The organism is Pseudomonas sp. FP1740 (assembly GCF_030687165.1).
GTDB lineage: Bacteria > Pseudomonadota > Gammaproteobacteria > Pseudomonadales > Pseudomonadaceae > Aquipseudomonas.
The window spans coordinates 4612842-4722767 of the sequence record NZ_CP117461.1 but is presented as its reverse complement, the minus strand read 5'-3'; the positions used below and the strand labels follow the sequence as shown (position 1 = coordinate 4722767).

Sequence of the window (109926 nt, the reverse complement as noted above, 5' to 3'; positions counted from 1 at the left end):
GCACCTGCCGGCCGAGGACCGTACACTGTTCGACAAGGCGATGAAGCAGGCCAGGCACCCCTTCGTCCCGGTCACGCTGTTCTATGAGCTCAGCGAAGAACAGATCGCCGTACTCGCGGTCAACGAGTTCCGTCTGCCCGGAATCGATGTAGAGCCGCAGTTCGTTCGCCACTACCCCATGGGCGCGCACTTTGCGCATTCGATCGGCTACGTCGGTCGCATTAACGAAAAAGAATCCAAAGCCCTGGACACGGTGGAATACCGTGGCACCCAATCCATTGGCAAAACCGGTATCGAAAAATTCTACGAATCAGAATTGCACGGCCACGTGGGGTACGAAGAAGTCGAAACCAATGCCCAGGGCCGCGTGCTGCGAGTGCTCAAGCACACCGATCCGATCCCTGGCAAAAACATCGTCCTGAGCCTGGACGTCAAACTTCAGGAGGCCGCCGAGGAGGCGTTGGGCGATCGGCGTGGCTCGGTGGTCGCTCTCGATCCGTCGACCGGCGAAGTATTGGCCATGGTCAGCAAGCCAAGCTTCGACCCGAACCTGTTTGTGACGGGCATCAGCTTCAAGGAATACGCGGCACTGCACGACTCCATTGACCGGCCGCTGTTCAACCGCGTGCTGCGCGGGCTCTACGCACCTGGCTCGACCATCAAGCCGGAAGTAGCGATCGCCGGCCTTGACGCCGGCGTTGTAACCCCGCAGACCCGTGTCTTCGATCCGGGTTATTACCAGTTACCGGATTTTGATCATAAATACCGTAACTGGAATCACAGTGGTGATGGCTGGGTGAACATGGACACGGCGATCATGCGCTCCAACGACACTTACTTCTACGATCTGGCCCACAAGCTGGGCATCGACCGCCTGCACGACTACATGGCGATGTTCGGTCTTGGCGAGAAGGTCTCGTTGGACATGTTCGAAGAGTCTCCCGGGTTGATGCCGTCTCAGGCCTGGAAGCGCGCCACGCGGCGACAGGCATGGTTCCCCGGAGAAACCGTGATCCTCGGCATCGGCCAAGGCTACATGCAGGTCACCCCTCTGCAACTGGCCCAGGCCACCGCGCTGATCGCCAACAAAGGTGTATGGAACCGGCCGCACCTGGCCAAGACCGTGGATGGGGTCGCGCCGGTGGACGAGCATCCAATGCCGAACATCCTGCTCAAGGATCCGCGTGACTGGGAGCAGGTCAACCACGGCATGCAGATGGTGATGCACGACGCCCGCGGGATTGCCCGGGCAGCGGCGCAGGGCGCGCAGTACCGCATCGCCGGCAAAAGTGGCACCGCGCAAGTGGTGGCGATCAAGCAGGGTGAGCGCTACAACCGGGCGAAAACCCTGGAGCGCAACCGCGACAACGCCTTGTTCGTCGGATTTGCTCCGGCTGAACATCCTAAGATTGTCATCTCGGTGATGATCGAAAATGGCGAGGCCGGTGGTCGCGTCGCCGGCCCTGTGGTGCGGCAGATCATGGATGCCTGGCTACTCGATCAGGACGGCCACCTGAAGCCGCAATATGCCGCGCCGAGCAAAGCCCCGGGCGACCCTCACGTTTAAGGATCAAGGCTTCACAGCACAGGCTCACAAATGCTGAGCATGTGCTGGAAGCTTTCCAGGAACACGGTTTCGGCCTGATTCATCTTCTGCTCGCGATTCCACAACAGCTGGATATCGAAATCCACCACGCCATCTTCCGGCGGCAAACGCCAGAGCAAACCTTGCTCGACATCCCTGCGCACTAGATGAGTCGGCAAACACCCAATACCAAACCCTGCGCAGATCAAGCGGTAAATCTCTTCGAAACTGGTAGATGACGCAACAATCTTGCCGGTAAAGCCTTGCTGGTCGCGAAACAGGGTCAGGGGTGAAAGGTTGCCGCCGAGCTGATCGCTGGTGAAGCTGACGAAGTTCTCTGCAGCGAGCTGTTCAAGGGTCAGATTCTCTTGTCCGAAAAGTCGATGACGCTGCCCGCAAAAGTACGCATAACGCTCGCGAAACAATACCCTCTGTTCCAGTCGCGGCTGAGGTAAACGGCATAATCCGACGCCAATGGTCGCGGTCTTTTGCAGCAACGAACTGATGATGTTCGAACTGCCCATCACCTCGACTTCCAGCTCGACTTTCGGGTGGGTTTCATGGAAGTCGGCGAGAAACTCATCGTAGTGTCGTGCTTGCACGCCGCTGACGGTGAGGATGCGGATCTTGCCGACCACGTCGTCGTGCCGACTCTCCAGCACCGTTCCCAGGCGCGAAATATCGCCGTAAATGTCCGTTGCAATGCGCAGGACTTCTTCCCCGGTTTCCGTCAGATCGAACCGCCTTCCACTGCGGGCGATCAACACACATTCCAGTTGTTCTTCCAGACGCTTCAACGCCTGGCTGACCGCCGACTGGGTGATGTGCAGCCGCGCGGCGGCCCGACTCATGCTGCCTTCCTGACCGATCACCAGATAAGTGCGCAGCAGGTTCCAGTCGAGACGGTCATTCAGAAAGCGGCGACCAACCCACGGGTTCGAAGTGGAGGGCATAAGGATTCCATGTAGTAGCAGTGCTAATAGTAAATATAAGAATATGAAAATTGACTAATCCTGTCATGGAAGCGATAAAGCCCACAAGCGCCACAGAGTGCGCTGCTAAAGAGGTGTATTCGTGAGCAAACCTGAACACATCGGCACGGTTGAATGGCAAGCCCGTTGCGAACTTGCCGCGCTGTATCGCCTGGTCGCACACTTTCGCATGACCGACCTGATCGACACCCACATTACTCTGCGGATTCCAGGGCCTGAGCATCACTTTCTGATCAACCGCTACGGGGTGATTTTCGACCGCATGCGCGCCTCGGATCTGGTGCGCATCGATCAGGAAGGGCGAGTGGTCGATCCGGCCTACGAAGGTCATCGGGTCAATGCCGCAGGCTTTGTGATTCACTCGGCAATCCACATGGCGCGCCCGGATCTCAACTGTGTGATTCACACCCACACCGCCGCCGGCATGGCCGTCGCCGCGCAGAAGCATGGCTTGTTGCCGATCACTCAGCACGCGCTGAAGTTCTACGGCAAGTTGGCGTATCACACCTATGAAGGCATTGCCCTGTCACTGGATGAGCGCGAGCGTTTGATTGCCGATCTGGGGCCGCACCGGGCGATGATTCTGCGCAATCATGGCCTGCTGGTCGGCGGCTCCGGCGTGGCCCAGGCATTTCAGGAAATTCACTTCCTGGAGCGCGCGTGTCAGGCTCAGGTTCAAGCGCTGGCCGGTGGTTCGGTGCTGCATTACCCGTCTCCGGAAGTCTGTGTGCGCACCGCCGAACAGTTTGACCGCGATGAACAGGACAACATCATCGACCTGGCCTGGGAGGCCGCTCTGACCCTGATCGAGTCCCAGCGCGAGTCTTACTTATCGTAAATTCTGTCATCAACGCCATGGTTTGCTGTCCCGCGAAGGCGTCGGCACATTCAACATCGACGTGACTGACACACTGCCTTCGCGGGCAAGTCGGGTCGCCGCATCGCTCGCTCCTACAGGAGGACATGTTCGATTTCAGAAGACCCCTTTCGCGAGCAAGTTCCCGCAGGATTGATGCTCACCCTGTGGGGGTAAGCCTGCTCGCAATCGCGATCTGACTATCCCTGCTACTTATCAATTTTTTCCGGCAACGGCGCAAACAACGCCTCGATATCATCGCTCTGCAACTTCCAGTCCCCGGTCTTGCGTCCATCCAGCACGCCTGCGGCCAGATCGGATTTTTCCTTCTGCAGATGCTGAATCTTCTCTTCCACCGTGCCCCTGGCAATCATCTTGTAGACGAACACCGGCTTCTCCTGACCAATGCGATAGGCACGATCCGTCGCCTGATTTTCCGTCGCCGGGTTCCACCAAGGGTCGTAGTGAATCACCGTATCGGCTTCGGTCAGGTTCAGGCCCACACCGCCAGCCTTCAAACTGATCAGAAAGATCTGACGCTTGCCGCTCTGGAATTCCTTGACTGGCGTGCGTCGGTCACGGGTCTGGCCGGTCAGGATCGCGTACGCCACGCCGCGTTTGTTCAGCTCGTCCTCGATCAGCGACAACATTGAGGTGAACTGCGAGAACAGCAGAATCCGCCGACCTTCCTCGAACAGCTCTTCAAGCATTTCCATCAGGCTATCGAGTTTGCCGGAGGTGCTGCCGCGAGTGGGCAGGGCGGCATCGTTGACCAGGCGCAAATCACAGCACACCTGACGCAGCTTCAGCAGTGCCTCAAGAATGATGATCTGGCTGCGCGCCACGCCTTTGCGGGTGATCTCGTCGCGGACTTTCTTGTCCATGGCCAGGCGCATGGTTTCGTACACATCGCGCTGGGCTTCATTGAGCTCGACCCAATGGACGATTTCGGTTTTCGGCGGCAGTTCGGTGGCCACTTGTTCCTTGGTCCGGCGCAGCAGGAACGGTTTGATCCGACCGTTCAGGTGTTGAAGTCGTACTTCACTGGCACGCTTTTCTATCGGCACGCGGTAATCGCGGTTGAAGCTTTTCACGTCACCGAGCCAACCCGGCAGCAGGAAGTGGAACAGCGACCACAGCTCGCCCAAGTGATTTTCCAGCGGCGTGCCACTCAGGCACAGGCGCTGGCGAGCATTCAGCTCACGGGCGGCATGAGCGGCCTTGCTGTTGGGATTCTTGATGTACTGCGCTTCATCCAGCACCAGTACGTGCAACGGCTGCGCGGCCAGGTGCTCGACGTCCTTGGGCAGCAGTGCATAGGTGGTCAGGATCAGGTCGTAATCGGCCAGATTATCGAAATGCTTTTTGCGACTGACGCCGTACAGCGCCAGCACTTTGAGCTGCGGCGTGAAATGCGCCGCTTCGTCGAGCCAGTTCGGAATCAGGCTGGTGGGCATGACCACCATGCACGGTCGATCGAGGCGCCCGGCATTCTTCTCGCTGAGAATGTGTGCCAGGGTCTGTAGGGTTTTGCCCAGGCCCATGTCGTCCGCGAGAATCCCGCCGACTTCCAGTTGTCGCAACGACTGCATCCAGCTCAGGCCTTCCAGCTGATACGGGCGCAAGGTGGCATTCAGGCCCTCGGGCGCTGCGGCGGTGTGGTCCTTGATGTCGCGCAGGCGCTGGGCAAAGGTGCGGATCTGCTCGCCACCTTCCCAGAGCAGCGGCAGGCCTTCCAGCGGGTTCAGTCGCGTGGCGTCGGCCTTGCTCAGGCGCAGCGTGGTTTCGCCGGGCTCTTGCAGGTAAAACTCGCCAAGGGTGGCCAGCACTGGTTTCAGGCGGCCGAAGGGCAGGGCGACCTGCAACGGGCCCTGGTCGGTGCTGCGGCGTTGCGGAATGTTCACCAGGATCAGTTCGTCGTCGCGACGTCGGGCGAGCCGTTCCGGATTGAGGATTTCGGTGTGGGAGCGCATCAGGTTCAACAGTATCGGCAGCAGACTCAGGCGTTCGCCGTTGACGATGATCCCCAGTTCCAGGTCGAACCAGTCGCGCTCAGGTGCCTGCTCGACGGTGGCGTACCAGTCGTCCACGGCGGTCAGGTCGAAGCCGAAATCCTCGTCGATCTGCAACTCCCAGCCTTGGGTGCGCAACTTCGGCAGCTCATTGAGGGTGAAGGTCAGCCAGGCGCTGTCGTTGACCATCTCGTAGAGTTCGCCGGCACTTTCTGGCAAGGCCTTGCTTTGTCGGGTGGCGACTTTGAATCCGAGGATCCGCAGCTGCTCCCTGTAGGTCTGTTCGACTTCCGGGTGACGTTTTATCCGCAGCGTCTGCGTCTCCTGACGAATCAGGATGTCAGCGTTTTTCTGTCCGCTGACGTATTCGTCCAGATAGCTGAAGGACAGCGCAGCGCGATGCTGAATGTAACGCTGCATTTTGCCGTTGCGCGGTTCGAAGGCGCTGAATTCGATGCTCGCCAGCCACAGGCGCGGCACCGGTTGCACGTTGTCCACCAGCACTTGCGGCGGCGCTTTCGGGCTACGGTTTTCCAATACGGCCTGAAGTTTTTCCAGCAGTTCGGCGTCTTTCGCGGCGGCCGGATACGCGAGGGTTTCCTGCACTTGCAGTAGCACCGCCGCGCAATGTTTGCAGTTGCTGTGAACCGGGCAGGTGCACGTGGCGTCGATCATCAGCAAGGTGCCTTTGGCCGACTCGCGCAGGCGAATGGTCTGACGGTAAACGTTACCGCCAGAGCCTTCGCAACTGGCGGTGATGGTGGCATCGCCGACTTCGACGATCCTGACGCGGTTCTCCAGTGCGTAGCGACGGCCACGTTCCAGGCTCTGTTCCTTGAATCGGCTGACCCAGGATGTTGCCAGGGGTTTGCTCAGGGTCGCGGAGGACATAAGGGCTTCAATCAGTCCGGAATTTCATCAGGGACTGGCCGAGGCGCAGGGGCGGTCAGCGAGGTGATCTTGATCAACAGGCCCAGGTGGCCATTGTCGAGGAAGTTCAGCAGGCCGTTCTTGGTGTGGCTTTCCTGCTTCAGGCGTTCGCTGGCGGTGACCATGCCGTTGGCGTCAATCTGATTGACCCAGAAGTCGGCGTCGACGTCAGTGAAACGCCCCAGTTTCAGGTTCAGCGTGCCCTCGATCGGGAATTGGCCAAACTGTTCCTTGCCTTCGCTGATCGCGATTTTGCTGGCTTCTTCACCCAGGTTCTGTTGCCAGGCCTTGTGCAGCAACACCGTGTACTCGTTGCTGGCGGTGAGTTTTTCCACTTCGGCATTCAGGCTTGGCGTGCGAAAGCTGTCGGGGCTGATGCGTTGGGCTCCGGCAGCCCAGTCTTCTGGCGCGGCGCGGCTGACGATGGCAGGCACGGCGTTTTGCCGTACCAGAATCATTTCAACCTGATACAGATCAGCGGCAAACGCGGTCGAGGCGAGCAGCGACATCAACAACGTCATCAGCAAGGTCAGTGAGCGAAACAGTCGCATGCGGCGTCCTTCAAGCAGTGGTCGGAATGAGGCGCTCGAATAGCGCCTCTACAGTATTAAAGCGTTCTTCCGGGCGCTCCATCGGCACGAGGAATTTGAACATTGTGGCGCCTTCGAATTTGTAGCGTTTGGGCTGGCTCTGGATCAGTTTGATCAGTGTCAGCGGGTCGACCGGGGTCTGTGCCGCGAACTCGATCCGACCGCCTTGCGGGCCGCCGTCGACTTTCTTGATGCCCAGCTGTTCGGCTTGCAATTTCAGCGCCGTGATCCGCACCAGGTTTTTTGTCGGTTCCGGCAACAGGCCGAAGCGGTCGATCATCTCCACTTGCAGGTCCTTGAGGCCTTCCTCGTCGGTGGCCGAGGCAATGCGTTTGTAGAGAATCAGTCGAGCATGAACATCCGGCAGGTAGTCTTCAGGAATCAACGCCGGTACACGCAGATTGACTTCCGGACCGCCGCCCAGCGGTTGATCGAGGTTCGGCTGTTCGCCCTTGCGGATCGACTTCACCGCACGCTCGAGCATTTCCATGTACAGCGTGAAACCCACGGCCTGGATCTGCCCGCTCTGGCCGTCGCCCAGCAGTTCGCCGGCGCCACGGATTTCCAGGTCGTTGGTGGCGAGCACGAAGCCCGCGCCGAGGTCCTGGGTGTTGGCGATCGCTTCCAGACGCTTTTCCGCGTCGGGAGTGATTTGCTGGCGTGGCGGTGTCAGCAGGTAAGCATACGCCTGGTGGTGACTGCGACCGACCCGGCCGCGCAACTGGTGCAACTGGGCCAGGCCGAACTTGTCGGCGCGTTCGATGATGATGGTGTTGGCGCTCGGCACGTCGATGCCGGTCTCGATGATGGTCGAGGCGATCAGCACGTTGAAGCGCTTGTGATAGAAGTCGCTCATCACCTGTTCGAGTTCACGTTCGCGCATCTGCCCGTGGCCGATGCCGATCCGCGCTTCCGGCACCAGTTCGGCGAGGTCGGCGGCGCATTTCTCGATGGTCTTCACATCGTTGTGCAGGTAGTAGACCTGGCCGCCACGTAGCAACTCACGCAGCAGGGCCTCTTTGACCGTGCTCTTGTTCTGCTCCATGACGAAGGTACGCACCGACAAGCGACGGGCCGGCGGTGTGGCGATGATCGACAGGTCGCGCATGCCCGACACCGCCATGTTCAGCGTCCGCGGAATCGGCGTTGCGGTCAGTGTCAGGATGTCGACTTCACTGCGCAGTGCCTTGAGCTGTTCTTTCTGACGGACACCGAAACGGTGCTCTTCGTCGATGATCACCAGCCCCAGGTTTTTGATTTTTACGTCATCTTGCAGCAGCTTGTGTGTGCCGATAACGATGTCGATCTTGCCTTCGGCCAGGTCCGCAACCGCGGCGTTCACTTCCTTGGCCGACTTGAAACGGCTCATCACTTCCACGGTCACCGGCCAGTCGGCAAAGCGGTCGCGGAAGCTGTTGTAGTGTTGCTGGGCGAGCAGGGTGGTCGGCACCAGAATCGCCACCTGGCGACCGCCGTGCACCGCGATGAACGCCGCGCGCATGGCCACTTCGGTCTTGCCGAAACCGACGTCGCCGCAGACCAGCCGATCCATCGGTTTCGGCGCGAGCATGTCTTCGCGCACCGCTTCGATGGTGGTTTGCTGGTCCGGAGTTTCTTCGAACGGGAAACCGGCGCTGAAGGTCGCGTAATCGGCTTTCGGGTCGGCGAAGGCATAACCCTCGCGAGCGGCGCGGCGGGCATAGATGTCGAGCAACTCGGCGGCCACGTCGCGCACCTGTTCGGCGGCTTTGCGCTTGGCTTTCTGCCAGGTCTCGGAGCCCAGGCGGTGCAGCGGGGCCAAGGCATCGTCGCTGCCGGTGTAGCGGGCGATCAGGTGCAGGTTGGCCACCGGCACGTACAGCTTGGCGCCTTCGGCGTACTCGAGGGTCAGGAACTCGGCGGCCTGGTTGTCGATTTCCAGGATCGTCAGCCCCAGATAGCGGCCGACACCATGATCGATGTGCACCACTGGCGCACCTTCGCGCAGCTCGGTGAGGTTTTTGATCACCGCATCGTTGTTCGCGTCGGCGCGTTTTTCGCGACGACGGCGCTGCATTACGCGCTGACCGAACAATGGGCTTTCGGCAACTAGTGCCAGCGCTGGGTCGTCCAGCAACAGGCCTTCGTCGAGCGGTGCAATGGTGATCGCCAGGCGCTCTTTGCTGGCGACAAAGTCTGGCCAGCTGTCGACGGTTTTCGGTCGCAGCTTCAAGCGTTCGAGCAATTCCAGCAGCACTTCGCGACGGCCCGCGGACTCGGCGGTAAACAGCACGCGGCCGGGGAATTCGTCGAGGAAACTGGCCAGCGCCGCCAACGGCTGAGTGGCCTTGGCTTCGATGGCCAGGTTCGGCAGCGGCTGAGCCGGGAAGCGCTCGCGGCCGACGCCGGTTTCGACGTCCTGTTGGCTGGCCACCACACGGGGCCAGCTCTTCAGGCGCGCAAAGCAGTCTTCCACCGGCAGGAACAACTCGGCCGGTGGCAATAAAGGACGTGACGGATCGACGCGGCGCTCTTCATAGCGGTTGCGCACGTCGTTCCAGAAATTTTCCGCGGCCTGTTCGATGCCCGGCAGGGAAAACACTTGCGTGTCCTGGGGCAGGTAATCGAACAGGGTGGAGGTTTCCTCGAAGAACAGTGGCAGGTAGTACTCGATGCCCGCCGGCGTAATTCCGCTGCTCAAATCCTGGAAAATCGGGCAGCGACGGAAGTCGACATCGAAGCGCTCGCGAAACCGTGCCTTGAAGCGGGTCACGGCTTCTTTTTGCAGCGGGAATTCCTTGGCCGGTAACAGCTTGACCGAGTCGACCTTGTCGATGGAACGCTGGTTTTCCGGGTCGAAAGTGCGCAGGGTCTCGATTTCGTCGTCGAACAGGTCGATGCGATAAGGCAACTTGCTGCCCATCGGGAACAGGTCGATCAGCGAGCCGCGCACGGTGAATTCGCCATGCTCGTACACGGTATCGACGTAGCGATAACCGGTGGCCTCAAGCCGGGTGCGCATCTGCTCGACATCGAGTTTCTGGCCGACATCCAGCACCAGGCTGCTGCCGAGCAGGAATTTGGTCGGCGCCAGACGGTGCAGGGCAGTGGTGATCGGCACCACCAGCACGCCGTGCGCCAGTTCCGGTAGCCGATACAGGCTGGCGATACGCTGCGAGATGATGTCCTGGTGTGGCGAGAACAGGTCGTAGGGCAGGGTTTCCCAGTCGGGGAAGTGCAGAACAGGCAAATCCGGGGCGAAGAAACTCAGCTCCTGTTCCAGCCGTTCGGCACTCTGGCTGTCGGCGGTCAGTAGCAAGGTAAAGCGCTTGGCAGCGCTGGCGGCCTCGGCGATGGCCAGGCTCAGGGCGGCACCGGGCAAGTTGCCCCAGTGCTGTTTACCTGCCGCGGCAGGGAGAAGCGGTAGACGCAGAACGGGCACGGAAGGTTGAGCTCCAAGCGTTGCGACAAAGTCGGTAATTGTAACGGTCTCGGGTGCCGGCTGTCAGTTGCAGACTGTGTCTATATACACAGGTTGAGCAAAATGTAGTGGTAATGACAAAAACAGGCGATTTAATACTGGAAATGTAGTGCCAAAACGGCTCGGTGTTACGGATGGTTACGGACACTGTGGCGTGATCGTCGAAAAATTGACTGTGCTGAAAGCCCCGTATTTACTGGGCTGGCGCGGGGCGTGATTTTTTTGAACGGAATTTTGTTACCTCTCGTGCGACAGGCGCGCATTGCTACGGGAGGCACTCGGCGGCATAATGTAGCCCCTTTTTTCTGCCCCTACATGTGGAAGGTTCCCGTGACTCAGAAGCCCGACCAGTGTCTTGGTGAATGGATCGACCGTGAAGCACTCGCAGAAGCGATGATTCCGCTTATCGGTCAGCTCTACCGCAATAACAACGTGGTGAGCTCGATCTATGGCCGCAGTCTGATCAACCAGTCTGTCATCGCGATTCTCAAAGCTCACCGCTTTGCTCGCCATCGCCAGTCCGATGACAGCGAATTGTCCGTCCACGAAACATTCCCGCTGCTCAAGGCAATGAGCGAGCTCAAGCTCGGCGCTGCTTCGGTAGATCTGGGCAAGTTGGCCGTCAAGTTCAAGGCCGAAGGCAATGGCCGTACCGCTGAAGCGTTCGTCCGTGACGAGCTGGCTGATGTGGTCGGCAAGCAGAATGGTTCCGGCCGTACCGGCACCGACGTTGTCCTGTACGGCTTCGGTCGTATCGGTCGTCTGCTGGCGCGCATCCTGATCGAGAAAACCGGTGGTGGCGACGGCCTGCGTCTGCGCGCCATCGTTGTCCGCAAGGGCGCCGAGAACGATCTGGTCAAGCGTGCCAGCCTGCTGCGTCGCGACTCGGTGCACGGTTCGTTCAACGGCACCATCACCATCGATGAAGCCAACAACACCATCACCGCCAACGGCAACCTGATCCAGGTTATCTACGCGAAGAACCCGACTGAAGTGGACTACACCCAGTACGGCATCAAGGATGCGCTGCTGGTGGACAACACTGGTGTATGGCGTGACGCCGACGGCCTGGGCCAGCACCTGGCCTGCCCGGGTATCGATCGCGTTGTTCTGACCGCGCCTGGCAAAGGCAAGCTGAAGAACATCGTTCACGGTATCAACCACGGTGAAATCACCGCAGACGACAAGATCGTTTCTGCCGCTTCCTGCACCACCAACGCCATCGTGCCGGTGCTGAAAGCTGTCAACGACAAGTTCGGCATCGTCAACGGTCACGTTGAAACGGTTCACTCGTACACCAACGACCAGAACCTGATCGACAACTTCCACAAAGGCAATCGTCGTGGCCGTAGCGCTGCGTTGAACATGGTGATCACCGAGACCGGTGCTGCCACTGCTGCCGCCAAGGCGCTGCCTGAACTGGCCGGCAAGCTGACCGGTAACGCGATTCGTGTTCCGACGCCAAACGTGTCGATGGCCATTCTCAACCTGAACCTTGAGAAAGCCACCACCCGTGAAGAGATGAACGAGTACCTGCGCTACATGGCGCTGCACTCCGATCTGCATAAGCAAATCGACTTCGTCAACTCGCAGGAAGTGGTTTCCACCGACTTCGTGGGCTCGCGCCACGCAGGCGTAGTGGACGCTGAAGCGACCATCTGCAACGACAACCGCGTTGTTCTGTATGTCTGGTACGACAACGAGTTCGGTTACAGCTGCCAGGTAGTTCGCGTGATGGAAGACATGGCCGGTGTAAACCCGCCAGCATTCCCGCGCTAAGCCTTAGCCGCACATGAAAACGCCCCGACTTCGGTCGGGGCGTTTTTGTTTGGACGCCCGGTGAGGGCGAAATCTGCCAGGAGAAGGTCCAGGCAGCCGGTTAGCCGCAGGCCTTCATGTCTACTGGCCCGACAAACTCATTGCCGCGGCCCATCACGCACGCCACGCTCTGATTGCGCTGACGTTCCCAGGCCTGAACCGGGTAGGTCTTGTTCCAGGCTTCGTACAATTGCCGATCCTGTTTCGACAGGCGCAAGCCGTACTGTTTGCTCATGTAGAAATACGTTCGGGCGATCATGCCGCGAATGGAAGGCCGGGGCATGACCTTCTTCGCCTTGAAGTCGACCTGAGTCAGGCACGAGCCATATTGACCCGATTGCACGGGTAGCCAACCGAAACTGAAATTGCTCCGATCGCCATTCACCTCGCCGATGCTGGGTACCAGATTGTGCAGATCGGCCTCAGCTTTTTGATAGGTCGGGTCGTAGCGCGTGCAGTTCTTGCGACCTCCCTGTTGCCAGCACTGACGCTGATGGCCGATCTGCCAGGCCGGGACAATGTGTTCCCACTCAATGCGCGAGGCGCGCTTGGCGTTTTTGCGTGGCACATAACCACAGGCGGCGAGGTTCACGCGGCTGCCGCTGTATTTGCATCCGCAATAAAACTCAGTGGATTGCGGAGCGTACAACTTCCAGGCGACTTTCTTGGCTTCGTTGAAGGTGCGTGGGGCGCCAGCCTGGGCGCCAAGGGTGATGAGCAGAAGCAGCAAAGCAAACCAGCGGACGCTCATTGACTCAATCTTCCTTCGGCACAACCCAGAAAATCTGCACGCCGCCATCGTCGCGATGGGCGAGGGTGACGTTGTCGTTCTCGTCGATTTCTTCGAGCAAACGCTCCCACTCATCCACGGGCTCGTCCGGAAGACGGAAGATCAGTGCAGCTTTGGCTTTCTGGGCGGTGGGGGAATTGATGATTTTCTGAACGCGCATACCCAGGCGTTCGTAAGCGTCAGGAGAGGCGGAGGTAGTGGCCACGGAGTTATCCTTATTAAGCTGTACGTGCATACAGTATTTAACTGTAGGCATTTTCGCAACTGCTTAAAATTCAAGAAAATCCTCTGACAGTGGTTTTTTCCGTTTGGTGTAGGGCGAAGGGAGACTTTTTATCGGAAAGAGGTCGTGAACCACTCGCCAGGGCTGGCGAGTGGTGACAGCGGTGCCCGACCGCGAACGGGTCGGGCGAGGGCGTATCAGTACTCCCAGAACATCCGTTGCAGCTCTTTGCTGTCGTTGGTCTTGGTCAGTGCGACCATGGCCAGGATGCGGGCTTTTTGCGGGTTCAGGTCGTTAGCCACAACCCAGTCGTACTTGTCGTCAGGTTGTTCGGCGTTACGCAGGACGAAACCGCCAGCGTTGACGTGGGAGGAGCGAATGATTTGTACACCGTCCTTGCGCAGAGCCTGCAGGGCGGGAACCACGCGGGACGATACCGAGCCATTGCCGGTGCCGGCGTGGATGATGGCTTTGGCGCCCGACTGCGCAAGGGCTTTGTAGGCGGTGTCGCTGACGTTGCCATAGGAGTAGGCAATTTCGACGTCAGGCAGACTCTTGATGGTTTTGATGTCGAATTCCGAGTCCATGGTGTGACGCTTGGCCGGCAGGCGGAACCAGTAGGATTTGCCTTCGACTACCATGCCCAACGGGCCCCAGGCACTTTTGAACGCCTCGGTCTTGATGTTGATCATTTTGCTGACATCGCGACCCGACTGGATTTCATCGTTCATGGTCACCAACACGCCTTTGCCACGCGCGTCTTTGCTGCTGGCCACGGCGACGGCGTTGTACAGGTTCAGCATGCCGTCGGCCGACATGGCGGTGCCAGGGCGCATGGAGCCGACAACGATAATCGGCTTGTCGGTTTTCTCCACCAGGTTCAGGAAGTAAGCGGTTTCTTCCAGGGTGTCGGTGCCGTGGGTGATGACAATGCCATCGACGTCTTTGCTGTCGGCCAGTTCAGCCACGCGACGTCCCAGTTGCAGCAGGTTGTCGTTGGTGATGCTTTCGGATGCGATCTGCATGACTTGTTCGCCGCGAACGTTGGCCAATTGGCTCAGTTCCGGAACTCCTGCGATCAATTGTTCGATGCCGACTTTCGCCGCTTGGTAGGTGGCGCTGTTGGCGGCGCTGGCGCCTGCGCCGGCAATGGTGCCGCCGGTGGCCAGGATCACCACGTTCGCCAGTTTCTGTCGGGTTTCGACTTCTTTTGCCTGAAGAGCGTTAGGCAGAAGCATAAGCAGGGCCAAAGCGCCCGGAATAAAAGTGTTGAAGGCAGATTTCATTATTGTTTTCTCTAGTAGTGAGACGGTGCAGATGCAGGTTCATCTAGAAGCGCCCCAAGCAGATCTGAACGCCGGGGGTGGAGAGGAAGAGCAGGATCTGTACCAGTCGGACGCTGGAGAAGGTGATCTTTTAACCTGATGATTTTTATCAATATTGTTGTCGTGGCTGGCGATACTTCGCGCCTGGCTGTCCGGGTTTCCGAATATGTTCAGCTTTTATGTTCGGCTCACCGACCGTCATTGAGAAGGTCGCCTTGCAAAATCGAAAATCGGTGCTAAAGAAAACCCCGCACAGGTCGATGCTCCTTTAAAGGATCTATTTTTTCAGGAGTTCACATGTCGTTTACTGTCGGTTTTGCAAATGCAGGCGCAATCACTATCGGGGGCAAGTCCCCGGCGACCATCAACGACTTGAGTGAAGCGACATCCGACGCCTCGACCCAGGCGCTGGGTGAAGAGCAGGGCGATGACAATCAGGTCAGAACCGGTGGCGGCGCGGCGGCTCAGAGCGAAAGCAAATCCGAGAAAACCAGCACTCAGAGTATTGCGGTGCAGGTATTGCTCAAGCGCATGCAGGAACTGCAGCAGCAACTGCGCGAACAGCAGCAACAACTGGCGGCCGCTCAGGCAGCGAATTATCCGACCCCGGAAGCCAAGGCCACGGCTGTCATGACGATCCAGGGGCAAATCGCCGATACCAGTGCTGCGCTCGCGCAAGTGACAGGCAATCTGGTCAAGGAGCTGGCCAAGGATTCCAGCAGCGGCGGTCTGGTCAACACCACGGCGTGAGGCAAAACGGGTTGGCTTTTGCCTACCGAGACACGGAACGGGGCGTTGACAAATCTCGGCAGGGTTCGCATAGTTCGGTCTACGCAAACGTTTGCGCGGTCGCCGTCGATGGGTTGATCCATTGATGATCCAGCGTAAGCGTTGCTAAGAATAATCATAAGATCGGAGTGAACCCATGAAGCTGCCATTCGCTGGACGTCTTCTCGCTGTCGCTATGCTGGCTGCCGCATCCGCCGCGTTGCCTGTCTCTTCGGCATTCGCCGCAACCCCTGAAAAACCTAAAGTCGCGCTGGTCATGAAATCCTTGGCCAACGAGTTCTTCCTGACCATGGAAGACGGCGCCAAGGCCTACCAGAAAGACCACTCCGGCGACTTCGAGCTGATCTCCAACGGCATCAAGGACGAAACGGACACGGCCGGCCAGACGCGCATCGTCGAGCAAATGATCCTGTCCAAGGTCAACGCACTGGTCATCGCTCCGGCAGACTCCAAGGCCATGGTCCCGGTCATCAAGAAAGCAGTCGATGCCGGTATCACCGTGATCAACATCGATAACCAGCTGGACCCGGCTGTCGTCAAAAGTAAAAACATCACCGTTCCATTCGTAGGCCCGGACAACCGCAAAGGTGCGCGCCTGGTGGGTGAATACCTGGCCAAGCAACTGAAGGCCGGTGACGAAGTCGGCATCATCGAAGGCGTTTCCACCACCACCAACGCCCAGCAGCGCACGGCCGGCTTCAAGGATGCGATGGAAGCGGCGCAGATCAAAGTCGTGTCCCTGCAGTCCGGCGATTGGGAAATCGACAAGGGCGGCAAAGTGGCCTCGTCGATGCTCAGCGAATACCCGAACATCAAGGCCCTGCTTGCCGGCAACGACAGCATGGCGGTCGGCGCGGTCTCTGCCGTACGTGCCGCCGGCAAGGCCGGCAAGGTGCAAGTGGTCGGTTACGACAACATCAATGCGATCAAGCCAATGCTCAAGGATGGCCGTGTCCTGGCCACCGCCGACCAGTTTGCTGCCCGGCAAGCGGTGTTCGGCATCGAGACCGCGCTGAAAATCATCAAGGGCGAGAAAGTCGATAGCGGCGCCAACGGCGTCATCGAAACTCCGGTAGAGCTGGTTACCAAGTAGTCTTTCTGGCGACACAACGGTGCTCGCCCCTTGGGGCGGGCGCATGGAGAGTTTTTATGTCAGTTTCCGCCCCGAACGCTGTCCTCTCGGTCAGCGGTATCGGTAAGACCTACGCTCAACCTGTCCTGACCGGCATCGACCTGACGCTGATGCGCGGCGAAGTGCTGGCGCTGACCGGCGAGAATGGTGCCGGCAAAAGTACGCTGTCGAAAATCATTGGCGGGCTGGTCACGCCGACCACCGGCCAGATGCGATTCCAGGGTCAGGATTACTGCCCCGGCAGCCGCAGCCAGGCCGAAAAGCTGGGCGTGCGCATGGTCATGCAAGAACTCAATCTGTTGCCGACATTGTCAGTGGCGGAAAACCTGTTCCTCGACAACCTGCCCAGCCTCGGTGGCTGGATCAGCCGCAAGCAACTGCGCAGGGCGGCGATCGAGGCCATGGCTCAGGTCGGCCTCGATGCCATCGATCCGGACACCCTGGTCGGTGAGCTGGGTATCGGTCACCAGCAGATGGTGGAAATCGCCCGCAACCTGATCGGCGATTGCCATGTGCTGATCCTCGACGAGCCGACCGCGATGCTGACGGCCCGTGAAGTCGAAATGCTGTTCGAGCAGATCACTCGTCTGCAGGCGCGCGGCGTGTCGATCATCTACATTTCCCACCGTCTCGAAGAACTGGCACGGGTGGCCCAGCGCATCGCGGTATTGCGCGACGGCAACCTGGTGTGCGTCGAGCCGATGGCCAATTACAACAGCGAGCAACTGGTCACCCTGATGGTCGGACGTGAGCTGGGCGAGCACATCGACATGGGCCCGCGCAATATCGGTGCTCCGGCCTTGACGGTCAAAGGGCTGACTCGCTCCGACAAGGTTCGCGATGTGTCTTTCGAAGTGCGCGCCGGCGAGATCTTCGGGATCTCCGGTTTGATCGGGGCAGGGCGCACCGAATTGCTGCGCCTGATCTTCGGTGCCGATACAGCCGACAGCGGCACCGTCGCGCTGGGGTCGCCGGCTCAGGTGGTGGATATTCGTTCGCCGGCCGACGCGGTCGGTCATGGTATCGCGCTGATCACCGAAGATCGCAAGGGCGAGGGTCTGCTGCTGACGCAATCGATCAGCGCCAATATTGCCCTGGGCAATATGCCGGTGATTTCCAGCGGTGGCTTCGTCAACAACGGTGACGAGATGTCGCTGGCCCAGCGTCAGATCGATGCCATGCGCATTCGCAGTTCCAGTCCGACGCAACTGGTCTCGGAATTGTCCGGCGGTAATCAGCAGAAAGTGGTGATCGGCCGTTGGCTCGAACGCGACTGCACGGTGATGCTGTTCGACGAGCCGACCCGAGGCATCGACGTCGGCGCCAAGTTCGACATCTATACATTGCTCGGTGAGTTGACCCGTCAGGGCAAAGCACTGGTGGTGGTGTCCAGCGATCTGCGCGAACTGATGCTGATCTGTGACCGCATTGGGGTGCTGTCGGCAGGGCGTCTGATCGACACCTTCGAGCGTGACAGCTGGACCCAGGATGATTTGCTTGCCGCCGCGTTCGCCGGCTACCAAAAACGTGATGCGTTGCTCAACGAAGCAGCGCCTAGGGATCTTCCATGAATACTGCAACTCTGGTCGGCAAACGTAGTGGCAATTTTTACGGCCTCGGCACTTACCTGGGCCTGGCCGGTGCCTTGCTGGCGATGGTCGCGCTGTTCTCTGTGTTGAGCAGCCATTTCCTGTCTTACGACACCTTCAGCACCCTGGCCAACCAGATTCCCGATCTGATGGTGCTGGCGGTCGGCATGACCTTCGTATTGATCATCGGCGGAATCGATTTGTCGGTGGGTTCGGTGCTGGCGCTGGCGGCGTCGACAGTCAGCGTGGCGATTCTCGGCTGGGGCTGGAGCGTGCTGCCGGCGGCGTTGCTGGGAATGGGCGCCGCGGCACTGGCGGGCACCATCACCGGTTCGATTACCGTGGCCTGGCGGATTCCGTCGTTCATAGTGTCCCTCGGTGTGCTGGAAATGGCGCGGGGACTGGCATACCAGATGACCGGTTCGCGCACCGCTTATATCGGTGACGCCTTCGCCTGGCTGTCCAACCCGATCGCATTCGGCATCTCGCCATCGTTCATCATCGCCTTGCTGATTATCTTCATCGCCCAGGCTGTACTGACGCGTACGGTGTTCGGTCGTTACCTGATCGGCATCGGCACCAACGAGGAGGCGGTGCGTCTGGCGGGGATCAATCCGAAGCCCTACAAGATTCTGGTCTTCAGTCTGATGGGATTGCTGGCCGGTATTGCTGCACTGTTTCAGATTTCTCGCCTGGAAGCGGCGGACCCGAATGCCGGCTCCGGTCTGGAACTGCAAGTGATCGCTGCGGTGGTGATCGGCGGCACCAGCCTGATGGGCGGGCGCGGTTCGGTGATCAGCACGTTCTTCGGTGTACTGATCATCTCCGTGCTGGCGGCCGGTCTGGCGCAGATCGGCGCGACCGAGCCAACCAAACGCATCATCACCGGTGCGGTTATCGTGGTGGCGGTGGTGCTCGATACCTATCGCAGTCAGCGCGCAAGCCGGCGGACCTGAGTCATGGCAACGATCAAGGATGTAGCGGCACTCGCGGGCATTTCTTACACAACGGTTTCCCACGTGGTGAACAAGACGCGGCCGGTCAGTGAAGAAGTGCGGATCAAGGTCGAGGCGGCGATCAAAAGCCTCGACTACGTGCCCAGCGCCGTGGCTCGCTCGTTGAAGGCGAAAACCACAGCGACCATCGGCCTGCTGGTGCCCAACAGCCTCAACCCGTACTTCGCCGAGCTGGCCCGTGGCATCGAGGATTACTGCGAGCGCAATGGCTATTGCGTCATTCTCTGCAACTCCGACGACAACCTGGATAAACAGCGCAGCTACCTTCGCGTTCTGCTGGAAAAACGCATCGACGGCTTGATCGTTGCGTCCGCCGGTGGTGACAGCAGCCTGGCCGAAGGCCTGACGGGCGTGCGTACGCCGATGGTGATCGTCGACCGTGACCTGGAGGGCGTCGACGCGGATCTGGTGCGCATCGATCACGAATACGGTGCCTATCTGGCGACCCGGCACTTACTGGAGTTGGGGCATCGGGACATCGCCACGATTGGCGGCCCGGCGAGTACCAGCGTGGCGCAGATGCGTCTGGCCGGTTATTGCCGGGCGTTGAAAGAGGCGGGCGTCGAGGTGCCGCGCGAACGCATGCTGGAAAGCGACTTCACCAGCACCGGCGGTTACAACGCCGCCGCGATCCTGCTGGAAAAGAACCCGCCCAGCGCGATCTTCGCCGGCAACGACATGATCGGCATCGGTGTGTTGCGTGCCGCTGCCGAGCGCAATATTCGTGTGCCCACCGAGCTGTCGGTGATCGGTTTCGACGATATCCAGATGAGTCGTTACGTCTATCCGGCGTTGACCACCGTGGGCCAGTCAATCCTGCAACTTGGCGAGATGGCGGCCGAGGTGTTGCTGCGCCGGATCGCCGCGCCGGATCTGGCGACCGATCAGCGCATCGTGACGCCCAGTATTGTCCTGCGGGAATCGACCGCGCCGCTGGCCGGTGTGTTTGCCCAATATCGCTGAGCCGAAAGCACCGCTAAACAAAAAAGCACCGCTGAAATCGAATTGATGAGTAAAGATGTATGCCAGCAAAAGTAGTGGTAATAGGCAGCCTGAACATGGACCTGGTGACCCGGGCGCCACGGCTGCCCCGTGGGGGTGAAACGCTGATCGGCCAGTCATTTGCCACGGTTTCCGGCGGCAAGGGGGCGAACCAGGCCGTGGCCGCGGCCCGGCTGGGAGCGCAGGTATCGATGGTCGGTTGTGTCGGCAGCGATGCTTATGGCGAAGCGCTGCGTGGAGCGCTGTTGGCCGAGCGGATCGATTGCCAGGCCGTCACTACGGTCGAGGATTCCAGCGGCGTGGCGTTGATCGTGGTCGATGACAACAGTCAGAACGCGATCGTGATTGTTGCCGGTGCCAACGGCGCGCTGACCCCTGAGGTGATCGACCGTTTCGACAACGTATTGCAGGCGGCGGATGTCATCATCTGTCAGCTGGAAGTGCCGGATGCCACGGTCGGCCATGCTTTGAAACGCGGTCGTGAGTTGGGCAAGACCGTGATCCTCAATCCGGCGCCGGCCAGTCGCCCGCTGCCGGCGGATTGGTATGCGGCCATTGATTACCTGATTCCCAACGAAAGCGAAGCGTCGGCCTTGAGCGGTTTGCCGGTGGATTCCCTGAGCACTGCCGAAGTCGCCGCGACCAGCTTGATCGCCATGGGCGCCGGTAAGGTGATCATCACCCTTGGCGCTCAGGGATCGCTGTTCGCCAATGGCATCACCTTCGAGCATTTCCCGGCGCCGAAAGTGAAGGCAGTCGACACCACCGCGGCCGGCGACACGTTTGTCGGTGGTTTCGCAGCGGCGCTGGCGGCCGGCAAAAGCGAGGCCGAGGCGATCCGTTTCGGTCAGGTCGCCGCTGCGCTGTCGGTCACCCGGGCTGGCGCGCAACCTTCGATTCCTACCTTGTCCGACGTACAGGCGTTTAAAGCACCATGAAAAAGACACCTTTGCTCAACGTCGCGTTGTCGCGGCTGATCGCATCCCTGGGTCATGGCGACACCGTTGTGATCGGCGATGCCGGCTTGCCAGTACCGCCCGGCGTCGAGTTGATTGACCTGGCCTTGACCCATGGCATTCCGGATTTCATCAGTACCTTGAAGGTCGTGCTCAGCGAAATGCAGGTCGAAAGCCATGTGCTGGCCCATGAAATTCTCGATAAAAAACCGTCGGCCTTAAGCGTGCTGGATGAACTGAATGCCGAAGGTGCGCTTGGCCGGCGCGAGCTGATCAGTCATGAACAATTCAAGGCGCTCAGCCGACAAGCGAGGGCGATTGTTCGTACAGGCGAATGTCAGCCGTACTGCAACATCGTTTTGGTGGCTGGCGTAACGTTCTAACTTTCCGTTCTTCCCACGCACAAGGAGTGCGCTATGCATCGCTATGCTCAGAAACTGCATCACCTGCTTCGGAGTCTGCTGCTTTTGTCCCTGATTACCGCAACAAGCGCCTACGCGGCGGAAAAGATCGACTTGATCATCGACACCGATCCAGGTGCCGACGACGTGGTCGCCTTGCTGTTTGCCCTGGCCTCGCCGGAAGAGTTGAACATTCGTGCGCTGACCACCGTCGCTGGCAACGTGCGTCTGGACAAGACCTCGCGTAATGCGCGTCTGGCCCGTGAATGGGCAGGGCGTGAGGAGGTGCCGGTGTACGCGGGCGCGCCGAAACCGCTGATGCGCACGCCGATCTATGCCGAAAACATCCACGGCAAGGAAGGTCTGTCCGGTGTCACCGTGCATGAGCCGAAGAAAGGCCTGGCCGAAGGCAATGCAGTCAACTACCTGATCGATACCCTGAAGGCCGCCAAACCCCACAGCATCACCATCGCCATGCTCGGCCCGCAGACCAATCTGGCCCTGGCGCTGATCCAGGAGCCTGAAATCGTTCAGGGCATCAAGGAAGTGGTGATCATGGGCGGTGCGCACTTCAATGGTGGCAACATCACCCCGGTGGCCGAATTCAACCTGTTTGCCGACCCACAGGCGGCGGAAGTGGTGCTGAAGAGTGGTGTCAAGCTGACCTATCTGCCGCTGGACGTGACCCACAAGATCCTCACCAGTGAAGCGCGCCTGCAGCAAATCGCCGCATTGGACAACAATGCCAGCAAGCTGGTGGGCGATATTCTCAACGAATACGTCAAAGGTGACATGGAGCACTACGGCATTCCGGGTGGCCCGGTGCATGACGCCACGGTCATCGCTTACCTGCTCAAGCCAGAACTGTTTACCGGTCGCTCGGTAAACGTGGTGGTCGACAGTCGCGAAGGGCCGACCTTCGGTCAGACCGTTGTCGACTGGTATGACGGCCTGAAGGCACCGAAGAATGCCTTCTGGGTTGAAAATGGCGACGCTCAGGGCTTCTTCGATCTGCTGACCCAGCGCCTGGCTCGCTTGAAGTAAGCCAGAGACCCGCAGGTGCCAGCCTGCGGGGTTTTCCGCTACTCGGTATCCGTTGCACTCATGCCCTTATAGTCGACGGAGTACTTCTCGAGAACCTGGGTTATGAAGGTCTGGGCGGCCTGCGTCCCCAATTCCTTGACCAGCAAATCGATACCAATGATTGCCAGCTCTTCCGGGCTGCCCGGGCTGTAAGAGCTGTGGCCCTGTGGCCACTTGATTGTGATATTGGCGTCGATGCTTACAGTGGTCATGATGGGGCTCGTGAAGTCGGGAAAGTCTGAGTGTCGAGTTAACCATTTTGCAGGACGTTTGGCACTCCGACTTAGGCATCAGGGGAGGGCTATGCGACACTTGGTCTTTGACGAATTTTCAAGGATTGTGCTTTGCAGATCGATTTGAACACTCCTGACGGCTTGACCCTCGAAGCAGTGCGTCAGCTACTGGCCTCTGCCAGCGACGATGAGCACACCCAGTTGCGGGTCACCAAGGGCGGCATCGCTTACATTTCGTCGGGTGTCGTGGGTGGTACTGATATCGACGGGCTGCGGTTTCGTCTGGAAACATGGGCCAAGGGCTCGGGTTATGTCGGACGGGTCGCAGCCAGCGATGAGGTGTGGGTCATGCAGATCTTCAACGCGCTGAAAGACAACTGGCCGAATCCGCCGTACGACTACATCGACGTCTATTGAGCGCTGTTCATATTCAGTGACGATTGCGGGATGAACGCCAGGGCGATGCTCAGGCAAACTCGCCACTCGTCCAGATCGAGGGCAGGGTGATAGCGCCCACCTTGAAACCAAACACCAAAATGGCGGTCGCACGATCTCTGCTTAATTTTTGAAAAAAAGGAGGCGTCATGCCTTGGAAGCTCGCGTCATTGGGTGCGTTGTTGGCCGCTACTCTGCTGGCCGGTTGCAGCAGTACGTCCACCGAGTCGGCAAAGGACCCTGTGGCGACCGATACCGGCCACAGCCGTTGTGAAGCAAAGTCTGCCGAATTCACCATTGGCAAAAAGGCTTCGCCCCAATTGCTGGAGCAGGCACGTACCCGCGCAGGCGCGCAGAATGCCCGGTTCCTCAAGCCTGACGACATGGTGACTCTGGAGTACCGCTCCGATCGCCTGAACCTGAACACCGACAGCAATCTGGTGGTCACCCGCGTCAATTGCGGCTGATTGCTTCAGGTTTTTGTTTCACCCATAAAAAACCCCGTCACATGGACGGGGTTTTTTTAGTGCGCCAGTAAATTACTCTGGGCGAACTTGTGCAGCTTGCATACCCTTTTGGCCTTTCTCAGCCACGAAGGAAACGGTTTGGCCTTCTTTCAGGCTTTTGAAACCGTCGCTTTCGATAGCTTTGAAGTGTACGAACAGGTCGTCACCGCCACCTTGAGGAGTGATGAAGCCGAAGCCTTTTTCATCGTTGAACCATTTAACGGTGCCGGTTTGGCGATTAGACATGGTGTATCTCCAAGAAACATATATTTTCAGTAGTACTGTGCTGCTCAGGCCAACTGGGCACACCGGAGTATCATAGTCGAAATGTTCGCTTTGGGAGCCCCCCGGACGTGCTGTTTGCCCTACAGTCGTGTTTTCTTTACCGCTTCATACGGCTGAAAGCCCCGTTTTAAAAGGCTTTCAGCCAAAAGTAAAGACAATAAAAAAAGCTGTAAAACCTGCATAAATCGTACGAAAAAGCTGAAAACCGTTACTTTTTATCAGCGTTGGGCCGAGTCAAAAGGACTTTTTCCTCACTTTTTCGCCGGTGCATTGGCCTTGCATTTGGCGATCTCGCCCAGTGCCTTCTGTTGCAGTTCCGGGGTGGCCTTGTTGTCCATCAGCGACTGAATATCGGCGGCCGGGTAGGATTTGATCGCGTCGGCGCCACAAGCGCAGTGGGATTTGGCCGCAGCAGCGCCGATCTGAGGGGCCGCCGCTTGTGTGCACTGAGCCATGTACTTCTCGCGCTCACCCTTTGGCCAGTCGGCATGGGCGGCCAACGGCAGCAACAGGACGAGGGGGGCGACTACTGCGAATAAACGATTCAGACGCATGCTGAGATGCTCCTTTCGGGTCAATGTCTTTTATCTGATGGGTGACACGGGGTTCAAGTTCAGCACTCTGGCACAAAAAAGCCTGATTTGCCCCAGCAGAAAACCTCGGTGCATCGATGACCGTTCATCTGTGCTAGCATGCCTGGCTCGGGTGTTTGCAGGCTCCGGATGACCTTCCGTCCCGGCAGCGGCAAATGCGCGAATAACCCTGATTTGAATCCCAGTCACTCTGGTTCGGTTTTCCGGTTGGCCGCAAGGCTCCTGCCGCTGTAAGGCAGGCGTTCGTCATTGAATGGCCTGGATCGGATCTTGTACTGGCTCATCCCAACCCACGTGACCTTTGGTAGGGGTCACCACTAGGAGAGGAGGCGCCATGCCAACTATTACTCTTCCCGACGGCAGTCAACGTTCATTCGATCACCCGGTTTCCGTAGCCGAGGTCGCCGCATCCATCGGTGCAGGCCTGGCCAAGGCCACCGTAGCCGGCAAGGTCAATGGCAAGCTGGTCGACGCCAGCGACATCATCGACAGCGATTCTTCGCTGCAAATCATTACGCCAAAGGATGAAGAGGGGCTGGAGATCATTCGCCACTCTTGCGCCCACCTGGTTGGCCACGCGGTCAAGCAGTTGTACCCGACGGCCAAGATGGTCATCGGTCCGGTTATCGAAGAAGGCTTCTATTACGATATCGCCTTCGAGCGTCCTTTCACGCCTGACGACCTGGCCGCCATCGAACAGCGCATGCAGCAGCTGATCGAGAAAGATTACGACGTGATCAAGAAAGTCACTCCGCGCGCCGAAGTGATCGAAGTGTTCAAGGCTCGCGGCGAAGACTACAAACTGCGCCTGGTCGAAGACATGCCGAACGAGCAGGCCATGGGTCTGTACTATCACGAAGAATACGTCGACATGTGCCGTGGTCCGCACGTGCCGAACACGCGCTTCCTGAAATCCTTCAAGCTGACCAAACTGTCCGGCGCCTACTGGCGTGGCGATGCCAAGAACGAGCAATTGCAGCGCGTTTACGGCACCGCATGGGCGGACAAGAAGCAGCTGGCGGCTTACATCCAGCGCATCGAAGAAGCTGAAAAGCGCGATCACCGCAAGATCGGCAAGCGCCTGGGCCTGTTCCACACCCAGGAAGAGTCGCCGGGCATGGTGTTCTGGCACCCGAACGGCTGGACTCTGTACCAGGTGCTCGAGCAGTACATGCGCAAGGTTCAGCGCGACAACGGTTACCTGGAGATCAAGACTCCACAAGTCGTTGACCGTAGCCTGTGGGAGAAATCCGGGCACTGGGCCAACTACGCCGACAACATGTTCACCACGCAGTCGGAAAACCGCGACTACGCCATCAAGCCGATGAACTGCCCGTGCCATGTGCAGGTGTTCAATCAGGGCCTGAAAAGCTACCGCGAGCTGCCGATGCGTCTGGCCGAGTTCGGTGCCTGTCACCGTAACGAGCCGTCAGGTGCGCTGCACGGCATCATGCGCGTTCGCGCCTTCACTCAGGACGATGCTCACATCTTCTGTACTGAAGAGCAGATGCAGGCTGAATCCGCCGCGTTCATCAAGCTGACCATGGACGTCTATGCCGACTTCGGCTTTAAAGAAGTCGAAATGAAACTGTCCACTCGTCCGGAAAAACGCGTCGGTTCCGACGAGTTGTGGGATCGCGCCGAAGCGGCATTGGCCGCAGCCCTTGATAGTGCGGGCCTGCCGTACGATCTGCAGCCGGGCGAGGGTGCGTTCTACGGTCCGAAGATCGAGTTCTCGCTGAAAGATTGCCTCGGTCGCGTCTGGCAGTGTGGTACCCTTCAGCTCGATTTTAACCTGCCTGTCCGTCTGGGAGCCGAATACGTCTCTGAAGACAACAGTCGCAAGCACCCGGTGATGTTGCACCGGGCGATCCTGGGTTCCTTCGAGCGCTTCGTCGGAATTCTGATCGAGCACTACGAGGGTGCATTCCCTGCGTGGCTGGCGCCGACCCAGGCAGTGATTATGAATATCACTGATAAACAAGCCGATTTTGCCGCCGAGGTTGAAAAAACTCTCAACGAAAGCGGATTTCGTGCCAAGTCTGACTTGAGAAATGAAAAGATCGGCTTTAAAATCCGCGAGCATACTTTGCTCAAGGTTCCCTATCTCTTGGTTATCGGAGATCGGGAAGTCGAGATGCAGACTGTCGCTGTGCGTACTCGTGAAGGTGCTGACCTGGGCTCGATGCCCGTCGCCCAGTTCGCTGAGTTTCTCGCGCAAGCGGTTTCCCGGCGTGGTCGCCCAGATTCGGAGTAATTATTATTAAGCGTGAAATGAGACAAGATAAACGAGCTGCACCGAAAGCCCCGATCAACGAGAATATCTCGGCACGCGAGGTTCGGTTAATTGGGGCTGAAGGTGAACAGCTTGGGATTGTGTCAATTGAAGACGCGCTTCTTAAGGCTGAAGAGGCCAAACTGGATTTGGTGGAAATTTCCGCCGATGCAGTACCCCCTGTTTGCAAACTGATGGACTACGGCAAATCGATCTTCGAAAAGAAGAAGCAGATTGCCGCGGCCAAGAAAAACCAGAAGCAGATTCAGGTTAAAGAAATCAAGTTTCGTCCAGGGACGGAGGAAGGGGATTACCAGGTAAAACTGCGCAACCTGGTACGTTTCCTGAGTGACGGGGACAGGGCCAAGGTATCCTTGCGATTCCGCGGCCGTGAGATGGCCCACCAGGAGCTGGGGATGGAACTCCTCAAGCGAGTTGAAGGTGACTTGCTCGAGTACGGTTCGGTCGAACAGCATCCTAAGATGGAAGGACGCCAGCTGATCATGGTCATCGCCCCGAAAAAGAAGAAGTAATCAACAGGGCACGGCAGGCCTTCTGATTATGTTTATCAACTGAATGCGGAGTATCCGAACATGCCAAAAATGAAAACGAAAAGTGGTGCTGCTAAGCGGTTTTTGAAAACTGCTAACGGTATCAAGCACAAGCACGCTTTCAAGAGCCACATCCTGACTAAAATGTCGACCAAGCGTAAGCGTCAACTGCGCGGTAGCAGCTTGCTGCATCCGTCTGACGTGGCAAAAGTCGAGCGCATGCTGCGCCTTCGTTAATTTTAGTCAAGAATAGAGGAAGTAACTCATGGCTCGTGTAAAGCGTGGCGTCATTGCCCGTAAACGTCACAAAAAAATTCTGAAACTTGCTAAAGGCTACTACGGCGCTCGCTCGCGCGTATTCCGTGTTGCCAAGCAAGCGGTAATCAAGGCAGGCCAATACGCCTACCGTGACCGTCGTCAGAAAAAACGTCAGTTCCGCGCTCTGTGGATCGCTCGTATCAACGCTGGTGCACGTATCAACGGTCTGTCCTACAGCCGTTTCATCGCCGGCCTGAAAAAAGCGTCCATCGAGATCGACCGTAAGGTTCTGGCTGATCTGGCAGTGAACGAAAAAGCGGCGTTTGCTGCGATTGTCGAGAAAGCTAAAGCCACCTTGGCTTAAGTACCCCCGACAGTCACCCGGCTTCACCTCTGTGGGGCCAGGTGTTAAACGTCATAAATAGGGGAAGAGCCTTCAAGCTCTTCCCCTATTTTGTATCTGGAGTCTGTACATGGAAAACCTGGATGCGCTCGTCTCTCAAGCACTAGAGGCTGTGCAAAGCGCTGAAGATATCAATGCCCTGGAGCAAATCCGGGTTCACTACCTTGGCAAAAAGGGTGAATTGACTCAGGTGATGAAGACCCTGGGGAATTTGCCGGCAGAAGAGCGTCCGCAAGTCGGCGCGCTGATCAACGTTGCCAAGGAGCGTGTCACAGAGGTTCTCAATGCGCGCAAGGCGTTGTTCGAGGAGGCCGATCTTGCGGCCAAGCTCGCCGCCGAATCCATTGACGTGACCCTGCCTGGCCGCGGCCAGACCTCAGGCGGTCTGCATCCGGTTACCCGGACTCTGGAACGTATCGAGCAGTTCTTCACCCACATTGGCTACGGCATCGCCGAAGGCCCTGAGGTCGAAGACGATTACCACAACTTCGAAGCGCTCAACATCCCAGGCCATCACCCGGCCCGGTCGATGCATGACACCTTCTATTTCAATGCCAACATGTTGCTGCGCACCCATACCTCGCCGGTACAGGTCCGCACCATGGAATCGAAACAGCCGCCGATCCGCATCGTCTGCCCAGGCCGTGTGTACCGCAGCGACTCCGATATCACCCATTCGCCGATGTTCCACCAGGTCGAAGGCCTGCTGGTCGACCGCGATATCAACTTCGCCGACCTGAAAGGGACCATCGAAGAGTTCCTGCGCGTGTTCTTCGAAAAAGAACTGGCCGTGCGTTTCCGTCCTTCGTACTTCCCGTTCACCGAGCCATCCGCTGAAGTCGACATGGAATGCGTGATGTGCAGCGGTAAAGGCTGCCGTGTCTGCAAGCAGACTGGCTGGCTGGAAGTCATGGGCTGCGGCATGGTTCACCCGAACGTGCTGCGTATGTCCGGGATCGACCCGGAAGAGTTTTCGGGCTTTGCCTTCGGCATGGGCGTTGAGCGTCTGGCCATGCTGCGTTACGGCGTGAACGACTTGCGTCTGTTCTTCGACAACGACTTGCGGTTCCTCGCGCAATTTCGCTAGTCGTAACGAATTCTTAGGAGAGCAGGATGAAATTCAGTGAACAATGGCTGCGTGGCTGGGTAAGCCCGCAGGTAAATCGCGACGAGCTGGTTGCTCGTCTGTCGATGGCCGGTCTTGAGGTCGATAGCGTTACGCCGGTCGCCGGTGAATTCAGTGGTGTGGTGGTGGGCGAGGTGCTGAGCACCGAGCAACACCCGGACGCCGACAAGCTGCGCGTTTGCCAGGTCAGCAGTGGCGCGGAGACCTTCCAGGTTGTGTGCGGTGCGCCAAACGTGCGCCCGGGCCTGAAGATCCCGTTCGCGATGATCGGTGCCGAACTGCCAGGCGATTTCAAAATCAAGAAAGCCAAGCTGCGTGGCGTTGAATCCAACGGCATGCTGTGCTCCCAGGCTGAGCTGCAAATTGGCGAAGGCAACGACGGCCTGATGGAATTGCCGGCCGATGCGCCGGTCGGTCAGGACATTCGTGAATACCTGAACCTGGAAGACGCCAGCATCGAGGTCGACCTGACCCCGAACCGCGGTGACTGCCTGTCTCTGGCCGGTCTGGCCCGCGAAGTCGGTGCGCTTTATGCTGCCCCGGTGGTGCGCCCGGCCATTGCCAGCGTTCCTGCCGTGCACGACGAAGTGCGTTCGATCGAAGTACTGGCGCCGAACGCTTGCCCGCGTTACCTGGGTCGCGTGATCCGTAACGTTGACCTGTCCAAGCCTACGCCACTGTGGATGGTCGAGCGCCTGCGTCGCGCCGACGTGCGCAGCATTGACGCCGCCGTCGACATCACCAACTACGTGATGCTGGAACTGGGCCAACCGCTGCACGCATTCGATCTCGCCGAAATCAATGGCGGCATCCGCGTGCGCATGGCCGAAGATGGCGAGAAGCTGGTGCTGCTCGACGGTCAGGAAGTCAGCCTGCGTAGCGATACGCTGGTGATCGCCGACCACACCCGTGCCTTGGCTATCGCCGGTGTCATGGGGGGCGAGCACAGCGGCGTCAACACCGCGACCACCCGCGATATTTTCCTGGAAAGCGCGTTCTTCGACCAGATTGCCGTCGCTGGCAAGGCTCGTTCCTACGGCCTGCACACCGATGCCTCGCACCGCTACGAGCGTGGCGTGGACTGGCAACTGGCCCGTGAAGCCATGGAGCGCGCCACTGGCCTGCTGCTGGAAATCACCGGTGGCGAAGCCGGCCCGATCGTCGAAACCGTCAGCGAGCAGCATCTGCCGTCGATCGCACCGATCACCCTGCGTGCCCAACGCATCACCCAGATGCTGGGCATGGAAATGGATTCGGCCGAAGTCGAGCGTCTGCTCAGCGCTTTGGGCCTGACCATTACCGCCGATGGGGCAGGGCAGTGGCGCGTTGAAGTGCCAAGCTTCCGTTTCGATATCAGCCTGGAAGTCGACCTGATCGAAGAACTGGCCCGTCTGTACGGTTACAACCGTCTGCCGGTTCGCTACCCGCAAGCCCGTCTGGCGCCACAAGCCAAGGCTGAAGCGCGCAGCGATCTGCCTGAACTGCGTCGTCTGCTGGTGGCTCGTGGTTATCAGGAAGCGATCACTTACAGCTTCATCGATCCGAAACAGTTCGAGTTGTTTAATCCGGGGGTCGAGCCGCTGCTGCTGGCCAACCCGATTTCCAACGACATGGCGGCCATGCGTTCGTCCCTGTGGCCGGGCCTGGTCAAGGCGCTTCAGCACAACCTGAACCGCCAGCAGGATCGCGTCCGCCTGTTCGAAAGCGGCCTGCGTTTCGTCGGTCAGCTGGAAGGCCTGAAGCAAGAGCCAATGCTGGCTGGTGTGGTGTGCGGTAGCCGTCTGCCGGAAGGCTGGGCGCAAGGTCGCGATGTCGTGGATTTCTTCGACGTCAAAGCCGATGTGGAAGCGGTGCTGGGCTTCGCCGGTGCACTGGATGCGTTCACGTTTGTGCCGGGTAAACACCCTGCGTTGCACCCGGGTCAAACCGCGCGCGTCGAGCGTGATGGTCGCTTGGTCGGCTACGTTGGTGCCATCCACCCTGAATTGTCGAAAACCCTCGGCCTCGACCGTCCGGTCTTCGTTTTCGAGCTGGTCCTGGCCGAAGTGGCGTTGGGGAAAATGCCAAAATTCAGCGAGTTGTCGCGCTTTCCTGAAGTGCGTCGTGACTTGGCATTGATTGCGGCCACGGACGTGGCAGCCAGTGCTGTGCTGGATGTAATCCGTGAAAATGCAGGCGAATGGCTCACGGACCTCAGGCTATTTGACGTGTATCAGGGTAAAGGCATTGATCCTGATAGAAAAAGCCTTGCAGTCGGCTTGACCTGGCAGCATCCATCGCGCACTCTTAATGACGATGAGGTGAATACCGCAACGCAAAACATCCTCACCTCGCTCGAACAAAGGTTGAACGCCACGTTAAGGAAGTGACGTATGGGGGCTTTGACGAAAGCTGAGATGGCGGAACGTCTGTACGAAGAGCTGGGCCTGAACAAGCGGGAGGCCAAGGAATTGGTCGAACTGTTTTTCGAAGAAATCAGGCACGCGCTCGAAGACAACGAACAAGTCAAATTGTCCGGTTTCGGCAATTTCGACCTTCGGGACAAACGCCAGCGGCCTGGCCGCAATCCGAAAACGGGAGAAGAAATCCCGATCACGGCTCGCCGTGTGGTCACCTTTCGTCCAGGGCAGAAGTTGAAGGCCCGAGTTGAGGCTTATGCTGGAACCAAGTCATAACGACGAACTACCCGTCATCCCGGGCAAACGCTACTTCACCATTGGTGAAGTCAGCGAGCTGTGTGCGGTAAAACCACACGTGCTGCGCTACTGGGAGCAGGAGTTTCCTCAACTCAACCCCGTCAAACGCCGCGGAAACCGCCGGTATTATCAGCGCCAGGACGTGCTGATGATCCGGCAGATCCGCGCGCTTCTTTACGATCAGGGGTTCACCATCGGCGGCGCACGCTTGCGTTTGTCCGGCGATGAAGCCAAAGACGACACCACCCAATACAAACAAATGATCCGCCAGATGATCGCCGAGCTGGAAGATGTTCTGGTGGTCCTCAAGAAATAAATTCCTGCTTTTAAATACTTCCAGTTTTCAAAAGCTTGCGATATATTCTTGAGCGTTCCTCGAGATGAGGAACAGAGTTAACGCCTAGTCGGGGCGTAGCGCAGTCCGGTAGCGCACTAGCATGGGGTGCTAGGGGTCGAGTGTTCGAATCACTCCGTCCCGACCATATAATTCAATGACTTAGGCCAATGTTCACAGCATTGGCCTTTTTCATGTGCGTGACATTTGCGTGACTCCTCGATTTTTCACGCCTGTTTCCTCTTCAATATTGTCAGCACCGGTCCACGCGAATCGGTTGCTGATACCATGTTCGCAGCTTCAATCAGATGCCCGAGCTCAGCGCCCGAGTAGTGACTGGTGATGCTGCCGTTCTTGTGGCCCAGAAGTGCCTTGCGGTCTTCCTCGGTGACGCCTGCTGCTCGTAGCCGACGGCCAAATGTGTGTTTGAGGTCATGAATCCTGATGGATGCATAACCTGGGTGAGCGGGGCGAAGGTTTTCCTCCTGCCAGAGTTTCGCCGCTCTCACCCGCGCCTTCTTCCAGGCTGAGTCGTTCATCCGGTGCATCGCGGTGCCGTTGTAAGGGAAAACCCATTCCTTGCTCAGGCCGCGCTGCCGCTCGATGATCGACTTGGCCACATTGTTGAGCACGACCAGTCGCTCATCACCGTTTTTCACCCCAGACCGTTCGTGTCTGCCGCCAAAGTCCGCCGGGATCAGAAAAACACTGGTTCCGAGCTCCGGCACCGAAATCTCCCAATCCCATCTCAGCTTGCAGACTTCCTGCTCCCGCGTGCCGGTGTTCACCTTGAACAGCGCCATCGTTTGCAGATGGGCCGGCAACTCCCCAAAAAGAATCGACTGCTCCGGCCACGACATCGGGTATGGCTTGCGGCTCGACTTCTTCTCTTCCAGCTTTGTGAGCATCGGCACGTTGTCCAGCCATGGCCTACGCTCATCGTCTCGCCACTTCCTGGCACATAACGACAAAACCCGAACCACACGCTCGATCGAGATATTAACCGTCCGGTTGCTGACACCTTTCTTTACCTTGCCATTCTCAAGCTTCTTGGTCGCCAACCGGTCTTTGATGAAGGGCAGAAGCGCCTGATCATCAATGTGGGTCAGCGGCACGTCACCTATGAATGGGTCCAGCTGAGCAAGGTGATGCGCAGAAAGCTTGATTGACGGCTGGTCCTTGAACTCCAACAGGAAGCGAGTCGCCGCCTCCCGCCAGATCCTGACCTTCTTTACGCCATACACCTTCTGTTGTCGGATCTGCTCTAGCCTGAAGATCAGGTAGCGCTCTGCTTCTTCCCGGTCACCAGTTCCAGTGCTTTCGTAAAGTCGTTCTCCGTTGATTTTCTTGTCGATATGCCAGATACCTTTCCTTTGGGAGAGGCCTGTGATCGATTTTCGCGCCATGATTTATCTCCTTTCTGGCGCTCGCTGCGGGGCAATTGTTGCTCCGGGGCGCGGTTTTTATCAATGGACTTGGCTTCGACGTATGCCGAGGCCCAGTCATCCAACTCCTTCCGGTCGAACCCGACACCGCGCTCGCCGATGGGAAATTCGTGGACGTGCGGTCGAACCTCGGCGTCAAACACTGCGCGACACATGCCCAGGTACGCTGGCGCCTGCTTGGCCCGGATGAAGCGGGGGAGCAATGCGAGCTCGGCATTCATATCTTCCTCCAGGTAGCAGCCGACACCCGCGCCCAGCGCTCGGTCGTGACGATGATGAAGCTGCGGATACCGGTCAGGACTGGGTGCATCTCGCCGTCGAACTCGACGAATTGACCGGACTTGCGGTGTTCTGGCTGGCGGTCGATCACGTCGAGCAGCTTGCCGACGGCGCCGTCTGGTCTGCGTTCGTGCACATCAATGCTGGACATGGCGTTCTGCCTCAATTCGTCTTTGGATGCCTGTCCGGTAACTCTCAGGCCGTTCTGCCGCGGTACGCTGGATGTTCGCGATGACACGCTCGACGCCGCCGAATATCGGATCTACCAAACGCCCGGCCTCAATCAACTGATCAGCCAGGTTCCAGCCTTCTCTTTCTTCAATGCGAGACATAGGGATGCTCCAGCCGCGCGCGGCGGCAAGCAGGGATAAATGGGGCGGGGTTACTTGCGGCGCTGGAATTCAGTGCAGCGGACGATCACGGTCTGAGCGTCCCGGGCGAGCGCCGGCATGGTGTTGAAGGGAAGGTGGCTGCAATTGCGGTGGGCGTGGATGCAGGTGCGACACATACCGCCTTTGGGTTGGTGAGTCATTGCGTCACCCTCTTGAACTCGACGACCCAGACCCAAGGGTTGGCGGCCCAGTCGCCACCGGTGGATTCCCAAAGGTGGCGCCATGCAGTTCGCAAGGTCGGACGGCCATCAGCGCCTGAGCCGGCATGGCACATGTCGTACCGGTCCTGCCCATCTGCCAGCGCATCGAGATCAATCCCCTCAGCTTCGATCTCGTTATCGCTGATGTCCTGCAACCGTTCGACGCGTACGTCGGTGATTTCCAGAATGATGCGGCTGGCCCAGCGCGGCATGTGGATGCTTGGCCGGTGCCGCCAGATCTTGTTCGGCGCCGCCGCCGAGTAAGCGCCGTTGCGCAAGCCGTTCGGGTAGCTGTTATTGGGCTCGTTCGGTGGCGTGCTGTCAGCCGAGTAAACAATCCGACGGCTACCGAACCAGGCCCCCGTGTCGTCCTCGGGGTAGGTTGCCTGCCAGTCGCCGGCCTGCCACCAGCTCTCGCGCACCCACAGTCGGTCGCCTGGCTTTCCGTAGGGACACTTGCAACCAGACTCACCGTCGCGCCACCAGGCCCCGAACACCTCGGGCCCTGCTTCCTGTTCTCCGTGCCGATTCGTTACAGCAACGTTGTAGGCCTCAACTGTAAGGCTGGCATCGTCATCTGGCTGGATCTTCATCGCCCGCCGCGTGACCGTCTTTCGGCCTTCCAGAATGGCGCGCACCATCGGGGCCGAGAACAGGATCGGCCGTTCCTTGATATTGGTCATTGGGCAAGCTCCAGTTCTTTGGTGGTTTCGGCCGCAAGCGTTTCGATGGCAAGGGCATACACGTCCGGGTGCTGCTTATCGAAGGCCGGCATGTGTTCAGTTTCGATCCAGGTGCCGCGAACGGTGCCCTTGGCCAGCCATGCTGGCTTGCTTCCCGGTGCCTGCGTCCACGCGGTGACGCCGATGCCGTGGCTGGCGATCTGCTTGGCGGTGATGAAGCCTTGGCGCCGAAGTTGGGCCAGAACCTTCAGTGCCGACTCTTTCCACGGTGTCAGGCGAACCGGAGCCGGCACGCCGGCGGGCAGGTTTGTCACCAGAACTGGTACATGGCAGCGTTCGGGCGGGTTCCAGTCGAACATGTACCAGTCATAAAACGGTTGGTGATTGCTGACCTCCAGCAGGGAATGATCGAGGCTGAAGGTGAAACAGTCACCGTGGCGCGTCCAGCTCGACCTCGGTACGAGCACTCTCACGCCGAGGTGTTCCAGCATCTTCACGATGCCTTTGCTGGCGTCGGTGATTTTGCTCACGATCACCAGTCGATAATCCGGTCCGGCGCGGCCGTAAAGCTCGTCGCCGCGGCACGGCAGGATTTGGTCAGCCACCTTGGCGTTCAGCTGCATCTTCGCCTCGACGCCGATCTGGCGGCCGTCTTCGTGCACCACCAGTACGTCGAAGCCGGCGGCCTCGGGGTAGCACGTCCAACCGGGCAGCTCGTTGAACTCCTGGATGAACAGCGCGCAGAGGTCAGCCTCCTTTTCGATTTTCTCGATAGGCATGTTTCGTCCTTGCCGCTATAGCGGCTGACTTTGAAGGGGGAGGGTTACTTTTTCGGGTAGGTCTTGGTTAGCGCACCGTTGACTGCGTGACCGCGCCTCAGTACGACGTTGGCCAGCTTTTCACGGTCTCTCTCGCTGTGGCTGGCTTGACTGAGCAGGCCGAAGTAACTGTTGGCGGTCTCGCGCAGATCCTCGGCGGGGGCCGCGGCTGTTCGCTTCAGCGCTTGGGCCAGTGATCGCTTGCGGGTTGATCGCCGCCACGGCTTGATGACGTGGCCAACGAAGTCGACGCCGCGATCAGCTGGCTGGAGGATGGTCTTCGTCGGGTTCAGCTTCGCGCCCAGGCTGGGCAGGAACGCTTCAACCTCTGCCAGCCAAGCGTTGAGCTGTTGCGGCGACTCATGCAGGAACACGAAGTCATCGACATAGCGCACGTAATGCTTGGCGCCGAGCTTGTGCTTTGCGAACTGGTCGAGCGCATTGAGATACACGTTGGCGAAGAACTGCGACGATAGGTTGCCGATGGGTAGGCCAAGGTGCGCCGGTTGCGCGGTGAGCCGTTTGTGCTGCGGCACCCGGTTGAACAGATGCGCCGGGCTGCGCACCTCGTAGTCTTCGCGAGGGTCGTGCATAAGGATTTGTTCGGCGAGTGCCAACCACCAGGGTTCGGTGATCTTGGTGGCCAGCTGCTTGCGCAGAACCTCTTTGTCGATCGCGACGAAGAAGTTGGCCAAGTCGCACTTGAGATAAAAGATCGGCTTCGACCAGTTCTGGCTGGCGCTGCGGATCTTCGCTTCAAGCCGGGTGGCGGCGTACAACGTGCCGCGCCCGGGAATGCATGCGCAACTGTCCGCTATGAAGCTGGCGTAGAAGCGCGGGGCCACACGGTTGTACAGCAGGTGGTGGACGACGCGGTCCCGGAAGGCAGCAGCCCAAACCTCTCGGGCTTTCGGCCGGGTGACCACGAAGCATATCGAGCGGCCTGGCCGGTAGGTGCCGGCGATCAGGTCGTCGTGTAGACCGATCAGGTTGCGTTCCAGGTCCATTTCGAAAGCCAATGCACTGGCGCTGTTGCGCTTCGAGCGGCGGCAGTCGTAATAGGCCTGAACAAGCTCGCTGAACGGGTAGGGACCAACATTCGAATCTGCGGACGGGGCGGACGCGGAGCTCGTTGTTCTTGTCGTTGTTGTTCTGATTGCCATCATCGAAGTTCATGTTGAATGCGTTGTTGGCGGAGCGCTGCGACTTATCGTGCTATCTACGTCGCCAAGCCGAAGGCAGAGCCGATCAGCAAGGAAACTGCGCGAGACCTGCACGGACGCTTTAGACCGTCGGTATCTCTGATGCGCATGGCGGTGACCCAGAGGTCAGCGGCACGACCAGATTCAATTCGCACAGACCTGAAAGCCATGACTCTCAGATGGCGGGCGCGGTTGGGGTGGAACGTTTCCAGGCAGTGGCCTGTTTACCGATCGAGGAAGTAACCTCTATCGAAGTGGCATGCTGCCCGACACTGATGAACCGACTCTCCTTGAAGAGTCGCATCAGGAACTCGATGACCTGGACCTTCTCTACCAGCAGGGTCAGGTGTGGGTGCTTGTCCCGGGTCGAGTTGGCCCGGGCAATCAACATCAGCACGTCGATGCACTCATCGATAACGCGCTTCCCGAGTGACTGCTTGAGGTCTCGGGGAATGTTGCGGGTGAGGTTCGTCGCCATCTGGAGCAGTCCCAGTGACACCTTGTAAATCTGCAATTCCGTGTGCATTCCCATAATGGGCGCTCTCCAAGAGCAACCGGCCGCAAGCGGCCGGATTAAATAAGCAAATTAATCAATTAATTGACTGCGGACGGGGCGGACGCGGAGCTCGTCGAGCTTGCCGTTGATGCCCTGAAAGCCATCACCGAAGGTCATGACGAATGCGTTGGTGGCGGAGCGCTGCGAACTCGACCAGTACCAGGTTGGCTTGAAGGCTTCGGCGCCGCCAGCCTGGAAGACGGCCAACGTGGTCTGAGCCGGTGACTCTTCGGTGTGCAGCAGCCCGACAGGCTCGCTGTTCGGGTTGTCACCGCTGCGGCCGTACTGCCAATTCGTTTCGGTGGTCGGCTTGAAGTGGCGATACTGCAATTCCTGTACATCCCGCGCCGGGATCGCCCAGTCGGTGTAGCCGCCGATGTCCAGAGCCAGCACCTGCTGCGCCAGTTCACTGCCAGCTGCCGCCATCGCTTCGGTGTTGCCGCGGCTGTTGGTGAAGCTGTCGGCGCCATCAATCTTCACGCCGTACTCGCCCCAGGCGCCTTTCAGTTCGTGCGCGGCGCCGGCGGTGATGTTCAGGTAACGCTTGCCGGTGTCCGGATCGCGGGTGATGCCGGTGAAGAATCCGCCACCGAATGCCTGGCCGATTTCCGGGAGGGTGGCTGCTGGTGCGACTTGCTCTGCTGCGGACATGGTCTTTCCTCTTTTCGAAGGCAACAAAAAAGGCGCTGCTGCGCCCGGTGCCGGATCAAGAACGAATGATTAAAGGATCAAATAAAGAATCTGCGGACGGGGCGGACGCGGAGCTCGTTGCCCTTGACGAGGCTGCCCTGAAAGCCATCATCGAAGTACATGAGGAATGCGTAGTAGGCGGAGCGCTGCGTTGACGACCAGTACCAGGTGTCTTTCGCGAACAGTTCCGGCACGTTCACCCAGCAGTGGTACAGCTCGGCGCAGGCGGGAAGGTAGAAGTCCTGGTGACCTTCAGCGGTGTAGGCAGCTACCGCCTCAATAGCTGGGTGACTACCTTCAGACTGGAGCACCTCACTGTTGGCAAGGCCGTCGGTCTTGCTTGTTGCGCCCGATTCTTTGCCTCGTCCGCCCCATTCGTGGTCGCCGATATCGCTCTTGGCGATGATCAGATAGTGCGCCGGGACATCGCCGCGCGCTGCAACCAGGCCACCATTGAAGCCACCTTGTCCAGGCCACTCAGCGCCGAATGCGGGGATGTTGGTTGGTACGATCGGTTGGACATTTGCCGCCGGAGGTAGGACCAGGGCAAACGTGCTGGCCAGTGCCAGTTTGGCAAGTTGTGACGCTGGCATCTTGATCGTGGTGTCGCCGTGCTTGAGGGTAATCATTTCTGGTTTCATGTGGTGCCTCGTTATTCGCTTGAACGGAATGTGTTCACTGGCTCTGGTGTCTGGTTGCGCGAAGCTCTCGGAGGAACGTGTGAGGATGAAATCCAATCTTTGCGGAGACATCCCACCAGGTTGCACCGGCCGCCCGCATGTCGAGCGCCATGCTCATGTATTCGGAGTTGATCTGCTTGGGCTTGCCCTTGTGGCCGAGAACGATCCCGGCGGAGTTGAGGTAGCGCACGACGGTCGGGTATGCGCAGCCGGCTGCCGCGGCGATGTCGTCAACCTTACGGCCTTCCGCATGCATGCTGAAAATCAGCCCGACCGAGTCAGGCGATAACTTGGCTGTCATGCTCATTCCTCCGCGATCACTGGACAGATGCCCTTGGGGCTGGGAGCTCTTTGGTGGACTCGATGAACCCCGTGGTTTCTACGTCGCCATCCATCGCGTTGATGAACAGCACCTCGACTTTCGCCGAATCAACCAGCACCTTCGCGACCTCTGCAATCGCCTTGGCCCGCTCGATCTCCATCGGCTTGTCAGGGTCCTGAAGCGCTTCGAGCGTGGCGAACAGGTGGTTCCTGAGGTCAGTCATCTTGTTTTTCATTGGATGCCTCGCTGATCGCTTTCTTGAGCTTGCCGAGTTGGCGAATAGTTGATTTGAGTTCTGACGGGTAGCGATGGATCGTATTGCGACGCATGTTCTCGGCGCGGGTGATCAGTTCAAGATTGTCGATATCGATATGCGCTGTGTTCTTGTCGCGGAAGACGACGATGTGTCCAGGGGGCACCGTGCCGTTGGATTCCTCCCAGAGGATCATGTGTACCGACTTCCATCTGCGCTGCGGTGGCCCGTCATCGCGAACCTTGCGCTGCCGGATACCGTCTTTCGTGACTCGCTCTGTGCCAATGGGCTGTAGCAGGAGGGCGGCTTTGCCGTTCACCGTCCCCACCTTGAAACGCGTTTCCGCTGAGCGCCCGCCGGCTGTGTAGCTCAGGCCCTTGTTCCAGGAGGTCTGGCCTTTCTGGAATCGTGTGCCGGTACCAGGATTATTTTCTCGGCGTAGCCTGCACGCATGCTCGCTCGCCAGGTAGGCTTCGCTGCGCTTCAGTCCGAGCAGGTACGCCTTGTTGTAGATCGACCAGTACGGGCGCTGGAAGGCTTGGATAAGCTCAGGCATTGGCGTGTCCGGGTACAAAGCGCAGAGGCGGGCTTCGTCATCCGGTGACCATGGCTTACGGTCTTTGGTGCGCTGCTCGGGCTCGCGACTAAGGCGGGCCAGCGCGCGATCAAAAGCTTGTTGAGCAATTGGATTCATGGCTTCGCCTTGCCGGATGGCGTGATTCGTTGAGAAAGGTTATGCAGCAGCCTGCAGCGCCTCGATGATTCGCTGTCCTGCCAGAGGCGGTACTGCGTTGCCTGCCATGTGCATAGTCAGCCGATGGTTGTCCGGGCGCTTGGTATCAGATGGGAACGACATGGCCGCCAGCGCTTCATTTGCAGAGAGCATTCGCATCTCATTGCCGCGGACCAAGGCCCACCGGTCAAGCGTCGTGATGGTCCCAATCGGCCGGTTGATGTCCCGCCCGGTGAGCCCGGAGCCTTTCCCGTAGTAGGGCATGATGAATTGTTCGCCGAAACGCTCCCGCCCATTGCGTACGCGGTCCAGGGTTGCCTGGGCCCTCCCCGGCTTCTCGATTGGCGACCAGCGACCAGAATCGAAGTCAAGGAAGCTGGCGGCAGACACATGCTGGCGCCGGTGAAGCTCGAGCATCAAAGGCGCCTTGCTCCGAGTACAGACTAAAAATAGACGTACTCGGTGTTGCGGCACGCCAAGATCGGCGCAGTCAACCACATGCGGGGCGATCATGTAGCCGAGCGCCGCCATTGCCTGCGACCAAGCAGGGTACAAGGCCCAGGCCGTGAACTCTTCGACGTTTTCTACCAGCACCACTTCCGGCCGATGGAACTCGGCGGCAGACACAACCGCCCAGGCTGTCGACCTGGATGCATCATGCTGCGCGTTCCCCGACTTTTTGCCGCGTGCCTTGGAGTGGCCCTGGCAGCAAGGTGAGGCCAGCATGATGTCGTGGGCCGGAACCTTCGACCAATCAGCCTGATGCAGGTCCTGGCAGATGTGAATCGCGTCTGGGTGATTGGCGCTGTGCCATTCGACCGCAACCGGCCAATGATTTGCGGCCCAAAGTATTTTGATGCCGGCATTACGGCCACCTGTAGACCATCCGCCGAGCCCGGCGAACAAATCGATTGCTGTTGTCATGAGGGTGTTCCAGGGTTGTTTATTCGTCGCTGCAGATGCGCAGCGATTCGCGCTGATAGGCGATAGCCAGTTTTGCCGACACGTTTTCACTGATTGTGATTTCGTGTCGCGGCGGGGTCAGAAGCGGAGCGGACTTTTGAGGCCCTAACGCATGAAGGTGGTGAATCATCAGCGTGATGGCCTCGCCCTGTTCCTCGATGCCGTTCCAGGCCATCAGGTCGGCCAGTGCCTGGCGTGTTCCGGCCATGCAGTGCAGCCTGATCTCTTCCTCGCCGCGAGCCTTTCGCCTCGCCGCAGTCTTGGCTGAGCGCTCTTTCGGTTCGGCTGCCATGGTTACTCCTGCTGCTTAGGCGCCCTGGGGAAGAAGGCCGGTCTTGCGTTGGATTTTGGATAGTCGATGCCGAAATTTTCGAGGATGCGAGTGAAAGCGCGATATGAAATGCCAGCCTTCTCGCGCGCTTGGTTGCGAGTAAGGCCGAGATCCTTGAATGCCTTGATGCGTTCAGCGTCTTTGGCATCTTTCTCTTCATCAACATTGCAGCGCAGGTTAGCTTGGCTTTTGAATGCGGCCCGCTGAAACTTGAAGCCGTTGGCTTTGGCCATATTGGTCAGTGTTCGGCGCGACAGGCCAGTGCTCATGATCGCTTGCGCATAGGTCATGGTTTCGGCGAGCTTTCTGATGCGCTCGATCAGTTCCAGCTTTTCCCGAGATCGCTCTATGGCCCGTTCCTCGCGTTCAATATCGCGCTGTGCCAGTTTATCGAGCCATGCCGGCGTTTCTGGTTTTGGTGCCGGCTTGGCTTTGGCATCCTTCTTCTTCGGTGGCGGCTCATGCCTCACTGGCGGCGGCACAAAGCTCGGTCCCTGCAATACCTCAATAGTCCCTCCTTTGTTCAAGAAGGCCTCCTGAAGCAGGGCAAGTTCGTGGCGTTGAGGGTCGAGCATCTGGATCATGGAAAGCTCTGTGCTGACGTATGCGTTCATGCTGCACCTCTCATTCGGCCTCGCATTTCCTGTTCAAGTTCGGCCAGCTCTTCTAGGAAGGCCTTGATCTCGGCTTCCATCTCGCGACCGCGCTTGAAGTCGAAGTCGTAGCGGAAGCAGACGTATTGCAGCTCTTCAGGCAAGCGGTCGTCGTAACTCACGAAGTCCGCCCAATGGCGACCTGTGCAAGCCATCTGGGCCAGCATCTGCCATTCGTACTGCGGGTCGTGGCGGCGTGATTGCATGGTTGCGATGTGCGTGGCAGTGTTCGGGCACTTGATCTCCAGCACTCCGTCATCGCCGGCGAGCCCGTCAGGCGACGCCCCGAAGCATTCAATCTTCGGGTGCATTACCAGCCCGGTTTCGACGACCATCAGGCCTTTGTCGGCCTCGTAGGCCATGCAGGCAAATGGCTCAAGCTCAACGCCTCGTTGCACAGCGGCATTACGGGACAGATCCATGCCGCCTTGCTGGCCGGTCAGTCGTTCGCACAGCAACTCCATCATGTAGTTTTTGCGAGTGGCAGAAGGCGCGCCACCGCGCCCGCTGGCCATCACATCCTTAACGCGGCTGGCCGTGACGTTACCTAGGCGTGCCGCAAACCACTCTTCGCTACGCTGCTCCATCTAACACCTCCTCGGCTTGGCCTTCGATAGGCGCAGTCTCTGCTTTGATGGCCTCGCCGCGCCTGGTCACTTCCGCCTTGAAGCGAGCGTGACCTGCGGCGTCTTTGGCTTGCTTCATGGCTGCCGTACCCTGGTGATAAACCTCGGTCAGTGCTTCCAGACTTCCAGCCTTCATCGCAAGATCGATCCAGCTGTTGACCAATTCGGGATCAGTCGGTGCCGAACCGGGCATTCCGACCAAACCTTCTCCGCCATCCGTGTTCAGGTGGTGGATGGCCTGCTCAAGCCGGTCTGTCTTCGGCCAGAACTTGTAACCTCGCTTCACCACCGTCTTTTTCGCCATCTCGCCCGGGTCTGTCACCCAAGGGCAAGACTTCTTCTTATCGACCCATGCCCTCCAGGCGCTCGACCGGTCTCGAATGGCGTTGACGTCGTCAATGCCCATCGTCTCAGTTAGGTAGTCGCCGTCGGCGGTCTTGACCACCACGTATACGCCAACCGCCTCGCCGCGATCTTTGGCGAACGGTTTGTAGGTATGGGTTGGGGGCTTGTCGAAGCCGTTCAGTGCGAAGACGTCAGCTTCATGGACCAGTTCAGCCTGGGCCCAGCGTATGGCGCCGGTGGCCATGGCCAGATCCATCAGTCCGATATAGCTGATGTCGAGGCAGATCTTGCCGTCGCGCGGGACCAGATAAGCCTGTTTCTTGGCTGGATTCAGGCTGATACCGATAGCCGCGATGTTCGTGATTGCGTTAACCACCGACTGCCGGTTTTGCAATGCGATCTTGGTGGCATATTCACCGGCAGTGATAATTTGGATGGCGAACTCTGCCTCTCGATCAAAGTTGATCGAACGGTCGGTTAGGACATTGGCGAACTGGTTGCGGGCGCCGTAGATGTCCTGAGTAATCGTTGCGATTGCTTGACTCATGACAACCTCAGTATGTAATTGCGATGGCTGGGATCTTGCGCTGAGCGATCAGAGTGATCGCCTGCTTGGCGCATTCCTCGGTCATACCGCCGGCGACAAATGCTTCCAGAGCCGTGCGATTGATCTTCTTCTTGTGCTCAAGATCGGCTTCGCGGGCTTGGGCCTGCTCCAGTTCAAAGGCCGCTGCTGCGGCTTGGCGGGCCAGTTCGTTCTGGCGCGCTTGCTCGACGGCCTGCTCTTGGCGCTGCACAGCAGCGATGCGGTCTTGCTCGGCGCGCTGCTCAGCTGCCAACTGGTCGGCCTTGGCCTGTGCTGCTTGGCGCTCGGCTTGCTCGGCCTGGAGTTGCAATTGCAGGCGCTGACGTTCTGCGGCTGCTTCTGCGTCCCGTGCAGCTTGCTCTGTGGCGCGCTGTGCGGCGGCAGCCTGGTCGAGCAGTTCCTGTTCGCGTCGTGCAGCAGCATCGCGTTCGGCCTGAGCGCGTTGCTCAGCTTCGATGCGGGCCTGTTCGGCGGCGGCACTGGCAATCGCTGCCTCGCGATCACGCTGGGCCTGTGCTTCGGCCTCAGCGCGCAAACGGACAAGTTCGGCCTGCTCAGCTTCGTATTGCTGGCGAGTGGAGAGGGCGGCGCGCAGTTTGGCGAGCGTCGATTCCTTGGCGCGGGCGGCTTCGGTTTCGAATTCCTCCCAGTGCTCGCCCATCTGCACGCTTTCAACCGACGTGATGGATTCCAGCAGGACGGCGGCGCTGACGTCGGTCAGGTCGGCGCAGAAGTCGTGAATGGCTTGAACCGCATCCACATGCTTGTCCTTGCGAGCAGTTTCGGCGGCCTCCCACTCGGTCAGTGGCTTGCGTGTTTCGTCGCGCAGCGCATCCATGGCGTCGACGAACTCGCGAAGTTCAGCTTCCACGACCCTTGGCATTTCCTTGAGGCGCTTCAGATACTCGCGGCCAGGCTTCTCGACGGCCACCTTCGACTTGCTGACCTTGGCGGCGAGCGAAGCGATGCGGTCGCGGCCTTTGGCGGTGGACAGGTCCGGCACCTGGGAGCTGACTTCCTCCTTCACGGCGTGCAGGAATGGCTTCAGGCCGTCCTTCACGTAGATGGCCGGGGCATTGGCTTCGCTGATGTCGTCAATGGTGACGGCAACTTGATTCGCAGACATGGGGAGTTCCTTCCGCCATGCAGGCGGCGTATGAGTTCGAGCTATTGAGTGGGGAGGGGATATCAGGTCACAAACGGTCTGGGTTAGCCCGCTTGGCTAGGTCTCCACAGACAGCCTTGCAGGTGAAGGACCAGCTCCTATTCGCCCTGATTGGCGGTGATGTCTTATCGCGCTCTTGCCGCCTTGCGCGTCTGGGCCATCCAGTTAAGGCCCTCCCAGCGAGGGTGAATTACTGCGTGATCTGGCTGACGTAGGAACTGGCTAGCATGACGAAGGTGGTGCCGAGGAGGACAACAGCTGAGCCGCGCCAGACGTAAATTCGTTTTGCGCGCTGGAACGAAGTCACCGCGACACCGCCACAGGAAGGCTGATCTGCCGCGGCTCGCCGTTCTCTTTGAACAGGCTGTACTGCATGAGCAGGATGGTCAGGCCGAAAGCGAGGATCCAGTAGAAGGTTTTCATGGCTATTTCCCCTTGTACTGAACCGGCACGAACGTGTACTGCTCCTGCCCGTGGTGATGGACAGACCAGAACTCCATGTCGATGCGGTTCATCAGTTCCTGGAAGGTGTAGACGCGGGTGGCGAGGCGTTTCATGGCTAAAGCTCCTGTGGCTGGTCCGGAAGCGGCATCCAGTGCGTTGGCGTCCATACGGCTTCTCGTCCGCTCGACTCCTGCCAATGTGGGACATTGTTTTTCGCGTAGGCGTTGGTGCCAAATGTCAGCTCGCCGACGTACCCTGGCTTTCCGGCAATTACGCGGACGCGGTGTGCGTATTTCGGGGCGGCCAGGTCTATTTCAGGGAGCCTGTCGCTGCATGCGATCCAGCTGCTCACGTCAGCCTCACAACCAGCATGCCGCGCCGGGTCTGAACCTTGATTTGCTTGGGCAGATCAGCGACCAGAAAAAAGCCTCGCGATTGCAAGGCTTGGGTCAACGCTGCGTGGGTTCTCGCGATGATGGTCATGTCGCATCTCCTTGCCTGGTGCGCACAGCAATGCGCCGGACGCGCTCGCAGTAGTGGTTGAACTCTTCAGGGTCGATGGCATTGATCGAGAAGTAGGCGATCACAAGGGTTTCTGCTCTGGCCTCATCAACATCGCCGGCGCCCGGGAGCAACATGGTGTCGATTGCCGAATCGATGGCGTTCACCGCGATTTCATGATGATTCACAGTTCGCCACCTACGTCGTCTTCTGCGGCTTCGCGCTGGGCGGCTACGGCGTCGGTAGCGTGGTCGCGCAGGAATTCGGCGGCAATCTCTTCCAGGCACTGACGCGGTTGCTCGTTGCCGAGCAGATATTTCGCGTGAGTGACTGACTCGCTTTGGCTGCCGACAATCACGCTCAAGACCAGATTGGCGAACGAGTCTCGGTCGTCCAGCCCGTCGATCTGGCGCTCATTCAGGTAGAGCTGCAGGTAGGTCGCGTACTGGGCTGCGGTGACCTTTTGCGGCGCACCGCGGCGCCGCTTCCAGGTGATATCGCAACCGCGCACCAACTGCTCAGCCGAATGCTCCAACCATTCCCGCTCTTCTTCAGTCTCGCTGACTTCAGGAGGCAACTGCGCATCGTGCCAAGCCTGACAAATCTTCAATGCTGCGTTCATGGTCGCCTCCAGATCGGCGGGGTTATTCGGCGGGCGGGGCAGGTAGTGGCTGCCAGTGGGTTGGCTCCATTGAGCCATCAAAGTCGATAACGAGATTTCCCAAGCCATCATTTGCAGCCGGGTGAAAATCAGAATCGTCTGTTGAGTAAATCGTTGGCTCAACCCAGCGACCTTTGGTTCGGTCTCTGAAATTCCATCCGGAGCCGATAACAAGCACGCCATCATCTGGCAGCCTGTCTTCAACCTTGATCCATTCGCTCATCTCAATCTCCAATCAGGCGATATACCCGCCCGGCATAGTGGTAACGACCTTCCGAGGTGCGTCATGCATCCGACCTTTGGCACAGTCATGGACGTCGGGGCGTGGCTTGCGGGGGAGGAGTGCGGTTGTGCGTTTCATGGCTGCACCTGCGAAGTAATTGCTGTCAACGCCAGACTGAGGCAGGCCACCGCCCGGTGTTCTGTTAGGCATGTGACGCTCACAACCGTGATGCTTGAGCCGCCAGTCGCAGTCCACGACCCGTCGGGGTTTTTCTTTACTTCGATCACATGGCTCATGACGTCACCTGCTGAACCGCCTCGCGGAACCTTGAAGGCGCCCAGTCGCAAGACTCGTCCTCTGCGATATGTCCGAACATTGCGATGCAGCGATTGGCGTACACACAGTCGCCGCAGGTCTTTCCTTCTGGCAGGTTCATCTTGTCGGCGTTGTCCGCCGTGCGCGGATATGGTTTACGTTGTTCGCTCATCACACTCACCTCCAATCGCCCAATAAAAAGCCCGGACGAACCGGGCTTTACCACCTTACGTAACGACCGGGCGCATGAGGCGTCGGATCGTGGCTGTCTGTTACATGGCTGCAAATCCTCCGCGTTGAGATGCTGCAGGTGGCCGGCACTGCCCGGCACGTATCAGGCCTGGCCTCTCGTACCTGAGAAGCCCCGCGATTCACCCGCAAAAAGCAATGAATGAAGAATTAAATAGGCAATCTGCGGACGGGGCGGACGCGCGCGGTGACGAGCTTGCCATCGATGCTCTGATTGCCAACACCGAAGTACATGTCGAATGCGAGGTAGGCGGAGCGCTGCGAACTCGACCAGTACCAGGTCTTCTCGAAGTGCTCAGCAATGTTCTGCCAAGCGTGATTCAGCTCACCGATGCTGGGCAGGTAGAAGTCGTGGTGACCGTCTGCGGAGTGATTGCCGGCTGCCTCGGCTGCCGGGAATGTTCCGCCAGACTCCAACAGAGTCGTGGTATTCAGGATGCCGTTGACCTTGCTGGTGGCGGCGGTCTCGGTGCCGTACTCGCCCCAGGCGTGTTCGCCAAGGTCTTTGTCGGCGAAGATCAGGTGGTAAAGCTCGCCATCCTCACCCTGCCTGATGCCGGCATAGATGCCACCTTGCCCCACCCAGTAAGTGCCGATCGCTGGAACATCGCTGTTCGCCGCCGGCGCCTTGGCTTGCTCGCCACCAAGAACCAAGTTCGCAAACTGCAACACCAGCGCCTTGTCTGGACTGCTGATCGATGATTCGCCGCAGGTTAGGGTATGAGTCGTCATGTTCCGTGCTCCTTGTCTGGTCGGCGCTCAAATAGCGCTGGATGCTTGAGTGTTGAGCTGTTCTTGCTCGGCTTCGGTCGGATAGCGTTTGGGGCCGGCCAGCATTCTCACCAGCCATGGCAACAGGACGTTCCGGGTGAAGCTGATTCGGGATTTCTCAGCCATGGCTGTATTGCTCCTCAGTAGTCGCAAATCTGGTGGTAAACCGGTTTGAATTTGGCCGGCTTGGTTTCGGTGGTCATGAGGTAAAGCATGAACAGGGCAAACATTTCGTCTTGCTCCTCTGTGTGGCTTTCGAATACCTCCCGGGGTTTGAGAGGCAGTCGTAAAGCCAGATAGCCAGCCTGAAACAGCAGGAAGCCATCTGAGATATGTGGTTGTGGGCTTTGGGCGGGGAGGTCAGCGCCAGAACGCTGCGACCCCGGTGATAGTTCGCCAGCGCTCACGCACTTGCGTCAGTGGATCGGTTGGCAGGCCGACATCAGGTGGCGGTTCTGGCCGCGCATGGCTGAGCGCTGCGCCGATCAGGATGATCTTGAGCATGGTGTTCTCCAAGTGGCAGTGGGCGCGTGATCCACAATCGAATCTGTCGGGATTTCACCGCTTGGCGCCAAACTGATGCAGGTGGGCGGTTATAGGCCGCAGTTTCGTCCGCATCGGGGTGTGATCTGCACGAGGTCGTCACCTCTGGCTCTGCCTGCGCCGGTTTCTGCCCGGCGTGCTCAGTGGCTGGCCTGATTACAAGTCAGGTGCCTTGCTTTGCTGCAGATCACACCCCGATGCGCTCTCATAGAGAGGATCGGGCAGTTAACGACAGGCTGTCGTGGCGCTGGTTGTTGCTGAATTCTGTTTTCTCCACCACGCGCATCGCCCGATTCATATCTCTAATCTGCGTCACACATTTCGTGTTCGGTGTTCTTCGCAGACCGGCTTGCGTGGTTTCGCGTACTCACATCTGGTGAGCACGGCCAGTTCCAGAGCTGGCATGGAGATCGAATTTATTGCTCGCGCTGTGCCAGTTGCCTGGGATCGATCTGCGAGGATCTTGAATTGTTAAAGAGCGGCGGGTCTTTTCAGGCCCTGGCGCCGGGTTGTTCGTTGGCGTTGAACAGAATTTAGCTCGCTGCTAAAGATCGGTCAATAGCTTGTCGCTAAATAGTTGAAGAAAATTTAGCTAAAGGATAAAAGGTAGGCGTGACTGGTCTGAGCCTGTAGAGAAATAAATCTCGGCTCTTAAGAGAAAAAAGACGGGAGGCTGTGATGGCTGGTGTGAAAGTTAGGGCAGGGGTTGAAGCGAAGTGGGCAGATCAGGAGGTAAAGAAGAACGTCACCAGTGCTGGCGAATTGGCCGCATTGGCGGTTCGGCTTCTGGTAGAGGAGGTGGGGACTGATGCTGCGAGGCAGTTGATCCGCGACGAACTGGGAGTCTATCGAACGGATTACAAGGGCGCCGGGGTTGACCAGCGCACTGCCAGAAAGGAAGGGTAGGACGTTACAGCGTTCTGCCGCGCCCACGGGTTGGGCGAATCGTGGACCACCAGAAAACGAAACCAATAATTCGGATAGATTCAGCAACCTCGTCAGCCGAGTAAATTTCGTCCGGGTGCTCTTCTGAGTTCTCTGACCGAAGGCGCAATCCACCGCCCGGCTGGCGATAGAGGTACTTCACCCGCAGCATACCGCTGTGCTCGATCGCGTAAATCTCCCCGTCGATGATGTTGGTGGTTCCCTTGTCGATTCCTACCGTGGAGCCGTCCAGGATAAGGCGTGACATGCTGTTGCCCGCCACGGTCGCCGCCATCGCATTGGCCGGCTCTACTCCGGCATCTCTTAACGTCGATCTTGAAAGCCTGATGCACCGCCCCGGAATGGCTTGGACTGAAGTAGCTCCATTGCCCGCAGAAATCTCTACTTCCTTATACAAAGGCACTTCGACCTCCTCACTCTCCAGTGGCGTGTCGCTACCCCAAGGTGAAATTTCCCCTATCAGGTGCAACTCACTCTCCCGGGCTATCGGCAGCTGGAAGACATTGTTTAGCTCGGAGTGATCGGCGGTATCGTGCACCTGGTCAAGCCAACCGTGCGGCAACAGCTCGGCCATCTCAACTCGGCGCGCCATGACGTCGCCCACGCTGCGAGTGGCGTTCTCCGACAGCATCTGGCTCAGGTAGGACGGCGAAGTCCCCCACAGCTCTGCGCACACAGCCTTAGATCGCCCCTTCAGCAGGGCGACCATGTTTGTTCGGCGAATCGATTTGATATCCATGCCGCCAAGGTTACAGCCCGGCGCTAACTTTGAAATATACAAGTGGCTAAACTCCTGCTTGCCTTAAGTTTAGCGGTGCGCTAAATTCTCCTCGTATTCAAAGGAGAATTCCCATGTCCACCCAAGTCCGAGACTGGCTAAACAGCCATACAGACGATGAGCGAACCGCTTTGGCGGACTCCGCCGGCACGTCTGTTGGTTACCTCTGGCAGCTCGCCGGTGGCCATAGAAAGGCATCCGTAGAGCTAGCCGCGCGCCTCAACAAGAGCAGCAAAGGCGTCCTCACTCTCGAGGGTTTGCGCCCCGATCTTCACGAGCTTCTTTCTCAGCCCAAGCGCCGCCGCAACGCCGCCTAACCCATTACCCACCGCAAGGATCAACCTATGTCCTATGACAACCCCCGTCACACCAAGGACCGAGAAATAAAGTCTCGCTATGACGATGAGACATACGAGGCGCTGAAAGCGCTCGCCAGGCTCCACAAATTGCAACTCGCCGTGTTCGTACGAATGTGCGTCGAAGAGAAGCTGGAAAGCATCGTTGAACGGGATGTTACCTCTCATCGCACATCGGCCTGAAGGCCCTAAAGGAGGCCTTTGTGCCTGAAACCACGATATGCCATGGCATTGATGGGGATCTTTACGAAAAGCTTGAGCGGCTGGCAAAACAGGAAGGAATAACGCCAGAGGAATACGCGGCGGCGCTCGGTAAAGAATCTCTCATTGAAAAGTCCAGGCCAAAAGGAGCCCGAAAGATTCGGCTTCTTCCAGTAGTGAAACGAGACCCTAACGTGGACTCAAGAGGCCCTCAAAAGGGCAGGCGAGGGACTGATGAGACCCATGATTAAACCAACCACCAAATTGCAGGCACAAAAAAGCCGGGATTGCGCCCCGGCTTCTTGCATTGCGTACTGCAAAACGTTCTGGAGCGAATCATGAACGACACCGACCGTAGCGTCAAGGGGGTCATGTGATGGCCCGCATCCGCACTGTAAAACCTGAGTTCTGGTCGAGCGAACAGGTGATGTCCTGCCGTCCGTTGGCTCGTCTGCTGTTCATCGGTCTGTGGAACTTCTGCGATGACGGCGGAAATCATCCGCTATCGCCAAGGACCATTAAGGCCCTGGTCTTCCCGGGCGACGACATCACCACTGAGGAAGTCAACGAACTCCTCGGCGAGCTGGAGGGCGCAAACCTTACCCAGAGCTACACCGCCGCCGGGAAAATCTACGTTCATGTACTTGGTTGGAAGCACCAGAAGATCGAGAAGAAGAACTTCAAATACCCGCCATTTCCTGCCGAGTTCGACGACCAGTCGGAGAGCGGTCGTCGACAATTCGCCGAAGAGTCGTCGACTGGTAGTCGACCGATCGACCCCGGAAGGGAAGGGAAGGGAATGGATCAACACCACTCTCTACCTGCGGGAGAAACTTTCCAAGGCTTCGAAGATCTCGAAGACCCGCAGCCGGAAGAGGTGCCGCCACCTGTTGACCCAAAGACCCCTGTGGAGATGACACTGGAATGGATGCCTGACGCCAATCTCCTGAAAACCTATTGCGTTCACTTCGGCGTCTCGACTGACCTGTTTACCAAGGAGGCTGTCGCCCCGTTCACCGCTCACCATGAAACAGCCGGAACGCTTGAGACCCAGGCTAAATGGGTTTCCCTGCTTGTCCGGTGGGTGAAGGGCGATACCAGTCGTGCAAGCAACGTTCGCCCATTCCCTGTTCGCCGCCAGTCCAACGAACCTGACTTCGACAGCAGTGCCTGGGCCGAAGGCCTTGTGGTGACCACATGAAGCCAGTCAACCAGCTCATGGCAACCATGGGCAACCTGCCGGTTGCCAGTGATGCCCAGCCGCTTCCAGTGACGCCACAGACAGCCGAGGTCGTGAACGATCTGTTCCGTCGCCTGCGTGGGATCTTCCCGGCATGGCGTCAGGCCTGGCCGTCTACCGAAGCGCTGGACGCTGCCAAGGCCGAATGGATCAAGGAGTTCGCCGCCGTCGGCATTCGCACCCTGGAGCAGATCGAGTTCGGCGTGCAGAAGTGCCGCAAGCTCAGCAAGCCGTTCGCGCCGAGCGTGGGTGAGTTCATCGCGATGTGCACGCCGAGCGCTGAAGACTTCGGCATGCCGTCCCCGGCTGACGCATGGATGGAAGCCCTGATCGGCACCTACAGCCATGAGGGCGTTCACATCGCGGCCAATGAGACCGGGATCTTTGACCTGCGCTCGGCCAAGCAGGAAGACAAGTCGCTCCGGGCACGGTTCGATCGGGCCTACGCGATCGTCATCCGCCGCGCTCAGGAAGGCCAGCCGCTGGACGGCAAGATCCTCACCGGCATCGGCCACGATAGCCAGAAAACCGCCTTCGAATTGGCCAATGAACTGGCCGACCAACAAACCCAAGCCCGAATCATTCAGCAAGGCATCCCGGCCGACGGCAAGTCCGCCCGCGCTCTGCTGCTCGCTAAATTCGGCAAGGACAAGAATCAGGAGCTTCCCCAATGACCGGCAATTACTGGAAAAAAATCTGCGCGATCCCGGCGTACATGTTCCTGCTCAGCCCGTCCGGCACCCGCGTCCAGAAGATGGAAGGCGGCAACTGGATCGATAAACACGAAGCGCAAAAGGTGGTTGATACGGCTGAGGATGAGTTGAGCGAATTGCGCGCCGAAAACGAAGTAGCCCGGATGCGGATCAAGGAGCTGGACCTGCTGTTTGGTCGGTACATCCTCGCCATGCGCGCAGCAGTCATCGAAGAAAATCCAGAAAAAGGGATGGAGTGGATTTACAACTCTCTCGCAGGGCCGGGCGAGCTGCCACCAGAAGACGAGACGGACGCACAGGCCTATTTCGACCGCGAGATTGTCGCCGTGGACAACGGCATGCAAGAGGTTCTGGCCTTCCACGATGCGCGCCGCGCCGCCAAGGAGGCCTCCCATGGTTGATATCGCCGATCTCGCCGACGAGGCAATCGAAGAGTCCCTGAATCGGTCCATCGCGAACATTCAGCGTTACACCGGAATCAGCGCCACTGAATGCGAGTGCGGCGAAGATATTCCGGAAGGCCGCCGTTTGGCCATTCCGGGGGTGAAGCTGTGCGCCGCGTGCCAGAACTTGGACGACCTGAAATCGAAGGGGGTTCGCCGTGGCTGACCTCATGCTTCGCAACGAGTCCGATCGCGCTCGCCTGATCGGCTACCTGACTGCCTTGGACCTGGCCAAGCCTCGCAAGCTGACCATCGTCGAAGTCCGCAGCAAGCGCAGCGATGCCCAGAACAAGCTGCTGTGGATGTGGAACGGGCTGATCCAAACGCATCTGCGCGAATCCTTCGGCCAGCTCGCCAGTTCCGAAGAATGGCACGAGATCTTGGTATCGAAGCTGTGGCCTGCAGAGGTGCATCCGGTCCAGCTTCCCGACGGCACCAAGTACCGCGTCGGCCGGGCCAAGACCCGCAAGTTCACCATCGCCGAGATGACCCAGTATCTGGAGTTGTTGGATGCCTACTGTGCCGAGCACCTGCAACTGCTGCTACCTCATCCGGATGACCTGATGTACGCCATCTACGGCGAGAGGAGGGCGGCATGAGCCTCTCAGCCAAGCAGCCACGCCCGAAAAAATGCCGCGTCGCAGAGTGCGGGGCCTCATTCGTCCCTGCGCGCCTGGGTCAGGCAGTGTGCAGTCCGGCCTGCGCGATCCTCGATGCGCCGAAGAACTTGGAGAAGGCACGCAAGGCCCTTGCCGATGTAGGGCGCAAGGAGCTGCAGGCGGCCAAGGAGCGCATCAAGCCGAAGGGGCAGTACATGAAAGAGGCTCAGGCGGTTATCAATCGCTACGTGCGGCTGCGTGATGCCCGCCTGGGCTGCATCAGTTGCGACAAGTCAGCCAGTTGGCCAGGCCAATGGCACTGCTCGCACTTTCGCAGCGTTGGTGCCGCCCCGCACCTCCGCTTCAATCTTTGGAACATGAATCGTTCCTGCTCAGTTTGTAACAACCATTTGAGCGGGAATATCGGTGCATACAAGCCAGCTCTCGTCGAGAAAATTGGCCAGGCCAAGGTTGATTGGCTGGAGTCGCATCACGCCCGCGCCGGACATGACATCGAATATCTCAAGCGACTGAAGCGGATCTTCTCCAAGAAGTGCCGAATTTTAGAGGGGCGATTGTCATGCAATGCAGCGTAGAAAACTGTGGTCGTGAGGCTATGTACAAGACCGCCCAGCTTTGCCAGATGCATTACTTCCGCGTGATGAGAAACGGGACAACCGAAAAGCTTCCGACGAGCCGTCAACAGCGGGTTATCACGCCAAATGGCTATGTGCGCGTGTTCGAGCCAGGCCATCCACTCGCCGACAAGGGTGGTTATGTGTTCGAGCATCGCCATGTCATGTGGGCCGAAGTAGGCCTGGGCTGCAGGGATTGTGAGCTGTGCTCGAAGCATGAGACCTGGCTGACCTGTCATGTCGATCATATCGATGACGACCGCCAGAACAATGAGCGCAGCAATCTGAGGATCCTCTGTCGTGGATGCAACACGAAGAGAGGCATTACACCTGAGAGCCATGCCGGTCGGAGTGATGTTGGCCTGATCGAGTTTGAAGGCAAGCGGAATACGGCAACTCAATGGGGCATGGATCCGCGGGTCATGGTAACTGGCGCGACCATCATGCGGCGGAAAAGGCTGGGGATGTCCGATTACGACGCCTTGTTTGCGCCGAAGAAAACGCACAAGGGGGCTACAGCATGATCACTTTCGTAAGCGAGAACCTGATCCATTTCTACCTTGCCTGGATGCTGGTGATCGGCGGCGGCTGCGTTGAGGGGATTCGCCGGCTGATGCGCCGGAACCGGATTGCGCGGGGTGTGCGCTCATGAACTGGCTCGCCATCACCTTCGGCATCTGCGCCCTGATCTGCTCGTCTGGTTCTTCCTGGAAGGCCACTTCATGACCTGGTGGCGGATTCGCAAGGAAGACCAGGTCAACTTCGACATGGAGCGGATGGTTGAGGCCCTGAATAGCCCCCGGCACCAACTTCCGGCCGGGTTGAGCAAGGAGGGCATTTGCGCTCACTTGCTGGAGCATGCAAGGAAAATTCAGGAGAGCCGGCCATGAACTGGAAACCCATCAGCAAGCACTGCATGTCCAGCGACGAGGGGTACCTGCTCAGAAAGTACAAGCTGGAATTCGGTGCGGCCTATGTCGCACGGACGCCGGCGGGGAAGATCCTGCACTCGGGCAAGGATCTGGACAAGGCCAAGGCTGCATGCGTTGAGCACCTGAACTCCAAGAAGGTGGCGGCATGACCCCAGAACTCCAGTACCCGATCGTCTTCATCTCGGCGTTCTTCCAGGTGTTCCTGCTTGGCCTGAACAGCAAACTGCTACGCGACGACAAGATCGTCGCCGGTTTCTTCGTGAGTTGGATGATCACCTTGGCGCAGTTCGCTTACATCTGGGCTGTCGCGCATTCCAACATTTCGACCGGAACCTTTCTGGTCGTTTCGGGGTTTGGCGGGTCGATTGGCATCACCGCCGCGCAATTTTTCTACCGCTGGTACGACTCGAAATTTCATCGCAAAGGGGCAGCAGCATGACCGAACTCAAGCCAACCAATCCAAAGGATCTGATCGGAAGTGGAAAGCTGCCTCTGCACCTGTGGCCAGTCACCGCCAGCGCACTGGGAAGCTTGGGCCTGCTTGATGGGATGCTGAAGTACGGCAGGTCGAACTTCCGCGCCGTGGGTGTTCGGGCGTCGATCTACTTCGATGCCGCCAATAGGCACCTGAACGCGTGGTTTGAAGGGGAAGAGGCTGATCCGGATAGCGGGTTGCCACACCTGGCCCATGCACTGGCCTGCCTGGCGATCATTGTCGACGCCCAGGCTGCCGGAAAGCTCAACGACGACCGCATGCATCCCGGCGGCTACCGTGCGCTGATCAACAGCCTCACGCCTCACGTGGCACGCCTCAAGGAGGCTCACGCCGACAAGAGCCCGCAGCATTACACCATCGAAGGGGCTCAGTAATGGCCGAGCGTAAAGTCACGGACGAGCAGATCATTGAGGCGCTCAAGACCATGGGCGTAGCGAAGGCTGCTGAACACCTTGGGCTCAATGTCCGCAGCCTGCAGAAACGCAAGGCGCGCATGGTCCGCAAGGGCTGGAGCCCCGAGCACGACATGACCCACATCGTGCCGGATGGATTCCACCTAAAGGGCACGTCGAGCCTGTACAAAGAAGGGGTGAAGGCGCCTGTACTGCAATGGGTGAAGACCTCGATCGACCATGAGCGGCAGCGCGAGCTGAACGAAGCCTTCGCCAGAGCATTCCTGGAGGACGTCAACTCGCTGCCGGAGATTACAGGGCCTATTGAGGCACTGGATACCGACATCATCCCGTGGTTCCAGATCGGCGATGCCCACATCGGGATGCTCGCGCACTCCCATGAGGTAGGCCACAACTTCGACCTGAAGATTGCCGAGCGCGAACTGATCGTTGCCATGCACAAACTGATCGACCGGGCGCCGAGCTGCGAGCGATGCGTGATTCAGGACCTGGGAGACATGTCGCACTACCAAGACTTCACCGCCAAGAGTGAATCCGGCCACGACTTCGACTTCGACAGTCGCTACCCGAAGATGATCGAGGTCTGCGCCCGGGTGATGCGCTCGATCGTCGACAAGGCGCTCTCCAAGTTCCAGTTCGTCGACGTGATCGTCAACCAGGGCAACCACTCGCGGTCGAACGACGTCTGGATGCGGATCTTCCTGAATCACGTCTATCAGGAAAATCCACGCCTTCACGTCCTCGATAACTCCAGCGTGTTCATCCCATACCGCATGGGCAACACCTTCGTCATGTGCCACCACAGCGACAAGTGCAAGCCGGATCGCCTGATCGACGTCATGGCCACCGACTTCTCCGTGGATTGGGGCGAGGCGACCTACCGCTACATCGACATCGGCCACATCCACCACCGCATGCAGTCGAAGGAGTCCGCCGGCGTGACGGTCGAGTCATGGAATCAACTCGCCCCGGGCGACAAGTACGCACACGACGGCGGCTGGCGGTCCCGCGCGTGCCTGAGCGCTGTGCTGCGCTCCAAGACATATGGCGAGAAGGGCCGCATCACCATTAGCGCCGAAGAGGTGAAGGACATTATCTCGAGCGCTGTGCCAGGCGCTGAAGCTTCGAAACGTCGCGCTGTGTATTCGGTTTAAGGGGATTCAGATGACATATCGCAATGTGGTATCCGCTGTAGTTCGCGCTCTGGCCGCCGAAACCATCAACTCGGCCGGCGGGTGCAATCTGGAACCTCGCGTCCAGTGCGCCAAGCAGAAGGGGGAGATCGTCGGGAAAGAGGCTGCGTTCCTGACTGACTGCTGGGTATTCGGTCGCCTGCATAAGGGGCTGGAAGCTTCCCAGTGGCGCGCTCTGGTGGCGAAGTTCTCCACGCACACCGATCGTAAGCATGCAGCCATTGCCGAGCTCACACGCGCCATCCGTTCGCCAGCGCCTGAGCGGTTCCGCCACTGTGCCGTCGTCACCTGGGCATTGCCGAAACTTGCTGGCGTGGAAGGCAAGCGCTCGACGAACATCTTGCCGGCCGGGTGGTATGAGATGGACAACTGGACGGATGAGCCGCACCCGATCAAGACCCAAGAGCGCTGGAGAAGGGACATTCGCAAGAGCCTTGAGTCGGCGGTAAACGAGGCTTTGCAAGCGGCTCAAGAAATTCTTGATCGCGAAGGCTTAATTGGCATGGAAGCTGCTTGACAATGAATGAGCCAGTGAGCCATTATCTCCTCATCCTGTCGATCTTGCGCGTTAGGGATTGACACAAAGAAGCCCGACCATTGCGTCGGGCTTTTTGTTTTGTGGGTGAATGCTCAGGCTGATGAGCGCACAACGGCAACGCTTGCGGATTAAACGTGTCACCGTCCTGCCGACAAGCAGGATCCGCGGCCGATCGTGACTGAGCCATGCCGGAGATCAGCGCCGGCCATCCGCACCAGAGCATGGGGCGTCAACCCTCTGCGGCGTAGATCTGAGAGTTTTCAGGGAGCCAAAAGAAGTTGACCGACTGAGGGGCGGTGCCTCGGTGCCAATTCAAGTCCGGCAAGCCTCTCGACGATGCTCAAATCGCCCGGCAAGCCCAGCCATAAACCAGCTGGGCTTTTTATTTCCCAATCCACCGCTCCCCAGCGGTTTTGGCCGCCCATACCGCGGCCTTTTTTATTCCCCTTCGCCGAGAATCCCGAGGCGCTTATGAGATATCAAGCTATGTCAGAGCCAGGACCATTTACCGCCTTGGGTGGTATCGCGCTCTACAAGCTCGGGGCCTTCGGTTTCGTGGCTGTCCTTGCGGCAATCGTCGTGATGGCAATGACGCTGCCTAAGACGGTTCGCGAGTTCGTTGTCGCGATGATCAGCACAACTGTCTCCAGTATCTGCGGGGGCGCCTTTATCGTCCGCTGGTTCGATCTGGGCGCATGGGCTAGTGACGACATCGGCCTGATTGCGATCGGCGGGATCATCTTCGTCTGCGGCCTCCCTGCGTGGGTTCTGGTCCGCGCCTGGTTCAAATGGGCCGAGAATCGAAAGGACAAGGATCTGGCAGAGCTGGCTACGGACCTGCAAGACCTGAAGAAGACTGTCACGGGCGGGCAATGACGTGACAGCGCAAATCACCTGTTAAACCAAAGGGTGCCTGGCTTCGTGCGGGCGCCACTCTCTACACAGCCCATGGTGACGATATGGCCCGGAAAGTCTTCCTGCTTGCCTATCACCCATGGTGGTTTCGCCTCTACGTGGTGGCAGTCAACACCTTCGCCTATATCGCAGGACTCGAGGTCGACACCGACAAGCTCGAAGCCCAGGGGCGGAAGGCGACCCGGTATCGCGAGATCGAACCAACCGATGAGGCCAGCCAATGACGACCATCGCCTACAAGGACGGGATCATCGCCTATGACGGTCGAGTCTCGCGAGGTGGGACCATCGTTTACGACGACTTCGACAAGATGCGCGAACGTGACGGGGTGACTTTCTTCGGCACTGGCGCGACAGGCGAGATCAACGAACTGATTGGCGCCTGGTTTGGTGAAGAGATTGTAGGCGAATGTGAGGCGAGCGCCCTTGTTCTGCATGACGGCGACCTGACGTTGATCGGGTATGCCCAAGGCAAGGTGTGGAAAGCGCCGTGCGTGCTCGACAGGCCATATGCAATCGGCAGCGGCTCGGATCACGCTTATACCGCCTTCGACATGGGCGCAACCGCCTACCAAGCCGTCGAGATGGCAGCCAAGCGTGACACCAGCACTGGCGGCAAGATCAGAACGCTTACCGTGAAAGCGGAATAGTTGTGCCGCAGGTGAATGCGGCACGGGTGTATCACTCAGCCTTTACTTTCAGTGCTGCCTGGATCTGGTCGGCATATAACGAGAGGCGCTCCAATTCCTCTTTCAAAATCTCCGCTCTATCCGGGGCGTTAGAAACCTTCGAGTTGATCAGCTCGAGAGCCGCTGCAACAGCAGCTTCTCGAGTGATTAGCGGTGAGCCGACCCCAGACATACCGGATCTATTTAGATTCTTGAACAAGTCGGACATGTTGCTTTCCTTGCGTTGAGTTGAACCCAATCAATACCGGCAACCAGCCGCCATTTCAAGTATCAGAGATATCCCATGACCGCAAAGCAACCCGACTGGGAGGCGATTGAACGAGCCTACCGGGCTGGTGCGCTTTCCATCAGAACCATCGCTGACCGGAACGGCATCAGCGACACCGCAATCCGCAAGAAGGCCAAAGCCTCTGGATGGGCGAGAGACCTTTCCGAGCAAGTCCGCAAAGAGGTTCGCAACAAGTTGGTTCGCGGCGAGGTTCGCGAAGATCAATGTGCGAACCCTGAGCGGGATGCCGAGATCGTCGAGGAGGCTGCTGAGGAAGGCGCCCGAGTTGTTCGCAGTCATCGCCGGGACATTCGCAAGGCCACGAACCTCGCGAACCTGTTGATGGATGATCTGCTGACGACCATCAGCAAGCGGGAAGAGATCGAAGACTCGATCGACGAAGAGACCAAGGAAGATAGCAACGGCATGCGGCGGGCGAACATGCTTTCCGCTGTCAGCCTGCCGAGCAACGCCAAGACGCTGTTTCAGTTGTCATCGGCCATGAAGAACTTGCAGGTCCTTGAGCGTCAGGCATTCGGCCTGGACGACAAAGAGCAGCCCGGAGACTCGGACGAACTATCCAAACTGATGGATGACCTATCGAAGGAAGCCTGACATGAAGCCCGAGCACATAGCGCTGCTCCGGGACAAGCGTTGGAGGCTGAACAATCTCTACTTCATCACGGACAAGCAGGGCAAGAAGGTCCGCTTCCGGATGACGGACGAGCAGGTCGAGTACTTCGATGGGCTGCATACCCGCAACATCATCCTGAAGGCTCGGCAGCTCGGCTTCACCACCGAGTGCTGCATCATCCAGCTGGACGCGGCGCTGTTCGAGTCGGCAAAGTGCGCGCTGATCGCCCACACCCTGAACGACGCCAAGCGCCTGTTCCGGGAAAAGGTCAAGTACGCCTACGACAATCTGCCGATCGAGATCCGCAAGGCCAACCCGGCGCGCAATGATGCATCCGGCGAGCTGGTGTTCAGCAAAGGCGGCTCGATCTACGTTTCCACGTCCTTCCGGGGCGGTACGCTGCGCTATCTGCATGTGTCAGAGTTCGGGAAGATCTGCGCCAAGTTCCCCCACAAGGCCCGCGAGATTGTCACCGGCGCCTTTGAGGCTGTGGCCACCGATTGCTTTGTCACGATCGAATCGACGGCAGAGGGGCGGTCGGGCTACTTCTTCGACTACTCCCAGAGCGCTGAAAAGCAACAACTGTCCGGCGTGCCCTTGGGCCTGCTGGACTGGAAGTTCTTTTTCTTCTCCTGGTGGAAGAACAAGGACTACCGCCTTGACCCTGACGGTGTGGTCATCCCGCAGCGCCTGACCGACTACTTCAATGAGTTGGCAGCCAAGCACGGGATCATCACGAACGACGGCCAGCGCGCCTGGTACGCCGCCAAGGAGAAGACCCTCGGCGACGACATGAAGCGAGAATATCCGTCGCTACCTGTTGAAGCGTTCCAACAGTCTGTCGAAGGCGCCTATTACGCCCAGCAGTTCGCCAAGCTGTACGCCAACAAGCGCATCGGCAAGGTTCCAGACAACAGTCACCTTCCGGTGATGACCTTCTGGGACATCGGCGTCGGCGACTCCACGGCCATCTGGTTCGTGCGTCAGGTCGGCACCGAGTATCACGTCATCGACTACTACGAGAACTCCGGCGAAGGCCTGAGGCATTACATGAAGGTGCTCAAGGACAAGGGTTACACCTATTCCGAGCACTGGGGGCCGCACGACATCGAGAACCGGGAGTTCGGCAGCGACGCCAAGAGCCGCAAGGATATCGCCAAAGAGGGCTATGTGATCGATGGCGATAAGTATTCCATCCGGTTCCAGGTCGTGCCCAAGACAGCCGTTGATACCGGCATTGAAGCGGCGCGGGAGATCCTGCCGCTCTGCGTGTTCGATGAGTCCAAGTGCGAAGAAGGCATCGGGCACCTCGAGAACTATCGCAAGGAGTGGGACGAGAACCGCGGCTGCTGGAAGGACAAGCCACTCCACGATCGAACCTCACACGGCTCCGACGCCTTCAGATACTTCGCTGTCGCCAAGACCAAGCGTGTACGCACCGCATCCACCGCACCTCTGAGAATTTGACCTATGAGCAGTGACGATCCAAGCAAGACACTGCCCGCAGTGGACGCCATGCGCGAAGACTGGGCCATCGTCGATCCTTTGATGGGCGGCACCAAGGCGATGCGGGCTGCCGGTGAGCAGTTGCTGCCGAAGTGGCCGAAGGAGGAGAGCGAGGACTACTGCAATCGCAAGAACCTTTCGACTCTGCTGCCTGCCTACAGCGAGACGGTCAAGAACATGACTGGACGCGTGTTCGCCGAGCCGATCGTGCTGGGTGAGGACGTGCCAAAGCCCATCGAGGCCTACACCGAGAACTTCGACCGCCAGGGCAACAACCTGCAGGTCTGGGCTCAATCGTTCTTCAGCCAGGCGCTGTCGCATGGCCTGTGCCACGTTCTGGTCGACTATCCAAAGACGACCGACGGCGAAGGCAACAAGACAATCATCACTAAGGCCGACGAAAAAGCGGCAAAGGTTCGCCCTTACGTCGTCATGATCCGGCCTCAACAAGTGCTGGGCTGGCGTTCGAGCTCTGTTGATGGCGAGCACGTCCTGACCCAGTTTCGGTACATGGAAGAGGTTGAGGAGGACGACGGCGCTTTCGGCACTAAGTCTATTGCCCAGATCCGCGTGCTTGTACCTGGCGCATGGGCGACGTATCGAATGGCGACGGTTAAAGGCCAGAAGGGCTGGAGCCTGCATGAGCAGGGCACCAACTCGCTCGGTCATATCTCGCTGGCAACGCTCTACACCAACCGTACCGGCTACATGACGGCCAAACCGCCACTGCTCGAACTGGCTCACCTCAACGTGAAGCACTGGCAGTCCCAGAGTGATCAGGACAACATCCTGCACGTTGCCAGAGTGCCGATGCTTGCTATCTCAGGCATTGATGACGACACCTGGGAGCTGAAGGTCGGCACTGCGTCCGCGACCAAGCTGCCAACCAATGGCAAGATGGAGTGGGTCGAGCACACTGGCGCATCGATCGAGGCTGGCCGTACGTCGCTGGCTGACCTTGAAGACCAGATGCGGATCGCTGGCGCCAAGCTGCTCCACAAGGAAAAGCAGGCGGTGAAGACCGCGACCCAGGCTGAGGATGAGGCTGCTCAGGAACTGAGCCCGCTGCAGACCATGGCCGGGCAACTCGAAGACGCCATCGACCAGGTGCTCCAGTTCTTCGCCGAGTTCACCGGCGAGAAGGAAGGCGGGCATATCCAGATCAACGGCAACTTCGACTCGGATTTCATCCCGGAAACGACTCTGCCGCTGCTGCTGAACCTGGCCACGCAAGGCAAGATCTCGGACGAGACTCTGTTTTCCGAGCTTCAGCGCCGCAATGTGGTGTCGCAGGATATCGACTGGACGGAAGAGCAGGCGCGAATCGCCACACAGGGGCCAGCAGAAGGCCCAGCACTCGGAGCCCTCTAAATGCCAACCGTCAACCAGATACTCGAAGACGAGCAGATCGCGCATGCGGTCAGCCTCGAAAAGTACAAGGTTGGCGTGGTCCGGCGGATCATTGCGCTGCTGAACCGGTCAGATGCTGACCTTTCGGCAGCGCTGGCTGCTGCACTGGAGCGCTTGCCTGCGGAATCCTTCACCGTTGAGCGCCTGGAGCTGCTGCTGGATCAGGTGAGGCTGATCAACAGTCAGGCCTATGCCTCTGTGGCCCAAGCGCTACAGGACGACTTGAAGGACTTGGCAGGGTATGAGGTGAACTGGCAGCAGGCGCTGTTCGAGAAGGCCATTCCCGAGCCGGTGCTGGTCCGCTTTCCGATTGCCAGTGTCAGCGCCGAACAGGCCTATGCTGCGGCGATGTCCCGACCGTTCCAGGGTCGCTTACTGCGCAACTGGGGCGAGGAGATCGCCGCCGACCGTATGGTCAAGGTCCGCAACGCGATCCGCACCGGCTACCTAGAAGGCAAGACAACCGACCAGATCATCCGCAGCATTCGTGGCTCTCGGGCTACGGGATACGCTGATGGGTTCCTTGAGCGGCCCCGCAAAGACCTTGCAGCGGTCGTCAGGACGGCTGTCAGCCATACCGCGGCGACTGCCCGGCAAGAATTCAACAGCGCCAATGAAGAGATCCTGAAGGCCGAGCGCTGGGTGTCCACGCTCGACAACAAGACCTCGCCGATGTGCCGTATACGCGACCAGCTTCAGTACACCGTTAACACGCACAAGCCGATCGGCCACAAGGTGCCTTGGCTTCAAGGTCCGGGCAAGATCCACTGGTGCTGCCGGTCGACATCGAGCGCAGTGACCAAGAGCTGGAAAGAACTGGGCATGAACATCAACGAGATGACCCCGGCCCAGCGTGCCAGCATGGACGGCCAAGTCCCGGCGAACACCACCTATAGCGAATGGCTCAACCGCCAGTCGGACGCCCGCAAGATCGAGGTGCTCGGCCCGGCGCGCTATCAGTTGCTGAAGGATGGCAAGCTCGATCTGGAGGACTTCTACACGCCAACCGGCGAGTGGATGACGCTCGACCAGATGCGTGCGCGCGACGCAGCAGCATTTGCTAAGATCGCAGCATGACCGACAAACCCCGCTTCCACGTAATCGACGGCACCGCTCCACCGGATACCCCGGCCGAGCAAGTGCGTCGTCGTGTGCGGGCGATGCCAAAGCCTGAAGCGATGATTCAGTGCCATCGCTGCGGCGGCAGGGAAGTGATCGAGACCAAGATCGGCATACTGATGAAGAACGGCAAGCCAACTGGCGGGACGAAGGTGCTGCTGTGCGTCTGTTGCCTGCTGAATGGGGAGAGGGTGGTGATCACATGATGCAAGAGCTCAGTAACGACGACATGAAGGCCGGCATCAAGGCCGTTCTGGAAGCCCGTGCCGACCGTGCGCGAATTGACCGCATGATCGGTCTCACCCTGTTGCTGGCTGCCGCACTGGCGTTCTGCGTCACGCTATAGCGTGACGCAACGAATTCAAACAGCCCTGGCATCCGCCGGGGCTTTTTTATGGGCGCGATTCCGGATGGATAGCGCCGAACCGGGCCGGATGGCTCAGAAACGGGCGGATGCCTGGAGATCTATATGAAACTGAAACTCGACGAGCAAGGCCACGCAGTTCTGCAAGACGGCAAACCGGTTTACATCCATGACGACGGCAAAGAGGTGCCATTCGACGCGCCTGGTACGGTCGCCACGATCACCCGGTTGAATTCCGAAGCCAAGGTCCACCGTGAAGGCAAAGAGGCAGCTGAAAAGCTGTTGAAGTCATTCGACGGGATCGAGGACGGCGCCGCCGCCAAGAAAGCCCTTGAGCTTGTTGCAAACCTCGACTCCAAAAAACTGGTGGATGCCGGTGAGATCGAAAAAGTCAAAGCTGAAATTAGCAAAGCCTTCCAGGCCCAGCTGGATGAAGCCAATGGCAAAGCAACGACTTTCGAGAAACAGCTCTACGACGAGAAGATCGGCGGCTCTTTTGCCCGCTCGAAACTGATCGCCGAAAAGTTGGCTATCCCAGCAGACATGGTGCAGGCCCGATTCGGTCAGGCATTCCGAGTTGAAGAAGGCAAAACCGTCGCCTACGACCAGCACGGCAACAAGATTTACAGCCGCGCACGACCAGGCGAAGTGGCCGACTTCGACGAAGCGATGGAAACCCTTGTCGAGCAGTACCCCTATCGCGACCAAATCCTCAAGAGCTCCGGCGGCAACGGCGGTTCAGCTCCTAATGGCGGCGGTGGCAATCCGAATACACCGAAAGGCGACCTCGGCGGCTCCAAGACGGAGCGTGTCGCGGCACTCGCTGCTCGGTTCCCCGATCTGAAATAAAGGAATCAAGCCATGTCCCTGTCCCAAATGCAGGTTTTCAACCAGTACATCATGCCAGCGACCATCGAGACGCTGGCGCAGATGGTCGAGAAGTTCAACGCCGCCTCGGCTGGCGCCATCCGTCTGACCACTGAAGGTTTCGATGGCGATTTCCTGCAGGAGTCGTTCTTTGCTGCGATCCACTCGGCTCAACGCCGTGTTGACCGTTACGCAGCCCAGGCATCCGCTGCAGCCACCGACCTGACCCAACTCAAGCGCTCCTCGGTCAAAGTCGCTGGTGGTTTCGGCCCGATCCGCTTCGAGCCAGGCCAGCTTACCTGGCTGAGCAAGCCGACTACCGAGGGTATCGAGGTTGCATCGCGCAACTTCGCCGAAGCCATGCTTAAGGACCAGCTGAATACCGCCATCGCCGCTCTGGTAGCTGCGATCGGTAACCAGGCTGCCGCCGTGAACGACGTGAGTGCGACTCTGGGCGTCAGCTATGCCGCCATGAACGACGCGCATAGCAAGTTCGGCGACCACTCCGGCAACATCGTGGCAAGCGTCATGAGCGGCGTTACCTATCACAAGCTGATCGGCGCCAACCTGACCAACACCCAGCAACTGTTCCAATCGCAGAACGTGCGAGTGGTAGACATCCTGGGCAAGGCCGTGATCGTTACCGACGCCCCGGCGCTTTCCATCGCTGGCACTCCGAACAAGTTGGCAATTCTGGGCTTGGTTGATTCCGCGGCCATCGTCCATGACGCCGGTGACGTGATCAGCAACATCGAAACCAGCAACGGCCAGACCCGCATCCAGACCACTATGCAGGTGGATTACACCTTCGGTCTGGGTCTCAAGGGCTACACCTGGGACGAAGCGAACGGTGGCAAGTCGCCAACCGACGCCGAGCTGGCTACCGGCACCAACTGGGACTTGGTGGCTTCCAGCCTCAAGCACTCCGCGGGCGTCCTCGCTCTCGGTGATGCTGCCAAGTAATGATCTGGGCGGGGCTTCGGCTCCGCCCATTCACCGGAGATTGAAATGGGCAAATTCACAGGCGTTGCGTATGAGCCGCATCCAGTTTCGCCGGAGCGCAAGGCAGAACTGCGCGATCAGGGTCTCAAGATCCTCGACATCCGATTCAAGCCGGAAGATGAGGGTGATGACGCGGACGCGGACTACGCGAAATTGAAGGTCGATGAAATCAAGGCTCTTCTGGAAAAACGAAGCGTCGCATTTGATGCCTCGGCCAAAAAACCAGAGCTTCTTGAGCTGCTGGTAAATTCGAAAGAGGCGTAACCCCATGGCTCTCGTCATCGAAACAGGGTTGATCGTTCCGGGTGCCGAGAGTTTCGCCACGGCTGCCGAGCTGGTCGCCTATGCCACGAACTTCGGCCGGGTGATTCCGGCTGATACGCCATCGCAGGAAGCCTTGCTGCGCCGCGCTGCGCTTGAGATGAGCGCGAAGCCCTGGAAGGGGCACACGGTGAGTCCGCTCCAGACGCTGGCATGGCCTCGGTATGAGGTCTGCCTGAACAAGTGGCTGCTGCCGTCCAATGCGATTCCGGCGCAGATCAAGGCCGGGCAGATGGCCTTGGCCACCGAGATCCATGCCGACGATCTGGCACCGCCTGAGCTGAAGAAGGGCGCCGTCGTCAGGGACGTGGTAGTGGGTGCGGTAGAGCGCCAATACGCGACCGCAGCGCCGAACATCGCCAAGGCCGCCGCGATTCGCCAGTCCTACGCCCAGTTCGCCGGGCTCCTTGAATCGTCCAGCCAGATCAGCTTGCGGAGGTCCTAATGGCCTTTTACAACGAAATGGCAGACATGGCGCTGGAGATGATCGAGGAGTTCGGTCAGCCCGCCGTGCTTCGATCGACTGCCGATGACGGGTACGACCCAGATACCGGCTCCACGACTCCTGGCACGGTCACCGAACAGATTGCCAGTTGCATCGTGAGCGACTTCACGGGGCAGGAGTTCCAGAACAACAGCCTGATCAAGCAGGGCGACAAAAAGGTCAAGATCCCTGCTCGCGGGCTTGTCGCGCCTGCGCTGCTGAGCAAGGTCATCTGTGAAATAGAAGCGCCCAACATCTACGACTACTTCACCCGGCCGTACTCGACGCTGACCGTGATGAACGTCAAGGAAGTGAGCCCAGCAGGTATTCCGATCATCTACGAAGTTCAAGGGAGGCGCTGATGAGTGCTCCAACGATCGCGCCTCTTCCAGCTCCGCCGGCCCGAGCAGAAGCTCCGGCGGACTTTACGTCGAAAATGGATGCATTTGTCGCAGCGTTGCCTGACTTCGCAGCCGAGGCGAATGCTGTTGCGGGGTTTGTTGAAGAGAACGCAGCCAGGTCAACCTATACCCTGATCTCGTGGGCCTATACACAGGCGTTTCAAGCCGTGACGGCCACTCGTGACGCGAACGGCGCGATTGTTACGGCCAGCATCGTTTGGCCTGACGGCATAGCAGGCGTGTTCACAACCGATGTCGCCAGCACCGCCTTCCCCGGCGCCATTGACGCATGGCACGCCACCTACGCCAGCACGCCAGCAAAAACCATCACGCAGCCAACGGTCACCCGCGATGCAAGCGGCGCCGTCATCGCTCAGCCAGCCATCACAATCGTTTAGGGTGACCCATGAGTATTCTTGACGCGCCGGGGCTGAGCAAAACGCAAGCAGACACGTTCTACGCCAGTAAAAGCGCTCTGTCCGACAAAGTCCCAAGCACATCAACCGGAGACATAATGGTCCCGCTGGCGTGGGATAACGCAGATAATGTTGCTCTCTGGCTGCAATATGGGCAACTCGGCGCCACAGGTATCGCACCACCCCTGGCCGACATCATTTCCGCGTTTACGATAGCAGCCAATAATCTCGCAAAAACCAGTTCAGATGGTCGCACCCTGTTCAAGTATCGGGCTACTGCGGGGAAGTTGCGCGCATCACTGTTGCAACAGGTCAAGGTGTTGGTCACTGGTGACTCATGGGGCGAACTGCCGCCTCTTTCACAGGCCATCGCAGATCGCTTATATGCATTGTTCGGCAAGAGTGCCGATGGATGGGTCTCAGTCAACGCAGGCACGGCTACGCTAAATGGCATTACCGCCACTCTTATAGGTGTATGGACGCAATATGACGCATCCGTGGCCGGTATCGCTCCGGCGCATGGATGCGGCATTGATGGTAAATCTATTTCTACCACGGCAACCGATGGCCGATATTTGGTTGGAAATATCACCTCTACGGAGGTCGAGATTTTTTATCAAGACCTAAATGGGTACTTCGAGTACAAGGAATCTGATTCGGGCACTTGGAAAACAGTAACGTGCACTAATACAGACACAACCAAATCGGTCAAGATAACCGGAATGGCCAATATAGCAAGGACGATTGAGGTTAGAACTACCGCCGCAAATACTGGCACGGTTCAGATTCACGGACTGTATTTTACTCGTGATTCGGTATCAGGCGCGATCCTTAATAAATGTGGTAATGCCGGTTCAATCGCGCAGAACCTCGCGGTGTTCTCCAGCAAGATTGGCTATTACGCTACCAAGATGGATCCCGATGCGGTAGTCATCATCCTCGGCACTAACGACAACCGCGTTGCCGTCACTGTTGCAGATTTCGAGCGTCATCTTACGACGCTAATAAATGCATACCGCGCTGCCGTACCGAATGTCGGGATCATTCTGTTCGCGCCAGCACAGACAAATGGCGTTGCTACGGTGCCATTGGTTAATTTCCGAAACTCCATGGCGCGCCTCTCCGCTACTCTTGGTTGCGAGTTCTATAGCTTGTACGATGAGTTCGGAACTTGGGCGCAAATGAGTGCTCTCGGGGCATTTGATGACGACTTCCATTTGAGTACGTCCGGCTCGCAAACTCCTGCCGGACGCCTCGGCATAAAATTCTTCAACGACAGGTGATCTAGATGGCAGTGACTAACGGCCTGAAACTGGGGAGTGCGGTTCTCCCGGGGACTCACCGCAAATTATCTAGCTTCACTGAATTGGTGCTGCCGAATTCAGCAGGCCTAAAAGGCCTCTACTTGATTAACGGAAATTCACCGGCCAGTTTGAAAAATTACGCAGATCCGGCGAAACCTCTGACGGTAGTCGGGTCACCATCGTTCGGCACATTCGGCGCAACACTCGATTCGTCAAATTATTTCAATACGGGGCTTGTTGAAGATGTTAACCGTACTTGGCTAGTGATCGTCGCCCCCAAACCAATAACTGCAACTGTCGATCGCGCATGTCTTGTTTCAAATCGCCGTTTTGAACCGGGGTCAGGATTCTTTCGCGGAGACGCCATGCAATGGGAAGAAACGCGAGTCCTACAGAATCGTTATGACCGAACCCAGGTCACATCGGGGCAAGCTCCGGGGATGTTTATTACCGGTGCGGTTATGACAGCTTGGAATGGATTCGCAGGAGTAGTTCAGGCCGATGGCGTAGCCCGTACAGGATGGCGAAAGAACGGAACAACTACTTGGACGGCTGATTCGGTGGCCGGTGCTAGAACGGTGTATCCGGATTTTCCAATTCTCATCGGAGGTACTTATACCGGTGACGCCAGTTCATCTACCGTTGCACTTGTCGCGATGCATGATGCTGCTTTGACCAAGGCAGAGATCGAGGCGAACTTTACATACCTCAGTGGCTGGTTGGTCGCGCTGAGCGGAATCGCACCATTCTGATACGCCATTGGCGTTGACATTCAGCCTGCACAACCATCGAGGCGCGCAGATGAGCTTCTCCCTGGACCTGAAGGCGTTCGCCGCGAAGGCCGAAGCCAATGCCGAGACCGTCATCAAGAAGGTCGCCATCGACCTGCTGGGCGCCGTGGTGGATCGATCCCCCGTCGGCAACCCCGAACTATGGGCAGCCAACGCCACCGCGACCCAGTACAACAATGAAGTGTCCCGGCTGAATGCCGAGCTGCGCAACGATCCGACGAACCTCACCAAGAATGGACGGATGAAGCCCGGGCGCTTGATCAAGGACAGCATGGACCTCACCGCCGGCGCCGGGTATGTCGGCGGGCGCTTCCGGGGCAACTGGCAGGTGTCGTTTGACGTGGCCAAGACCGGCACGCTTGAGCGCATCGACCCGTCGGGCAACGACTCGAAAGGCGAAGGGATAGGCGTCATCCAAGGCTTCACGACTCAGGTCGGCACCATATGGATGATGAACAACCTGCCTTACGGCCAGCCGCTCGAATATGGGCACTCGACCCAGGCTCCGGCCGGCATGGTCCGCATCTCCGTCCTCGAAGTGCAGATGTTCATCGATAAAGCCGTCTCGGAGCTTCCCTAATGTCGGACAAGATCATCCGCAGCCTGTTTGAAGGCCGCCTGAAGACGTGGGCGACTGCCCGGGTTCCGGCGCTGCCGATTGCCTATGAAGACGTCGCCTTCACGCCGCCAACGGATGGCTCACCCTACCTGCGCGCCTTCCTGCTGCCGGCCAACACGACCAGCGAAGACCTTGAAGGCAAGCACACGGCTTACCGTGGCGTCTTTCAGGTCAGTGTCGTGACTAAGGCCGGGATCGGTCGCGGCGCCGCTGAGTCGATCGCCGACGAGGTTGCCGCACTGTTCCCGAACAACCTCGCACTGACCAAAACGACTTTCACCGTCTACGTCCGCTCGCCGATGGCGACCGCCTCGGCCCAGCAGGGCGACACGACCACCACGCTGCCGCTGTCGATCCAGTACCGGGCCGACACCAACTAATCCGCCCATTGGGCAAACCCAGAACCCGCCATCGAGCGGGTTTTGTCATTTCTGCATAGAGGAAACCCCCATGGGATACAAACTGCCCAATGGCGCGACGTTCGAACACGCCGCGACCTACGCCGCACCACTCGCTTTCTCGGCCATCTCCAACGCCTCCGAAGCCATCTGCACCACCGTCGGCGCCACCCTGGTAGCCGGCGACATTGTGCAACTCACCTCCGGCTGGACGCTGCTCAATGGCAAGGTGGTCCGCGTCAAGGCCGCGACCGCGACCGCGATCACCCTGGAAGCGATCGACACCACCAGCACCCAGATTTACCCGGCCGGCTCCGGCGCGGGTACGCTGACCAAGGTGCTGACCTGGACCCAAATTCCGCAGATCACCGACGTGGCTTTCTCCGGTGGCGACCAAAACTATGCAGACATTGTCTTCCTTGAAGACCAGCAAGGCCGTCAACTGCCGACCGACAAGTCAGCTGCCAGCATGGTGCTGACTGTCGCTGATGATCCGACTCTGGCCTATGTGGCCATCGTCACCGCTGCAGATGCTGCGAAGTCGATGCAGGCCGCCCGGTTGAACCTGCCAGGCACTGACAAGCTGTACTACGGCGCCTACACATCGTTTTCGCTCCAGCCGGCCGTCTCGCGCAACAATCTGCTGACGCGCACCGTCTCCCTGGCGCTGCAAGCCGCACCAACCCGCTACCTGTCGTAAGGAAACCACATGGCCAGCTTCAAGATTGCCCAGAACGCCACGTTCAAAGCTGAAGTCGAGATCCCGCGTGTTGGGCTCGACCCGGTAAAGGTCGAATTCGAGTTCAAGTACCGCGACCGCAAGGAGCTGTCGAAGTACTACGACAAGTGGAACGCTGAGCGCGATGCCTTGATCCAGGAGTCGATCAAGGATGGCTCAACGTGGGAAGAAGCCACTGCCGGGCAGATTGCGCTGGAGGCTGGCCAGCTCAAGGACATCGTCGTCGGCTGGAACTTCGAAGAGGCCTTCACCGATGAGGCGATCACTGAACTGGTAACGACTTGCGTAGGTGCGCCAGCTGCCGTGATTGAAGCCTATCAGGCTGCCTACGCGGTAGCCCGCCGGGGAAACTGATTGCCGCGGCACGCGCGATGTACGAACCGCGTGCCTCAGCCGATGACATGGCGATGTTCGGCCTGACACTGGATGACATTGACGACGAGGTGGAGGTCTGGCCAGACAACTGGCCAGCCTTCCGCTTGTTCAATGCACTCGGTACCCAGTGGCGAACCGGTCCAGGCGGCGCGACCGGACTGGATTACTCAGTCGTTCGTGAGGTGGCCATCCTCATCGGCCTAAAGAAGCGGCAAATCCCCGAACTATTTCCTGACCTTCAAGTAATGGAGGCCGAAGCGCTCGCTGTCATGGCTGAGGCGTAGTGAATTTATTGTCAGGAGAGCGGCATGACACAAGACATCGCCAGCCTTGGGATCAAGGTAGAGACCGGTGACGTAGCTAAGGCCTCCACCGAACTGGATGGTCTGGCTCAGGCTGGCGCGAAGGCTGAAAAAGCCACGGAAGGCCTGACAGGGCAGAGCAAGCAGGCTGGCGCGTCAATCAAAGCGATGGCGGCTGAGACGAAAGCGGCTGAGGCGGCCACTGCTAAGCTTGGTAAGCAGACAGATGCCGTCGGTGTTTCAGCCAAACAAACGGCGGCTGCCTTGCGCGGCGTTCCGGCTCAAGTCACTGACATCATCACCAGCCTCCAAGGTGGCCAGGCTCCACTGACTGTTCTCCTGCAACAAGGCGGACAGCTCAAGGACATGTTTGGCGGTATCGCGCCGGCGGCCAGAGCCCTTGGTGGTTATGTCGCCGGGCTGATCAATCCGTTCACTCTGGCTGCTGCGGCTGCTGCGGCACTCGGCATCGCGTATTACAAGGGCTCTCAAGAAACTACAGCCTACAACAACGCACTTATCCTCACCGGCAATGCCGCCGGCACCAGTGCTGATCAACTGGCAACGCTCGCCGGACAAGTCAGCTCGACCATCGGCACCACGGGCGCAGCGGCCGAAGTTCTGGCCAAGCTGGCTGGCAATAGCAAGATCGCCGGCGAGAGCTTTGGTGAAATCGCCACTGCCGCCTTGGAGATGGAGAAAACCACCGGCAAGGCGATTGACGAAACCATCGCTGAGTTCGCCAAGATTGCCAAGGATCCGGTCGCTGCAGCGAAGGAGCTGAATGATCAGTACAACTTCCTGACGGCCGCTGTTTACTCGCAGATCGTTGCGCTGAAAGAGCAGGGCGACACCATAGGCGCCGCCAAGCTTCTGACCGACACCTATGCCGACACCATCAAAACCCGTACTGCGGACGTCACCGCCAACCTCGGCCTGATCGAAAGTGCCTGGAAGAAGGTAAAGTCGGCCGCCGCTGGTGCACTGGATGCAACTCTGGAAGTTGGTCGTACACAGACCATGGGCGAGCAGCTGGCGGAAGCCAAGGCAAAGCTCTCCGACCTTGAAACGAGAGCTGGCGGAAATAGCATCGTCTCGAAGAGCGGAGCTGTCACGCAAGAGCGCGAGCTTCTGAAAAGCCGTATCGAGGCGCTCACCAACCAGCTTCAGACTCAGCAAAACATTGGTAAGGCCCAAGAGAACTACAACACCATCCAGCGTGAAGGTATTGATGCTGCAGCCAAGCTGAAGGTGATTGCAGACGCCAACCTCACCAATGAGGAGAAGCGCAACAAGCTGATCAAGGAATACAAGCGGGATGTTGAGGATCTGCGCAAAGCCGACCCTAACAACCCGCTGGTCCAGGCCGATGTTGTCGCCAAGAACATCCAGAACATCAAGGACAAGAACAAGGACCCGGCCGGCAAGGCGAATCAGCTCAACCTGACCGGCTACAACGACGCCCAGAACGCGATCAAGGAGCTGCAGGCCACCTACTCGAACTCCGAGAAAGAGCTTGAGGCGCAGCAGAAGGCTGGACTGATCACACAGCAGGTCTACCTCGATCAGCGCACTGCGCTGATCCGGGCCGAGCGTGAGGAGGTCACTGGCGCCTACCAGGCTGAGATTGCGGCACTGGAGGCGGTCAAGGACAAGTCGGGCACGACTGGACAGCAACGCATCGAGCTAGACCAGAAGATCGCCGACGCGCGCACCAACATGGTCAAGGCGCAGAAGGATGCCGATAGCCAGCTTGAGATCCTCGCTACCAACGAAGAGGGCAGGGTCAAGAAGCAGGCTTTGGCGATCAAGACATACACCGATGCCTTGCAGCAGCAGGCCGTCACGTTGCGCAATCAAGGCCAGCGAGACGCAGCAGGACTTGGCCAGGGTGATCGGCAGAAAGCGCTGTCTGGGCAATTCAACAGCATTGACGACAAGGCCAATGCCCAGCGCATCGATCTGGCCAACCAGTACGGTGACGGCTCACGGGGCATGAGCCTCGACGAGTACAACGCCAAGCTCAAGGCCGTCGCACAGAGCCAGCAGGACCTGCGCAACGTGGTGGTCGCCAACTACGACGACATGACCTCGGCGCAAGGCAGCTGGAGCGCCGGCGCATCGTCGGCCTGGGAGAACTACCTGGAGTCGACGCGCGACGTGGCCGGGCAGACGAAAAGCCTGTTCACCAACGCGTTCAGCTCGGCGGAGGACGCCTTTACGCGATTCGTCACGACCGGCAAGGCTTCGTTCTCGGATCTGGCCAAGTCGATTCTGGCTGATATGGCGCGGATTGCTGCGAGGCAGGCCAGTTCCTCGGCACTGAGTGGCCTGTTCGGCCTGGCTGCCAATGTGGCTGGCACCTACTTCGGTGGCGGCAATGGTCTTGCCTCTGGCTCTGCCGGGGCGACCTCGTCGAACGTTGGCGCATCACAGGCCGGCTACTCGTCGACCTACTTCCCGCAGGCGAAGGGCGGAGCCTGGTCCGGCGGCGCGCAGCTATTCGCCAACGGCGGGGCCTTCTCCGACAGCGTCATCAGCACACCAACTGCCTTTGGTATGGCCAATGGGAAAACCGGCGTGATGGGTGAGGCTGGCCCTGAGGCGATTGTTCCCCTGGCCCGCGACTCACAAGGCCGTCTCGGCGTTCGTGGCGGGGCCAACTCCAGCACGGTCAACGTCAGCGTGACGGTAGACGCCTCCGAAGGTGGTGGCGCCTCACCAGATCCTGCGCGCCTGGCTGAAGCCATCAAGGTCGTCTGCCGTCAGGAAATATCACTCGCACGCCGTAACGGTGGGCAACTCACTTAAGGAGGCAGCATGCTGGCATTCACATGGGTTCCAACATACGACGCCTCCCGGGTGATCACGCCGACCGTCAAGGTGATCAAGTTCGGCGATGGGTATGAGCAGCGGCAGGGGACCGGGATCAATCGGCAGCCGCGCAAGTACTCGCTAACGTTCAAGAGGGCCAAGGCGGAAATTGATCTGATCGATTCCTTTCTCGCATCCCGAGGCGCCGTCGAGGCCTTCAACTACACGCACCCCGGTCACTCGATCGGGGTTTTTGTTTGCCGCGAATGGACCAGGACCGACATCGCCCGCGGCGTGGACGGCCTGTCTGCGACCTTTGAGGAGGTTTACGAATGACCGCACTCCAAGGTCAGCTTTCGCTGGCAACCGGTCTGACCATGTGGGAGGGGTTCGAGCTGGTGCTGCCGAGCCTGACCCTTCGCTTCACTGCCGGGACAAACGAAAACCTTGGTTCGGTCATCTGGCAGGGCAACACCTATACGCCATGGCCAATCAACGCTGAGGAGTTTGCAACGCCGAGCCAAGGCTCGCCGGCGCGGCCCAAGCTGCAGGTCGGCAACTTCGGCGGCACTATCTCGGCGCTGTGCCGGCAATATGAGGACTTGCTCGGCGCCAAACTCAAGCGTCGGCGCACGTTGGTCAAGTACCTGGATGCAGTGAACTTCTCGGCCGGCAACCCAACTGCAAACCCCTCCGAAGAGTACCCGGTCGAAACGTGGATCATCACGCGAAAGGCCAACGAAACGCCGGCAGCCATCGAATTCGAACTGGGCTCTCCGCTCGACCTGCAAGGCGTCAAGCTTCCGCGGCGCCAGGTCATTGCCGGCACTTGCCTGTGGGCCTACCGGTCTGGAGAGTGTGGCTATGCCGGCGGCCCAGTGGCGGACTACCTCAACAACCCCACCAGCGACCCCAGCAGGGACCAGTGCAGCCGGACCGTCACTGGCTGCAAGTTACGCTTTGGCGCCAATGGCGAACTCCCCTTTGGCGGCTTCCCGGGCATTGCCAACGTTCCGAGGCTCTGACCATGAGTGAATTGTTCAGCAAGTGTCGATCAGAAGCCGAAGATCATGCCCGCGCCGAGTACCCGCGGGAGTCCGTGGGGTTGGTCGTCAGCGTGCGCGGTAAGCCGCAGTACAGGCCATGCCGCAACCAATCCGAGGACCCCGACCACTTCATCCTGCACCCCGAGGACTATGCGGCCGCCGAAGACCTGGGCGACATCGTGGCGATCGTTCATTCGCACCCAGACGCTGGTCCAGAGCCAAGCCTGCATGACTTGGCCAGCCATGCCGCGAGTCGCACCGCCTGGTGGATCGTTGGCTTGGTCGGCGATGTAGCGACATGGCATGAGATGCCGGCCTCAGGCGAAATGGCGCTGGAAGGCCGCGTGTTCGTCCATGGCGTGATCGACTGCTACACTTTGGTCCGCGACTACTACCGGCAAGTGCTCGGCATCACCCTTCCAGACTTTCACCGCAAGGATGACTGGTGGCACAACGGCGAGAACCTGTACGTCGACAACTTCGCCAAGACCGGATTCGTCCCAGTCGACACGCCCGAGCAGGGCGACTTGATCGTCATGGCGATCGGTAGTCCGACGCCGTGCCATGGAGCCATCTGGCTGGAAGGCGACATCCTGTTGCACCACCTCTATGGCCGCTTGAGCTGCAAAGAGGTTTACGGACGTGCCTACCGCGAGTGCACGACGCATGTCATGCGATACACTCGATAGGCCCTGTATTTGTGCGCATCTTCCCTGCTAGAGTCGCCAAAACATTCGGAGGCTCACCATGCGCAAGACTATCGCGGCCCTGGTATTGATCGCACTGACAGGGTGCACAACGTCAGGACTGGAGAAAGATCAGCCAGCCTACTCCGGTCAATCCGCGAAGACGCCACAGCAGCTTGTGCGATGCCTTGCGCCTAAATGGCAAGATTTCAACTCGTCCACCAGTTCGGTCGAAACCGAAACCGGCTACAAGATCGCCGCCTCTGCGATGTACACCGGAACAGTAGCACTGGCCATCATCGACGAAAGCAGTGCCGGCTCAACAGTTCGCGTCTTCCTGCCCATGGATTGGGCTGGTACGCAGGGCTGGAAGGACGCCGCTAAAACCTGCATCTGACCCGCATAAAACAAAGAAGCCGCCTACGGGCGGTTTTTTATTGTCTGGAGAAAAGCATGTCCGCTGCCAACAACGCCATGACCACTATCTTGCTGTCCGGCAGCCTGGCCAAAACCTTTGGGCGCGAGCACCGTCGCCTGCTCGAAAGCGGAACCGTGACAGAGGCCTTCAGCGCCTTGAGAAACACGCTCGACGGCTTCGAGGACTTTATTCGTGACGCCTCCCGCCGCGGCACCCGGTTTGCCATTTTCCGCAACCGCGAGAATGTGATCGAGGACCGTTTCACTCTTGGCGGCACTACTGAACTCCGCATTGTCCCAGTCATCTCCGGTAGCAAAAGCGGCGGTCTTTTCCAGACGGTGCTGGGCGTAGTCCTGATCGTGGTCGGCGTGGTGGTGACTGCGTTGTCTGGCGGCAGCGCATCTCCTGTTGGCGCTGCGCTCATTTCCACGGGTATCGCCATGACCATCGGCGGGGTATTGCAAATGCTCTCGCCTACGCCAAAAACACCCAGCCAACAGGACCAGGCTGTTACCGAGAACAAGCCGAGCTACCTGTTCAACGGCGCATTCAACTCGACCCAGCAAGGGCTCCCGGTCCCCATCGTGTATGGGCAGATGCTGGTCGGCTCCAGCGTCATCGCGATCGGCACATGGTCGGAGGCTTTACCGGTATGAGCGAGCTAATTATCGGTCGAAAGGGCGGAGGTAAGGGAGGTGGTAGCAGCAGTGGTACCACTCGCGCGGCGGTTGAGGCGCCTGACAGCCTGCGCTCGCGTCAGCATGTGCGAATTCTTCACGCCATCAGCGAGGGAGAGATTCAGGGCATACCTTATGGCTCGATGGGCATATTTTTCGATGATGTACCACTCCAGAACCCTGACGGCAGCTTCAACTTCTCCGATGTGCAGGTTGATACCCGGAATGGCACTCAGTGGCAGGGCTACATGCCGATTACCGGCCTTGAAGCCGAACAGACGGTAGGTGTCGAGCTTAAATATGCTGTTTCCACCGAGCGCGCCATCACTGATACCGATGTGGATGCGGTTCGGGTGACTGTCAGCACTCCACAGCTCTCCGAACAGAACATGCAAACCGGCGACACCAACGGGTCGCGGGCAGTCTTTCGTATTGAAGGCAAGGTCGGCAGCGGCGCCTGGGCACCGCTTTGCGGTGACCTGGCGATCGACGGCAAGACCATGAGTCGGACGCAGTTTTCGTACTATTTGCGTCTGCCCGCATCGGGTGGGCTACCGCGCTACGTCAGGGTCACCAGGCTCTCAGCCGACTCCACCAGCGCGGCAATCCAGAACCGCACATTCTTCGATAGCATGACGCTGCTATGGGATGAAAGGCTTCGCTATCCCAACACTGCGCTTGTCGGAATTTCGCTCGACGCGCAGCAGTTTTCCAGCATCCCGCGCATGGCGTTCATGGTCCAAGGAATCAAGGTCCTGGTCCCGGTCAATTATGACCCAGCCACAAGGGTCTATTCCGGATCATGGGATGGAACCTTCAAGCGTGCCTGGACCAACAACCCGGCCTGGGTCTGGTACGACATGCTGACCAATACCCGCTATGGGTTGGGCGGTCTGCTGGATTCGACGCTGATCGACAAATACGCGCTGTACAGCATCGCGCAGTACTGCGACGTGCTCGTCCCGAACGGATACGGCAATGGAGGCGTCGAGCCACGCTTCACCTGCAACCTGGCGCTGACCACACAGCAGGATGCATGGAAGCTTGTGAACGACATGGTGTCCGTGTTCCGTGCGATCTGCTTCTGGGCTGGCGGCACGCTGACGGCGGTGCAAGATGCGCCGCGCTCCAGCCGTTACCTGTTTAACAACTCGAACATCGTTGGCGGGGACTTCAGCTACCAGTCTGTCGCTTCCGACCAGCGCTACAACGTCGCCGCTGTTACCTGGAACAACCCGTTCCAGCAGTACAAGCAGACCGTTGAAATCGTCGAGCGCCCGGATCTGATCGCCAAGTGGGGCAGGATCCAGCAGAACGACGTCGTGGCTGTCGGCTGCACCTCGCGCGGACAGGCCCGCCGACTGGGTCGGTGGATGCTGTACGCCGAAAGTGAGGCGGTGTCGTTTGCCGTCGGCGCTGACGGGGCCATCCCTATGCCCGGCGACATCATCGACATTGCCGACGCCAACCGTGCCGGGGCCCGGAATGGCGGGCGGCTGCTGGCCGGCTGCACGACCACCAACCTGCTGCTGGATGCTCCCCTGGGGTTCGGCGGGACTGGCGTCATCAGTGTGATTCTCGCCGATGGCAGCTATGCCAGTCGGAACGTCACTGTTTCGACCGGTGCCACCTCGGCGACCGTTTCGCCTGCATTGCCGTCAGCTCCGCTGGCATCGGCACCATGGGCGTTCGCTGGTGCCGCACTGGACACGCAGAAATTCCGCGTTATTGGCATTACCGAGGGTAGCGACGGGACATACGTTATCAGCGGCATCGCTTATGATTCCGGCAAGTTCAACGAAGTCGAATTCGGTACGCCGGATGTCGATGCGCCGACCAGCATCGTGAACCTTGGGAAACCTGCCACCGTTGGCCAACTGACTTTCCTTGAATCGCTGTATGACACTGGAACTGGGCTTGCGGCCGCCAGGCTGTCGGTGAGCTGGACGCAGCCCGCAAGGGCGATGCGCTATCAGGTCGAGGTGAAAAAGCCCGGCGGAAACTGGGAATATGTCTCCGAGACGCCGACGCCTAGCGTTGACTTCGACTCGGCATCTTCTGGTGAGTGGTCAGTTCGGGTTACGCCAAAATCGGTATTGGGCCTGGCAGGCCCTGCATCGATCCAGACCTACAACGCACAGGCACTTCTGGCCCCGCCATCGGCGCTCACAGGACTCCGGCTGGATGTCATCAACAGTGTTGCTACGCTGGCCTGGGATCCAGCACCGGAGCTTGACGTAAAGCTTGGCGGCAGCATCAACATTCGCCAATCACGGAGCACTTCTGCTAACTGGGATTCTGCGCTGCCTCTTACCGAGGCAGCAGGTCGCTCAACGTCTGCTGTCGTTGCTCTGCTCCCAGGGAAGTATCTTGCTCGCGCTGTTGACTCATCGGGTGTTGGCGGCCCGATAACGGAAGTCTGGTCAGATGCCCAAGTGCCACTGCCTGATAACGTGGTTCTGACTGTCACTGAATCTCCGTCATTCTCGGGAGTTGCGGTGAATGCGGCTGTTTCTGGCGGCGTTCTGAAAATGGCCGCTCTAGGGATGTTCGACGACATTGCCGACCTTGATACATGGCTCGGAGAAATAGACAAGTACGGCGGCTCGCGTCTGACTATGGCATATAGCTTCGCTGCGCCTTCTGATCTCGGCTATGTGTACGACTGTCGCCTGACGGCAAATGTCGAGGCCGCACTGTATGACGATGGCAGCTACATCGACACGATTGTTGATTTCGACTCGATGATAAGCATCGACGGCGATCCTCCAGTTGGCGCCTCGCTGTCATTGTGGGTTCGTACTTCTGATGTGTTCCCTGCTATGTGGTCGGCTTGGAAGCCATTTGTGGTGGGGGACTACCGAGCCCGCTTGTTCGACTTCCAGCTTCGTGGTGAGGTCCTGACAGAGACTAATTGGATTGACGTATCGACGCTTGAGGTAACTATCGATATGCCTGACCGGATCGAGAGCGGGAACGACTTGGCAGTACCTGTACTTGGCCTTTCGGTTGTTTACTCTCCGCCGTTCTATGCAAGCCCTGCCGTAAGCCTGACGGCGCAGGGCCTATCTCCTGGCGACTACCTTGACGTATCAACGAAGACCGCAAGCGGCTTCACCGTCTTCATCAGAAATTCAAGCGGGGTAGCCCAGTCGGGCCGCTCGATTGACTACATTTCAAAGGGATACTGACATATGTCGCAGCACGATATGGTCGTGGATAACGGTGCGGGCTTAACAGTTCGAACTGATATAAACGCTGCGCTTGGCGCTCTTGCCACGCAGTCCAGCGGCGCCACTGCGCCTGCCATTACCTTCCCATGCCAGGTATGGGCTGATACAGGAACTGGTCGGATTAAGAGGCGCGATAGTACTAACACTAGTTGGATCGACTTAGGTCCATTAAATGCGAGCCTTCGACAGCCAGCATCTGGATATATTGATGGGCTTATTCCTTCTTGGATTTCGGCAACTTCTGTCGCTGTTTCTCCTGGTGCAGCCTACATACCCTCGACGGCCTCCAATTTAGTATCCGCGTCAGCCTTGGTTTTGACTGGATTGTCTCTGTCAGCAACCACTTGGTATTACCTGTACCTCTATGACAACGCCGGCACGCCTGCGATTGAGTTGGTTACTACCGCGCCAGATGTGGCTTATGCAGGTACGGCTCGCACTAAAACTGGCGACACCTCGCGCCGATTCATTTGTGCCTTACGAGCGCAGGCCGCGAATGTCATTCGCAGCTTCATATGGGCAGATGATTACGTTAATTATACTGATGCAGCTTTGCTGTACCTTGCCCTTAATACCGTGACGGCGCTTGGCCCGGTTACGTTCTCGGCGTCTGCATTTATCCCGCCGACCACCCAGCGATATCTTTTTCAAATATACGGCCCAGTGGCTGGCGGCACGGCATCGATAGGTGATGTATCGTCAAACACTTTGGTTTCCTGTGCTGCAGCCAACCGATTTATGGGGGGCTCCACCACCAGCTCTTCACAAGGTCTTTGGTATGGGCACGCTGCAACTGTCACTTCTGGTGGGACTAGCCTGGATATTCGCGGCTACGGCTCAGAACGCTAGATAGGGGATTATCATGTACGCAATCATGGCCAATGGCAGCTATCGGGCAATTGATGAGTGGATGGAACTGATGGAGGGGGAGACGCTTTATGAAGTCGTGCCCCAATGGGTGTACGACATGGTCGAGGCCAATCGCATCCGAACTGAACAAGTCTCTGTCGAAAATGCGTGGCGCGCGGATGAGGTCGGATTCGTCACAGACCAGCTGATAGGGATGGAAGATGGTGATCCATCGGCACTCCCTGGTACGGAAGTGCAATGGCGATCCTACCGAACCCTTGTCCGTGCATGGAAAGAGGGCACCGAGTACTTCCCGGATTCCAGTCATAGGCCTGTGCGGCCAAGGTAAGGTGCTCACATGTCAATCACACAACAGCCATCTTGCATATCACAGGTCAGACTGTCGAGTGGCTTTTAAGTGTTAATTTTCTCTTTGAGAACTTTCTCTGAAATGGAGCTTCAATTAACTTGTAAGATGCTTCGGCGGAAATAACTATTAGCGAGAGCGCTGTTGCAAGACCTAGTATGAAACTTACGTAGGAAGGAGTGAATAAGTCGAGCCTGATTAAAAGCTCTCGACTAATTAGAATCATTGGTAGATGGCATAGATAGATTGAATAGGAACGTTCCCCGACCCATTCTAAAGTTTTGCTCGGAATTGCAGATATTGATTGGCCGCTGAGAGTTGAGATAAGGCACAGTCCAGCGCCTAGCGATATAAAAGGTATCATGTAAGGGTGGGTGATATTTAATGGAGATAGTATGCAAATAGATATGCCAGCTATCAATATAAGTAAGCTAGTTATGGTTTTTAGCTGTATGTATATGTTTCTAGTTAAAAAATATATCGCAGCTCCAATTACAAAGGCCTGAGGCCTAAAAACCCATTGGAAAGAAAAGCTAGGAGCTGGGAATATAGAAAAAAGTACTGAAATTGCAGCCAGGATTAAAATCCCCCGTTTGAATCCGGCTACGGAAAATATCAGTGTGGAAATTGCGTAAAGCTGCCATTCAAGGGACAGTGACCAGGTTACTGCGTTGTAGTCTGCGCTACCGCACTGCAAGGAAAATTGGACGCATGACGCCCAATAAATATTCGAAACACCAAGTATTCCAGACGCAGCGCTTTTTGCTACCAGTAGCGGGTCTGTGTTTGGGTAACTTTCTGTGAGTGTTGATATTGCAACTGAGGCTATCGCCCAAAAAATAACTGCGGGCAATAGCCTTGCGACTCTCCGCCGCCAGAATGAACGTATTGCATCGGATTTGGATATCGATGTGTTAATGTCTCTGTAAAATGTTTTGCAAATAAGAAACCCGGATATTGCAAAAAAAATATCAACTCCCGGCCAAAACATTACGTGATTAAATATCTCATGATACGCTTGAGGTGTTGGTAGTCTGGATCTTATATGCTGAGCAATAACTAGCAATATTGCGATCGCTCTCAGTATTTGTATGTCGGTATTTTTTTCGTTGGCTGTCTTCAATTTCTTTACTCTTTTGGCGCCTAAGAGCGAAAGCTAATTAGTTAAGTAAGTAATGCAGGCCGCAAGAGAGCACCTAAATTTGTTGAAATGCATTCTACCCAACGCCCGCCGCTCAGCGGGTTTTTTTCGTCTGGAGAAAGCCATGCCCATCACCCAGCAGCAACTGCTGCAGATCCTCCCGAACGCCGGCAAGCAAGCCGGCGTTTTTGCGTCTGCGTTGAATTTGGCGATGGACCGCTACCAGATTAATACCCGGCTGCGCATGGCGGCCTTCATTGCCCAGGTGGGGCATGAGTCGGGCCAGTTCCGCTATGTGAAGGAACTGGGCGGCGATCAGTACCTGAGCAAGTACGACACCGGGACGCTGGCCAAGCGGCTGGGCAATACCCCCGAGGCCGACGGCGACGGGCAGAAGTACCGCGGTCGCGGCCTGATCCAGATTACCGGGCACGATAACTACCTGGCGTGCAGCAAGGCACTGTTCGGCGATGACCGATTGCTGCGAACGCCTGAACTGCTCGAGCAGGCCGAGTGGGCCGCGAAGTCGGCGGCGTGGTACTGGAACTCGCGAAACATCAACGCGCCGGCCGATGCCGGTGATTTCGAACTGGTCACCCGGCGCATCAATGGCGGCCTGAACGGGCTGGCTGAGCGGCTGGCTTTCTACGAAACCGCGCTGAAGGTGCTGGCATGACTTCCATCTGGCTACGGATCCTTCCTTATATAGCGGCGCTGCTGATCGGCGCGACCGGTGCCTGGATGTGGCAGGCCAACAGCTACGAACAGATCATCGCCACCAATGAGGCGGCGCGTCAGGCGGATATGGCGCGTATCTCAGCCGCAGGCGCCGCGCAGGCTAGCCAGGCAGCTGAAAAGCAGCAGGCGGCCGAACGGGCGCTTGCCGATCTTGACCAGAAAAACCAGAAGGAAAAAACCGATGGCCTTGCTGAAAATGAAAAGCTGCGCCGGGTTGCTGCTGATTCTGCTCGCCGGCTGCGCGTCGCGGGAAGTTGTCGTGCCGGTGGCGGCAACGTGTCCGGCTCCGCCATCGGCCCCAGCTTGGGCGATGCAGGCACCGTCGAACTCTCTGCAGCTTCTGGATCAACTGTTTTCGATATCCGCGCCGGAATCATTGCCGACCAAGCAGCCCTGAGGGCGCTTCAGGCCTACGTAATGAATGTGTGTCGCCCGTCAGCGGGGCGTTGAATCCGGTAGGCGTCATTGCGATACTGTTTATTTGACCAGTATCGAGCCTTAAATGTACTTCCTGATCGTGCCCATGAGAGAGCGCGGAGTCGCCATATCCCAGAGGGATATCGCCAGTGCCGAACCGGTGAAGGGCGATATCATTTTTTCCAGCGCGCCGTCTGACATCCTGAAAAGAACGTCCAGCACTGCGTCTCTGCGGCATGGTGCATGGCCGGGTGATGTACCACCGCTTCGGCCGCTTCTTGATGCCCGCCTGACCAGCATGGCAACGCTCGGTTTTACATTGAGCGGGCTGGAGGAGGTCGACGGTGTTTTGTACGCGCAGTCTTGGTATTGCAGGGAGGTTTGATTGTGTCGGCAGAACGCCGGGGGAGGGTGCGTGACTTTTGCGTGACTCTCTCACGCACTTGCAAGCTCTTGTGGGCATTCGGTTGCAGCGAGCGCCAATGATTACGGCCGTTTCACAAGGTCTTGCCTGGGTACTGCGTGCATGGGGTGCTAGGGGTCGAGTGTTCGAATCACTCCGTCCCGACCATATAATTCAAAGGGGTCGCGAGATTTTATCTCGCGACCCCTTTTTGTTTCAAAGTGTTTTTGCCCCTGTCCCGTCCTGAATCTGTAGTGGTCTAATGAAACCGGACACCCATTTAGGCGAGAATACTCGCCAGATCGAGGTGTCAAATGACCAAACAACGCCGTTCCTTTTCTGCTGAATTCAAACGCGAGGCTGCCGACCTCGTGCTCAAGCAAAACTACAGCTACATCGAAGCCAGCCGTTCACTCGGCGTCGGCGAGTCTGCGCTACGCCGCTGGGTCGAGCAGGTTCAGCAAGAGCGTCAAGGTGTCACCCCGCAAAGCAAAGCACTGACCCCGGAACAGCAAAAAATTCAGGAACTGGAAAGCTCGTATCGCCCGACTTGAGCGAGAGAAATCCATCTTAAAAAAGGCTACCGCGCTCTTGATGTCGGAAGATCACGGGCGTACACGCTGATCAATCAGCTGAGCGTCCATGAACCGATTGATTGGCTGTGCAAAGTGTTTGAAATCACCCGCTCAAGTTACTACGCCCACCGCCTCAGGCGCCGAACGCCTGATGTTGAACGGCTTCGGTTGCGCAGCCGGGTAAGCGAGCTGTTCTCGCAAAGTCGCAGTGCTGCCGGCAGTCGTAGCATTCTTTCATTGATGCGTGACGATGGTGAGCAACTCGGTCGGTTCAAAGTGCGCAGCCTGATGCGTGAGCTTGACCTCGTCAGTAAACAGCCAGGTTCTCATGCCTATAAACGAGCGACGGTTGAACGGTTGGATATCCCGAACATCTTGAATCGGGAGTTCGATCTCCCGGCACCCAATCAGGTGTGGTGCGGCGACATCACCTACATTTGGGCCCAGGGGAAATGGCACTATCTGGCGGTCGTACTGGATCTTTGCGCGCGCCGGGTGGTGGGCTGGGCATTGTCGGAAAAGCCGGACTCCGAGCTGGTTATCAAGGCGCTGGATATGGCCTACGAACAACGTGGAAGGCCTCAGGGCCTGCTGTTTCACTCGGATCAAGGGTCGCAGTACGCGAGTCGTTTATTTCGCTAGCGGCTGTAGCGTTATCGAATGCGTCAGAGCATGAGTCGCCGGGGAAATTGCTGGGACAACGCGCCGATGGAGCGCGTGTTTCGCAGCTTGAAAACTGAATGGACCGACCGTGGGCTACAGAACTGCTCAAGAAGCCCGGCGAGATATCAGCCAATTCTTGATGCATAGGTACAACTGGGTTCGACCCCATCAATTCAACGGTGGACTGGCGCCAGCTCGGGCCGAAGAAAAACTTAACGTCGTGTTCGGGATTAGTTGACCACTACACCTTGTCGAATCTATGGATGGTGCGAAAACGGTTGATGGGTATGGGCGAGGTGCGTCTGTAATGCGAACTAATCACCCTGGAACAGTACGATTAGAGGAAAGATTCATGAGGTAAGGACAGGAAAGGTCTGTTTTTCGACCGACTTATGATTTTTTGAACCTCCAAGTAGCGAGAGCATGAAAAATCGGTGGGTACTTCAGACCTTCCTTAGGTGGTGTAATTACAAGAAAAGCAAACCTCGAATAGTTATTCGAGGTTTGCGCAAATGTATTAGTGGCACCATATTCGGCATATCGCGCTAGCGCTCTGGCTCACTACCAGAAAGCCAGTCGATGTTATTACCAGTAGCGAGTTGATCAATAGTCGTCTAATCATATTCATTTGCTCTTGAAATGACCTCCGGACGCCAGAGGTACAGATATTCTGTGGTTGCGATGGCGCTGTTGGTTCCCCATTAAACTAAAAATAAATTGAGGGGTGAATTGTGCGTCGCTGAGCGCACTGAAGTTAATAAATGTAGCATCAACGCTGGAACTAAAATGTGTTGTTTTCCACTCACATCTCCTATGTGCACTAAAAAATGAATAAAAATTGTCAGATTGATTCCATTGGTCCGGGCGACGTTGATTTTGCACGGCGCCAACAGCGCATCGCCCCCGATATGCTTTTTTAGGAAAAACCGGAGAGGCGACAACTATCCTGACACCGGGGTGAACAGGTCATTGACCAGGCGGTCGATACGAAGCTTGATAACCATTGACCAGTCCGGCGATCGCCAGGGCTTTGTGTGACTCCTCGGTCAGACCGAGGACGGCCGTGACCAGCCCCTGGCGCAGATTTGGCCCCATCAACGCCAGCATGTGGGTATTTATTTGGTGAGTCGCCAGCTGATGTTTGAGCGCTTTGAAGGCGCCTATCAACGGTTTCAGAAATTCGTAATGCTCATTGACTGACTTCTCAGCCAATACCGACGCCTTTAAAAACCTGTTGCTTAACATGAGGGCGTGCCCCCCGGCCGTTTCACCCGCCGAGCCACTGGCGACCCGACGGATAATATCCTGTACCAACTCCACAGGAAGGCTCCATAGTCCGGTCTTGGGCGATGTGCCCGATCGGTCAAGGGCCGCCTCAAGGATCGCCGAGGACAACGAAGTTTTTTGTGAGGACTCGCCCGATTTGATCGGTATCCCTGTCGCATCCGTACGATCCCTGCGCTTCTCGGGGGGGGCAGGTGTCGCTGTCGTTGAAGTCGAAATGGGGGCGACTGCAGAGGGTGTCGTGTCTGGCACAACAGCGGGTGGCGGGCGGGCTGGCAGAGGAAATACGCGTCATCGGTTATAGATTCCTTACGGTACAGTTGACGGCCGGGCACACGGAAGCCGGTAGCGTAACCGTGGATTGACTCACGGTCTGTGTGTCAAGAGTCTTGAGTGGTCTGAGCGCGGTTCGAGTTCCGGCCACAGCTACCCGATCCGAGGGGAAATTCCCCTTGTTCATGAAGCGCAGGGGCGAATGTATGGGGGCGTCATAAGCTGAATACTGGCGAGGGCTATTTCTGCGTTGTCGCGCAAGCAACCTTGAGGGACGGTGTTCGCCAGGCACCCGCGGAGGGTGTCGCCCTCTTCGTGGACTCAGCGATCAACCAGCGTGTCCTCGCATGGGATCGGCCAGCCCCTCAACGAGGATAGCCACGAACCCTCGAAGCTTTAACCATTGACCAGCCCGGTGCCCCGCCTGGCATTCGTGAAGGCACGAACAGCGCAAGCTAATCAGATCCGTGGGCTGCTAGCCGAATTTGGCCTTGTAATCCCGCAGGGCATCACCCATATCGCCAAGCGCGTGCCGGGTTTATTGAGGATGAGCGCAACGAGTTGCCGGGCTCGTTTCGTCTGCTTGTGTAGCGTCTACTGGAACAGTTGAAGGGCTTCGATCATCAGGTTCATGAGATCGAGAATCAAATTGTCGCCTGGCATCGCACGAACGAAAACAGCCGCAAGCTGGCCAAGATACCAGGCATCGGGCTGATCACGGCCAGTGCGCTGGTAGCCTCTCTTGGCGATGCCAAGAGATTCAAGAATGGCCGACAGGTGAGTGCTTGGCTTGGGCTGGTGCCGAAGCAGAACTTCACTGACGGTAAGACGGTGCTATTGGGGATGAGTAAGCGGGGGGCTCCTATTTACGGACGCTACTGATCCAGGGGACACGGTCGATGATCTACGCAGCACAGCGAAAAGAGACTCAGACAGCTGGCTTGGCCGGTTACTTAAGCGGCGTAACGCCAATGTGGCAGCGGTTGCACTGGCTAATAAAAACGCCTGAATTATATGGGCCTAATTGACCGGTAACCGCGAGTTCCGCTCCGATCACACGACCGCCGTCGCGTAATCGAAGCGGCTTGAAGACGTTAACTTAACCCTGTAGCGGACCAACTCAACTGAGGCTCAGGTGATCATGAATTGATGGCAAAACTGTTAAGACCATGACTAAGAAAATCTGACCCGCACAGCATGCCATGAGCACACGGTGGCTGCGAACTCTACCGAATCTCAGCGCCCAAGAGCCCACTGTGAGATTTCAAGGGATTTCGTACAGAGCCTAGTGATCATGAACTGGAAACCTGAAATATTGGGTAGTCTCTTCTGATTTTTACCAATTATTCCCTTGAAGGTTGGTTTTTTAAGTTTGTTTGCTTTCTAGGAACTCAAAAAAATTTGGTTTTTGTTCCTTACTTCAGGGATTGACGGAACTCTTTATCAAGTTTCATTAATTGGAGGTTGGGGCATAAAGGTAATGTGTTCCTGATAAAGTCAAGTGCCTTGTCTAAGGTTTTTATGCATGACAGAGACATGTTGGTCTTGCACAACCGGCTTATCAACGGAACCTCATCCGTCGTGCCTACCACTCACCTAGACGCAAGCGAAATATCTTTACCCTGACCTAAGCGTCGTTTCGGTGAGCCCTCCAGGCCAGCTTGCGACTGGCATCTCACCACACCGATAACAAGGGAGTACCTGTATGTCGTTATCCGTAAACGGAGGATCTGCGTTCATTCCTCAGAACCTCACGCCTCACGAACACTCTGCCACCGCTGGCCAGCACGGGCAGAACGACCTTGCCACCTTTTTCCTGTTTGCGGGTGGCAACGGTGGTGCGGTGAATTTTGCACCGCCCTCATCACGAATCGAGGGCGCGAATGAGGGCTCTCGATTCGTGATCCATAATCGCTCAGTCCAGTCACCCGCCAACGAGACCGACGCTGGTGGCATTCAAGAAGTGATCAGCTTGCTGCAGTCTCTGCTCCAAGCCTTGCTGAGATTGCTGGGCGGTAATAACTCGAACGATGGTGGCAGTGGTTCAGGCTCGCCCAGCGGAGAGTCCGGAGGCAGCAGCAGTCCGTCCGGCAGCCACAATTCGTATACGCCGCAAAACCTCGCGGCCCAGCCTAGTAACGGTGCGCCGAAAACCCAAGGCGGCGACGGCGCTGCAAGAATGGCCAACGTGGGCAACGGCCCCAAGGGCATGCCTCAGGAACTCTGGAAAGACTGCGTGAACGCAGGCAACAAATTCGGTGTTGACCCCTTTGTGTTGGCGGCGCAGTCGAAGCAGGAAAGCAACTTCGGCAAGGATCTCTCTGGCGCCAGTGGTGGGGATGGTGTCATGCAAGTGGAACCGAGTACACGGGCCGCGTACGCCGGTCAATTCCAGGAAAGGATGGGCCACGCTTACAATCATGGCAGGCAGTCAGATCAGGTGGCAATGGCTGCGCTGATCATGGGCAGCAAAGGCGGCGACACCACCGCGCAACTGCAGAAATACAATGGTGGTGATAACTGGAAGCCTGGCGCTACGGATTCATACGGGCGAGTGATCAAGGCTAACGAGTACGCGGCCAGCGTCAAGAATATCGCCCAGCAGCTGAGAAACAGCGTGGCCTGAGGTATACACTCCACGGCCCCACTGCCAGATCAGGCATTCCACGCATGCCGGTGAACGTGTAAACCGCGACGCCGGCATCAATACTCGGTCCGGCGATGCCCGCGCCAGATGTCACGCCTCCCCGATTCGAACCAGTTGTTCACGTTTCGATGAGATCAAATCGTCGACCATCGGGCAGGGTCAGGGTAACGTTTTCGATGAGTGCCGTGACGCCTGATGGATTGAAAACAAGCTTTGCCCAGCAGTCATCGCGATAGACCTTGCCATCGAAGGTGGTTCGAGCTTCGTTCTGGTTGTCCCTTCTCGCGTTAAAAATGGTTTGCCGGATTTCCCCCAGTACCAAGGAGCCATCGCAGGCCGCCACATCATAGAGCGACGCGCGCAATAGCGGACAGGATGGCTCTGCAGTTCTTCCACAGCATGCCAGTACGCTGTATTGGCCATTTCATTCATGTCGTATTGCTCGAGCGCGTCGATCAGCCCTTCGGCGGCCAAGGTGGAGGCCATGGAGTGAAGATGCTGTCTATGCGCCTCGGGGGGGGGGGCTGCATGCGAAACTATTCTGACGAGCGTCAGGCGATGAGCTGCTGAGGTTGGGATGTAAACATCAAGCTGGGATGAAGGTCAGAAACTTTCGGCACGGTCAGGGTGTACAGAGTGTCAGCTCGGTATGATGGCGCAGCTGTTTGCTTGCTTGTGCATATACGGCGCCTGGTAGATGCAATCTCGCACAGATGATCGCCTGATGCTCAACGGCGTGCGGTGTTTAACCCGGAGCTTTTCGTGTTCCCCAACAAGCCTCGAAACCGACTGAGGATTTTGTATTGGGAGCGCAGCGGCTTTTGCCTTTGGTGTATGGACTGGGGACATAGCTGACACGTGTACGGGGACATAGTGGACACTTCCTGGTGAGCTGAACTTGCTAGGAAATCATCATGCCTTGGAAGACGAGAGACACCATGAGCCTGAAAGAAGAGTTCGTTGTCCTGGCCCTGCAACCAGGTAGTAATAAAAGAGATACAGTGCCGATCTTCCGCGTATCGAAGTCATTCACGAACTGCCCGAACACGAACTGACCTGCGCCTGCCGTAACCACAGCATTGGCGAGGAAAACAGCGAGCAGCTCGAGATCGTGCCGATGCAAATCCGCGTGATCAAACATGTACGCAAGGTCTATGCCCGCTGTGGCTGCGAAACAGCGCTGGTCATTGCAGGCAAACCGGCTCAACTGATCGAAAGGAGTATGGTAAGCCCAGCGTTTTGGCGATGTTGCTGACGATCAAATGCGTTGATGGCTTGCCACTGCAAAGCATCGAAAAAGTACTCGGTCGTCACAGCGTCGATATTCCACGCTAGACGTTGGCGTGATGGGTTATCCAGTGCTGTGAATACTTGCAGCCGTCGTTGAATTTTATGTTCGAGAGGCTACTGGAAAACCGCGTCATCCACTGTGACGAAACTCGTGTGCAAGTGTTGAAAGAACCTGATCGAGAGCCTAGTAACCAGTTTTGGATGTGGGTGCAAACCGGCGTGTCACTTGATAAGCCGGTCATTCTTTTTGACTACTCGAGCAGCCGGGTGCTGGAGGTTTCGTCGCGCCTGCTCGAAGGTTATCGCGGCTACCTGATGACCGATGATTACGCGGGTTATAACCTTGGGTGCTCAATCCGGTGTCGGGCGTTTTGGCTGTTGGGCACATGGGCGACACAAGTTTGTCGAGGCGCAAAAGGTGCAACCTAAAGGCAAAACCGGTCGTGCCAATATCGCCCTGAATCCCCCGGCTGCTAAACTTATCCCCAGTTGTTGACGTAAAAATCAGCAACCCGCCCTGGATCAAATTTCAATCGGCAGGGTCGGTCAATTTTCCATCAGCGCCAAAATGCGGTCGTTCGGTAGAGTCCGACAGAAGTGGCAAGGGTATTCCAGTGCCAGGTGATGCTTGATGACGAGCGAGATGGTTGTCGCCTCTCCTGGCCTGTGACTCCGAGCTCTGCAGTACACGAACTATGTCGAGGTGATTAGCAAGGCCGTGCCGGTCGATGACTTGCTGAGCGGTAGCTCCCTGGCGAATTTCTGCTTGGTATCTATCTATCTTGGCCTCGCGCTCTGTGTTCTGCAACACTCGAACCATATCGAGGTCACAGGCAAGGCCGTATCGCTCAATGATCTGCTGCGCGGTAGCTCCTTGGCGAACTTTAGCACGGTAGCCGTTTCTCTTGGTTTGTAACTCTGAGCTGCGCAGCACTCGAACCAAGTCGGGATCGTTGGCAAGGCCATGCTGATCGATGACCTGCTGAACGGTAGCGCCCTGGCGAATTTCAGCCAGGTAACCGTCTCTCCTGACTTGTAACTCTGAGCTGTGCAGCGCTCGAACCATGTCGGTGTCGTTGGCGAGGTCATGCCGATCAATCACCTGCTGAGCAGTAGCGCCTTGGCGAACTTCAGCTCGGTAACTGTCTGTCCTGGCCTGTAGCTCTGAGCTTTGCAGCACTTGAACCATAACGGGGTCGTTGGCAAGGTCGTGTCGGTCGATCACCTGCTGAACGGTAGCGCCCTGGCGAATTTCAGCTCGGTAACCGTCTCTGATGGCATTGCGCTCTGTGCTCTGTAGCACCTGGACCATGTAGCGGTCGTTGGCAAGGTCGTGCCGGTCGATTACCTGTTGAGCGCTAGCGCCCTGGCGAATCTCAGCACGGTAACCATCTATTCTGGCTTCGCGCTCCGTGCTCTGTTGCGGTATTCGGTTCGTAACAGGATTGTCTCTCGCAACAGCCTCCAACTGGTTACTAACCAAGCGGTAAGTTGCCTCATCCATCTGTCCGTCATCAACATAAGAATCAAGTCGACTCATTTGGTCGCGGGCGCTGGTCGGACTTTCAAGGTTAAGCTCTGCTACGTGCCTTTGAGTCTCATCTTGGGCTCCTGCCGAAAAAAGGCGCTTCGGCTGCTGTGTACCCGTCGAACCAGGGCCTTGCGGTGAAAGAATCGAAAATTGGTCGTTTACAGATGTTCGATTTTCGTCACTCATTCTATTTTCACACCTCAACGCTAAAGTTAGCTGAGTGGCAGCTACAGGCCTGTAGTTCCATCCAATAGTGCTTTCCCTGCTCAGATGCGCCAACATTGTGTGAGCTGGCCCAAGCTGGGTCGCTGCGTGATCGGCTCATGCTGGCACTGGCTTATTATGGCGCGCTGCGGCGGGCCGAACGGTGGCGCTGCGCATCGAGGACCTGGACGTAGCCCAGCGGCTCGTCCGCCTGCGCGCCCCTGCTGAACACGGAGCAAGCCAACCGTCCCGAAAGCATTGCCCGCGTCGTCGGCAGGGTATCGCATGGCTTGGCCGCGCAAGGCATTCTCAAGCGGCCTTTGCGGATGCGCAATTACCTCAGTTGGCGAGAAAAGAGTACGCAGGGGGGGCAATCCCGAATAGGAGCGCTGGTGCCAACATCGGCGTAAAACGTCCACCTTGCGGCCCAAGACCAAGGAATACACTTGCAACCTGGTGTTACGCACCGGCCTGTGGCTGGCGCGGTCGCCCCCTGAGGTACGCCCCCCAGATGTCGACCTGCGCCGACTTCATTGCCGCCGTCGATCAATTGCACGTGGGGGACTAGAGCCTGGATTCTGCTCCGAGCAACGGCGCGGCATGCTATGGACAGCTGATCCGCACCAATTCCAAAGCACAGCTTTCTACACGCCATGCGGCGGTTCTTCCTCGACTTCGAACTGTGGGGCTGGGGCCATTTGCATTTCCGCCCATGCCATCTGGCTGAAGCTGGTCTGGGCCAGTCTGAACCTGACACGCGCGGATCTTCTGTGCGACATCAATTATCTGTTGGCCATGGTTCATAGCCGTGCTCTGGACTCATGCAGGACTGCGCAAGAACGAAATCGCTCGGCTGATCCTGGGCTGTGCGCAAGCGCCGACGCAGGCAGTGGTCGAGGACAATGGCACAGACTTTACCCGTGGGCGCCCTGTGCTGCTTGCAGGTACCCGCGAGCAAGACCTTTAGAGGGTATGCCAAACCCGTGGCCGCAGTGGCAAGGACAAGATCGAGGCCTGGTTACAGCGCGGCCCATTGAGCAGGCCGCGCTGGGGGATGAGCGCACCGGCGAGAAGGTCCGCTACCTTTTCCAGCACCGCGGCAAAGGCATGGGCACGGGCGTCATCAACGAAACCATCACCCGATCCTCTGTGCCAAGGCCGGCGTTCCCCCCTCTCCGACGGTCGAGGACGCCAGCCAGCGCGGTCACCGCCCTGAGGGGCATGTTGCTAGTGGAATTGATGCAGTGGTCGGGCCATCGCTCACCCACCTCCACCTTGCATTACCTGCGCATCCGCCCGACGCAATTGGCTGCCGCCTTCGTCAAAGCGGACTAGATGCCCCACATGATTTCGCTGCCGACATGACGTCATCGCCCGGCAGGGCAATGAGCTGTATCTTAACTACGACTTGGTCAATTCCTAATCCCCTCTGGAACCCTGCGCCCACCGTATGGCCCGCATCGGCTGCGACTTCAACCCGCCTTAGGTCAGTGCGCAGGGCCAAGTCCCGGAAAGCAAAGCCTCTATCCGCCGGTATTTGGAAGAGATGCCGCTGAACGCCGATGAGCGGGCCATCGTCGAGGGCGACGAGGAAAAGATCGAAGGCTTTATTCGCAAACTCAAGAGGGGCCGGTGCTTGACGGGCATGCCGTACGGTAAAAGCAGGTGTGAAATTCAGCCAAAATTGGAACCGGTCGGTATTTCATGCCACCTATCATCTCCAATGAAGTTGCATCTCTGCACTCGGAGGGATTTATGGATCCAATTAGAAGCGGTATCGCATATAATTTGCAGATCAGTTCAGTAAACCCAGCAGATGCTGCACAAACAGCTGCCCGAGTACAACCGTCTGGGCACGCGAGTTCGTTGACATTGGCAATATTAATCCGTCACGCATTTAATGTCCTGCACGCTAAGGAAATGCACTGGCTGCATGCCCCCTCGCCGAGCGTTACTTCGTCTTTGCCAATGATCGGCAGTTGCACGCGCCGGCTACGACAATGGTTTCCAGATGAACACCTTGGCCGCACGCTCCGATCAGCGAATGGCATTCTTACGACAGATCGCTCAGCGCGACTAACGCATCTATCCATTCCTGGATGGCGACGATACGTAGGCTGGTCTTCGGATCATTTCGACGGTTGCTTTTCCATTTCACATAAATCGTATGATGTTCACTGTCTGTTGTCGCTGACCAAAAGCTGCTGCTGCGAGCGCCTTGTCTTTCGCGGCGCAGTTCGCGCTCAAGTTCCTGGATGCGTTTCTTTCTTTGCGGGACTGTTCCCGATCTTCTTTTTGTCGGGTCTTTTCCGATTTCTGGAAGGCTTGGCACCAGGCAGTGGTTTGCTCGGGGTAAAGGCCTTTGCGGCGGCAATACTCACCCAAGTCGATCTCGGAAAAATCGGCGGCTTCAAGGACGACAGCTAACTTAGTTTCGGCTGCAGCATCTTGAGTAATGCGGCTCTGCGTTCAGGTGAATAGTACGGCACGACCAGCCTCTCTCTGAAACAAAGCAAAGCAGGGAGGCGATCAAGAATAAGTTATTGAATTAACCGCTCTGGACACTAGGTCAAGTTTTCAATCGGCAGGGTGGGGCAGTTTTCAATCAGCACCACCATTGATAGGAAAACAGTACTGAGCATCGAAGGAACCGGTAGTGCAGATTTGACCACCAATGCAGAATGCCAAAAGCATTGTCGAGGTAATATGATTGTCGTGGCTCTATAATTTATGACGAATATATTCCGGTTCGTATGCTGGCCTTCAGCTATGCTCGGAGAAATATCCTTCCGATATCCGTAAAATTTAACTCAGTCCTAGGAGTCGAGCATGAAAATACGTAGAGGGCTATACGGCTGAGCTAGCAAGGTATCTAGTTTCTACTGCCGAAGACAAGCTCGAGAGCTCGACCAGTCATATAGAAAATTCATGATTACAATGCGATAAAAGAAAAATCCTATTAAATTCAATCATAAATATGGTTTTCAAGGTTCTGGAAAGCTGGGGACGGTTTACGGTAAGGTGGCTCCTTTGCCAGCTTTGTAAAAAGCTACAACTGCTTCAGGATATAAAGAGGATCTTTGATCTTATGGCTATTTTTGGAGTCCATTATTGATTAGGGGTTTTATTAATGAAACAAGATCTGGTTTTTCTCATGACAAGAAAAGCTGCTATTTGGAGTGTTAATGAATCCGCTAAATACTACGCCACGATCTTCTGTAGATGCGGTATGTTCTGGGTCTAATCCATCCTCCGCGAACCGGCCGAGCACGCCCCGCCAGACTCGCACCCGGGCATTCATCCAGAACGGCGATCTTGCCACGGCGTTCTCCCGTACCAGCGCCGCACTAAGCAAAGACGCTGGCCAAGTACTTGAGAACCTTCAGCGCGAGATGGCCAGCAGTGATCCGAAATTTCCTGCTGTGGCAGAGCTAAGCAAGCAACTCGCTGACATCGCCATGACTGAAATGGGGGGGCGGGCACTGATTGGAAATGGTCGGCAGCGAGCCCTGCAAATCTTGCTTCAGCAATGCGAAAACCAACTGGGGGAAACACCTCTTACCCACGCGGTCCATAGCCATTTGTCCCAAGCTAATGAGGCATTGAAAACGGCGCTCTTTCACCAATCCATCAGCCAATTTCTCGACGACTCTAATGGGCACGTGCGGGGGATTCCGGATCTATTGGCGTTGACCCAATTGGACCCCACTGTACTGGCGGAGCCGTACAGTAGTGCGGCGCCCTCTATGTTTGGCAGCTTCATACGTCTGGCAAAGTATAGAAGTGTCGAACTCAGTGACAATCTACGCGATGCCCCCCAAAAAATGGCGCTGCTGTTGCGGCCCCATGCCGATGCGCTTAAAAGCCTTGAAAGGGTGCCGGCGGCCCTTGCTGCACTTGCAGAATATTGCCCTGATGCCAATATTAAGGGTGATCTTCACAGTCTGCATGAAATCTCCGTTAAAGTGCAGGAGCAGCTGTTAGCCAGCGGTATTAGCGAGCCCCATGTAGTGGCATCGAGTGAGGTCGATAGCGCCCCATCTCATGTTGATGAGCCGGCTGAACAAAAAACTTCACTGCGTCGAACCATACTGAACGTGAGCAACAACTTACTGCACAAGTTCGATGCGTACGGTGCCTTGGCTCCTATGGATGACAAAGCCCTATTGAGATTGATGCGCCGTCCGGTGCCATCTCTCATGCCTGAGCAAATGCATGCCTTTCTAAATAAGCACGTCATTCATCTTAGCGCTGAACAACTTGATATCATAAGCCACACTCAGCTTCCTACGTCCGACGACAACGACTTTGAAGTGCGGCATTCTTCCAGTTTCGATGAAAAAATGCGGTTGGCACTGGCAAGCGGTTCATTGGTGCTCAGTGAAGAGCAACTGAGCGACCTGCGAAGTTTGCCCAGGTTGGACTCGACAGCGACGGGCGCATTGAGGCCGCTGCTGGAGAGGGCTGAACCTGCGCTGACGGATGCAGAACGGCAAATGCTCAGGATGATTGTTGATGCCAACGCCTCTGGACAGATCGACGCCTGGCAGGAGCACAACGCCCAGTTGCCGGACATTCTGGGTAAATCGGGCCTACCGGAAAATGTGCGCAGAGAGCTGTTGAACATTAGCCAAAAAATGGATGCGGAGTTGCACACGCTGAAAAACGGGGGGGTACTGCTGGGCCGTATGACTGCCAGTCCGATGATGCTGCTGGCGTTGGCGCCGTTGCCTTTAGCAGTATCGTTTGTCAGCGGCGATAAAGCCTATAGTTCTTCCTTGGTCGCGCATTTTTCAAAGAATGCCGTTTTCATGGCCGGTTTGATGATGAATGAGCTGACTAGTAGACGAGCCAATATAGAGCACTTGCTCAATCGCTACTTCGTTACCGTGTTGACCAATGCTATCGTGGCACAGCCTACCTTCGCAAAAAATGCACATTTGTTGGAAAACGTAGGCTTCGGTATGGCGACAGCCATAGTGTCTGGAGGGGTAACCCTAGGCGTCTTCAATCGTGAGGCGATATGGGAAGCTGTCGCAACGGCCAAAAGCAAGCTGTTCAAAGCCGATACAGGCAAGCCAGGAATTGCGGAGGACGATCGTCAGAAGGTCGTCGCGCACTTTGACCAAGGCGAACATATTGCCCAGCAGGTAAAACTGGCAGTCGACACGTTCAAAATGGACGGGGCGATCACCGACATATTAAATTCCAGTTTAAGCTTCCTAGGCACAAAGAGCAGCGAACTCAAGAAAGCTTTCATGGTTGCCGAAGCTGGTCGCGTTGGGCTGAAATTACCTCATTCTAAGCGCAAGGACGATCCAGATTTTTATCCCAAAATGGGCTTGGTGGCGCTCACCGCAGGAATCGCCGCAGCCCTGGTCATGCTGATGGAAAGTTTGGTAGGCAAAGCGGATTATGCCGTAGATGGAGTTTGGTGCACGTCGGAAATGCTCAAGCTGGCAGTGAATCCTGATGTGGATATGCAAAGGACGGTACAGACCTTCAAGGAAATTGTTGGGCTGAACTTGGTCATGACTGCCTTTCTGGGAGTCAATAGGGCATGCAAATTCCTTGATAAAGATGCCGCTGGCTATGCCGCAGGAACAATGAGCTTGACCGCGGCCAACCTAATCCTACCGGGTATGATCGGCGAAGCCGCCGGCACGGTCGCCGGTAAGGGCCTGAGTTTCTTGGCAGACAAAGGTAAGGCCGCGCATGAGGCGGGTAAAGCGGCGGTCTCCAAGGTAGACTACTATGTGAGATCTGCCCGATTAGCCGAGTACGCGAATACTGTTCAAATTTTTCGAAACCACCCAATAGCACCCATTACGCGAGGCGCAGGGGTGGTGGTCAATGCCTACCTGCAATGGCAGACCGTAAACCGCATGCAACCTCCAGAAAACAACGCTGGGCCACAGGTACTAGGTGTCCAGAACGATGCAAACGAGATGGAGGCTCCACGAACGAGCAACTCGAATAGAGGTTAATCTGGCGCGGGTTGTTTGCATCCTCTCACCCGCAGAGCAAACAAAATGGAGATCTCTCTCAACTTTGTACCTTCCCAAGAGGAGATCGCGTGGCATCATCGAACCTCTGCGTTGAAATACAGCACCCACGTGGCACGGTCAAAGTGAACTGGCCGACCGAAAGCGCAGCTGCCTGCGCCACCTTTCTTCGAGATCTATTGCGATGATCCGCATCGACGCCATCTTGCTCGCCACCGAGCCTATGGATATGCGCGCCGGCACTGAAATTGCGCAATCGCATTAAAGTGTTGGTGCACCACGGGGTTGGATCTCTGGCTGGCGGCGCGCGGGCAGTCAGCGCCCCAAGGTATGTTGGCCCGATGCATACAATCATTCGCGGTTGGGCCATACGTCGGCATCCCAATAAAACGCGGGGTGGGTAAGACAAAAATACTTCCACACACAGAGGAAGCCCAAACTGGGTATTTGCAGCGCAAACCAAAATTACGAGACAGCACACTAGGTGCCTTTGCCAGACGGATGCGGTGATCACGGATATAGGGCTGCCCAATAACCTGCTGACTTCTGTAGTCGTTCATGTTGATGAAAGTTCAAGCATATGGGAACCAGGTAGGCTAGAAGCAACACTAAACCAAGTAACTATTTTGAAATTTTAACATCAACCTGGCTATCATCGTTTGTGGGGGGTGAAGCCATTTGAATCATTGCAAGGGGATATAAATGGGTAGCTGTATTTCACGAGACATCATGAGGCCTGAGTTCATGGCGTCTCTCCCCACAGTGTCACAACCGACACCTGCCTCTGCGCCCACATCACCCATGCCCCCTTTGGCTCCCCTCAATCTGGAACGTACGGATGCTAACGGTGCGCTGATTCGGGCGGGCAAGTACTCACAAAAAACTTCGTTGTCCCAGACGGCCCTTGAGGCGGCCCTTGACCGATCGGGCACATCGCCCAAGACCGGACTCCGGGACCTTCCCGTGGAGTTGGTACAGGCTATTATCCGTGGGGTAGCAGCCAGTGACTCGGCGGGTGATGCGGCCGGAGGGCTGCGTGCCCTCATGTTGAGCAACAAGTTTTTAAAGGCGTCGGTATTGGGTGAGCAGTCGGTCAAGGAGCATTACGAATTTCTGCAACCGTTGATAGGCGCCTTCAACGCGCTCAAACCCCGCCTGGCGATTCACCAGATGAATAGCCACATGCTAGCGTTGATGGGGCCTAAACAGCGCCAGGGGCTGATCACAGCCGCCCTCGGCTTGGCCGAGCCTATGAAGGCCATAGTGATCGTCGGGCTGGGCGCCGGGCTGGCAGCTCTCGAATGGCCGCAGCGGCAGGCGCTGGTCAAGGCTGCCCTCGGCTTGGTCGATGAGAGGGACAAGGCCAAGGCGATCGCCGGGTTGGGCGCCGGGCTGGGGGCTCTCGAACGATCACAGCAGCAGGCGCTGGTCACGGCCGCCCTCGGCTTGGCCAAAGACTGGGACAAGGCCCGAGGGATCGCCGGGTTGGGCGCCGGGCTGGGGGCTCTCGATCGGTCGCAGCAGGAGGCGCTGGTCACAGCCGCCCTCGGGTTGGCCGACGACGAGTACAAGTCCCGGGCGATCGCTGGGCTGGGCTTGGGGTTGACGGCTCTCGAACGGCCGCAGCGGGAGGCGCTGGTCACGGCCGCCCTCAGCCTGGCCGACGGATTTCAAATGGCCCAGGCGATCGCCGGGCTGGGCGCCGGGCTGGGGGCTCTCGAAGTGTCGCAGCAGGAGGCGCTGGTCACAGCCGCCCTCGGCCTAGTCGACGGGTGGGACAAGGCTCAGGCGATCGCCGGGCTGGGCGCCGGGCTGGGGGCTCTCGAACGGCCGCAGCAGCAGGCGCTGGTCACAGCCGCCCTCGACTTGGCCTACGAGGGGGATAAGGCCCTGGCGATCGCCGGGTTGGGCGCCGGGCTGGCGGCTCTCGAACGGCCGCAGCGGGAGATGCTGGTCACGGCCGCCCTTGGCTTGGCCGAAGGGTTTCAAAAGGCCCTGGCGATCGCCGGGTTGGGCGCCGGGCTGGCGTTTCTCGAACGGCCGCAGCAGCAGGCGCTGGTCACGGCCGCCCTCGGTCTGGCTGGCGGGGAGTACAAGGCCCTGGCGATCGCCGGGTTGGGCGCCGGGCTGGCGTTTCTCGAACGACCACAGCAGCAGGCGCTGGTCACGGCCGCTCTAGGCCTACCCGGCGCCTGGAACAAGGCCCAGGCAATCGCCGGGCTGGTCAATGGTTATCAAGCTTCGAGGGTTCGTGGCTATCTTCGCTGAGGGGCTGGCCGATACCCTGCGTAAACTGGTGCCCAACCCACAACCCCAGTCAGGACACGCCGGTTAATCGCAGGGGCCGCGAAGAGGGTGATACCCTCCGCGGGTATCTGGCGAACACCGGCCCTCAAGGCTATTTGCACGACAATGTGGAAATAGCCCTCGCCAGTATTAGTTCATGACGAACCAATACATTCGCCTCTGCGCTTTATGAGCCAAGGTGATTTCCCCTCGGGTCGGGTCGGGTAGCTGTAGCGGCTTGCAATCCACGCGTTGCGCATTGAGCATCGCTGGCATGGGCTGGCAGCCCTCGCAAACTCATATGGTTGACACCCAGACCATAGTCTCCAGCTTTCACTATTTAACGACTCGGGACAATCATGAATGGCTGGACCAGCGGCGGGCCGGGCTTTCGATTCCGGACAAATCAATTATTGTATTTTTTTCGTGTCCGGAACTCGAACCGCGCTCAGACCACTCAAAACTCTCGACACAAGGCCGTGAACTAGCCCACGGTTATGCTGCCGGCCGTCAACTGTACTGTAAGGATTCTATATTCGATGACGCGTATTTCCTCTGCCAGCCCGTCGCCGCTCGCTGTTGTGCCAGAGGCAACACCCTCTGCAGTCGCCTACATTTCGACTTCAGCGACACCGACACCAGCGATACCCGAGAAGCGTACGGATCGTACGGATGCGACAGGGATACCGATCAAACCGGGCAAGTCCTCACAAAAAACTTCGTTGTTCCTAGCGACCCTTGATCGATCGGGTGCATCGTCCAAGACCGGATTTCGGGACCTTCCTGTGGAATTGGTGCAGCATATTATCCGTGGGGTCGCCAGTGGCTCAGCGGGTGATACGGCCGCGGGGCTGCACGCCCTCATGTTGAGCAACAGGTTTTTAAAGGCGTCGGTATTGGCTGATAAGTCGGTCAAGGAGCATTACGACTTTCTGCAACCGTTGATAGGTGCCTTCAAAGCGCTCAAACCCCAGCTGGCGATTCACCAGATAAATAGCCAGATGCTGGCGTTGATGGGGCCTAAACAGCGCCAGGAGCAGGTCACGGCCGTCCTCGGGTTGGTTGACTCCAGGAGCAAGGCCGAGGCGATCGTCGGGTTGGGGCCCGGGCTGGCGGCTCTCGAACGGGCGCAGCAGGAGGCGCTGGTTAAGGCCGCCCTCGGCTTGGTTGACGAGTGGGACAAGACCCAGGCGATCGCCGGGCTGGGCGCCGGGCTGGCGGCTCTCGAACGACCGCAGCAGGAGGCGCTGGTCACGGCCGCCCTTGGGTTGGCCGACGACGAGCACAAGTCCCGGGCGATCGCCGGGCTGGGTGCCGGGCTGGCGGCTCTCGAACCGCGGCAGCAGCAGAAGCTGATCACGGCCGCCCTCGGCCTGGCCAATGACTGGCACAAGGCCCTGGCGATCAGCGGGTTGGGTGCCGGACTGGTGGCTCTCGACGGGACGCAACAGCAGGCGCTGGTCAAGGCCGCCCTCGGCTTGGTCGGCGAGGAGCACAAGGCCCAGGCGCTCGCCGGGTTGGGCGCCGGGCTGGGGGCTCTCGAACGGTCGCAACAGCAGGCGTTGGTCACTACCGCGCTCGAGCTGGCCGACGACTGGTACATGGCCCTGGCGATCAGCGGGCTGGGTGCCGGGTTGGCGTTTCTTGAACGGTCGCAGCAGGAGGCGCTGATCACGGCCGCCCTCGAACTGGGCGACGACGATGACAAGGTCGAGGCAGTCGCCGGGTTGGGTGCCGGGCTCGCGGCTCTCGATCGGCCGCAGCGGCAGGCGCTGGTCACGGCCGCCCTCGGCTTGGCCGAAGGGTTTCAAAAGTCCCAGGCGATCGCCAGGCTGGGTGCCGGGCTGGCGGCTCTCGAACGGCCGCAGCAGCGGGCGCTGGTCACAGCCGCCCTCGGCCTGGCCGAAGGGTTTCAAAAGGCCCGGGCGATCGCCGGGCTGGGTGCCGGGCTGGCGGCTCTCGAACCGCGGCAGCAGAAGGCGCTGATCACGGCCGCCCTCGGCTTGGCCGACGAAAGGCACAAGGCCCAGGTGATTGCCTGTTTAGTCGATGGTTATCAAGCTTCGAGGGTTCGTGACTATCTTCGTTGAGGGGCTGGGCGATCCCATGACACGCTGATTAATCACTGGGTCCGCGAAGAGGACAACACCCTCCGCGGGTGTCTGGCAAACACCACCCTTCAGGGGTATTCAGTTCATGACGCCCCCATACATTCGCCCCTGCGCTTCATGAGCCAGGGTGATTTCCCCTCGGGTCGGGTAGCTGTAGCCGGAACTCGAACCGCGCTCAGACCACTCAAGACACTCGACACACAGGGCCGTGAGTCAATCCACGGTTTGTACCGTAAGGAATCTATAACCAATGACGCGTATTTCCTCTGCCAGCCCGCCGCTACCCGCTGTTGTGCCAGACGTAACACCCTCCGCAGTCGCCTCCATTTCGACTTCAGCGACAGCGACACCAGGACCACCCGAGAAGCGTACGGATGCGACAGGGACACCGATCAAACCGGGCAAGTCCTCACAAAAAACTTCGTTGTCCTCGGCGGTCCTTGAGGCGGTCCTTGATCGATCGGACACATCGCCCAAGACCGGACTCCGGAACCTTCCCGCGGAGTTGCTACAGGAGATTATCCGTCGGGTCGCCAGTGGCTCAGCGGGTGATACGGCCGCGGGGTTGCACGCCCTCATGTTGAGCAACAGGTTTTTAAACGCGTCGGTATTGAATGGGAAGTCGGTCAAGGAGCATTACGAATTTCTGCAACCGTTGATAGGCGCCTTCAACGCGCTCAAACCCCAGCTGGCGACTCACGAGATAAATAGCCACATGCTGGCGTTGATGGGGCCTAATCAGCGCCAGGAACAGGTCGCGGCCGTCCTCGGCTTGGCCGACGACTGGCAAAAGTCCGAGGCGATCGAAGGGTTGGCTGCAGGGCTGGCGCACCTGAGCGAGTCGCAGCGCGAGGACCTGGTCACCGCCGCCCTCGGCTTGGCCTACGACTCGGAAAAGGCCCAGGCGCTCGCCGGGTTGGGCCCCGGGCTGGCGCACCTGAGCGAGTCGCAGCGCGAGGACCTGGTCACCGCCGCCCTCAACCTGGACAACGACTGGTACAGGGCCCAGGCGCTCGCCGGGTTGGGCACCGTGCTGGCGCACCTGAGCGAGTCGCAGCGCGAGGATCTGGTCACCGCCGCCCTCGGCCTGACCGACGAGGGGCACAAGGCCGAGGCACTCGCCGGGTTGGGCGCCGGGCTGGCGGCTCTCGACGGGACGCAACAGCAGGCGCTGGTCACGGCCGCCCTCCGCTTGGCCGAGGATGAGTACAAGGCCGAGGCGATCGCCGGGCTGGGCGCCGGGCTGGCGGCTCTCGAACGCTCGCAACAGCAGGCGCTGGTCACGGCCGCCCTCAACCTGGACAACGACTGGTACAGGGCCCAGGCGATCGCCGGTCTGGGCCCTGGGCTGGCGGCTCTCGAAGGGGCGCAGCAGCAGGCTCTGGTCACGGCCGCCCTCGACCTGGACAACGGGAGGGGCAAGGCCCAGGCGATCGCCGGGTTGGGCGCCGGGCTGGCGGCTCTCAAAGGATCGCAGCAGCAGGCGCTGGTCAAGGCCGCCCTCGGCCTGGTCGACAACGAGGACAAGGCCGAAGCGCTCGCCGGGCTGGCCAATGGTTATCAAGCTTCGAGGGTTCGTGACTATCTTCGTTGAGGGGCTGGGCGATCCCATGACACGCTGATTAATCACTGGGTCCGCGAAGAGGACAACACCCTCCGCGGGTGTCTGGCAAACACCACCCTTCAGGGGTATTCAGTTCATGACGCCCCCATACATTCGCCCCTGCGCTTCATGAGCCAGGGTGATTTCCCCTCGGGTCGGGTAGCTGTAGCCGGAACTCGAACCGCGCTCAGACCACTCAAGACACTCGACACACAGGGCCGTGAGTCAATCCACGGTTACGCCGCCGGCTTCCGTGTGCCGGCCGTCAACTGTACCGTAAGGAATCTATAACCAATGACGCGTATTTCCTCTGCCAGCCCGCCGCTACCCGCTGTTGTGCCAGACGTAACACCCTCCGCAGTCGCCTCCATTTCGACTTCAGCGACAGCGACACCAGGACCACCCGAGAAGCGTACGGATGCGACAGGGACACCGATCAAACCGGGCAAGTCCTCACAAAAAACTTCGTTGTCCTCGGCGGTCCTTGAGGCGGCCCTTGATCGATCGGACACATCGCCCAAGACCGGACTCCGGAACCTTCCCGCGGAGTTGGTACAGGAGATTATCCGTCGGGTCGCCAGTGGCTCAGCGGGTGATACGGCCGCGGGGTTGCACGCCCTCATGTTGAGCAACAGGTTTTTAAACGCGTCGGTATTGAATGGGAAGTCGGTCAAGGAGCATTACGAATTTCTGCAACCGTTGATAGGCGCCTTCAAAGCGCTCAAACCTCAGCTGACGATTCATGAGATGAATCGCCACATGCTGGCGTTGATGGGGCCTATACAGCTCTGGGGGCAGGTCGCGGCTGCCCTCAGTTTGGCCGACGACTGGGAAAAGTCCATGGCGATCGCCGGGTTGGGCGCCAGGCTGGCGCACCTGAGCGAGTCGCAGCGCGAGGATCTACTCACGGCCGCCCTCGGCCTGGCCGATGACTGGGACAGGGCCCAGGCAATTGCCGGGTTTGGCGCCGGGCTGGCGGCTCTCGAACCGCGGCAGCAGCAGGCGCTGGTCACCGCCGCCCTCAACCTGACCAGCGGCTGGAGTAAGGCCCGGGCAATCGCCGGGTTGGGCGCCGGGCTGGCGGCTCTCGAACGACCGCAGCAGCAGGCGCTGGTCACGGCCGCCCTTGGCCTGGCCGATGGGGAGGACAAGGCTTATGCGATCGCCAGTCTGGGGGGCGGGCTGGCGGCTCTCGAACGGCTGCAGCAGGAAGCGTTGATCGCGGCCGCCCTCAACCTGACCGAGGAGTCGCACAAGGCCCAGGCGATCGAAGGACTGGGTGCCGGGCTGACGGCTCTCGAACGGGCACAGCTACAGGAACTGGTCAAGGCCGCCCTCGGCCTGCCCGATGACTGGGACAAGGCCCGGGCGATCGCCGGGTTGGGCGCCGGGCTGGTGGCTCTCGAACGGCTACAGCAGGAGGCGCTGGTCACCGCTGCTCTCGACCTGGCCGGAGGCTTGCAAAAGGCCCAGGCCATCGGCGGGTTGGGCGCCGGGCTGAGGGCTCTCGAACGGCCGCAGCAGCAGGCGCTGGTCAAAGCTGCCCTCGGCCTGGCCGTCGGGTGGCATAAGTCCATGGCGATCGCCGGGTTGGGGGCCGGGCTGGTGGCTCTCGACGGGACGCAGCAGCAGGCGCTGGTTACGGCAGCCCTCGGCTTGGCCGACGGCAGGAACAAGGCCCGGGCGATCGCCGGGTTGGGTGCCGGGCTGGCGGCTCTCGAACGGCTGCAGCAGCAGGAGCTGGTCACGGCCGCCCTCCGCCTGGCCGAAGGGTTTCAAAAGGCCGAGGCGATCGCCGGGCTGGGTGCCGGGCTGGCGGCTCTCGAAGTGCCGCAGCAGCAGGCGCTAGTTACGGCCGCCCTCGGCCTGCCCGGTGCCTTGAACAAGGCCGAGGCGATCGCCGGGCTGGTCAATGGTTATCAAGCTTCGAGGGGGCGTGACCATCTTCGTTGAGGCAATGGCCTCACAGGCTAAGTAGGTAGATTACTTCGAGAACAGCACACTAGGCTCTGTCCGAAAAGTAATGTCGTAAACACCGCATGGCCCAAGCCAGTGAGACCATCGCCGCATAACTTATCGCGAGCTTGTCGAAGCGCGTAACGATGCGGCGGTTCTCCTTCAACCAGCCAAACATACGCTCGATGATGTTGCGCTGCCGGTACTTGGGGCGATCAAGCAGTCTCGGTAAACCCGGCTGGGTTTGGGCTTCATGGGATTACCGGTTGCATCTGGTAACGGTCGCAGTAACGACTGAGGGCTTTGGCATCATAGCCCTTATCGGCAGCGTTTGCGGGGGCGACCATACACGCTTGGGATATAAGCACCGTTCAACAACCGTTGGGCATAGGCGATGTCGCCGGCTTGCCCGACAGTGGAAAACTCAGCGGTACGCCATTGGCATCGCACACCCTATGAATCTTCGTCGTCAAACCGCCCCGGCTACGTCCGAGCGCATGATCTTGCGGTTCTTCAGGCCCCTTTTTTTCCAGTACCAGAAGACCCGGGTTGCACGTACCGCTGTGGAGTCAATCATTCAGGTTTCCAGGTCGATCATCCCTTGCTCGTTCAACCTGATGTGAAGCCGCTTGTGCATCAGATTGAATACCCGCGATTACGTCAATCTCGAAACTGCTGATAGACGGTTGACCAGGGCTCAAAGTGCTAGGGCATATCGCGCCAAGCGGCTCCCGAGCAGAGTACCCAGAAAACGCCGTTGAGCGTCAGGCGATCATCTGTGCGAGGCCGGCTGTTTCGACGACGTTCCACAAAGAGATCCGCGACCAAATCCCAGGCCGCATCGGAGAGTTCATACCGCTTTGCCATCAATGGATTCCTTTCCTTCGATGGTTGCGATCTCTACCGAATCTCAGCGCCCAAGAGTCCACTATGAGATTTCAAGGGGTTTCGTGTAGAGCCTAGGTGCCTTTGCCAGACGGATACGGTGATCACGGATTTATAGGACTGTCCAATAACCTGCTGACTTCTGTAGCCGTTCATGTTGATGAAAGTTCAAGCGGATGGGAACTAGGCCGGCTGGAAGTAACACTAAGTAACTACTTTGAAATTTTAACATCAACCTGGCTATCACCGTTTATGGTAGTTGAAGCCATTTCATTTCATTGCAAGGGGATATAAATGGGTGGCTGTATTTCGCGAGGCATCATGAGGGCTGAGTTCATGGCGTCTCTCTCCACATTGTCACAACCGGCACCTGCCCCTGTGCCCACACGACCCACACACCCTTTGACTCCCCGCAATTCGGAGCGTACGGATGCGAACGGGGCGCTGATTCGGGCGGGCAAGTCCTCACAAAAAACTTCGTTGTCCCAGATGGCCCTTAAGGCGGCCCTTGATCGATCGGACACCTCGCCCCAGACCGGACTCAAG

The 109926-nt window shown here is 58.2% G+C and carries 127 protein-coding genes, 1 tRNA gene and 4 pseudogenes (1 of these 132 cut by a window edge); 85 read left to right on the top strand and 47 right to left on the bottom strand.

What is annotated here, in order from left to right; all coding sequences use genetic code 11:
* Window positions 1-1567, top strand: the 3' portion of a protein-coding gene (mrdA, locus tag PSH69_RS21030) for a penicillin-binding protein 2 (protein ID WP_305409710.1). 326 nt of this gene lie to the left of the window's left edge; 1567 of the gene's 1893 nt are visible here — the last part of the coding sequence; its start codon lies off the left edge, out of view; it ends in the stop codon at window positions 1565-1567.
* 11 nt (window positions 1568-1578) lie between these two features.
* Here the strand turns inward: mrdA and PSH69_RS21025 are convergent, their stop codons facing one another.
* Window positions 1579-2538: a LysR family transcriptional regulator gene (locus tag PSH69_RS21025; RefSeq protein WP_305409709.1), complete on the bottom strand. Its 960-nt coding sequence runs from the start codon at window positions 2536-2538 to the stop codon at window positions 1579-1581.
* Between the two features lie 121 nt (window positions 2539-2659).
* On the opposite strand from PSH69_RS21025, the gene PSH69_RS21020 reads away from it, so the two are divergent.
* Window positions 2660-3415, top strand: coding sequence for a class II aldolase/adducin family protein (locus PSH69_RS21020; protein ID WP_305409708.1), 756 nt, complete (start codon window positions 2660-2662; stop codon window positions 3413-3415).
* 227 nt (window positions 3416-3642) lie between these two features.
* Here the strand turns inward: PSH69_RS21020 and PSH69_RS21015 are convergent, their stop codons facing one another.
* The 3 genes from PSH69_RS21015 to mfd are packed head-to-tail and all read right to left on the bottom strand — an operon-like array spanning window position 3643 to window position 10386.
* Window positions 3643-6336: a DEAD/DEAH box helicase gene (locus tag PSH69_RS21015; protein ID WP_305409707.1), complete on the bottom strand. Its 2694-nt coding sequence runs from the start codon at window positions 6334-6336 to the stop codon at window positions 3643-3645.
* Between the two features lie 11 nt (window positions 6337-6347).
* Complete coding sequence (locus PSH69_RS21010) at window positions 6348-6926, bottom strand: CsiV family protein (protein ID WP_018930294.1); 579 nt, start codon at window positions 6924-6926, stop codon at window positions 6348-6350.
* 10 nt (window positions 6927-6936) lie between these two features.
* The gene (gene mfd, locus PSH69_RS21005) at window positions 6937-10386 is read right to left on the bottom strand and encodes a transcription-repair coupling factor (RefSeq protein ID WP_018930293.1); all 3450 of its coding nucleotides are present in this window, start codon (window positions 10384-10386) and stop codon (window positions 6937-6939) included.
* 354 nt (window positions 10387-10740) lie between these two features.
* Here mfd and PSH69_RS21000 point away from each other — a divergent pair, with 354 nt between their 5' ends.
* On the top strand, window positions 10741-12204 hold the full coding sequence (locus tag PSH69_RS21000) for a glyceraldehyde-3-phosphate dehydrogenase (protein ID WP_105348992.1): 1464 nt from the start codon (window positions 10741-10743) through the stop codon (window positions 12202-12204).
* Between the two features lie 100 nt (window positions 12205-12304).
* Here PSH69_RS21000 and PSH69_RS20995 read toward each other — a convergent pair whose 3' ends face one another.
* The 3 genes from PSH69_RS20995 to PSH69_RS20985 all read right to left on the bottom strand — a co-directional run bounded on the left by PSH69_RS20995 (window position 12305) and on the right by PSH69_RS20985 (window position 14542).
* On the bottom strand, window positions 12305-12994 hold the full coding sequence (locus tag PSH69_RS20995; RefSeq protein ID WP_305409706.1) for an endonuclease I family protein: 690 nt from the start codon (window positions 12992-12994) through the stop codon (window positions 12305-12307).
* Window positions 12995-12998: 4 nt separating this feature from the next.
* Window positions 12999-13289 (bottom strand): DUF1654 domain-containing protein, encoded by a 291-nt coding sequence (locus PSH69_RS20990; protein ID WP_007940214.1) that lies wholly within the window; start codon window positions 13287-13289, stop codon window positions 12999-13001.
* A 164-nt stretch (window positions 13290-13453) separates the two neighbouring features.
* Window positions 13454-14542: an asparaginase gene (locus tag PSH69_RS20985; protein ID WP_305409705.1), complete on the bottom strand. Its 1089-nt coding sequence runs from the start codon at window positions 14540-14542 to the stop codon at window positions 13454-13456.
* 336 nt (window positions 14543-14878) lie between these two features.
* Between PSH69_RS20985 and PSH69_RS20980 the strand changes: the two genes are divergently transcribed.
* From PSH69_RS20980 to PSH69_RS20945, 8 genes are all read left to right on the top strand, one after another.
* Complete coding sequence (locus tag PSH69_RS20980; RefSeq protein WP_028939823.1) at window positions 14879-15331, top strand: hypothetical protein; 453 nt, start codon at window positions 14879-14881, stop codon at window positions 15329-15331.
* Between the two features lie 175 nt (window positions 15332-15506).
* The gene (locus PSH69_RS20975; RefSeq protein WP_019582837.1) at window positions 15507-16463 is read left to right on the top strand and encodes a sugar ABC transporter substrate-binding protein; all 957 of its coding nucleotides are present in this window, start codon (window positions 15507-15509) and stop codon (window positions 16461-16463) included.
* A 56-nt stretch (window positions 16464-16519) separates the two neighbouring features.
* Window positions 16520-18073, top strand: a complete 1554-nt coding sequence (locus PSH69_RS20970; protein WP_192351495.1) for a sugar ABC transporter ATP-binding protein — start codon at window positions 16520-16522, stop codon at window positions 18071-18073.
* Window positions 18070-19047: an ABC transporter permease gene (locus PSH69_RS20965; protein ID WP_007940220.1), complete on the top strand. Its 978-nt coding sequence runs from the start codon at window positions 18070-18072 to the stop codon at window positions 19045-19047. The genes PSH69_RS20970 and PSH69_RS20965 overlap by 4 nt, the downstream gene beginning before the upstream one ends.
* A gap of 3 nt (window positions 19048-19050) precedes the next feature.
* Window positions 19051-20070: a LacI family DNA-binding transcriptional regulator gene (locus tag PSH69_RS20960; protein ID WP_019649606.1), complete on the top strand. Its 1020-nt coding sequence runs from the start codon at window positions 19051-19053 to the stop codon at window positions 20068-20070.
* A 59-nt stretch (window positions 20071-20129) separates the two neighbouring features.
* The gene (rbsK, locus tag PSH69_RS20955; protein ID WP_305409704.1) at window positions 20130-21047 is read left to right on the top strand and encodes a ribokinase; all 918 of its coding nucleotides are present in this window, start codon (window positions 20130-20132) and stop codon (window positions 21045-21047) included.
* Window positions 21044-21448 carry a D-ribose pyranase gene (gene rbsD, locus PSH69_RS20950; RefSeq protein WP_018930283.1) on the top strand — a complete coding sequence of 135 codons (405 nt, stop codon included), beginning with the start codon at window positions 21044-21046 and terminating at the stop codon, window positions 21446-21448. The genes rbsK and rbsD overlap by 4 nt, the downstream gene beginning before the upstream one ends.
* 33 nt (window positions 21449-21481) lie before the next feature.
* Window positions 21482-22510: a nucleoside hydrolase gene (locus tag PSH69_RS20945; RefSeq protein WP_086945278.1), complete on the top strand. Its 1029-nt coding sequence runs from the start codon at window positions 21482-21484 to the stop codon at window positions 22508-22510.
* Between the two features lie 38 nt (window positions 22511-22548).
* On the opposite strand, the gene PSH69_RS20940 is transcribed toward PSH69_RS20945, so the two are convergent.
* The gene (locus tag PSH69_RS20940; RefSeq protein WP_305409703.1) at window positions 22549-22761 is read right to left on the bottom strand and encodes a hypothetical protein; all 213 of its coding nucleotides are present in this window, start codon (window positions 22759-22761) and stop codon (window positions 22549-22551) included.
* Window positions 22762-22893: 132 nt separating this feature from the next.
* On the opposite strand from PSH69_RS20940, the gene PSH69_RS20935 reads away from it, so the two are divergent.
* A complete protein-coding gene (locus PSH69_RS20935; RefSeq protein WP_018930280.1) occupies window positions 22894-23199 on the top strand; it encodes a hypothetical protein in 306 nt (101 codons plus the stop codon).
* A 167-nt stretch (window positions 23200-23366) separates the two neighbouring features.
* Complete coding sequence (locus PSH69_RS20930; protein ID WP_305409701.1) at window positions 23367-23684, top strand: I78 family peptidase inhibitor; 318 nt, start codon at window positions 23367-23369, stop codon at window positions 23682-23684.
* A gap of 72 nt (window positions 23685-23756) precedes the next feature.
* On the opposite strand, the gene PSH69_RS20925 is transcribed toward PSH69_RS20930, so the two are convergent.
* Together PSH69_RS20925 and PSH69_RS20920 are read right to left on the bottom strand one after the other, a co-directional pair.
* Window positions 23757-23969 (bottom strand): cold-shock protein, encoded by a 213-nt coding sequence (locus PSH69_RS20925; protein ID WP_003179963.1) that lies wholly within the window; start codon window positions 23967-23969, stop codon window positions 23757-23759.
* A 290-nt stretch (window positions 23970-24259) separates the two neighbouring features.
* Complete coding sequence (locus PSH69_RS20920) at window positions 24260-24562, bottom strand: hypothetical protein (protein ID WP_305409700.1); 303 nt, start codon at window positions 24560-24562, stop codon at window positions 24260-24262.
* A 373-nt stretch (window positions 24563-24935) separates the two neighbouring features.
* Between PSH69_RS20920 and thrS the strand changes: the two genes are divergently transcribed.
* The 9 genes from thrS (at window position 24936) to PSH69_RS20875 (ending at window position 32392) form a co-directional block, all read left to right on the top strand.
* On the top strand, window positions 24936-26858 hold the full coding sequence (thrS, locus tag PSH69_RS20915; protein WP_007940231.1) for a threonine--tRNA ligase: 1923 nt from the start codon (window positions 24936-24938) through the stop codon (window positions 26856-26858).
* Window positions 26858-27409, top strand: coding sequence for a translation initiation factor IF-3 (gene infC / locus PSH69_RS20910; RefSeq protein WP_172435341.1), 552 nt, complete (start codon window positions 26858-26860; stop codon window positions 27407-27409). Before thrS ends, infC begins: the two co-directional genes overlap by 1 nt.
* 60 nt (window positions 27410-27469) lie before the next feature.
* Entirely contained in the window at window positions 27470-27664 is a 195-nt protein-coding gene (gene rpmI, locus PSH69_RS20905) for a 50S ribosomal protein L35 (RefSeq protein ID WP_002553160.1), read from the top strand.
* A 28-nt stretch (window positions 27665-27692) separates the two neighbouring features.
* Window positions 27693-28049: a 50S ribosomal protein L20 gene (rplT, locus tag PSH69_RS20900; RefSeq protein WP_007905879.1), complete on the top strand. Its 357-nt coding sequence runs from the start codon at window positions 27693-27695 to the stop codon at window positions 28047-28049.
* 109 nt (window positions 28050-28158) lie between these two features.
* The gene (gene pheS, locus PSH69_RS20895) at window positions 28159-29175 is read left to right on the top strand and encodes a phenylalanine--tRNA ligase subunit alpha (protein WP_007940232.1); all 1017 of its coding nucleotides are present in this window, start codon (window positions 28159-28161) and stop codon (window positions 29173-29175) included.
* A gap of 26 nt (window positions 29176-29201) precedes the next feature.
* Window positions 29202-31583: a phenylalanine--tRNA ligase subunit beta gene (gene pheT, locus PSH69_RS20890; RefSeq protein WP_305409698.1), complete on the top strand. Its 2382-nt coding sequence runs from the start codon at window positions 29202-29204 to the stop codon at window positions 31581-31583.
* A gap of 3 nt (window positions 31584-31586) precedes the next feature.
* Window positions 31587-31889 (top strand): integration host factor subunit alpha, encoded by a 303-nt coding sequence (gene ihfA / locus PSH69_RS20885; RefSeq protein ID WP_002553164.1) that lies wholly within the window; start codon window positions 31587-31589, stop codon window positions 31887-31889.
* Entirely contained in the window at window positions 31870-32226 is a 357-nt protein-coding gene (locus PSH69_RS20880) for a MerR family transcriptional regulator (RefSeq protein ID WP_003179985.1), read from the top strand. The genes ihfA and PSH69_RS20880 overlap by 20 nt, the downstream gene beginning before the upstream one ends.
* Window positions 32227-32315: 89 nt before the next feature.
* Window positions 32316-32392 (top strand) — tRNA-Pro (locus PSH69_RS20875).
* Window positions 32393-32471: 79 nt separating this feature from the next.
* Here the strand turns inward: PSH69_RS20875 and PSH69_RS20870 are convergent.
* The 30 genes from PSH69_RS20870 to PSH69_RS20730 form a co-directional block, all read right to left on the bottom strand.
* Window positions 32472-33635 (bottom strand): tyrosine-type recombinase/integrase, encoded by a 1164-nt coding sequence (locus tag PSH69_RS20870; RefSeq protein ID WP_305412857.1) that lies wholly within the window; start codon window positions 33633-33635, stop codon window positions 32472-32474.
* On the bottom strand, window positions 33521-33910 hold the full coding sequence (locus tag PSH69_RS20865; protein WP_305409697.1) for an AlpA family transcriptional regulator: 390 nt from the start codon (window positions 33908-33910) through the stop codon (window positions 33521-33523). The genes PSH69_RS20870 and PSH69_RS20865 overlap by 115 nt, the downstream gene beginning before the upstream one ends.
* Window positions 33907-34119, bottom strand: coding sequence for a hypothetical protein (locus PSH69_RS20860; protein ID WP_305409696.1), 213 nt, complete (start codon window positions 34117-34119; stop codon window positions 33907-33909). Before PSH69_RS20860 ends, PSH69_RS20865 begins: the two co-directional genes overlap by 4 nt.
* Complete coding sequence (locus tag PSH69_RS20855; RefSeq protein WP_305409695.1) at window positions 34106-34300, bottom strand: hypothetical protein; 195 nt, start codon at window positions 34298-34300, stop codon at window positions 34106-34108. The genes PSH69_RS20860 and PSH69_RS20855 overlap by 14 nt, the downstream gene beginning before the upstream one ends.
* A gap of 50 nt (window positions 34301-34350) precedes the next feature.
* Window positions 34351-34500, bottom strand: coding sequence for a hypothetical protein (locus PSH69_RS20850; RefSeq protein WP_305409694.1), 150 nt, complete (start codon window positions 34498-34500; stop codon window positions 34351-34353).
* Window positions 34497-35243 (bottom strand): hypothetical protein, encoded by a 747-nt coding sequence (locus PSH69_RS20845; RefSeq protein WP_305409693.1) that lies wholly within the window; start codon window positions 35241-35243, stop codon window positions 34497-34499. Before PSH69_RS20845 ends, PSH69_RS20850 begins: the two co-directional genes overlap by 4 nt.
* On the bottom strand, window positions 35240-36022 hold the full coding sequence (locus tag PSH69_RS20840) for a hypothetical protein (RefSeq protein WP_305409692.1): 783 nt from the start codon (window positions 36020-36022) through the stop codon (window positions 35240-35242). Before PSH69_RS20840 ends, PSH69_RS20845 begins: the two co-directional genes overlap by 4 nt.
* 44 nt (window positions 36023-36066) lie before the next feature.
* Window positions 36067-37227, bottom strand: coding sequence for an RNA-directed DNA polymerase (locus tag PSH69_RS20835; RefSeq protein WP_305409691.1), 1161 nt, complete (start codon window positions 37225-37227; stop codon window positions 36067-36069).
* Between the two features lie 211 nt (window positions 37228-37438).
* Window positions 37439-37795, bottom strand: a complete 357-nt coding sequence (locus tag PSH69_RS20830) for a four helix bundle protein (RefSeq protein ID WP_305409690.1) — start codon at window positions 37793-37795, stop codon at window positions 37439-37441.
* 54 nt (window positions 37796-37849) lie between these two features.
* The gene (locus PSH69_RS20825) at window positions 37850-38470 is read right to left on the bottom strand and encodes a DUF1566 domain-containing protein (protein ID WP_305409689.1); all 621 of its coding nucleotides are present in this window, start codon (window positions 38468-38470) and stop codon (window positions 37850-37852) included.
* A 77-nt stretch (window positions 38471-38547) separates the two neighbouring features.
* Window positions 38548-39150 (bottom strand): DUF1566 domain-containing protein, encoded by a 603-nt coding sequence (locus PSH69_RS20820; protein WP_305409688.1) that lies wholly within the window; start codon window positions 39148-39150, stop codon window positions 38548-38550.
* 34 nt (window positions 39151-39184) lie between these two features.
* Window positions 39185-39490, bottom strand: a complete 306-nt coding sequence (locus tag PSH69_RS20815; protein WP_305409687.1) for a hypothetical protein — start codon at window positions 39488-39490, stop codon at window positions 39185-39187.
* Between the two features lie 16 nt (window positions 39491-39506).
* Window positions 39507-39746 (bottom strand): hypothetical protein, encoded by a 240-nt coding sequence (locus tag PSH69_RS20810; protein ID WP_008037062.1) that lies wholly within the window; start codon window positions 39744-39746, stop codon window positions 39507-39509.
* Entirely contained in the window at window positions 39727-40458 is a 732-nt protein-coding gene (locus PSH69_RS20805) for an HNH endonuclease signature motif containing protein (protein ID WP_305409686.1), read from the bottom strand. Before PSH69_RS20805 ends, PSH69_RS20810 begins: the two co-directional genes overlap by 20 nt.
* A gap of 39 nt (window positions 40459-40497) precedes the next feature.
* Entirely contained in the window at window positions 40498-41421 is a 924-nt protein-coding gene (locus tag PSH69_RS20800) for a DNA cytosine methyltransferase (protein ID WP_305409685.1), read from the bottom strand.
* A gap of 19 nt (window positions 41422-41440) precedes the next feature.
* Window positions 41441-41752: a hypothetical protein gene (locus PSH69_RS20795; RefSeq protein WP_305409684.1), complete on the bottom strand. Its 312-nt coding sequence runs from the start codon at window positions 41750-41752 to the stop codon at window positions 41441-41443.
* A 2-nt stretch (window positions 41753-41754) separates the two neighbouring features.
* Window positions 41755-42405 (bottom strand): hypothetical protein, encoded by a 651-nt coding sequence (locus PSH69_RS20790; RefSeq protein ID WP_305409683.1) that lies wholly within the window; start codon window positions 42403-42405, stop codon window positions 41755-41757.
* The gene (locus PSH69_RS20785; protein ID WP_305409682.1) at window positions 42402-43031 is read right to left on the bottom strand and encodes a lambda exonuclease family protein; all 630 of its coding nucleotides are present in this window, start codon (window positions 43029-43031) and stop codon (window positions 42402-42404) included. The genes PSH69_RS20790 and PSH69_RS20785 overlap by 4 nt, the downstream gene beginning before the upstream one ends.
* On the bottom strand, window positions 43018-43962 hold the full coding sequence (locus tag PSH69_RS20780) for a recombinase RecT (RefSeq protein ID WP_305409681.1): 945 nt from the start codon (window positions 43960-43962) through the stop codon (window positions 43018-43020). The genes PSH69_RS20785 and PSH69_RS20780 overlap by 14 nt, the downstream gene beginning before the upstream one ends.
* Before the next feature lie 7 nt (window positions 43963-43969).
* Complete coding sequence (locus PSH69_RS20775; RefSeq protein WP_305409680.1) at window positions 43970-45127, bottom strand: hypothetical protein; 1158 nt, start codon at window positions 45125-45127, stop codon at window positions 43970-43972.
* A 464-nt stretch (window positions 45128-45591) separates the two neighbouring features.
* Window positions 45592-45723: a hypothetical protein gene (locus PSH69_RS20770; protein WP_305409679.1), complete on the bottom strand. Its 132-nt coding sequence runs from the start codon at window positions 45721-45723 to the stop codon at window positions 45592-45594.
* 2 nt (window positions 45724-45725) lie between these two features.
* Entirely contained in the window at window positions 45726-45962 is a 237-nt protein-coding gene (locus PSH69_RS30365; RefSeq protein WP_370695216.1) for a DUF551 domain-containing protein, read from the bottom strand.
* Window positions 45959-46093 (bottom strand): hypothetical protein, encoded by a 135-nt coding sequence (locus tag PSH69_RS20765; RefSeq protein ID WP_305409678.1) that lies wholly within the window; start codon window positions 46091-46093, stop codon window positions 45959-45961. The genes PSH69_RS30365 and PSH69_RS20765 overlap by 4 nt, the downstream gene beginning before the upstream one ends.
* The gene (locus PSH69_RS20760; protein WP_305409677.1) at window positions 46090-46299 is read right to left on the bottom strand and encodes a hypothetical protein; all 210 of its coding nucleotides are present in this window, start codon (window positions 46297-46299) and stop codon (window positions 46090-46092) included. Before PSH69_RS20760 ends, PSH69_RS20765 begins: the two co-directional genes overlap by 4 nt.
* Entirely contained in the window at window positions 46296-46733 is a 438-nt protein-coding gene (locus tag PSH69_RS20755) for a hypothetical protein (protein WP_305409676.1), read from the bottom strand. Before PSH69_RS20755 ends, PSH69_RS20760 begins: the two co-directional genes overlap by 4 nt.
* 22 nt (window positions 46734-46755) lie before the next feature.
* Window positions 46756-46995, bottom strand: a complete 240-nt coding sequence (locus PSH69_RS20750) for a DUF551 domain-containing protein (protein ID WP_305409675.1) — start codon at window positions 46993-46995, stop codon at window positions 46756-46758.
* 292 nt (window positions 46996-47287) lie between these two features.
* Window positions 47288-47482: a hypothetical protein gene (locus PSH69_RS20745; RefSeq protein ID WP_305409674.1), complete on the bottom strand. Its 195-nt coding sequence runs from the start codon at window positions 47480-47482 to the stop codon at window positions 47288-47290.
* Window positions 47483-47709: 227 nt separating this feature from the next.
* Window positions 47710-48291, bottom strand: coding sequence for a DUF1566 domain-containing protein (locus PSH69_RS20740; RefSeq protein ID WP_305409673.1), 582 nt, complete (start codon window positions 48289-48291; stop codon window positions 47710-47712).
* A 27-nt stretch (window positions 48292-48318) separates the two neighbouring features.
* A complete protein-coding gene (locus PSH69_RS20735) occupies window positions 48319-48456 on the bottom strand; it encodes a hypothetical protein (RefSeq protein ID WP_305409672.1) in 138 nt (45 codons plus the stop codon).
* Between the two features lie 234 nt (window positions 48457-48690).
* Window positions 48691-48834: a hypothetical protein gene (locus PSH69_RS20730; protein WP_305409671.1), complete on the bottom strand. Its 144-nt coding sequence runs from the start codon at window positions 48832-48834 to the stop codon at window positions 48691-48693.
* A 717-nt stretch (window positions 48835-49551) separates the two neighbouring features.
* Here PSH69_RS20730 and PSH69_RS20725 point away from each other — a divergent pair.
* Window positions 49552-49779, top strand: a complete 228-nt coding sequence (locus PSH69_RS20725; RefSeq protein WP_305409670.1) for a hypothetical protein — start codon at window positions 49552-49554, stop codon at window positions 49777-49779.
* A gap of 4 nt (window positions 49780-49783) precedes the next feature.
* On the opposite strand, the gene PSH69_RS20720 is transcribed toward PSH69_RS20725, so the two are convergent.
* A complete protein-coding gene (locus PSH69_RS20720) occupies window positions 49784-50599 on the bottom strand; it encodes a helix-turn-helix transcriptional regulator (protein WP_305409669.1) in 816 nt (271 codons plus the stop codon).
* Between the two features lie 71 nt (window positions 50600-50670).
* Here PSH69_RS20720 and PSH69_RS20715 point away from each other — a divergent pair, with 71 nt between their 5' ends.
* The 19 genes from PSH69_RS20715 (at window position 50671) to PSH69_RS20625 (ending at window position 59919) form a co-directional block, all read left to right on the top strand.
* The gene (locus tag PSH69_RS20715; protein ID WP_305409668.1) at window positions 50671-50913 is read left to right on the top strand and encodes a hypothetical protein; all 243 of its coding nucleotides are present in this window, start codon (window positions 50671-50673) and stop codon (window positions 50911-50913) included.
* Between the two features lie 27 nt (window positions 50914-50940).
* A complete protein-coding gene (locus PSH69_RS20710; protein ID WP_305409667.1) occupies window positions 50941-51135 on the top strand; it encodes a hypothetical protein in 195 nt (64 codons plus the stop codon).
* A gap of 394 nt (window positions 51136-51529) precedes the next feature.
* Complete coding sequence (locus PSH69_RS20705; protein ID WP_305409666.1) at window positions 51530-52354, top strand: DnaT-like ssDNA-binding domain-containing protein; 825 nt, start codon at window positions 51530-51532, stop codon at window positions 52352-52354.
* A complete protein-coding gene (locus tag PSH69_RS20700) occupies window positions 52351-53067 on the top strand; it encodes a replication protein P (RefSeq protein ID WP_305409665.1) in 717 nt (238 codons plus the stop codon). The genes PSH69_RS20705 and PSH69_RS20700 overlap by 4 nt, the downstream gene beginning before the upstream one ends.
* Window positions 53064-53507 (top strand): hypothetical protein, encoded by a 444-nt coding sequence (locus PSH69_RS20695; RefSeq protein ID WP_305409664.1) that lies wholly within the window; start codon window positions 53064-53066, stop codon window positions 53505-53507. The genes PSH69_RS20700 and PSH69_RS20695 overlap by 4 nt, the downstream gene beginning before the upstream one ends.
* Window positions 53500-53715: a TraR/DksA C4-type zinc finger protein gene (locus PSH69_RS20690; RefSeq protein WP_305409663.1), complete on the top strand. Its 216-nt coding sequence runs from the start codon at window positions 53500-53502 to the stop codon at window positions 53713-53715. The genes PSH69_RS20695 and PSH69_RS20690 overlap by 8 nt, the downstream gene beginning before the upstream one ends.
* On the top strand, window positions 53708-54148 hold the full coding sequence (locus PSH69_RS20685; RefSeq protein WP_305409662.1) for a recombination protein NinB: 441 nt from the start codon (window positions 53708-53710) through the stop codon (window positions 54146-54148). The genes PSH69_RS20690 and PSH69_RS20685 overlap by 8 nt, the downstream gene beginning before the upstream one ends.
* Window positions 54145-54744 carry a recombination protein NinG gene (locus tag PSH69_RS20680; protein WP_305409661.1) on the top strand — a complete coding sequence of 200 codons (600 nt, stop codon included), beginning with the start codon at window positions 54145-54147 and terminating at the stop codon, window positions 54742-54744. Before PSH69_RS20685 ends, PSH69_RS20680 begins: the two co-directional genes overlap by 4 nt.
* A 20-nt stretch (window positions 54745-54764) precedes the next feature.
* Window positions 54765-55307, top strand: a complete 543-nt coding sequence (locus PSH69_RS20675) for an HNH endonuclease signature motif containing protein (RefSeq protein ID WP_305409660.1) — start codon at window positions 54765-54767, stop codon at window positions 55305-55307.
* Complete coding sequence (locus tag PSH69_RS20670; RefSeq protein ID WP_305409659.1) at window positions 55304-55435, top strand: hypothetical protein; 132 nt, start codon at window positions 55304-55306, stop codon at window positions 55433-55435. The genes PSH69_RS20675 and PSH69_RS20670 overlap by 4 nt, the downstream gene beginning before the upstream one ends.
* Entirely contained in the window at window positions 55422-55673 is a 252-nt protein-coding gene (locus tag PSH69_RS20665; RefSeq protein WP_305409658.1) for a hypothetical protein, read from the top strand. The genes PSH69_RS20670 and PSH69_RS20665 overlap by 14 nt, the downstream gene beginning before the upstream one ends.
* Complete coding sequence (locus tag PSH69_RS20660; RefSeq protein ID WP_305409657.1) at window positions 55670-55864, top strand: hypothetical protein; 195 nt, start codon at window positions 55670-55672, stop codon at window positions 55862-55864. The genes PSH69_RS20665 and PSH69_RS20660 overlap by 4 nt, the downstream gene beginning before the upstream one ends.
* Entirely contained in the window at window positions 55861-56154 is a 294-nt protein-coding gene (locus tag PSH69_RS20655) for a hypothetical protein (RefSeq protein WP_305409656.1), read from the top strand. The genes PSH69_RS20660 and PSH69_RS20655 overlap by 4 nt, the downstream gene beginning before the upstream one ends.
* On the top strand, window positions 56151-56585 hold the full coding sequence (locus PSH69_RS20650) for a dATP/dGTP diphosphohydrolase domain-containing protein (RefSeq protein ID WP_305409655.1): 435 nt from the start codon (window positions 56151-56153) through the stop codon (window positions 56583-56585). The genes PSH69_RS20655 and PSH69_RS20650 overlap by 4 nt, the downstream gene beginning before the upstream one ends.
* Window positions 56585-57778 carry an oxidoreductase gene (locus PSH69_RS20645; protein WP_305409654.1) on the top strand — a complete coding sequence of 398 codons (1194 nt, stop codon included), beginning with the start codon at window positions 56585-56587 and terminating at the stop codon, window positions 57776-57778. The genes PSH69_RS20650 and PSH69_RS20645 overlap by 1 nt, the downstream gene beginning before the upstream one ends.
* Before the next feature lie 10 nt (window positions 57779-57788).
* Window positions 57789-58334, top strand: a complete 546-nt coding sequence (locus tag PSH69_RS20640) for a hypothetical protein (RefSeq protein ID WP_305409653.1) — start codon at window positions 57789-57791, stop codon at window positions 58332-58334.
* Window positions 58335-58868: 534 nt separating this feature from the next.
* On the top strand, window positions 58869-59231 hold the full coding sequence (locus PSH69_RS20635) for a hypothetical protein (protein WP_305409652.1): 363 nt from the start codon (window positions 58869-58871) through the stop codon (window positions 59229-59231).
* An 83-nt stretch (window positions 59232-59314) separates the two neighbouring features.
* Window positions 59315-59494 (top strand): hypothetical protein, encoded by a 180-nt coding sequence (locus tag PSH69_RS20630; RefSeq protein WP_305409651.1) that lies wholly within the window; start codon window positions 59315-59317, stop codon window positions 59492-59494.
* Window positions 59491-59919 carry a proteasome subunit beta gene (locus tag PSH69_RS20625; protein WP_305409650.1) on the top strand — a complete coding sequence of 143 codons (429 nt, stop codon included), beginning with the start codon at window positions 59491-59493 and terminating at the stop codon, window positions 59917-59919. The genes PSH69_RS20630 and PSH69_RS20625 overlap by 4 nt, the downstream gene beginning before the upstream one ends.
* A gap of 31 nt (window positions 59920-59950) precedes the next feature.
* Here the strand turns inward: PSH69_RS20625 and PSH69_RS20620 are convergent, their stop codons facing one another.
* The gene (locus PSH69_RS20620; RefSeq protein WP_305409649.1) at window positions 59951-60166 is read right to left on the bottom strand and encodes a hypothetical protein; all 216 of its coding nucleotides are present in this window, start codon (window positions 60164-60166) and stop codon (window positions 59951-59953) included.
* A gap of 75 nt (window positions 60167-60241) precedes the next feature.
* Here PSH69_RS20620 and PSH69_RS20615 point away from each other — a divergent pair, with 75 nt between their 5' ends.
* From PSH69_RS20615 to PSH69_RS20480, 28 genes are all read left to right on the top strand, one after another.
* Complete coding sequence (locus PSH69_RS20615) at window positions 60242-60841, top strand: hypothetical protein (protein WP_305409648.1); 600 nt, start codon at window positions 60242-60244, stop codon at window positions 60839-60841.
* Between the two features lies 1 nt (window position 60842).
* The gene (locus PSH69_RS20610) at window positions 60843-62327 is read left to right on the top strand and encodes a terminase (protein WP_305409647.1); all 1485 of its coding nucleotides are present in this window, start codon (window positions 60843-60845) and stop codon (window positions 62325-62327) included.
* A 3-nt stretch (window positions 62328-62330) separates the two neighbouring features.
* Complete coding sequence (locus PSH69_RS20605) at window positions 62331-63737, top strand: DUF4055 domain-containing protein (protein ID WP_305409646.1); 1407 nt, start codon at window positions 62331-62333, stop codon at window positions 63735-63737.
* On the top strand, window positions 63738-64853 hold the full coding sequence (locus PSH69_RS20600) for a hypothetical protein (RefSeq protein WP_305409645.1): 1116 nt from the start codon (window positions 63738-63740) through the stop codon (window positions 64851-64853). It begins immediately after the preceding gene.
* Window positions 64850-65101: a hypothetical protein gene (locus PSH69_RS20595; RefSeq protein WP_305409644.1), complete on the top strand. Its 252-nt coding sequence runs from the start codon at window positions 64850-64852 to the stop codon at window positions 65099-65101. The genes PSH69_RS20600 and PSH69_RS20595 overlap by 4 nt, the downstream gene beginning before the upstream one ends.
* Window positions 65098-65241 (top strand): hypothetical protein, encoded by a 144-nt coding sequence (locus PSH69_RS20590; RefSeq protein WP_305409643.1) that lies wholly within the window; start codon window positions 65098-65100, stop codon window positions 65239-65241. The genes PSH69_RS20595 and PSH69_RS20590 overlap by 4 nt, the downstream gene beginning before the upstream one ends.
* A gap of 123 nt (window positions 65242-65364) precedes the next feature.
* Window positions 65365-66108: a DUF6651 domain-containing protein gene (locus tag PSH69_RS20585; protein ID WP_305409642.1), complete on the top strand. Its 744-nt coding sequence runs from the start codon at window positions 65365-65367 to the stop codon at window positions 66106-66108.
* Between the two features lie 12 nt (window positions 66109-66120).
* Window positions 66121-67089, top strand: coding sequence for a major capsid protein (locus PSH69_RS20580; protein WP_305409641.1), 969 nt, complete (start codon window positions 66121-66123; stop codon window positions 67087-67089).
* Between the two features lie 45 nt (window positions 67090-67134).
* Complete coding sequence (locus PSH69_RS20575; protein WP_305409640.1) at window positions 67135-67392, top strand: HeH/LEM domain-containing protein; 258 nt, start codon at window positions 67135-67137, stop codon at window positions 67390-67392.
* Between the two features lie 4 nt (window positions 67393-67396).
* Complete coding sequence (locus PSH69_RS20570; protein WP_305409639.1) at window positions 67397-67894, top strand: DnaT-like ssDNA-binding protein; 498 nt, start codon at window positions 67397-67399, stop codon at window positions 67892-67894.
* Window positions 67894-68295, top strand: a complete 402-nt coding sequence (locus tag PSH69_RS20565; RefSeq protein WP_305409638.1) for a hypothetical protein — start codon at window positions 67894-67896, stop codon at window positions 68293-68295. Before PSH69_RS20570 ends, PSH69_RS20565 begins: the two co-directional genes overlap by 1 nt.
* Window positions 68295-68732, top strand: coding sequence for a hypothetical protein (locus tag PSH69_RS20560; RefSeq protein WP_305409637.1), 438 nt, complete (start codon window positions 68295-68297; stop codon window positions 68730-68732). Before PSH69_RS20565 ends, PSH69_RS20560 begins: the two co-directional genes overlap by 1 nt.
* Before the next feature lie 8 nt (window positions 68733-68740).
* Window positions 68741-70033, top strand: coding sequence for an SGNH/GDSL hydrolase family protein (locus PSH69_RS20555; RefSeq protein WP_305409636.1), 1293 nt, complete (start codon window positions 68741-68743; stop codon window positions 70031-70033).
* Between the two features lie 5 nt (window positions 70034-70038).
* Window positions 70039-70806 (top strand): hypothetical protein, encoded by a 768-nt coding sequence (locus PSH69_RS20550; protein ID WP_305409635.1) that lies wholly within the window; start codon window positions 70039-70041, stop codon window positions 70804-70806.
* Window positions 70807-70855: 49 nt separating this feature from the next.
* Window positions 70856-71425: a hypothetical protein gene (locus PSH69_RS20545; RefSeq protein ID WP_305409634.1), complete on the top strand. Its 570-nt coding sequence runs from the start codon at window positions 70856-70858 to the stop codon at window positions 71423-71425.
* A complete protein-coding gene (locus PSH69_RS20540; protein WP_305409633.1) occupies window positions 71425-71844 on the top strand; it encodes a phage tail terminator-like protein in 420 nt (139 codons plus the stop codon). Before PSH69_RS20545 ends, PSH69_RS20540 begins: the two co-directional genes overlap by 1 nt.
* A 70-nt stretch (window positions 71845-71914) precedes the next feature.
* Window positions 71915-72562: a phage tail protein gene (locus PSH69_RS20535; protein WP_305409632.1), complete on the top strand. Its 648-nt coding sequence runs from the start codon at window positions 71915-71917 to the stop codon at window positions 72560-72562.
* 9 nt (window positions 72563-72571) lie between these two features.
* Complete coding sequence (locus PSH69_RS20530) at window positions 72572-72955, top strand: phage tail assembly chaperone (protein WP_305409631.1); 384 nt, start codon at window positions 72572-72574, stop codon at window positions 72953-72955.
* Between the two features lie 17 nt (window positions 72956-72972).
* Window positions 72973-73260, top strand: coding sequence for a DUF1799 domain-containing protein (locus PSH69_RS20525; RefSeq protein ID WP_305409630.1), 288 nt, complete (start codon window positions 72973-72975; stop codon window positions 73258-73260).
* A gap of 24 nt (window positions 73261-73284) precedes the next feature.
* On the top strand, window positions 73285-76089 hold the full coding sequence (locus PSH69_RS20520) for a phage tail tape measure protein (protein WP_305409629.1): 2805 nt from the start codon (window positions 73285-73287) through the stop codon (window positions 76087-76089).
* 9 nt (window positions 76090-76098) lie between these two features.
* A complete protein-coding gene (locus tag PSH69_RS20515) occupies window positions 76099-76428 on the top strand; it encodes a phage tail protein (RefSeq protein WP_305409628.1) in 330 nt (109 codons plus the stop codon).
* A complete protein-coding gene (locus PSH69_RS20510; protein ID WP_305409627.1) occupies window positions 76425-77117 on the top strand; it encodes a phage minor tail protein L in 693 nt (230 codons plus the stop codon). Before PSH69_RS20515 ends, PSH69_RS20510 begins: the two co-directional genes overlap by 4 nt.
* 2 nt (window positions 77118-77119) lie before the next feature.
* On the top strand, window positions 77120-77827 hold the full coding sequence (locus PSH69_RS20505; protein WP_305409626.1) for a C40 family peptidase: 708 nt from the start codon (window positions 77120-77122) through the stop codon (window positions 77825-77827).
* 58 nt (window positions 77828-77885) lie between these two features.
* Complete coding sequence (locus PSH69_RS20500; protein ID WP_305409625.1) at window positions 77886-78221, top strand: hypothetical protein; 336 nt, start codon at window positions 77886-77888, stop codon at window positions 78219-78221.
* Window positions 78222-78277: 56 nt separating this feature from the next.
* The gene (locus PSH69_RS20495) at window positions 78278-78898 is read left to right on the top strand and encodes a tail assembly protein (RefSeq protein ID WP_305409624.1); all 621 of its coding nucleotides are present in this window, start codon (window positions 78278-78280) and stop codon (window positions 78896-78898) included.
* Window positions 78895-82110, top strand: coding sequence for a host specificity protein J (locus PSH69_RS20490; RefSeq protein ID WP_305409623.1), 3216 nt, complete (start codon window positions 78895-78897; stop codon window positions 82108-82110). Before PSH69_RS20495 ends, PSH69_RS20490 begins: the two co-directional genes overlap by 4 nt.
* 3 nt (window positions 82111-82113) lie before the next feature.
* Entirely contained in the window at window positions 82114-83001 is an 888-nt protein-coding gene (locus PSH69_RS20485; protein ID WP_305409622.1) for a hypothetical protein, read from the top strand.
* A 13-nt stretch (window positions 83002-83014) separates the two neighbouring features.
* Window positions 83015-83350 (top strand): hypothetical protein, encoded by a 336-nt coding sequence (locus PSH69_RS20480; protein ID WP_305409621.1) that lies wholly within the window; start codon window positions 83015-83017, stop codon window positions 83348-83350.
* Window positions 83351-83396: 46 nt separating this feature from the next.
* On the opposite strand, the gene PSH69_RS20475 is transcribed toward PSH69_RS20480, so the two are convergent.
* Complete coding sequence (locus PSH69_RS20475) at window positions 83397-84491, bottom strand: acyltransferase (RefSeq protein ID WP_305409620.1); 1095 nt, start codon at window positions 84489-84491, stop codon at window positions 83397-83399.
* 142 nt (window positions 84492-84633) lie between these two features.
* Between PSH69_RS20475 and PSH69_RS20470 the strand changes: the two genes are divergently transcribed.
* From PSH69_RS20470 to PSH69_RS20455, 4 genes and pseudogenes are all read left to right on the top strand, one after another.
* On the top strand, window positions 84634-85185 hold the full coding sequence (locus PSH69_RS20470; protein ID WP_305409619.1) for a glycoside hydrolase family 19 protein: 552 nt from the start codon (window positions 84634-84636) through the stop codon (window positions 85183-85185).
* The gene (locus PSH69_RS20465) at window positions 85182-85697 is read left to right on the top strand and encodes a lysis system i-spanin subunit Rz (RefSeq protein ID WP_305409618.1); all 516 of its coding nucleotides are present in this window, start codon (window positions 85182-85184) and stop codon (window positions 85695-85697) included. The genes PSH69_RS20470 and PSH69_RS20465 overlap by 4 nt, the downstream gene beginning before the upstream one ends.
* A gap of 52 nt (window positions 85698-85749) precedes the next feature.
* Window positions 85750-86049, top strand: coding sequence for a hypothetical protein (locus tag PSH69_RS20460; protein ID WP_305409617.1), 300 nt, complete (start codon window positions 85750-85752; stop codon window positions 86047-86049).
* Between the two features lie 332 nt (window positions 86050-86381).
* Window positions 86382-87543 (top strand): annotated as a pseudogene (locus tag PSH69_RS20455) (IS3 family transposase).
* Between the two features lie 728 nt (window positions 87544-88271).
* On the opposite strand, the gene PSH69_RS20450 reads toward PSH69_RS20455, so the two are convergent.
* A complete protein-coding gene (locus tag PSH69_RS20450) occupies window positions 88272-88625 on the bottom strand; it encodes a hypothetical protein (protein ID WP_305409616.1) in 354 nt (117 codons plus the stop codon).
* Window positions 88626-89283: 658 nt separating this feature from the next.
* Between PSH69_RS20450 and PSH69_RS20445 the strand changes: the two are divergent.
* Window positions 89284-89886 (top strand): annotated as a pseudogene (locus PSH69_RS20445) (IS110 family transposase); the annotation flags it as partial.
* A gap of 681 nt (window positions 89887-90567) precedes the next feature.
* Window positions 90568-91488: a transglycosylase SLT domain-containing protein gene (locus PSH69_RS20440; protein ID WP_305409615.1), complete on the top strand. Its 921-nt coding sequence runs from the start codon at window positions 90568-90570 to the stop codon at window positions 91486-91488.
* Window positions 91489-91627: 139 nt separating this feature from the next.
* Here PSH69_RS20440 and PSH69_RS20435 read toward each other — a convergent pair whose 3' ends face one another.
* Complete coding sequence (locus tag PSH69_RS20435; RefSeq protein ID WP_305409614.1) at window positions 91628-91873, bottom strand: hypothetical protein; 246 nt, start codon at window positions 91871-91873, stop codon at window positions 91628-91630.
* A 377-nt stretch (window positions 91874-92250) separates the two neighbouring features.
* Here PSH69_RS20435 and tnpB point away from each other — a divergent pair, with 377 nt between their 5' ends.
* The gene (tnpB, locus tag PSH69_RS30360; protein ID WP_370695215.1) at window positions 92251-92364 is read left to right on the top strand and encodes an IS66 family insertion sequence element accessory protein TnpB; all 114 of its coding nucleotides are present in this window, start codon (window positions 92251-92253) and stop codon (window positions 92362-92364) included.
* A 136-nt stretch (window positions 92365-92500) separates the two neighbouring features.
* Window positions 92501-93259 (top strand): annotated as a pseudogene (locus tag PSH69_RS20430) (IS66 family transposase); the annotation flags it as partial.
* A gap of 69 nt (window positions 93260-93328) precedes the next feature.
* Here PSH69_RS20430 and PSH69_RS20425 read toward each other — a convergent pair.
* Window positions 93329-94516, bottom strand: coding sequence for a hypothetical protein (locus PSH69_RS20425; RefSeq protein WP_305409613.1), 1188 nt, complete (start codon window positions 94514-94516; stop codon window positions 93329-93331).
* Window positions 94517-95342: 826 nt separating this feature from the next.
* On the opposite strand from PSH69_RS20425, the gene PSH69_RS30355 reads away from it, so the two are divergent.
* The 7 genes from PSH69_RS30355 to PSH69_RS20390 all read left to right on the top strand — a co-directional run bounded on the left by PSH69_RS30355 (window position 95343) and on the right by PSH69_RS20390 (window position 108492).
* Complete coding sequence (locus PSH69_RS30355; RefSeq protein WP_370695214.1) at window positions 95343-95501, top strand: hypothetical protein; 159 nt, start codon at window positions 95343-95345, stop codon at window positions 95499-95501.
* Window positions 95502-96289: 788 nt separating this feature from the next.
* Complete coding sequence (locus tag PSH69_RS30350) at window positions 96290-96961, top strand: hypothetical protein (RefSeq protein WP_370695213.1); 672 nt, start codon at window positions 96290-96292, stop codon at window positions 96959-96961.
* A 758-nt stretch (window positions 96962-97719) separates the two neighbouring features.
* Window positions 97720-100521 carry a HopW family type III effector protein gene (locus PSH69_RS20410; RefSeq protein ID WP_305409612.1) on the top strand — a complete coding sequence of 934 codons (2802 nt, stop codon included), beginning with the start codon at window positions 97720-97722 and terminating at the stop codon, window positions 100519-100521.
* Between the two features lie 981 nt (window positions 100522-101502).
* Entirely contained in the window at window positions 101503-102807 is a 1305-nt protein-coding gene (locus tag PSH69_RS20405) for a hypothetical protein (RefSeq protein ID WP_305409611.1), read from the top strand.
* An 812-nt stretch (window positions 102808-103619) separates the two neighbouring features.
* Window positions 103620-104915, top strand: coding sequence for a hypothetical protein (locus PSH69_RS20400; protein ID WP_305409610.1), 1296 nt, complete (start codon window positions 103620-103622; stop codon window positions 104913-104915).
* A 598-nt stretch (window positions 104916-105513) separates the two neighbouring features.
* Complete coding sequence (locus PSH69_RS20395) at window positions 105514-106530, top strand: hypothetical protein (protein ID WP_305409609.1); 1017 nt, start codon at window positions 105514-105516, stop codon at window positions 106528-106530.
* Between the two features lie 630 nt (window positions 106531-107160).
* Window positions 107161-108492 carry a hypothetical protein gene (locus tag PSH69_RS20390; protein WP_305409608.1) on the top strand — a complete coding sequence of 444 codons (1332 nt, stop codon included), beginning with the start codon at window positions 107161-107163 and terminating at the stop codon, window positions 108490-108492.
* Window positions 108493-108541: 49 nt separating this feature from the next.
* Here PSH69_RS20390 and PSH69_RS20385 read toward each other — a convergent pair.
* Window positions 108542-109362 (bottom strand): annotated as a pseudogene (locus PSH69_RS20385) (IS5 family transposase).
* Between the last annotated feature and the right edge of the window lie 564 nt (window positions 109363-109926).

What these genes read in the sequence shown, in the direction of transcription:
- PSH69_RS20575 (WP_305409640.1), top strand. Translation starts at nt 67,135, where the DNA reads ATGGGCAAATTCACAGGCGTTGCGTATGAGCCGCATCCAGTTTCGCCG.
- PSH69_RS20940 (WP_305409703.1), bottom strand. Translation starts at nt 22,761, where the DNA reads ATGACCACTGTAAGCATCGACGCCAATATCACAATCAAGTGGCCACAG.
- PSH69_RS21015 (WP_305409707.1), bottom strand. Translation starts at nt 6,336, where the DNA reads ATGTCCTCCGCGACCCTGAGCAAACCCCTGGCAACATCCTGGGTCAGC.
- PSH69_RS20410 (WP_305409612.1), top strand. Translation starts at nt 97,720, where the DNA reads ATGAATCCGCTAAATACTACGCCACGATCTTCTGTAGATGCGGTATGT.
- PSH69_RS20440 (WP_305409615.1), top strand. Translation starts at nt 90,568, where the DNA reads ATGTCGTTATCCGTAAACGGAGGATCTGCGTTCATTCCTCAGAACCTC.
- PSH69_RS20830 (WP_305409690.1), bottom strand. Translation starts at nt 37,795, where the DNA reads ATGGGAATGCACACGGAATTGCAGATTTACAAGGTGTCACTGGGACTG.
- PSH69_RS20670 (WP_305409659.1), top strand. Translation starts at nt 55,304, where the DNA reads ATGATCACTTTCGTAAGCGAGAACCTGATCCATTTCTACCTTGCCTGG.
- PSH69_RS20775 (WP_305409680.1), bottom strand. Translation starts at nt 45,127, where the DNA reads ATGTCTGCGAATCAAGTTGCCGTCACCATTGACGACATCAGCGAAGCC.
- PSH69_RS20755 (WP_305409676.1), bottom strand. Translation starts at nt 46,733, where the DNA reads ATGAACGCAGCATTGAAGATTTGTCAGGCTTGGCACGATGCGCAGTTG.
- PSH69_RS20855 (WP_305409695.1), bottom strand. Translation starts at nt 34,300, where the DNA reads ATGTCTCGCATTGAAGAAAGAGAAGGCTGGAACCTGGCTGATCAGTTG.
- rpmI (WP_002553160.1), top strand. Translation starts at nt 27,470, where the DNA reads ATGCCAAAAATGAAAACGAAAAGTGGTGCTGCTAAGCGGTTTTTGAAA.
- PSH69_RS20655 (WP_305409656.1), top strand. Translation starts at nt 55,861, where the DNA reads ATGACCCCAGAACTCCAGTACCCGATCGTCTTCATCTCGGCGTTCTTC.
- PSH69_RS20750 (WP_305409675.1), bottom strand. Translation starts at nt 46,995, where the DNA reads ATGAGCGAATGGATCAAGGTTGAAGACAGGCTGCCAGATGATGGCGTG.
- PSH69_RS20930 (WP_305409701.1), top strand. Translation starts at nt 23,367, where the DNA reads ATGCCTTGGAAGCTCGCGTCATTGGGTGCGTTGTTGGCCGCTACTCTG.
- PSH69_RS20600 (WP_305409645.1), top strand. Translation starts at nt 63,738, where the DNA reads ATGCCAACCGTCAACCAGATACTCGAAGACGAGCAGATCGCGCATGCG.
- rbsD (WP_018930283.1), top strand. Translation starts at nt 21,044, where the DNA reads ATGAAAAAGACACCTTTGCTCAACGTCGCGTTGTCGCGGCTGATCGCA.
- PSH69_RS20605 (WP_305409646.1), top strand. Translation starts at nt 62,331, where the DNA reads ATGAGCAGTGACGATCCAAGCAAGACACTGCCCGCAGTGGACGCCATG.
- pheS (WP_007940232.1), top strand. Translation starts at nt 28,159, where the DNA reads ATGGAAAACCTGGATGCGCTCGTCTCTCAAGCACTAGAGGCTGTGCAA.
- PSH69_RS20770 (WP_305409679.1), bottom strand. Translation starts at nt 45,723, where the DNA reads ATGAAACGCCTCGCCACCCGCGTCTACACCTTCCAGGAACTGATGAAC.
- PSH69_RS20845 (WP_305409693.1), bottom strand. Translation starts at nt 35,243, where the DNA reads ATGACCAATATCAAGGAACGGCCGATCCTGTTCTCGGCCCCGATGGTG.
- PSH69_RS20680 (WP_305409661.1), top strand. Translation starts at nt 54,145, where the DNA reads ATGAGCCTCTCAGCCAAGCAGCCACGCCCGAAAAAATGCCGCGTCGCA.
- PSH69_RS20515 (WP_305409628.1), top strand. Translation starts at nt 76,099, where the DNA reads ATGCTGGCATTCACATGGGTTCCAACATACGACGCCTCCCGGGTGATC.
- PSH69_RS20700 (WP_305409665.1), top strand. Translation starts at nt 52,351, where the DNA reads ATGAAGCCAGTCAACCAGCTCATGGCAACCATGGGCAACCTGCCGGTT.
- PSH69_RS20610 (WP_305409647.1), top strand. Translation starts at nt 60,843, where the DNA reads ATGAAGCCCGAGCACATAGCGCTGCTCCGGGACAAGCGTTGGAGGCTG.
- PSH69_RS20585 (WP_305409642.1), top strand. Translation starts at nt 65,365, where the DNA reads ATGAAACTGAAACTCGACGAGCAAGGCCACGCAGTTCTGCAAGACGGC.
- PSH69_RS20800 (WP_305409685.1), bottom strand. Translation starts at nt 41,421, where the DNA reads ATGACAACAGCAATCGATTTGTTCGCCGGGCTCGGCGGATGGTCTACA.
- PSH69_RS20545 (WP_305409634.1), top strand. Translation starts at nt 70,856, where the DNA reads ATGAGCTTCTCCCTGGACCTGAAGGCGTTCGCCGCGAAGGCCGAAGCC.
- PSH69_RS20640 (WP_305409653.1), top strand. Translation starts at nt 57,789, where the DNA reads ATGACATATCGCAATGTGGTATCCGCTGTAGTTCGCGCTCTGGCCGCC.
- pheT (WP_305409698.1), top strand. Translation starts at nt 29,202, where the DNA reads ATGAAATTCAGTGAACAATGGCTGCGTGGCTGGGTAAGCCCGCAGGTA.
- PSH69_RS20650 (WP_305409655.1), top strand. Translation starts at nt 56,151, where the DNA reads ATGACCGAACTCAAGCCAACCAATCCAAAGGATCTGATCGGAAGTGGA.
- PSH69_RS20765 (WP_305409678.1), bottom strand. Translation starts at nt 46,093, where the DNA reads ATGACCATCATCGCGAGAACCCACGCAGCGTTGACCCAAGCCTTGCAA.
- PSH69_RS20540 (WP_305409633.1), top strand. Translation starts at nt 71,425, where the DNA reads ATGTCGGACAAGATCATCCGCAGCCTGTTTGAAGGCCGCCTGAAGACG.
- PSH69_RS20805 (WP_305409686.1), bottom strand. Translation starts at nt 40,458, where the DNA reads ATGAATCCAATTGCTCAACAAGCTTTTGATCGCGCGCTGGCCCGCCTT.
- PSH69_RS20675 (WP_305409660.1), top strand. Translation starts at nt 54,765, where the DNA reads ATGTACAAGACCGCCCAGCTTTGCCAGATGCATTACTTCCGCGTGATG.
- PSH69_RS20530 (WP_305409631.1), top strand. Translation starts at nt 72,572, where the DNA reads ATGGCCAGCTTCAAGATTGCCCAGAACGCCACGTTCAAAGCTGAAGTC.
- PSH69_RS20465 (WP_305409618.1), top strand. Translation starts at nt 85,182, where the DNA reads ATGACTTCCATCTGGCTACGGATCCTTCCTTATATAGCGGCGCTGCTG.
- PSH69_RS20490 (WP_305409623.1), top strand. Translation starts at nt 78,895, where the DNA reads ATGAGCGAGCTAATTATCGGTCGAAAGGGCGGAGGTAAGGGAGGTGGT.
- PSH69_RS20980 (WP_028939823.1), top strand. Translation starts at nt 14,879, where the DNA reads ATGTCGTTTACTGTCGGTTTTGCAAATGCAGGCGCAATCACTATCGGG.
- rplT (WP_007905879.1), top strand. Translation starts at nt 27,693, where the DNA reads ATGGCTCGTGTAAAGCGTGGCGTCATTGCCCGTAAACGTCACAAAAAA.
- PSH69_RS20565 (WP_305409638.1), top strand. Translation starts at nt 67,894, where the DNA reads ATGGCCTTTTACAACGAAATGGCAGACATGGCGCTGGAGATGATCGAG.
- PSH69_RS20525 (WP_305409630.1), top strand. Translation starts at nt 72,973, where the DNA reads ATGTACGAACCGCGTGCCTCAGCCGATGACATGGCGATGTTCGGCCTG.
- PSH69_RS20505 (WP_305409626.1), top strand. Translation starts at nt 77,120, where the DNA reads ATGAGTGAATTGTTCAGCAAGTGTCGATCAGAAGCCGAAGATCATGCC.
- PSH69_RS20990 (WP_007940214.1), bottom strand. Translation starts at nt 13,289, where the DNA reads ATGCCTACAGTTAAATACTGTATGCACGTACAGCTTAATAAGGATAAC.
- PSH69_RS20555 (WP_305409636.1), top strand. Translation starts at nt 68,741, where the DNA reads ATGAGTATTCTTGACGCGCCGGGGCTGAGCAAAACGCAAGCAGACACG.
- PSH69_RS20620 (WP_305409649.1), bottom strand. Translation starts at nt 60,166, where the DNA reads ATGTCCGACTTGTTCAAGAATCTAAATAGATCCGGTATGTCTGGGGTC.
- PSH69_RS20840 (WP_305409692.1), bottom strand. Translation starts at nt 36,022, where the DNA reads ATGCCTATCGAGAAAATCGAAAAGGAGGCTGACCTCTGCGCGCTGTTC.
- PSH69_RS20580 (WP_305409641.1), top strand. Translation starts at nt 66,121, where the DNA reads ATGTCCCTGTCCCAAATGCAGGTTTTCAACCAGTACATCATGCCAGCG.
- PSH69_RS20550 (WP_305409635.1), top strand. Translation starts at nt 70,039, where the DNA reads ATGGCAGTGACTAACGGCCTGAAACTGGGGAGTGCGGTTCTCCCGGGG.
- PSH69_RS20690 (WP_305409663.1), top strand. Translation starts at nt 53,500, where the DNA reads ATGGTTGATATCGCCGATCTCGCCGACGAGGCAATCGAAGAGTCCCTG.
- PSH69_RS20595 (WP_305409644.1), top strand. Translation starts at nt 64,850, where the DNA reads ATGACCGACAAACCCCGCTTCCACGTAATCGACGGCACCGCTCCACCG.
- PSH69_RS20615 (WP_305409648.1), top strand. Translation starts at nt 60,242, where the DNA reads ATGACCGCAAAGCAACCCGACTGGGAGGCGATTGAACGAGCCTACCGG.
- PSH69_RS20995 (WP_305409706.1), bottom strand. Translation starts at nt 12,994, where the DNA reads ATGAGCGTCCGCTGGTTTGCTTTGCTGCTTCTGCTCATCACCCTTGGC.
- PSH69_RS20825 (WP_305409689.1), bottom strand. Translation starts at nt 38,470, where the DNA reads ATGTCCGCAGCAGAGCAAGTCGCACCAGCAGCCACCCTCCCGGAAATC.
- PSH69_RS20735 (WP_305409672.1), bottom strand. Translation starts at nt 48,456, where the DNA reads ATGGCTGAGAAATCCCGAATCAGCTTCACCCGGAACGTCCTGTTGCCA.
- PSH69_RS21000 (WP_105348992.1), top strand. Translation starts at nt 10,741, where the DNA reads ATGTGGAAGGTTCCCGTGACTCAGAAGCCCGACCAGTGTCTTGGTGAA.
- PSH69_RS20590 (WP_305409643.1), top strand. Translation starts at nt 65,098, where the DNA reads ATGATGCAAGAGCTCAGTAACGACGACATGAAGGCCGGCATCAAGGCC.
- PSH69_RS20780 (WP_305409681.1), bottom strand. Translation starts at nt 43,962, where the DNA reads ATGAGTCAAGCAATCGCAACGATTACTCAGGACATCTACGGCGCCCGC.
- PSH69_RS20460 (WP_305409617.1), top strand. Translation starts at nt 85,750, where the DNA reads ATGTACTTCCTGATCGTGCCCATGAGAGAGCGCGGAGTCGCCATATCC.
- PSH69_RS20785 (WP_305409682.1), bottom strand. Translation starts at nt 43,031, where the DNA reads ATGGAGCAGCGTAGCGAAGAGTGGTTTGCGGCACGCCTAGGTAACGTC.
- PSH69_RS20520 (WP_305409629.1), top strand. Translation starts at nt 73,285, where the DNA reads ATGACACAAGACATCGCCAGCCTTGGGATCAAGGTAGAGACCGGTGAC.
- PSH69_RS20480 (WP_305409621.1), top strand. Translation starts at nt 83,015, where the DNA reads ATGTACGCAATCATGGCCAATGGCAGCTATCGGGCAATTGATGAGTGG.
- PSH69_RS20500 (WP_305409625.1), top strand. Translation starts at nt 77,886, where the DNA reads ATGCGCAAGACTATCGCGGCCCTGGTATTGATCGCACTGACAGGGTGC.
- PSH69_RS20815 (WP_305409687.1), bottom strand. Translation starts at nt 39,490, where the DNA reads ATGACAGCCAAGTTATCGCCTGACTCGGTCGGGCTGATTTTCAGCATG.
- PSH69_RS20560 (WP_305409637.1), top strand. Translation starts at nt 68,295, where the DNA reads ATGAGTGCTCCAACGATCGCGCCTCTTCCAGCTCCGCCGGCCCGAGCA.
- PSH69_RS20510 (WP_305409627.1), top strand. Translation starts at nt 76,425, where the DNA reads ATGACCGCACTCCAAGGTCAGCTTTCGCTGGCAACCGGTCTGACCATG.
- PSH69_RS20790 (WP_305409683.1), bottom strand. Translation starts at nt 42,405, where the DNA reads ATGAACGCATACGTCAGCACAGAGCTTTCCATGATCCAGATGCTCGAC.
- PSH69_RS20470 (WP_305409619.1), top strand. Translation starts at nt 84,634, where the DNA reads ATGCCCATCACCCAGCAGCAACTGCTGCAGATCCTCCCGAACGCCGGC.
- PSH69_RS30350 (WP_370695213.1), top strand. Translation starts at nt 96,290, where the DNA reads ATGGATCCAATTAGAAGCGGTATCGCATATAATTTGCAGATCAGTTCA.
- PSH69_RS20850 (WP_305409694.1), bottom strand. Translation starts at nt 34,500, where the DNA reads ATGACTCACCAACCCAAAGGCGGTATGTGTCGCACCTGCATCCACGCC.
- PSH69_RS20395 (WP_305409609.1), top strand. Translation starts at nt 105,514, where the DNA reads ATGTTGAGCAACAGGTTTTTAAACGCGTCGGTATTGAATGGGAAGTCG.
- ihfA (WP_002553164.1), top strand. Translation starts at nt 31,587, where the DNA reads ATGGGGGCTTTGACGAAAGCTGAGATGGCGGAACGTCTGTACGAAGAG.
- PSH69_RS20985 (WP_305409705.1), bottom strand. Translation starts at nt 14,542, where the DNA reads ATGAAATCTGCCTTCAACACTTTTATTCCGGGCGCTTTGGCCCTGCTT.
- PSH69_RS20945 (WP_086945278.1), top strand. Translation starts at nt 21,482, where the DNA reads ATGCATCGCTATGCTCAGAAACTGCATCACCTGCTTCGGAGTCTGCTG.
- thrS (WP_007940231.1), top strand. Translation starts at nt 24,936, where the DNA reads ATGCCAACTATTACTCTTCCCGACGGCAGTCAACGTTCATTCGATCAC.
- PSH69_RS20695 (WP_305409664.1), top strand. Translation starts at nt 53,064, where the DNA reads ATGACCGGCAATTACTGGAAAAAAATCTGCGCGATCCCGGCGTACATG.
- PSH69_RS20705 (WP_305409666.1), top strand. Translation starts at nt 51,530, where the DNA reads ATGGCCCGCATCCGCACTGTAAAACCTGAGTTCTGGTCGAGCGAACAG.
- PSH69_RS20970 (WP_192351495.1), top strand. Translation starts at nt 16,520, where the DNA reads ATGTCAGTTTCCGCCCCGAACGCTGTCCTCTCGGTCAGCGGTATCGGT.
- PSH69_RS20725 (WP_305409670.1), top strand. Translation starts at nt 49,552, where the DNA reads ATGGCTGGTGTGAAAGTTAGGGCAGGGGTTGAAGCGAAGTGGGCAGAT.
- PSH69_RS20925 (WP_003179963.1), bottom strand. Translation starts at nt 23,969, where the DNA reads ATGTCTAATCGCCAAACCGGCACCGTTAAATGGTTCAACGATGAAAAA.
- PSH69_RS21025 (WP_305409709.1), bottom strand. Translation starts at nt 2,538, where the DNA reads ATGCCCTCCACTTCGAACCCGTGGGTTGGTCGCCGCTTTCTGAATGAC.
- PSH69_RS20740 (WP_305409673.1), bottom strand. Translation starts at nt 48,291, where the DNA reads ATGACGACTCATACCCTAACCTGCGGCGAATCATCGATCAGCAGTCCA.
- PSH69_RS20535 (WP_305409632.1), top strand. Translation starts at nt 71,915, where the DNA reads ATGGGATACAAACTGCCCAATGGCGCGACGTTCGAACACGCCGCGACC.
- PSH69_RS20715 (WP_305409668.1), top strand. Translation starts at nt 50,671, where the DNA reads ATGTCCACCCAAGTCCGAGACTGGCTAAACAGCCATACAGACGATGAG.
- PSH69_RS20835 (WP_305409691.1), bottom strand. Translation starts at nt 37,227, where the DNA reads ATGATGGCAATCAGAACAACAACGACAAGAACAACGAGCTCCGCGTCC.
- PSH69_RS21010 (WP_018930294.1), bottom strand. Translation starts at nt 6,926, where the DNA reads ATGCGACTGTTTCGCTCACTGACCTTGCTGATGACGTTGTTGATGTCG.
- PSH69_RS20920 (WP_305409700.1), bottom strand. Translation starts at nt 24,562, where the DNA reads ATGCGTCTGAATCGTTTATTCGCAGTAGTCGCCCCCCTCGTCCTGTTG.
- PSH69_RS20820 (WP_305409688.1), bottom strand. Translation starts at nt 39,150, where the DNA reads ATGAAACCAGAAATGATTACCCTCAAGCACGGCGACACCACGATCAAG.
- PSH69_RS20860 (WP_305409696.1), bottom strand. Translation starts at nt 34,119, where the DNA reads ATGTCCAGCATTGATGTGCACGAACGCAGACCAGACGGCGCCGTCGGC.
- PSH69_RS20975 (WP_019582837.1), top strand. Translation starts at nt 15,507, where the DNA reads ATGAAGCTGCCATTCGCTGGACGTCTTCTCGCTGTCGCTATGCTGGCT.
- PSH69_RS20390 (WP_305409608.1), top strand. Translation starts at nt 107,161, where the DNA reads ATGTTGAGCAACAGGTTTTTAAACGCGTCGGTATTGAATGGGAAGTCG.
- PSH69_RS20880 (WP_003179985.1), top strand. Translation starts at nt 31,870, where the DNA reads ATGCTGGAACCAAGTCATAACGACGAACTACCCGTCATCCCGGGCAAA.
- PSH69_RS20730 (WP_305409671.1), bottom strand. Translation starts at nt 48,834, where the DNA reads ATGCTCAAGATCATCCTGATCGGCGCAGCGCTCAGCCATGCGCGGCCA.
- PSH69_RS20645 (WP_305409654.1), top strand. Translation starts at nt 56,585, where the DNA reads ATGGCCGAGCGTAAAGTCACGGACGAGCAGATCATTGAGGCGCTCAAG.
- PSH69_RS20965 (WP_007940220.1), top strand. Translation starts at nt 18,070, where the DNA reads ATGAATACTGCAACTCTGGTCGGCAAACGTAGTGGCAATTTTTACGGC.
- PSH69_RS20495 (WP_305409624.1), top strand. Translation starts at nt 78,278, where the DNA reads ATGTCCGCTGCCAACAACGCCATGACCACTATCTTGCTGTCCGGCAGC.
- PSH69_RS20745 (WP_305409674.1), bottom strand. Translation starts at nt 47,482, where the DNA reads ATGAGCGAACAACGTAAACCATATCCGCGCACGGCGGACAACGCCGAC.
- PSH69_RS20865 (WP_305409697.1), bottom strand. Translation starts at nt 33,910, where the DNA reads ATGAATGCCGAGCTCGCATTGCTCCCCCGCTTCATCCGGGCCAAGCAG.
- PSH69_RS20810 (WP_008037062.1), bottom strand. Translation starts at nt 39,746, where the DNA reads ATGAAAAACAAGATGACTGACCTCAGGAACCACCTGTTCGCCACGCTC.
- PSH69_RS20425 (WP_305409613.1), bottom strand. Translation starts at nt 94,516, where the DNA reads ATGAGTGACGAAAATCGAACATCTGTAAACGACCAATTTTCGATTCTT.
- PSH69_RS20660 (WP_305409657.1), top strand. Translation starts at nt 55,670, where the DNA reads ATGAACTGGAAACCCATCAGCAAGCACTGCATGTCCAGCGACGAGGGG.
- PSH69_RS20710 (WP_305409667.1), top strand. Translation starts at nt 50,941, where the DNA reads ATGTCCTATGACAACCCCCGTCACACCAAGGACCGAGAAATAAAGTCT.
- PSH69_RS20960 (WP_019649606.1), top strand. Translation starts at nt 19,051, where the DNA reads ATGGCAACGATCAAGGATGTAGCGGCACTCGCGGGCATTTCTTACACA.
- PSH69_RS20625 (WP_305409650.1), top strand. Translation starts at nt 59,491, where the DNA reads ATGACGACCATCGCCTACAAGGACGGGATCATCGCCTATGACGGTCGA.
- PSH69_RS20630 (WP_305409651.1), top strand. Translation starts at nt 59,315, where the DNA reads ATGGCCCGGAAAGTCTTCCTGCTTGCCTATCACCCATGGTGGTTTCGC.
- PSH69_RS20485 (WP_305409622.1), top strand. Translation starts at nt 82,114, where the DNA reads ATGTCGCAGCACGATATGGTCGTGGATAACGGTGCGGGCTTAACAGTT.
- rbsK (WP_305409704.1), top strand. Translation starts at nt 20,130, where the DNA reads ATGCCAGCAAAAGTAGTGGTAATAGGCAGCCTGAACATGGACCTGGTG.
- PSH69_RS20795 (WP_305409684.1), bottom strand. Translation starts at nt 41,752, where the DNA reads ATGGCAGCCGAACCGAAAGAGCGCTCAGCCAAGACTGCGGCGAGGCGA.
- PSH69_RS20570 (WP_305409639.1), top strand. Translation starts at nt 67,397, where the DNA reads ATGGCTCTCGTCATCGAAACAGGGTTGATCGTTCCGGGTGCCGAGAGT.